This is a genomic window from Salinibacillus kushneri, from assembly GCF_900111405.1.
Classification (GTDB): domain Bacteria; phylum Bacillota; class Bacilli; order Bacillales; family Alkalibacillaceae; genus Salinibacillus; species Salinibacillus kushneri.
In genome coordinates, this window is sequence record NZ_FOHJ01000006.1 from 173015 (window position 1) to 267828 (window position 94814).

Consider the following 94814-nt stretch of genomic DNA (forward strand, 5'->3'; position numbering starts at 1 on the left):
TATCGGTTAATTGGAAACGGCCAAGTGTTTTATTATCTTGAGCCATTTCTCTTTCACCTTGTAATACGTGAATATCAACAGCTGTCTGGTTGTCAGCAGCAGTAGAGAAAACTTGAGACTCACTAGTTGGAATCGTTGTATTGCGTTCGATTAGTTTTGTAGTCACACCACCCATAGTCTCAATACCTAAGGAAAGTGGAGTTACGTCTAATAGAACTACGTCATTCACATCTCCTTGAAGCACTCCACCTTGAATAGCTGCACCAAGTGCTACTACTTCATCAGGGTTTACTCCTTTAGAAGGATCTTTACCGATTTCCTTACGAAGGACCTCTTGTACAGCTGGGATACGAGTAGAACCACCAACAAGAATAACTTGATCGATATCATTTGCACTCATATCTGCATCCTGTAAAGCACGGCGTGTAGGTCCCATAGTACGTTCTACTAAATCATTGGAAAGCTCCTCAAATTTGGCGCGTGTCATGTTCATTTCCAAGTGTAGTGGACCAGCGTCACCAGCCGTAATAAATGGCAAGGAAATTTGTGTCTGACTTACACCGGATAATTCTTTCTTCGCTTTTTCAGCAGCATCTTTTAAGCGTTGTTGAGCCATTTTATCTTGGGATAGGTCAATACCATTTTCTTTCTTGAATTCTGCAACCATATGATCGATGATAACCTGGTCAAAGTCGTCACCACCAAGGCGATTGTCACCTGCAGTTGAAACCACTTCAAAAGTACCGTCGCCGATATCCAGGATGGAAACGTCAAAAGTACCTCCACCAAGGTCATATACTAACACGGTTTGATCTTTGTCTTGATCAATTCCGTAAGCTAATGCAGCTGCTGTTGGTTCGTTTATAATTCGCTCAACTTCAAGACCTGCGATTTTACCTGCATCTTTTGTTGCTTGACGTTCTGCATCGTTGAAATAAGCAGGTACGGTAATAACAGCTTTTTCTACTGTATCCCCTAGGTAATCTTCAGCATAAGATTTTAGATGCTGCAGAATAATAGCTGAAATTTCCTGAGGTGTATATTCTTTGCCTTCAATTTCAACTTTATAATCTGTACCCATATGGCGTTTAATCGAAATAATCGTGTTTTCATTGGTGATTGCCTGACGCTTAGCAACTTCCCCTACTTGTCTTTCACCATTTTTAAACGCAACAACAGATGGAGTTGTACGATTACCTTCAGGGTTTGGAATTACTTTTGCTTCATCGCCTTCCATAACGGCAACACAAGAGTTTGTTGTACCTAAATCGATACCAATAATCTTACTCATAATCATTCTTCCTCCTTTTAATCTATTTATGTAGTTTAGTTATTGGTTTACCTTTACCATTGCTGGACGAATTACACGATCTTTTAATAAATACCCTTTTTGTAAAACTTCCGTAACGGTGTTGGATTCTTTTTCTTCATCTGAATCTTGCATAACAGCTTGATGTAGATTAGGGTCAAAAGGCTGTCCTTCTGCCTTTATCTCTTCAACCCCAGCTTTTTCTACAGCAGAAAGGAGCTGGCGATAAATCATATTCATACCCTCGACAAAATTCTCCATCGCCTCTTCATTAGTGTCTGTCTGTAAAGCACGCTCAAAGTTATCTAAAATAGGCAAAAGATCTGTGACCACATCTTGTGATTTATACTTAAGATCATTTTCCCGTTCTTTTTTTGCGCGACGCTTATAATTGTCGAAGTCAGCTTGTACTCTTATTAGCTTTTGATATATATCTTCTTTCTCTTTCTTTAAAGCTTCTAATTCTTCTTTTTCTTGAGGTTGGTTATCTTCTGTTTCTTCAGCTTGAGAATCTTTCTCTTCCGCTTCTTTTTCCTGGTTGTTTTCTTCAGGCTGTGCTTCTTCTTGTTCTTCCATTTCTTCAAAGACTTCTTCTTTATTTTCTTCGCTCATCTCTGTCACCTCTCTTTCCCTTAAACAAAATAACCGTTTAAGAATATATCATGAAATAATCAAGATTTAAAGAACAAAGCATAGGTTCTCAAAATTTTGCTCTTAGCTATTTATTCAAAAAAGATGGATGGGGGAAATACACAAAATTCCCCATCTATTATCTATTACCTAATCTAATAATTTTGATACCAGGCCCTAAAGGTTTTACTCATCTGTCCGGAAAGAACGTTTAGTAATGAAACAACCTTTGAATAATCCATTCGTGTTGGACCTAATAAAGCAATTGTCCCCATGTGCTCCTCACCTAAAGTATAGGAGGCTGTAATTAAACTGCAGTCCTTCATTGCTTCAATTTCATTTTCATGTCCTATGACAACATTAACCCCGTGATCTTGAGATCTGAGTAAAGGAGCAATTTCCCGCTCTTTTTCAATTGCTGAAAACAAATCCCTTACTTTATCAATATTCTTAAACTCTGGTTGATTCATAATGTTTGTCCGGCCGCTCACATACAACTTCGTTGGCTGTTCACTAAATAATGCAGCCTGAATATAATCATAGGTTTTCCTGAAGTTGTTAGTGTGCTTCTTCAATAATGTCACCACTTCACTCTCAATCTTCTGATTCAATTTATATATGGGGACACCCTGAAGTTTTTCATTTAAAATATTAACCGTTTTTTCAATTTCTGAAGGATCTAATTCGACAGGAATTGTAAATGAGCGATGTTCTACGTGTCCTGTATTGGTTACCAGAATAGCTACTGCTGAGTGCGTATTTAATGGTAAAATCTGCAGCTGCTTTAATTCTGTTTCAAATACTTCTGGCCCTAAAATAATAGATGTATAATTTGTTAAATCTGAAAGAATTTGTGCAGATTTATTCACTACCCGTTCAAATTCCATCAACTGTTCACCAAACATCGCTTGAATTCGCTTAATGTCCTGTCTGGATAGCGAAAATGGTGACATTAAGTGATCAACATAGAAACGGTATCCTTGTTCAGATGGTACTCGACCGGAAGAAGAATGGGTTTTCTCTAAAAATCCTAATTCCTCTAAATCAGCCATTTCATTACGTATAGTTGCAGAACTATACTTTACATCATTCCTTTTAGATATGGCCCTTGAACCAATCGGCTGAGCACTATGGATAAAATCATCAATAATCACTTGTAAGATAAGTAATTGACGTTCTGTAAGCAAGATGATCACCTCTGTTAGCACTCCGTGTTATCGAGTGCTAATTCTAATAATAACTTATCAAACGGATATAGGATTGTCAATAATCAAGGATCAGCTTAGGTCAAGAAAAACCATAAACAGTATTAACTGATAATAACATCCTTATCAAGTAGAAAGGATGCAAACACTTCATTTCCAAACAACCTCCCCTGAGGTGTGAGCTTCACGGCATCTTGCGCTTCTACTAACCAGCCTTTCTGTTTTAGCTGGTCGATTTCTTCATGATAAAGATTCTTCATTGTGATTCCATATTTTCTGTAAAATGCTGACTTTGATACCCCTTGAGATTTTCGCAGCCCCAGAAACATTTCTTCCTCAATTTGTTCTTTCTTTGTGATCATTTCCTCATGTAAAACCGGTTTTTCATCCTTCATTAGACTATCAATATAATGATTTACAGGGCGCAAGTTGACAAGACGTTTACCATTGATATACCCATGAGCCCCTGCTCCAAATCCAAAGTAATAAGCATTATCCCAATAAACCAGATTATGCTGGCTTTCATAGCCAGGCTTTCCAAAATTACTAATCTCATAATGATACAAGCCATGATTTTCCATTTTATTCACAAGACTTTCATACATATCTGCCTCTACATCCTCAGGCGGCTTGCTTAATTTACCTTTCTTATACCGGATATAAAAAACCGTTTTTGGTTCAATTTGCAGAGCATATGCTGAATAGTGCGGTAATTGATAGTCCAGTGCAGCCTGTAATGTTTTCTCAAAATGCTCTAATGTCTGATTAGGTAACGCATAAATAAAGTCCATACTTATATTTGTTAATCCATTTGATTGTAAAGCTTGTACGGTCTGGTCAACATCACGTACTTGATGATTCCGATTTAATGTCTTTAAAAACTCATCATCCAGTACTTGAACGCCTAAAGATATACGATTAACTCCATAATCCTTTAGCATTTTCGCTTTTTCCTGAGAAAATTCACCGGGATTTGCTTCTACTGTGAACTCGTTACAACTGCTCACATCAAAATATTGATTCACAATCCTTAATAGTTTTTCAAATTGGGGATCAGACAAACTCGTAGGTGTTCCACCCCCTATATAAATGGTTTTTACATGACGCTTTTGTTCTCCAATATATAATTTAATCTCTTTTTGCAATGCGTCTAAATATTGATTGGCCAGAGATTCATTATAGTAAATCTTAGTGAAATCACAGTAATGACAAATCTCATGACAAAAAGGGATATGGATATATACAGATTGGACCACAGGCCTCACCCTTCTTTATAAGTTTTTATTGTCAGGCTTTAATAACCGGAACCTTATTGGATCCCGACCAGTCGCCTTCGCTTTTCTTTGTCCAGCTATGGCTCCTAGGTCCCGAGCAGACATAAGCATAATCCACTACGTGGCGAAATGCATGCCACTCCGTGAATTTTGCTTATGCAGTCGGACCTGTTCAGTCGCCTCCGCTTTTCTAATGTCCAGCTGCGGCTCCTAGGTCTGGGTGGATATAAGTCAAAGCCATTCCGTGGCATAACTCGTGCCACTCCATGTCTTCGGCTTATACCAACAGACCTAATCAGTCGCCTCCGCTTTTCTAATAAAAAGGAAAACCGCAAGAATTCATCCTGCGGCACCTTAATCAATTCATCAATCATCATCATCCATTTTTAACACAGACATAAAGGCTTCTTGAGGTATTTCTACTTTGCCGACCATTTTCATACGCTTTTTACCTTCTTTTTGTTTCTCAAGGAGCTTTCTCTTTCTGGAGATATCTCCTCCGTAACATTTAGAGAGTACATTTTTTCTCATCGCTTTAATGGTAGAACGTGCCACAATGTTATTTCCAATGGCCGCTTGAACTGGCACTTCGAACTGCTGTCTAGGTATAATCTTTTTCAGCTTTTCGACAATGCTTTTTCCTCGTTCATAAGCAAAATCACGGTGTACGATAAATGATAACGCATCGATTTTTTCTCCATTAAGAAGGATATCCATTTTAACCAGATTCGATGGTTTATAGCCCTTCAATTCATAGTCAAAGGATGCATACCCTTTCGTTTGGGACTTTAATTGATCGAAAAAGTCATAAACAATTTCCGATAAAGGAATATCATATACAATATTAACACGATTTTCGTCTAAATATTGCATATCGATAAATTCGCCACGCTTACCCTGGCAAATTTCCATAACAGGACCAACGAAATCATTTGGTACCATAATAGTAGCATTAACAAATGGCTCTCTAATCTCCGAAATTAATTGTGGATCAGGCATTAAGGAAGGGTTATCAATGATTTTTACTTCTTCATTCTCTACTTCCACTTCGTAAATTACACTTGGAGCCGTTGTAATTAAATCAATATTAAATTCCCGCTCAATTCTTTCCTGAATAATCTCCATATGAAGAAGCCCCAAAAAGCCGCAACGAAAACCAAAGCCTAATGCTTGGGAGGTCTCGGGCTCATACTGTAGCGAGGAATCATTTAATTCTAACCGTTCTAAGGCTTCACGCAAATCATTATAAGCATTTGAATCCACAGGAAATAGTCCACAATATACCATTGGATTTAACCGTTTATAACCAGGTAAAGGTTCACTAGCCGGATTTTCAGCCAGTGTAATGGTATCTCCTACCCGAGAGTCGCCTACGTTTTTAATTGATGCCGTTAAAAACCCTACATCTCCAACTGACAATCTATCTTTAGGAACAGGATTCGGGTTAAATACACCAAGTTCGTTCACCTCAAATTCTTTACCGTTGGCCATCATTTGAATCTTATCGCCAACCTTGATGCTCCCCTCTTTTACAGTTATATAACATATTACACCTCGATACGAGTCATATAACGAATCGAAAATAAGTCCTTTTAGAGGCTCTTCCGGATCTCCTTCCGGGGCAGGGATATCTTCAACAATCCGCTCTAATATTTCATCAATTCCGATTCCTGACTTAGCTGAAGCTAATATGGCATCATCCGCATCAATTCCGATCACATCTTCAATTTCCTGTTTAACCTTCTCTGTATCTGCACTTGGTAAATCAATTTTATTAATGACTGGAATAATTTCCAAATCATTGTCCATGGCTAAATACACATTAGCGAGGGTTTGAGCCTCGATACCTTGTGCAGCATCCACAACTAAAATAGCACCTTCACAGGCCGCTAAGCTTCGGGAAACTTCATATGTAAAATCTACGTGTCCAGGTGTGTCAATTAAATGAAACACATATTCCTCACCTGATTTTGACGTATATTGCAATTGAACAGCATTCAATTTGATGGTAATCCCTCGCTCACGTTCTAAATCCATACCATCCAGAAACTGCTCCTTCATTTCTCTTTGCGATAATGCTTTCGTTTTTTCTAAAATTCGATCTGCCAAGGTAGACTTACCATGGTCGATATGGGCAATAATCGAAAAGTTTCGTATGTTCTTTTGGTTTACGTTAGTCAAAATCCCATCACTCCTGTTTTTTGCAACCACAATGCTACGTTTGATTATAGCAATAGGACAGGAATCATTCAATCAAACATCATCTAAAAGGTCATTTTTCATTTAAATAGCCTATTATAACCGGTAAATAAAATCTGAAATTTGATAGGCCCCCGCTACTAATAAATTATAAAACCATTTCACGCTGCTTTCTAAGACAGATGCTATTTTCCCGGTTAATGAACTGCCTTGAATTTCCTGATAGGATTCCTTTTTTTCCTCTATCGACTTTTGCTCGAAGGATTGTCCCATCACCTCTACCTCATAGGAATCTTCCTGCTTATTTGATTCCAGTGCGTCATAGTTTTCTGTTTCATTTCCACTTAATTGATTCATTCCTGTACCAGCCTGATCAAACCCGACGATAACACCTACTAAAAATAAAATAACCATTAAAAAAAACATAAACGTAAACCGGACCATATTATCAGCTCCCCATTTGCTTTAATCTGCCAAATGCCATTCTAGTAACTCTATTAAAAATATATGTATATGTAATGAAAACTAGAACAGGGAAAATAGAACCAGGAAAAGTCGGAAAGGAAGAGTTTGGGACATAACAAAGTCGATCAACCCTAAAAAACGACCTAAGCAGAGGAAATATACGCAAGACTCCTCATAAAATACAGGCCCATTTTTCTTGAGTGATGGTGTCCATCGAATCGAAGCTTCCCTCATCCTTCTAGAGGAAGGCGCGGGTGAAATCCCAACTGAGTGTAGCTCAAGGAGGCTCACCAGCCGCCCGCGAAAACAGCCTTTATAAAAAACTTTATCCCAACATCTTCTTTTATCTGGTGAAATTCTCCTTATTTTCTTTTCGAACTGCCTCATGTAATGCCCCATTAATTCCTGAAGCTAATAAATGAGCTGTATCCGCTATAAATCCGTCAATTTCTTTTGGTGTCACCATTAAATTATGTCCTAACGGGGAAAGGACTTCTTTAATTAATTGGCGTTTCTCCTCTTCTGATAAATTTCCGACAACTCCTAAAAACGTTTGTCTTTTTTCCTCATCAGGTAAGTCTTCATCCGTAAACTTTTTCTTTTCTCCGAAAGTCAATCCAGCTGGCGTTAAAGCTTTAGAAGGATTGCCCTCTTCATTCATTTCCCGGCCAAAATGCTTTAATATGAAATCAATCGTATCACTAGTAATGGTTACAGCATCAACGACAGTGGGAATACCAATTGAAATAACCGGAATTCCTAATGTCTCTTCACTTAAATCCTTCCGTTTATTTCCCACACCTGAGCCTGGATGGATTCCAGTATCCGAAATCTGAATCGTAGCATTCACACGCTCAATGGATCTTGAAGCTAACGCATCGATTGCGATAACGAAATCCGGTTTAACTTTATTAATAACTCCAAAAATAATATCACTTGTCTCAATTCCCGTTACCCCCATCACTCCTGGTGAAAGGGCAGATACTGGGCGATAGCCCTCTGAAACATACTCTGGCTGAAGCTTAAATAAATGTTGTGTGATAAGTAAATCATCTATGGTATAAGGTCCTAAAGCATCTGGAGTCACATCTCGATTTCCTAAACCAACAATTAAACAGGATGCGTTGTTATCAATATTTCGTTTCGCTAAATACCTTTCCAGTTCACGCGCCACAATATTGGCCGTGTCAGTCTGCATTTGTGTATCCTGTGTACGAATACTTTGAGTTTCTAATGTTAAATAAGATCCTGCCTTTTTCCCTATCGCTTTTGATCCTTCTTCATCTATCTCTACATAAGTGATTTTCATATCATCTTCTTCACGTTCTTTAACTTTTACACCTTTTATATCTTCTGTTTCCTGTTCTGTATCTTTTTGTTCCACAACCATTTCTCTTGCCTCGATAGCAAGATCTGTCCGTACTTTATATAATTCCTCATTATTTTTCATCCATCGTCCCTCCATTCATTAACTCATGGTTTCCAAATCAAATCTGTCTTATACGATAGAAGTCCTGAATAAACCGCCGTTCTTTTCTTACCATACGACAAGGTGAATTTCTTTACATGAGCTATTGAAAACTTGTCTACGCTCTGGTAAAATGGCTTTTGTTAAACTATCAGAGTTTCTTTGATAAAGGACGATAGGTTTACTTAACAAAGTAACTGAAATAACGTATACTTCTTCAGGAGGTGAAACAAATGGCAAATATTAAATCAGCTATTAAACGTGTAAGAATTAATGAAGAAGCACGCAACCATAATCAAAGTTTTAAAACTGAAATGCGCTCTTCCATTAAACGTGTTGAAGAACTCGTTAACCAGAAGAATGAAGAAGACGCCAAAGCTGCTTTAAAAGAAGCAACTCAAAATATTGATAAAGCAGTACAAAAAGGTATTATCCATAAAAATAATGGAAACCGTAAAAAAGCAGCTCTAGCAAAGAAAATTAACGAGCTAGGTGCTTAAGAAAAGCGAAGGCGACTGATTAGGTCTGGTGGTATAAGCCGAAGACATGGAGTGGCACAGGTTATGCCACGGAATGGCTTTGGCTTATGTCCACCCAGACCTAGGAGCCGTAGCTGGACAAAGAAAAGCGAAGGCGACTGATCAGGCCCGACTGCATAAGCACAATTCACGGAGTGGCACGCTTTTGGCCACATAGTGGATTGTGCTTATGTCTGTTTGGACCTAGGAGCCGTAGCTAGACAAAAAAGCGGAGGCGACTGATAATACAGCGTCAATCCTAAATAAAAAGAGCCTTCCGACAATTAGCGGAAAGGCTCTTTTTATTTAGCCATTCATTTAAGCTTACCCATTTACTCTTTTCTCCATAAAACGATATAACAATAATTCGAATGCCAATTCTTTCTCCATCTCACCTGTTTTCATTTGTTCATCTGTGTTAGTCAGTAGATTCATCATTTCATAAAGTTGCTCCACACTAAAATAACGTTCTCGATCAAGGGCCATTTTTATAGCATATGGGTGAGCCTTAATTTGTTTATCCATTTGCTGCTTCGTATAACCTTTGTTTTTCATTAGCTTACAATGGAGAATCAACCGTATCTGAGAAGCCAGAAGAGCGACTAGAGCAATTGGTTCTTCATTTCGCATTGTGAGATCTTTAAAAACGGAAATAGCTTCTGTAATATCTTTTTTCATTAAAGCATCAATCATTTTAAATGCGGATGATTCTGTATGCCTTGAAACTAACTTTTCTACAATTTCTCTCGTAATTGGCTCCCCTTCATGAACATATAAGGAAAATTTTTCTAACTCTTTTTGGACTGCCATTAACTCTGTACCAACTTCTTCAATGAGCTTTTGACTTGCCTCAGGTTCAATATGTACGTTTAAATCTTTAGCCAGCATGTCAATCCAGCTTTTTAACTCATATTCCTTAGGAGAATCACATTTTACGACTCTTCCGGTATTTTTTAATTTCTTTATGATTTTTTTTCGTTCATCAATTTTCTCATAAGGAGCAATGAGAATGATATTTGTATAATCAACAGGATTTTCCAGGTAATTTTCCAGCACACTCAAATCATGCTCTACTTTCGTTTTATCAGGCTTCGCTTTAAAAAAAGAGGCATTTTTTAACACCAGAACCTTTCGATCACCGAAAAACGGAAAGGTTTCGGCATCCAAAATGGCTTCCTGTACAGGCGTTTCTTCCAGGTCAAAAGTATTAAAATTTAATCCCTGTTCAGGCTGTTCCTCTAACACAGAATGGATAATTTTATGTTGTAAATCCTGTATTAAATAGGATTCACTTCCAAATAATAAATAAAGAGGAATGTATTTAGCCTCTTTCAAAGATTTGACGGCTTCTACATAAGACATTTGCTTTTCACCTCAAAGTTATGCTTATCCTTTAAGTATAAAGAAATTTTATTTCCGTGGCTATAATAAAAGCTGAGAAAAATTTTCATGAAAAGAGTCTTTATGGTATGATAAAGAGGGAAATGGTGGTGGCCATTCCCCCCAAAATCTATATGAACGTCTAAATCACAGTCCCGGGAAACTGAAATTCAGACGATATTTGCTTACATAATTAGATTGTGTTTTCATGTATGGAATTATAGGTGTTAAGTGTTGACAAAACAGGAATTGGAAATGAATTGTGAACTTTTTTAAATCATATAGATTTTTCAGAGCTTTTTGCTTATACTAGGAAATGATATAGGAGGGGTAATCGTGAACGAGTTTGAAAAAAATGTTCAATCAAAAAACCATGATGTGATTGACTCCATCAAGGGATTCACCTTTTCATTTTTATTCTTTTTTATTATTTTCTTTATTGGTGTTATTTTTGAAGTTATTGGCGGATAAGAAGAGAGACTGTTTTATACAGTCTCTCTTTTTTCTATATTCGTATTTTATGGAAACATTGTCAAAAACGTTCCACTATTTTTAGCAAATCGATATTGAATAGCTCCGTTAAGATCAGTGCGAAGAATTTGAACTTGCTGTTGCTGGAGACGTTTAATCGTCTCAGGAGAAGGATGACCATATAAGTTATGTTCTCCTACTGAGATAATTGCATATTCAGGCTGCAGACTCTGCAAAAAGGAATCAGATGTTGAATATTTACTTCCATGGTGACCCACTTTTAAAATATCAGCTTGTAATGACGGATATTTTTCCAGCATTTTTCTCTCGCCTTCTGACCCAATATCTCCCGTAAACAAAAAAGTTCTGCCCCCGAATTCCGTATATAAAACAATGGATTGCTGGTTTTGATTTAACTCTGAATTACCCTGTTTATGTGGATATAAAACATGAAAAGAATACTTACCAATATTCAAATTCATATCACTTGTTAATACGGTATGTTTTGAATAAGCTTTTGGCGACAAAAATTCCTTATAAGCCGGGTTCGTATATAAATGCTGAATTTGAAAATTTTCCACTAAATACGGATAACTTCCGAAATGGTCCTGATCAAAGTGAGTAATAACAAGATGATCAATCGTTGTAATTCCCCTGGACCATAAAAAGGGTTTTATCGCATACTCTGCTGTTGGATTCATCTTTTCATCTTTATTATTAAGTGACATTTCTTTAGCTGCATCAATCATCATAATGCCCTTACGATTCGGTAATTCTATAATAAATGTATCCCCTTGACCTACATCAAGCACTGTAACAGTACCCTTATTGTCAAGATAAGGTGCCAATTGTTCAGCTATAAGGAGCATAACTAAAAATGATGATGTAATTAACGCCCGTTTTCGCCGATTATTCTCAAGAAGCTTCATAAACATAAATAGACCCACATAATAACTCATAACAGTAATAAGAGAAATCTTCCCAATTATCCATAGTAATTGAGCATCTTTTACATAGTGAAATATAGAAAAAAGGAGAGGTTCGTGTAATCTGGTGAAATAAAAGTCAATCGGAGCAGTGAAAATAGGTGGAAGCCATGAAAATAGAACAGCAAGTAAGGAGAGCGGAATCACAATAGCTGAAAAATAGGGAACAAAAAATAAATTAGCAAAAAGGGATAAGGGACTGATATAATAAAAATTCCATAATTGAAGTGGTATTATCGCTAGTTGACTAATAAAACTTATGTAAATACTACTCCAAAAAAAAGAGGGAAGACGGGAAAGAATTCCTTTAGATAAAATAAGAGCAAAGGTAACAATAAATGAAAATTGAAATCCTAATTGGTAAAGTAATAATGGATTATGAAGAAGTAAAAGAAGTGCTGTCATACTTACAACATCTGTAAGAGGCCATCTACGTCCCATTATCGAAAAAATAAACAATACCTCTGCCATCAAAACGGCTCTCAAAACAGGCGGATTGCCATTGGCAAAAAGAGCATAAACTGGAAGGAAAATCATTAAGATATATTTGCTTTTTTCAATTGAGATCTTACAAAAACGATTTAGAAAACTGTAGAAAAAGAAAATAATTAACCCTACATGAAGCCCGGAAATAGCCAATAAGTGCGACAAGTTCCAATTCTGAAACTCCTGTATCATTTCCTCTGAAAGAAGGTCTTTATCACCAAATATTAAAGCCTGAATCCAATGATACGTTACAGGACGATATCTCTCTTCTAAATGTTGTAAAAGGTTATCTTTTACTTGAAATGAATAGGCAAGCCAGTCCCTTCCCTCACATTGAATTTCTGACTGATCAACGTTCATTTGGACGTATATGCCCATGGCCTTCAAATAGGACCGATAGTCAAAAGCTCCAGGATTTCTTGCCTGTCGTGGTAACTGAAGTCTTCCTGTTACTTTACAATTTCCTCCATGCTGAAATGAAAGTACATGGTTAGAATTAGTTTGCCCACTATTAACGTTAACCATAATCTTTTCATTGGTGTGGTTTTCATTAAGGGTAAAAGAAATGTAGTCTTCCTTTATTTCTGGGTTCGAAGTAATCATTCCCTGAATAGTAGAGTGGTCCTGAGGCGAATCATCTTCCCAAATGGCGGATTCAAATGAAGGCAGGAGGGAGAAATAAATAAGGACTATAGAGGAAATGAAAAAAAACAGCCAGGATCCAGGTTTTTCCTTATATCTCATGTAATAGAAAATCAGAAAAGCCCCTAATCCCAGCCATCCCCATAAAAATTGATTCCATATTGAAAATACGGCGATTAATAATATATAATGCCATTTCCCTTTCAACATGTTTCACCTATTTCCTTAGTTGAGAGTGGTAAATAACTGATAAGCCTCATCACGCAGATCATTTATTTCCTCTTCAGCTACACCAGAAGCCTCCAGCTTTTCTAAAAGCTTAGATAGGTAACGAACTTTTTCCTGTGCTTTTGTGTCGATGTTCAAATATTCAAGTTCCACTTTTACTACTTCAACACCAGTCTCTTTAAATAATTCAAGCGCATACGGATGATTATGGTAATCTTTAGCATAAAAAACACGTTTAATACCACCCTGAATAATGGCTTTAGAGCATTGTAAACAGGGAAAATGGGTAACATAAAGCTCAGAACCCTCAGTAGGCACACCAAATTTAGCACATTGTAATAAGGCATTTACTTCTGCATGTACAGTTCGAACACAATGACCATCAATTACATAGCAGCCTTCATCTATACAATGGACACTCCCGGAAACACTACCGTTGTAACCGCCAGCAATAATTCGTTTATCTCTAACAATCGTAGCGCCTACAGCTAATCGTTCACATGTACTTCGTAATGCAAGTAAGTGGCTTTGAGCCATAAAATATTGATCCCAGGCAATTCTATTCAATCGTATCCCACCTTACTAAATAGTTAATCTATTCTCTATAAGTACTGTTTTTATAAGTTTACCTATTCTTAAGGCTACGTGCAATTACGGAACCAGAATTTGATCCTTAAGGTTTTCTATAGTTTTTTCACCAATACCTGAAACATTAACCAAATCCTCCTCATTCTGAAATAACCCGTGGTCCTCTCGATACTGGATTATAGCTTCAGCTTTTGCCTCACCAATTCCTTTTAATTGCATCAACTCCTCTGCCGAAGCCTGGTTGATACGTATTTTATCATTTTTGGCCTGCTTGAGTTGTTTACTGTCCCTGTCCTCATTTGCTTCAAGAACGACTATGGCCATTTCATCATAAACCCGTTCAGCTAAATTAACTGAGAGCGGATCTGCTTTTTCTGAAAGACCGCCCGCTAAGGAAATTACATCATTTACTCTGGAATCGGCACTTAATTCATACACACCCGGTTTTTGAACAGCTCCTTTTATATCGACCATAATCAAATCTTTAGTCTCTTCTTCAGCAGCTGTTATGGAATCCTTTTCCTGTTCGGATTCCAAATCCATATCAGAATTAACATTTTCCTTTTGCACAACACTCATATCGCTTTGATTATTGCTAGTAAAAATTACAATCAAAATAAATATGACAAGTATACTCCCTAACCATAATTTCCATAATAGTTGTTTATTTACTTTCATATTTATTCAGGACCTCTTTTCATAAAAAATGTTTTAAAATCATACAAATAGAATAGACAATAGGGTGTAAAGGAGGGTTCGGATATGAAATGGGGAGTTATCGGAACAGGAAACATGGGAAGTGTACTCATTGATGCATGGTTAACAAGCGGGGTTATAGAACAAGAGGATTTATGGATTCATAATCGTACATTATCTAAAGCTTTTGATATTGCCGATCACTATCCTTCCATTCATGTTTCTACAACAGCTGAAAATGTCATTAAACAAACCGATGTTATCTATATTTGTGTTAAACCATTACAAGTCATCCCTTTACTAAAACAAATCCATAAATATTTACGCCCTGAACAGTGTATAGTGTCCATTACAAGTCCAATTTCTGTTGAAGAGTTGAATGAGTTGGTTCCATGTCAGACAGCAAGAATAATACCCAGTATTACCAACAGAGCCTTGCAAGGGGCAACATTATTGACTTTCCCTGAAGATATTCAGGAAACGATGAAAGCCTATCTTATTCAAAGCTGCAAGCTGTTTTCAGTTCCTGTTGAAATAGATGAACCGATAACAAGAGTTTCGTCCGACATCGTGTCATGTGGTCCGGCGTTTTTCAGTTATCTAATCCAATCGTTTATTCAAGGGGCAAATGACTACGCAAACTTAGATAAAGAAAAAGGAATGATTTTTGCTGAACAAATGATTGTGGGATTCGGAAAGTTAATTGAAGAAGGGCATTATTCATTAAGAAGTCTGCAGGAAAAAGTAACAGTAAAGGGTGGAGTAACTGGTGAGGGACTTAAAGTGTTAGAGAAAGAGGTCGGGGATTTATTTCATCAAGTCTTCCAGGCAACTCACGATAAGTATTATCTTGATCGAGATAAGGTTGAAAAACAAATTCCTAATGGATAAATTCGACATCCACAAAGCAAATCCTTTATTCTTTTTAAAAAAGTTATTCTTAAAGTTTAATGGCACTTGGATTATAATATTCCAAGTGCCTATTTATTGTTTATATTTTTCTTCCCAGAATGATTACATCCCTCTTCTTTCCATCTAGTTCCGCAATGTTAGGTAACTGACCCCACTTTTCAAAATGGAAATGGGTAAACAGTCGTAAACTCTCATGATTATGTGCAAAAATAAAGGCTAAAAGCGTATCTATTTCAAGCTGTGGACAGGCATTTATCAACTTTCTTAGTATATCTTTGCCTATCCCTTTTCCTCTAAAGCCTTGATCAATATATATACTCACCTCAGCAGTAGCATCATATGCTGGTCTGCCGGAAAAAGATTGAAAGCTGGCCCAGCCACAAATTTGCCCTTGATATTCTACGACCCATAACGGCCTTGTAAACCGATTATGTTCTTTAAACCAATCAATTCTTTCGTTTACCGATACAGGTTCAGTGTCTGCGGTGACCTTTCTGCTTGGGATTGTAGAATTATAAATATCTACAATGGCAGGCAAATCTTCCATCCCGGCATTTCTATATGTAATATTTTCTACCATTAGAACTCTCTCCCTATTTACTGCAAACAAAAAAGATTCGATCTCCCTGATTATCTAAACGATCAGTAAAAAAGTCACTATAAATTCCTAATACCTTAAAACCGGCCTTCTCTGCTGTTCTTTTATAAAATTCAATTGGGAATGTGCGCTGAACATGGTATTCATCATATCGTGCGTAGTCGTTATGCTCATTTTTAATAAAAAAAGTTAAATCATGCTCTACAGAGGAGGGAAAATCTCCTTGGTCGCAAAACCAGATATAGGAAACGTCATCCCGCACTTCGGCAAAGGTTTGATCGGCAAGTACTTCATGAACGTAGTTTTCGGAATGAACATCGAACATGAACAGACCATCATCATTTAGCTGCCAATATACCTTATTAAAGCTTGCTATTATATCTTCTTCCTCGACAATATAATTTATTACATCACAAAAGCTTATCGCTACGTCATATGGAACGGGGGTCTCTAACGACCGTATATCCTGTTTAACCCATGTTACATTTGTATTTTTATTTTGAGCCATAGCAAGCATATCTTCAGACAAATCCACCCCTGTAACATCAAACCCTATTGTATTCAGACGAAGAGAAATCTCGCCTGTTCCACATCCAATATCTAAAATGGACTTCGCATCTGGCCGGTGCTGCTTAATCATTTCAAGGGTAAAATGCACCCATAAATCATAAGGTGCCTCACTCATTAATTGATCATAGACTTGTGCAAATTTTTGATAGGACATTGTTACTCTTCACTTTTCACAAATAAATTTTCATCAGGGACTTTCGCGGCATCTCCCCACAAACGCTCTAAATTATAGTAAGACCGTTCCTCTTTATGAAAAATATGACAGACAACATCGTCTAAATCAACTAAAATCCAGCGTGATTGATCAAAGCCTTCCATCTTCTTAACATCCACCCCATTCTCTTCTACTTTATCTTTAATTTCCCTCGCTATGGATTGGACTTGTCGCTCATTATTACCGTGACAGATTAGAAAATAGTCAGCAATAAGCGAGACATTTTTCATATCAAGCGCGACAATATCTTTACCCTGTTTATCATCACATGCTGTTGCTGCGATCTGTAAAAGATCTGTACTTTCCATTCCTTCCATTCCTCCAATTACTGACTTAATTTTTGTGTGAAATCATTATAAGCTTGAAATGTATCCGGATAAATGGTGGCACCTTTACTCATCAAAAACTGTATCGTGTTCTGCAGAGACATTAGACAAGCTTTATCTAAATCGTTCCAAGCCATATCCCTTACTTCATTTATTCCAGGAAAGTCCCGGCCAGGTTCAATATAATCAGCTAAAAAGACAATCTTTTCTAATCTACCCATATTAGCTCTTCCTGTAGTATGGTACCGAATAGAATCTAAAATATCCTGTTCTTCAATCCCGTATTTATGTTTTACTAAATACGCTCCGACCGGTCCATGCCACAATTCATGATGATAATGAAGTAAATCTTTAGGCAAATACTCTTCCTGAAGAATAATCCGCTTCATTTCATCTCTTGGCCAATATTTTGCAAGGTCATGAAAAGCAGCTGCTATTTCGGTTTTATATAGATCCACATCATTATACTCCGAAAGCTTAACCGCTGTATCAACGACTCTTTTTGTATGTTCAAAGCGTACTTGTTTTAAATAAGGACGAACCTTTTCCAATGCTTCATTTAAATCCATATAAACCCTTCTCCCTTATATAATCAAATACTTCCTCTTTTATCCAATAATATACCGGTTTTTGGGCTTCCAAACGTTCCCTGATTTCTGATGAAGAAATTTCAACTATTGGAACCTTTACCGTCTCAATTGGATAGGGACTGGTTAAGGGGTAACCTTCACGCTCAACTCCAACGAACTGAACCAATGAAACTAACTCCTCAATTTTATGCCATTTGGGTAAATAGTCTACCATATCCCCACCTATGATAAAATAAAACGTATCATTGGGATAGTCTGTTTTAAGTGCCTTCATTGTATCCAGAGTATAGGAAATGCCTTCTCTTTCTAATTCAATCGTCTCTAAACGAAAATGAGGATTTCCTTTTATGGAAAGTTCCACCATTTCCTTTCGATGAAATGAATCTGTTGTTTTTGTTTCCTTATGAGGTGGAACATAGGTTGGAATAAACCATACTTCATCTAATTCAAGTTGTGCATAAATTTCTTCAGCAATAATTAAATGCCCAATGTGTGGGGGATCAAATGTACCACCCAGTAAACCAATTTTTCTCATCAAAATCTACCTTTTCTATGGTAATTCAATTTGTTTGTTTTCGGTTGATTCTTTATATAGTACAATCGTATGTCCAATTAACTGTACGAGTTCACCGTCAGATTTTTGTGCTAATTCCTCTGCAACCTCATGTTTATCTTCAAAATTATTTTGCAAAATACTCACTTTAATTAATTCACGTTTTTCTAAGGCTTCATTAACCTGAATAATTAAGTTGTCATTTATCCCTGCTTTTCCAATTTGGAATATTGGTTTTAAATGGTGTGCTTCTGAACGCAAATATCTTTTTTGTTTTCCGGTTAACATGTTGAACCACCTTTCAATTTTTGTTCTAATTCATGAAGTATATGATTTGGATCAATGGTTTTACCTGTCCAAAGTTCAAAAGCTAAGGCTGCTTGATGTAAAAGCATCCCATGTCCATAATGAATACGTGCCCCTTTCTTTCTGGCTGTTTGTAAAAGAGACGTTTCGATTGGATTATAAATAATATCACTAACAATCGTATTCTCTTTTATGTTTTGTAAATCGATGGGCATCATTCGATTATTTGGCGTCATTCCCATACTGGTTGTTTGGATAATAAGGTCATATTGTTGTAAATTTTGTTGTGCTTCCTTTAAAGAATAAATACTGGTTTCAACGTGATTCTCTTTACTATCGAGCAATCCTTCTGCCCTTTCTCTCGTTCGATTAGCTATATCAACCACCGGAAAACTCTCCTGGTTCAAAGCATCATAAATGCCTCTGGCAGCACCTCCAGCACCAATAAGCAACACGTTTTTTACAAATGTATCTAGATCGGCATAGCTCTGTTTTAATGATCTTATGTATCCTCTGCCATCTGTATTATACCCTATCCATTTTCCACCTTGATTCACAACCGTGTTTACTGCACCAATTGAACGTGCACGCTCATCTAAATCATCAACATAATGAAGCATGGTTTCCTTATAAGGAATGGTAACATTAAATCCGTCAATATTCATTTTTTTGAATAGGTTAAAGCTCTCTTTTAGCTCATCTTCCTTTATTTCATAAGGCCGGTAAATTCCATTGATACTTGTTTCATTCATAAACTGTTGATGAATCCATGGAGACAGGGTATGTTTTATTGGATTTCCAATGACACCTAGTAAATATCCCAACGCTAAACTCTCCCTTTTAAATTAATGCTTTCCGAATTGATATCCGGACACCTTCTGGAATATAAGCCGTAACGGTTGTATTTCCTTCTGTAACGGTGACCCAGCCTAATCCAGAAAATACAATATCGGATTTTTCTTTTATATGAAAGGTCCGAGGCTTTAAATCAGGTAATTGATTTAATGTCTCTTCATTAGGTGGAGCTAACATTTTCCCTGCATGATCTGTATACAATTGATTGGCTTTCTCCGTTTTCGTGCGATGAATCATAAGATCATTGGAAAAATAGCACACATATGAGCCGTTGTTCCCCTTTTCGATATCCAAACGCGCCAATCCTCCAAAAAACAAGGTCTGCTGCTCATTTAATTGATAAACTCGAGCCTTGATTTCCTTTTGGGGTGTAATGACCTTTAAATCCTCTTCAGAAATGTAATGAGCCATTTGATGTCGATTGATAACACCTGGCGTATCATACATTGAAGTTCGATTATCAAGAGGGATGTCAATAAACCCTAATGTAGTTCCTGGAAAATAGGAGGTAGTAATGGCCTCTTGTTCTCCTGTTGTGTCCTGTATCAAGTAATTAATAAATGTTGATTTTCCCACGTTGGTTGTGCCAACTACATATACATCACGGCCTTTTCTAAGCTGTTCTATTCCTTCTGCTGCTTCATTCATCCCCATTCCCTTTTTAGCCGAGATTAAAAAAACATCCTGTACTTTCAAGCCTAAATCCTTTGCTTCCTTTCGCATCCATTGTTTAACTTTATTAGGATTCGTTGATTTTGGTAACAAGTCGACTTTATTCCCCACTAATACAATTGGATTATTACCGGTAAAGCGTGGAAGGCCAGGAATAAAGCTTCCATTAAAATCAAAAATATCAATAATTTTTACTATTAGAGCGTTGGAACCACCTATTTCATTAAGCATTTTTAAAAAATCATCATCGGTTAACGAAACATCCTTTACCTCATTATAATGCTTTAAGCGAAAACAACGTTTACATGTAATATTTTCCCGTTTCAATGCGGAAGGAGGAGCATAGCCGACCTCATTTGGATCCTCGGTTTGAATCTTAGCTCCGCATCCATGACAAATTATCTCTTCCATCTCTTATTCCTCCCACGTAATTAGACCTTTTTTTCGAAACCAATTTAAAAGTATCCGTTCAATTTTGCGATTGACCTTCGTCATTGCTCCATCAGTTTGTACAACTGGAACAACAAGAATGGTATAAAAATGTGAGGAATTACCACCTAAAACATCAGTTAATATTTGATCACCAACAACAACGATTTGATCTCTGTTTAAATTCATTTCCTTTTGGGCTTTTTTAAACGCCTTCGATAAAGGTTTTCGTGCTTTATACACAAAAGGAACATTTAAGGGTATTGAGAAATGGCGAACTCTTTCTTCATTATTATTAGACATTACTGTCACCTGAATACCGTGATCTTTCATTAACTTAAACCACTCAATAATCTCATCTGTGGCATCTTTCTGGTCCCAGGCTACTAAAGTATTATCTAAATCAGTAATAATTCCTTGTATGCCTTTTTCCTTTAATTTTTCCGGTGTTATTTCAAAAACCGTTTTCACATGTTCATTTGGCAGAAACTTCTTTAGCAAAATTTTCACCTCTAAATTTAATCATCCAAATTCTTCTCTATTAACACTAACATCATATACAATTTATATGTTTTATTCAAAGAAAATTTCGAGTCTAACCTACCCATTTATATGTACAGTATTTTTATAGTTGCCAAAAACCCTTCGACATTTTCTTTAAATTTTCGACTGTGGATAACTTTATTCACACAATCAACAGCTATAAACCAGTCATCATTAACATTTACACACAACTTATGCACAATTAAGTGTGGATAGGTGTGTTATTGTGGAATCTTTTCTTTCATGATAAAGTAAAATTATAATAATTGACAAAGCATAACAAATGGCTCTATGAAGGGATTTGACCCTGATTAATGTTTGTGATTTATCCATGATGTTGTTAGGAGTTTATGTTAGGAGGTGACCTGCCTTTTATTGGCTACCCTTATGGAACATTTATCTGATGAGCTATTAATTGAATCCTATTATAAGGCATGTGAACTAGATTTAAGTGAAGAGTTTATCGCTTTAATTGAAAAAGAAATAAAGAGAAGATCCTTAACACACAAAATTAGACAGACAAGCTAAAGAAGGATACTTCGTTTACATATTCAACCCTTGGCAAAAAGTTATCTTTGTCAGGGGTTTTTATTTGCCTTAAAGCTGTATTTATTTATAAAATAAATGGTATATGAATTATACATTCATGATAAAATGAGAAAGCTATTTGTGTTAAACATTGGTAGGGAGGATTTTGTTTAATGATTTATGCGGTTTTCGCTCCATTAGTCGTAACATTACTGATTCCTTTAATCAGCAAATGGAAGGAAAAAATACATACTGGATGGTTTTTACTTCCTATTCCTTTTCTAATATTTCTTTATTTCATTCAATTTGCTGGTGAAAACTTCACCCCTAAATCTGAAGTTTATCCTTGGATTCCTTCTCTTGACATTTCCATCGATTTTTACCTTGATGGGTTAAGTTTATTATTCGTACTATTAATAAGTGGTATAGGAACTCTTGTTGTTTTATATTCCATCTACTATTTACATAAATCGGAACAATTAAAACAATTTTATATCTATTTATTCTTATTTATGTTCTCCATGTTAGGCGTCGTCCTTTCAGATAATGTTTTCGTGCTTTATACCTTTTGGGAGTTCACATCCCTTTCTTCTTTCCTGCTTATCGGTTTCTGGCATCACCGGGAGGGTTCGAGATATGGAGCTCTAAAATCGATGCTCATTACCGTATTTGGTGGCCTAAGCTTATTGGCAGGCTTCATAATGTTAACTGTTATTTCAGGAACAACAAGTATTCAAAGCATGATCGAACAGACAGATGTCATTGTAGATCACCCATACTTTCCGTTATTGTTTGTGTTTCTTGTTCTTGGAGCCTTTACAAAATCCGCTCAATTTCCTTTCCATATTTGGCTACCGGATGCCATGGAAGCCCCAACGCCCGTTAGTGCATATTTGCACTCCGCTACTATGGTAAAGGCAGGCATATTCTTGATTGCTCGGTTTTCACCTCTTCTAGGTCAAGAGCCGATTTTCTTTGCAGTAATTAGCGTTGTGGGATTAATCACTTTATTTTGGGCCTCATTCATGGCTGTACGTCAGACCGATCTTAAAGGAATTTTAGCCTTTTCCACCGTCAGTCAGCTCGGAATGATTATGGCTATGCTCGGTTTTGGAACGGAAGCTGCTATTTTCGCAGCTGTCTTTCACATCCTAAACCATGCAACTTTTAAAGGCAGTTTATTTATGATTGCTGGAATTGTGGATCATGAAACCGGGACAAGGGATATTCGTAAATTAGGTGGGCTTATGACCTTTATGCCTATGTCAGCCACTCTTGCAGTGTTTGGTGTCTTTTCAATGGCAGGTGCACCATTACCATTCCTGAATGGTTTTTATAGTAAGGAAGAGTTTTTAGGAGCAACAGTGGAATTAAACCAATATACCGGTGGGTTTCTTGGTTTCTTGCAAGAAGCCATTCCATATATAGCAGTGATTGGCAGTATTTTTACCTTTGTATATTCGATGTACTTCTTTTTTGGTACATTTAGAGGTCCGTTTAAAGAAAAGGAATTGGACAAGAAGCCACATGAAGCACCTGTTGGTATGCTAATTTCACCTACTATTCTTGTATTAGGCGTTATTTTAATTGGCTTGTTCCCTAATGCTGTAAATGAACCCTTCTTAGCTCATTCAGCTGAAGCTGTTTTTGGTGGAGATATTCATGCCCATTTGAAATTTTGGCATGGATTTGAAACGCCATTTATTATGTCCTTGATTATTGTAGGGATTGGAACTATATTAGCTGTCACACGTAAAAAATGGGCAGGAGTCTATAACATCTTTCCACGCAAAGGATTTAATGAAGTCTATAATTTTGTCGTAGATTCCATAGAAAATGGATCTAAGAAGATTACAGAAACGTATATGACAGGTTCTTTACGTCACTATGTAGCCTTTATCTTAACTGCGATTTTCCTTATTTGTTTCAGTATCATGATAATTTCGAATGGATTTGCCTTTGATTTTAGTCAAACAGCTGACATTACGATACCGGAGATTCTTGTTGGATTAGTTATGGCTATTGCTGCGATAGCTACAATCTTTACTACAAGTCGCTTAGGAGCCATTATTACCGTTGGGGTTGTTGGCTATGGATTATCCATTTTATTTGTCCTGTATAGAGCACCGGACTTAGCTCTTACTCAATTAATCGTTGAAACTGTATCTGTCGCATTGTTCCTGCTCTGCTTTAAACATTTACCAGAGTTAAGAAAGCTTCCAAGCCATCCGGGAGTAAAATCAACAAATAGTTTGATTGCGATTTGTTTTGGCGGATTAATGACCTTAATTGGAATAAGTGCACACAGTACGAAACTATTTAGTCCTATTTCTGACTATTTTCTTGAGCAGTCTGTACCTCTAGGTGGAGGGCACAATGTTGTTAATGTTATCTTAGTAGACATGCGTGGACTTGATACTTTATTTGAAATCACGGTATTAGGTATTGCTGCCCTTGCCATTTATGGACTCATTAAATTACGGCATAACAAGGGGGCGAAATAAACATGGAAATTTTAATGTCTATCTTAGCTGGTATTCTTTTCGCTACCGCCATATACAATCTGTTACAAAAACAATTACTGCGAATTATTATTGGAACAGTTCTTTTGTCTCACGGTGCCCATTTATTTATCCTCACGATGGGACAACTGAAAACAGGTAAACCACCTATTATTGTGGAAGGGGTTGAACAATATACAGATCCCTTACCACAAGCGCTTATTTTAACATCAATCGTTATAAGCTTTGGTGTGACCAGTCTATTATTAGTTTTAAGTTATCGAGCATCAAAGCTTAATGAATCTGACAATATGGAAGAATTAAGGGGAAGTGAACATGAGTAATCTAGCCGTTTTACCAATAATCATTCCATTACTTGCTGGAATAGTGGCTGTATTTTTTGCTAAAAAGACAATGGCAGTTCGAATCTTTGCCCAGGTGCTGACCCTTTTGAATTTAGCTGTATCAATCGGGATTGCCTTTTACGTCATTCAATATGGAACGGTGACATTGGAGACGGGAGGATGGGCTGCTCCTTACGGTATTATATTAGTAGCAGATCCACTTGCTATCTTCTTAGTCTTAACAACCAATATCATTGCAACAGCCAGTGTATTTTATGCTCCAAATTCTTTAACACATAAACAAGAACAATTTTATTTTTATACCTTTTATTTCTTACTCATAAGTGGAGTATCTGGAGCTTTTTTAACCGGTGATTTATTTAACCTGTTTGTCTTTTTTGAAGTGCTGTTAATGGCTTCCTATGGATTAATTGTATTAGGAGGAGAAAAAATACAGCTAAGAGAATCATTAAAATATGTGTTATTAAATCTATTTTCCTCTATGTTATTTGTAACAGCTATTGCCTTTCTTTATTCTGTAACTGGTACGGTAAATATGGCTCAGTTAGCAGAACGCATACAGGAAGTCGAACAAACCGGTATTTTAACAACAATAGGAATCTTGTTATTTTTTGTGTTTGCAACAAAAGGAGCTATATTCCCCCTTTACTTTTGGATGCCTAAATCCTATATCGTTCCAAATTCAGTCGTTTCCGCTTTATTTGGTGCTTTATTAACCAAAGTGGGGATTTACTCCATCGTTCGAACCTTTACGCTAATCTTTATACATAATCCAGAAGTAACCCACGAGTTATTCCTCTGGTTAGCTGCACTTACTATGATTTTTGGAGTTATAGGTGCGCTTTCTACTAATAATGTTAAACTGATTATTGTTTATAACATAATTCCTGCTGTCGGTTTTATGTTAATGGGAATCGGATTATTTAATCATGACGGACTTGCAGGATCTGTCTATTACTTGTTACAGGATATTATTATTAAAGCTTGTCTATTTCTAATGGTTGGAGCTCTTATATATGTAACGGGAACTTCGAATTTAAAGAAAATGAAAGGACTCATCCATCACTTTCCATTATTGGGCTGGATGTTTTTTATCGGAGGACTTGTTTTAGCAGGTATTCCACCTTTTAGTGGTTTTATCGGTAAATTACTATTATTACAAGGAGCTATTCAGGAAGGAAGATATGTGATTGTTATCATCGGATTGTTAACAAGTCTTCTCATCCTCCTATCAATAATGAGAATCTTTACAAGAGGCTTTTGGGGAGAACGAACAGAACTGGATACCGGGAACATACAGCCCAAAAGAGTAAGAGGGCTTATCATTCCTGCATTTGGTCTGTTGTCTGTATGTGTAGTTTTAGGAATTGGGGCCGAATGGTTTATTCCTCATATAGAAACCATCACCAACCAATTACTAGATCCAGAAATCTATATAGATTCTGTTTTAAAGGAGTAACCGACTATGGCATTACAAATTATTTTTAATTTAATTATTGCCTTCATGTGGATGTTTTTGGAGGAACAGTATCAGTTTACAACCTTTTTATTAGGTTATTTAGTCGGGATTTTACTATTATTCCTCTTACGCCGTTTTATTCCCGATACTTTTTACCTAAGACATGTGTTTAAAATGATTCGATTATTTTTCCTATTCGTCAAGGAACTAATCTTATCAAACTTAACAATATTAAAGCATGTTTATAAACCAAAACTTAATGTAAAACCTGGAATATTTGCCTTACCTACTGAATTAAACAGTCAATGGGAAATTACACTGCTTGCTAATCTTATATCATTAACTCCAGGTACATTATCAATAGCCGTCTCCAATGATTACCAGTACATCTATGTACATGCAATGGATATCCCAGATGTAGAACAGGAAATCAGGTCTATCAAAGATACCTTTGAGAAGGCGATATTGGAGGTGACAAAATAAATGGGTGAGGAAGAAATTGCAGTTTTATCACCTTTTTTGGAGACTGTTACGATTGTATGTATTGTGGGTATATCGATTTCAATCTTTATTTTAATTTACCGAGTACTAAAAGGCCCGACTAATCCTGACAGAGCTGTTGCCTTGGATGCTATTGGTGTAAATTTAATGGCACTTGCAGGACTTTTAGCCATATTATTGGTTACAACTAAGTTCAACGATGTTATTTTGCTAATCGGAATTTTATTATTTATTGGAACGATAGCCATTGCAAAATTCTTAGAAAAGGGTGTTATCATTGACAGAGATCGTGATTAGTATTTTCTTAATAATAGGCACCTTTGTCACTATATCAGGTTCACTTGGTATATTACGATTCCCTGATGTATATACGAGATTACATGCTGCAACGAAGGCGTCAACTCTAGGTGTGGCAGGTATACTTATCGGAGCCTTTTTGTTTATGTACTTTGATGTAGAAATCGTAAGTGGTAAGTTAATCCTGGGAATCATTTTTATTTTACTCACCGCACCTGTATCAGGTCATATGATTGCCAGAGCTGCTCATAATACAGGAGTTAAACTGTGGGATGGAAGTATAAAAGATGATTATAGTGAATCAAAACGATCCTCCAAAAATTAGGAAATATAGACACAGTCTTCCAGGACTGTGTCTTTTTTGTGTGCAGTACGAAAAAGGACAGCTGGACAGACACAAAACAAATCACCTCTTCATAGGCTTTAAAATATAGGCTTTTGCCTAAATGTCTTACGGAGGTGTCTTATTTGTTAAGTATCTTAAAAACACTCGCTATTTTTATGAAAGAAATGTTCTTCTTTGCCTCCTATATTAAGAATAATGCATTTCCTCAACCACTGTCTTCAGAGGAAGAAGCGAAATACTTAAAGCTAATGGAACAAGGTGATGAGCATGCAAGAAATATGCTTATCGAACATAATTTAAGGCTTGTAGCACACATTGTAAAAAAATACGAAAATACCCGTGAAGATCAGGAAGACCTCATTTCCATCGGGACAGTCGGATTAATTAAAGGGATTGAAAGTTATTCGCCTGATAAAGGCACAAAGCTTGCCACATATGCGGCTCGCTGTATTGAAAATGAAATTCTTATGTTTTTGAGATCCTTAAAAAAAACACGCAAGGATGTTTCTTTACACGATCCTATTGGCCAGGATAAAGAAGGAAACGAAATTTCATTGATGGATATTTTAAAAATGGATAATCCTGATATGGTCGATCGGATTCAAACGAACATGGAAATTCAAAAAGTCCATGAGTTTTTAAATTTATTAGATGAACGGGAAAAAGAAGTCATTATGAAACGATACGGTTTAGGTAATTATAAGGAACTTACGCAACGGGAAATTGCGAAAAATTTAGGGATATCAAGAAGCTATGTTTCAAGGATTGAAAAACGTGCATTAATGAAGATTTATCATGCCTTTCACAGAGAAAATCGCAGTATATAATAAAAAATTTGTACGTAATGGGACATTCTCCTATACACCTCAGTAGACGAATGAATATCTTATATAATAACCCCTGAGACTAGAGGTGATAGGCATATGTTCTATGATGGTTTTCCGCCATACGGATACCCATATGGATTTGGTGGTTATTACGCAGGCTATCATGGTGGCGGTTATTGGTTAGCCTTAGCCGTTGTATTACTGATCCTGTTAATCATTTTCGGCGGATATTACTATTATAACTATTACTAAAAGGGTGCCATCGTCTTTAAATGGCACCCTTTTCCTCATTACAATTTTTTTACCATACTCATAATTAATGTTGATGCATTCTTCGCTGCCTTATTTAAAAATTGGTCAAATGAAATGGACGATTCTTTCCCTGCAATATCAGATAAAGCTCGAATGATAACAAAAGGAGTTGCGTACCGATAGCACACTTGAGCTATAGCTGCTGCCTCCATCTCTGAAGCTTCAATATCCGGAAATTTTCGTCGAACAAACGCAACTCGTTCTGGATCAGCCATAAAAGAATCTCCTGTTGCAATAAGACCTCTAACAGACTTGACATCTGCCATTGAAGAAGTTGCATCTACCGCCAGGGAAATAAGCTTTTCATCTGCTTTAAAACAGGCCGGCATTTGAGGTACTTGTCCATATTCATAATCAAATGCGGTTACATCTACATCATGATGCACAATACGATCGGAGATAATTACATCTCCTACCTCCAAAGCCGCTGCAAACCCTCCTGCAGAGCCTGTATTAATAACGTAGTCAGGATGATAGCGTTCCATTAGTACCGTCGTGGACATAGCCGCATTTACCTTACCGATTCCTGATTTCAATAAGACTACATCATGTCCTTCTAAAGTCCCTTTATAAAATAAAGAACCAGCTACCTTTTCTTCCTGTTCTATTGACATATTTGTTTTTAAAAGTTCAATTTCCTCATCCATTGCACCAATAATGCCGATTACCATAATTATTCACCACTTTCCTACTGTCCCTCACTGTTGGCTTCAGCTTCATTACTTTCTTCATCACTAAAATGTTTTTCTTTCATATCATTTTCTTTTAATATTTTTACTTTAGTAGGTTGCCATCCTTCGTTTTTCACCCACTGAAGATAGACACGATACGTTTCGGTTTCCGCTTTATTCGAAATGGTCGTTTCTACTTTCTGTGGACTGCCTCCGTTGGTCACCCACCATGTAATGTAATCATCTGATTCCAGACCAGCGGCGTATGCAGCAGCACTCCACATTTCTTCCCAGTCAACGGTTCCTCTTTCATATGTTGTTTTATGAGGTTCATCCTGTTCTGTTCCAATCGGCTCCCAATTCTTCTCTATAACCTGAAGAACATTTGGATCATCACTTTCACTAACTGTTGCTTCTTCGGCATCCTTTTCTTCGGTATTCTGATTTTCATTATTCTGCTTGGAGTCTTCTGTACCTGAGACCGTTTCTCCAGACTCCTCTTCATTACTGGAGTTATCGTTACCTGATTCTTCTCCATCCATGACTTCACTTTCGGTTTGATTTTCATTTGTCGATTTGTCTGAATCTGCCTTTTCATCGTCATCATTAAAGATAAACGTGAAGGCTAAAAATACACTAAGCAATACAGCTAGTACAATTAACAGGTTCATTAATTTCGTATTTTTCCTTCGTTTACTAAAGCGATCGACTCTTGAATCGTCATCAAAGAATGAATTTGGCACCGTATCTCTCTCCCTTCTCCCCTATTATACAATGGTTTTGATGTGATACCAATAGCTTTTCTCAGGGTTATTACAGTTAATACTCCTCCTCTTATGGACAAATGTCCGTCGATTTTGATTTTATTCTGTCTAAATTCTTCTAGTTTTGACATAAGAGAAGGACTTGCCACATATACATCTAATATTCTATGAGAAAAGGGGGCTTTATTATGAAAAAAACGAGATTTGACCAGAACTTGTGGGGACTTAAACAGTTTAATGAAATTGGCTATGATAAAGTACAGCGTAAATTGTTTATCTTCTACTTTTCTGGTAAAGTGCTTGAGTTTCAACAAGTAAAAGAGGAGGATATATTTGCTTTTATTACCTCCCCTGATAAAGAGGACTTGGTTGAACATTCTTTTAAAAAATGTTTCCCTTTTATACAGCATCAAAGTCTTACTACCCTTTCAAGTTAATGAATTGTATAGAACGGGAAGCCGTTCTTTTAGTAAAAATCCCTTTTCATGAGTAAAAATCCATGAAAAGGGAATTATTGCTCTTTATTCATTTTCATCCTGCTCTTCAGTTTGTAATACTGCTTCCGTCATTTTTTTATAAATGTCCAGAGTCTTTGTTTTTGATCCTTTATGATGTTGTAAATCGACAGCTACCATAGCATACTTTGGATTTTTGTCAGGAAAATAACCCGCAAACCAGGAATTCTCTAATTCATTATCTTCATCACCATCTGAATTCATTTCAGCCGTACCTGTTTTTCCTGATATAGGTAACTCCTTTAACTCATTAGCAGTTCCTGAATCTTGCGTAACAAGCTTCAGCAAGGATTGAAGACGCTTGGCTGTTAGAGGATTGATTTGCTCATTCTCTTCTTCCTTTTGGTTTGTAAAAGTGCCCATTGTTGCATCATTCTGGTATAGAATTTGATCAACTACACGTACCTTTTGCTTCTTTCCATTATTTACGATATTGGCCATCATATTAGCAACAGCTAGGGGGGTCACCTTGACATTTTTTTGGCCAATTGCTGTTTGTAGAATAGCATCTTCCACTTGACGGTCAGATGGGTCACCCCAAATGTTTCCTGTTTCTTCTCCTGGTATTTGTGTGAAATCATCATATCGAAATATATCACCGTTCCAACCAACTGGACCAAGAATACCAAGTTTGTTTGCATATTGACTTATTACATCTTCATCGTTTTCCATTAATTCTAAAGCAAGCTGTCCAAAAGTCCGATTACAGCTTTGGGCAAAGCTCTGTTCAAAATTTAATTCTCCTAAATCCCGCTTATCCTCCTTTTCTCCATATACTCCTTGTGAGCAATTAAAGGTTCTTTGTTCATCAACGAGGCCTTTTTCTATTGCCGCAGCAGCTACCACCGTCTTAAACACCGAGCCGGGAAAATGTGCTGTAATCATTTGGTTCCGTATACGATCTTCATGATAAGGATTTTTTTTATCTACTTTTGGTCGACTTACCATAGCAAGAACGTCCCTTGATTTAACATCCAGAAGAACAAGACCGCCTTTACTGATTTCATATTCATCAAAAAGTTTTTCAGCCTTTTGTTGTAAGGATAAATCCAGTGTTGTTTTGATTTTTGCAGGATAAAAGTGATTGTTATCCCCTGCATACTTTAAGTCAAAACCAAACATTGGGCGTCCATGACCATCAACATGAAACAGAAGCTTTTCTTGTTCATTTGCAATCAAGAATGGATCAAAGGCTTTCTGAAGACCTGAAATTCCTACGGGAGTTGAATCCACCATCGGAAATTCCTCGCCATATCTATCGTTATAAAGAGCAGGATTTTCCCTTACAAACCCCAATAAATGCTGAGCTAAAGCAGGATCTTCATTTTTAAAACGTTCAATTAATTGAACTCCTTTTAACTCCAAATCCTCTAATTGATTAAACTGTTCAGATTGAATGGTTGCATTCATGATATCCGTAATAAAGGCAGGCTGCTCTAAGGTCTTAATTTTACGTTGGAGTTCTTTGCTGGATAAATCTAAAACATTTGCTAATTTTTTGTAGGTATCTTCCGCCTCTAATTTTGGAAATATAATGACGTCCAATACTTTTTTATTGGTTAATCGTTCGCCATTTCGAGATAAAATTTGTCCTCTTCCTGTAGATAAAACCATTTGATGGGAGCGCTGTGCTACACTTCTTTCCAGCAGGTTTACATTTTCAGGTCCAAAACTTCTGGTCGAAAATAGTTGAATGTCTGCCAGGCGAAATACCAGTATACTAAATAGAATAAAGACAATCGTAAGTAAAACATACAATCTTTTTTTCATTGTTGTCACCCAATAAAAGTGTAGCCATACCAAACAGATTTAAAACAAAAAAAGAGCAAAATGCAAAGGCATTATGCTCTTTTACTCTAACTATTCAACTTTAACAATTTTTACATTAATTTCTCCGCCTGGCGTTACTACGGGTACCTCTTCACCCACTTCACGTCCAAGCAGACTTTTAGCCATTGGAGAATCGTTTGAAATCTTTCCTTCAAATGGATCAGATTCTGCACTACCTACAATCGTGTAAGTTTCTTCATCCCCATCAGGAAGCTCCTGAAATGTAACAGATTTACCTAGCTGAACAACATTTTGATTTTCGTTATCGTTCTCTATAATAACAGCATTTCGAATCATTTTTTCGAGCTGAGCAATTCTGGATTCGACAAAAGCTTGTTCATCTTTAGCTGCATCATACTCGGAGTTCTCTGATAAATCACCAAATCCTCGTGCAATCTTAATACGTTCTACAACTTCCTGACGTTTTTCAGTTTTTAATTGATGCAGTTCCTTTTCAATTTTTTCTTTTCCTTCTTCAGTCATATAATAGCTTTTTTCAGTAGCCATACCCCAAACACTCCTTCATCATTAACCATTCAATTTATTAAATTTATCGCGGTGTAATTATCCGTAAAATCCTACCTCAATACATGAAAGTAGAGATGTATGTATAGGGGAAATATAACGGAACACCCCGATTGGTCCTGAATCAGTGGTGAGATGACACCACCCACTGATTGAAGTTTCACTTTATGAATGTATCATATGGGATAATACATTATTCATCCAGTACTGCAATTTCAAGATTACCAAATTATAGTTACTCTTCTATACTATGGCAGATTTTTTCGATTTTTTCAATACCTTTGTCATATAATAGAACGTTTTTCAAGTATACTACGAACTTTGGTTGTCATCAAATCTATAGCAACCAGATTCTGTCCACCTTCAGGAATGATAATATCTGCATAGCGCTTTGTTGGTTCAACAAACTGCAAATGCATCGGTCTTACTACATTCTCATACTGCTCAATAACCGATTCAATCGATCTTCCTCTTTCTTTTATGTCACGCATTAATCTGCGAATAATACGGATATCTGCATCCGTATCTACAAATACTTTAATATCCATTAAATCTCTTAATGCTTTATCCTCAAGGACTAAAATACCTTCAATGATAATAACATCTTTTGGATCAACCGGAATGACCTGGTCCGACCTCGTATGAAGCTTATAATCATATATCGGTTTTTCAATCGGTTCTCCATTGATAAGTTTCGTAAGGTGTTTAATCAATAGGTCATTATCAAATGCAAGAGGATGGTCATAGTTTGTATTTAATCGTTCTTCCAATGGTATATGACTTTGATCTTTATAATAATAATCCTGTTCAATAATTAAAATGGACTTATCGACAAAATGTTGATGAATAGATCTAGTGACGGTTGTTTTGCCGGATCCGGTCCCCCCGGCAACTCCAATCACAACTGGCTTTTCTGACATGCCGCATAAGCTCCTTTCTAGGTCTAACCACAATTTTTGTTACTTATCTTTTTTTACACTAAGTGCTACTCCATCTCCAATAGGAAATATCGATGTGTCAAAATTCGGCTGTTGAATTAACCAATTATTAAAACCTCGAATTTTATTTCCAATCTTCTTCATTCGACTGTTATCATCCGGATTGGAAGCCACATACCCTTTAAAAAGGACATTATCTGTAATAACAAGGCCTCCATTAAGGACAAATTTTTCATATAACGTAAAAAATTTCTGATATTGACCTTTTGCGGCATCAATAAATAATACATCATAGGGTCCCTTGGCTTCAACTTCATCTGATATTTCTAGAGCATCTCCAAATATAACATCTATACGTTCCTTCTTGTTTGCCCTATGTATATTTGTAATGGCCTCCTGATAACGATCTGAATCCCTCTCAACTGTTACGATATGAGATTCAGGTGAAGCTTCTAGCATACGTAACGCCGAATATCCAATTGCTGTTCCGATTTCTAAAATTCGTTTAGGCTGCTTGATGCGAAGAATTTGCTTCACAAATTCTATACTTATTGGCTCCATAATGGGAACCTGATGTTTTTTAGCAAAAGCTTCCATCTCTATGATTAAATCATTTTTATCTGGTAAAGTACTTTGTAAATAATTTGTAACATAATCATCCTTCACACTTATGACCTCCTATAGAGCGGTGCTTACAACTATATTAGTTTATCATAACAAAAGTAGGGTATGCGAATGAAATTCACATTACCCTACTTAGAATTTTCCTTATTAAAAGTCAACTTAATTGATATGTTCAGCCTTTTTTCGATTATGCTCTTCAAGCGTTTTAGAATAGTAAATGTTTCCGTCTACAGATGAAGCAAGGAAATATAAATTATCTGATTCATAAGGATTGACGGCTGCTTTTAATGAATTCTCAGCAAAATTAGAAATGGGACCAACCGGTAAATCCGTATACTTATAGGTGTTATATGGTGAGTCAACTTCTAGATGGTCATAATTCACTTTTTCTTTATGCTCTCCAAGAGCATAGATAACGGTTGGATCAGTTTGTAATGGCATTCCTTTATCTAAACGATTGTAAAAGACACCGGCAATTTTTTGACGGTCATCATAAGTTGTGGCCTCATTCTCTACAAGCGATGCCATAGTTAGCGCTTCATGTGTAGATAGATTATACTGCTCGAATTGATCTTTATATTGGACAGCAACCTCTTCTGTTTTATCCAGCATTTTTTCAACAATTTGCTCAACAGTAGGATCCTTTTTATAGAAATTATATGTGGCTGCAAATAAATAACCTTCAAGTGGAACTTTAATTCCTTCTTGTAAAATGTTATCACTTAATACTGTATACCGATTAATTAACTTCTTAACGTAATCTTGATTATTCACTTTTTCCAGAAATTCCTCTTCTGATATTGATGTTCGCTTTGAATAGATATTGGCGATTTCCTCAACCGTTTTTCCTTCTGGTATGGTGACAGTAATTACAGGCTCTTCCTGTACTGTTCCTGTTTTTAAATGATTTATAATTTCATCCATAGTCATAGATGGAGAGAGTTCATATTCCCCTGCTTTAAAATCCTGTTCATTTTTAAATTTTACATAATAGCGGAATACTGTATCATTTTTAATAATATCTGCCTGTTCCAAAGTACTGGCAATAGTTGAAACGGTTGATCCTAAAGGTATTTCCACCTTCTTTGTTTTATCATTCGATGAATCTACTGGTTCTAATGCAGATTTAACATAGAAATAACCTGAAAATCCGACTGCAGCGATGATAACAATTGCTATTGTTAATACTAATAAAACAATTTTCCGGACCGTTCTGGCCTCTTCATATTGCGCTTTTTTCTTCTTTTTATAATCCTTATTCGAAGTAGACACTTGTCTCCTCCTTTCATCTGGTACATTATACTACAAAATATAGGATGATTTCTATTTTTTTTACTAGAAAAACTCACATTTACTCGTTCCTTAGCGAATATACTCGTATTTTCTATATTACTGATATATTCTCCTTGTATGGGAATAAAAGGTGAAATCTAACCAAAAGTTTACTATATTAACGCCTGAATGATGCCATTTAGCTATGTATTAGCAAACCTTTGCCTCAGGAAATAAAGGAAGCACGTCAGTCGATATTGACTTACGGAGGAGGAGATCATCATTAATCGCTGCCACTGGACCTGGACGTAAATATCCTTGAAATTTTAATTTGTAGAAGCCCCCTTTTATCTTGCCAAGACAACAAAAAAACTGTACAGCCTCTTTTAGAAGACCGTACAGTTTTCATTTGATGTTAGGGTTTTAAGATTCGTCCTCTTCTTCCTCAGTAAAAGTGTTCAACATTTCTTCAATCATATCCCACTCTTCATCCGTTTCAATTTGATATAAGGTTAAATCATCATCTTTCTCATCTTCCTCAAATCGAAAAGCAAACACTTCCTGTTCCTCTGCTTGTGCCTGTTCAACAGGAACAACGACCATGTATGATTTTTCTGTTTGATCTACCTCAAATGTGAAGAGTACTTCAAAAAGATGTTCTTCACCTGATTCATCGGGAATGATTATACGCTCCTTCTCATCCAAAGCCATTCCACTCATCCTCCTTAGCTTTTCGCATCTAAATAACTCTGTAAAATCATAACGGCTGCCATCTTATCAATAACTTTTTTTCGTTTTGACCGACTCATATCCGCTGATAGTAAAATACGCTCGGCTGCCATTGTGGTTAACCGTTCATCCCATAGCTCTACTGGTAATTGAAATTCTTCTTCCATCTTCCCGGCAAATTGCTCACAAGCCTTTCCTCGTTCGCCAATCGTACCATTCATGTTTTTAGGATGACCTACAACTACTTTTTTTATTTGATGCTGATTAATAATTTGTCGCAACTCGTCCACTACCTGATGGAATTTTTCAGTCCAACGAATGGTTTTAATTCCTTGAGCCGTCCAGCCAAGTTCATCACTGACAGCTACACCAATCGTTTTTTCACCTACATCCAAACCTAATATTTTCATGTATCCGCCTCTTTATGCTCATTTAAGTAAAATTTAACTAGTTCTTCAATTAACTCATCACGTTCAATTCTACGGATTAACTTTCTGGCATCCTTATGTCGGGGAATATAAGCTGGATCTCCTGATAATAAATATCCTACAATCTGGTTAATGGGATTGTATCCTTTATCCTGTAAAGCAGAATGTACGGTAAGTAAGATTTCATTAACATCCTGCTCAAAAGGTTCCTCCGAAAAATTAAACTTCATTGTTTTATCATTTGAGTTCATGGCGACCTGACACTCCTTATGGAAAGAATTTCATTTATATTCATTATAAGCTTTTCAGGGCAATCAGGAAACCGTTTGGACATATTCTTTTGCAAAGTTAATGGCCTCGTCTAATTTTTCAGGCTGTTTTCCGCCTGCCTGAGCCATATCCGGACGACCGCCACCACCGCCGCCACAGCGGGATGCGGCTTCTTTAATCAGATTTCCCGCGTGATATCCTTTTTCTACTAAATCTTTTGAAACACCTGCTGCTAGTTGAACTTTTCCATTACTAGCGGCCCCTAGTAAGATAATACCTGATTGTAGTGTTTGCTTCATTTCATCAACCATACTCCGAAGAGCATTCATATCGGAAACGTCTACTTTAGCAGCTAACACAGATACACCATTTATTTCCTCAACAGAATCAGTAATACTTTTAGCTTCTAAATTTGAAAGTTTAGCCTTTAAGGAATCATTTTCCCGCTCTACTTCCTTCATTTCCGTAAACAATGTATCAATTCGTGTCGGGATTTGCTCAATGGTTGTTTTTAATTTTGTACTCGTTTCCTCAAGAAGCTGTTCACGATTTTGGACCCATTCATAAGCCCCTTTACCGGTTAAGGCTTCAATTCGGCGAGTACCTGCTCCAATTCCAGATTCGGCGGTAATTTTGAACATTCCTATTTCCGCTGTATTGCTTACATGACAGCCTCCGCAAAGTTCAATACTATATTCTCCAACAGAAACTACACGAACAGTATCTCCATACTTTTCGCCAAACAGTGCCATTGCACCCATTTCTTTCGCTTCTTTAAAGGATTTTATATCCGTCTCAACTGCAATAGATTCCCAAATTTTTTCATTTACTTTTCGTTCTATCTCTTTTAGTTCTTCCACTTTTACTGCATTAAAATGCGAAAAGTCAAAACGTAAACGATCAGGTGCTACTAAAGACCCTGCCTGATTTACATGATCACCGATTACATCTTTAAGTGCCTGGTGGAGCAAATGAGTCGCTGTATGATTTTTTATTATATGTTTACGCAAGCTTTGATGAACTTCTGCATTTACATAATCACCTTTTTGCAGGCGTCCCTCTTCTATCCATACACGGTGCATATTTTGACCATTTGGAGCTTTTTGGACATCCTCAACCTTCGCTAAAGCATTATTTGTTCTAATCGTCCCTTTATCAGCTACTTGCCCTCCACTTTCAGCATAGAAAGGAGTCTGTTCTAAGAAGAGATAAATTTCATCTCCTGCTTCAGCCGTGTCCACAATTTGATCATTTTTCACCATTTCTACAATACTGGATTGTGATGTAAGTTGACCATAGCCGACAAACTCACTATTAAAAGTAAGCTCACGAAGAATTCCGCTTTGCACCTTCATAGATTCCACTTTTTGTCTGGCTTGACGGGCTCTGGAGCGTTGTTTTTCCATTTCCTCATTAAATTCGTCTTCATCTATAGTAAAGCCTTCATCCTGTACATATTCTTCCGTTAGTTCTTTAGGAAAGCCATACGTATCATATAGTCTAAAGACCTCCACACCAGGGAAGACAGTACTTCCCTTAGTTTTTTCTTTATTAATGACTTCCTTTAAAATGGCTAAACCATCATTTAAGGTCTCATGAAAGCGCTCTTCCTCTGTCTTAATGACGTTTGCAATAAATGACTGCTTTTCTGTAACTTTTGGATAGAAATCAACCATAATTTCTGCTACATCTTCAACGAGCTTGTACATAAACGGCTCTTCAATACCTAAGTATTTGGCATAACGGACAGCACGGCGAAGAAGTCGTCTTAAAACATATCCACGTCCCTCATTTGAAGGTAATGCCCCATCACCCACTGCAAAGGATACCGTTCGGATATGATCGGCAATCACTTTAAATGCAGTGTCGTATTCTTCTTTGGCACCGTATTTAATGCCGGCAATGTCAGAGGTATGTTCAATAATCGGCATGAACAAATCTGTTTCAAAATTTGTTCTTGTGTCTTGAATAACACTTACCATACGCTCTAAGCCCATACCCGTATCAATGTTTTTCTTGGGCAATGGCGTATACGTATGGTCTGGATTATGATTAAATTGGGAGAACACAAGATTCCAGATTTCTAAATAACGTTCATTTTCTCCACCAGGATAGAGCTCAGGATCCTGAGGATTATTACCATACGCTTCTCCACGATCATAAAAAATTTCCGTATTTGGTCCACTTGGTCCTTCTCCAATATCCCAGAAATTCTCTTCTAATCGAATGATACGTTCTTCCGGAATTTTAATGTCCTGTAACCATATTTCGTAAGCTTCATTATCTTCAGGATGTACAGTAACGGATAAACGTTCCGGATCAAAGCCAATCCATTTTGGACTGGTTAAGAATTCCCAGGCAAATTCGATAGCTTCCTTTTTAAAATAATCACCAATTGAAAAATTCCCAAGCATTTCAAAGAATGTATGGTGACGAGCGGTCTTTCCTACATTTTCAATATCATTGGTTCGAATAGATTTTTGTGCATTACAAATCCGTGGATTCTCTGGTACAACCGAGCCATCAAAATATTTCTTAAGCGTAGCCACTCCACTATTTATCCAAAGAAGCGTTGGGTCTTCAACAGGAACTAATGATGCACTAGGTTCTACACTGTGGCCTTTTTCCTTGAAAAAGTCGAGAAACATTTGTCTTACTTCAGCAGATTTTAAATGCTTCATCTTCTGTTTCCTCCTTCATTTCTACTATAGAAATCAGTATGTACAAAAAACTCTCGTCCCTGCAAACATCTGCAGGGACGAGAGTTTATGGTCGCGGTACCACCCTGATTATGGATATTAAAATCCATCACCTTTTACGTATTAACGGCACGCTGCCGGCGGGAATTAACCGCACTCCGGACTAGCATTCCAGGACCTTATATCTGGAATTCCTTCCAGCCTAGAGAATTCCTCTCTGTATTATGGTGCTCTCCATAATCATTAGATAGTATCCTGTACTCAGATCCTTCTACATTTTCCTATAGTCGTTTGATTATGGCGATATTATAGCCAACTTTCAAAAACATGTCAACCAGAAAAGCGAAGGCGACTGAACAGGTCCGACTGCATAAGCAGAATTCACGGAGTGGCATGTTTTTCGCCACGGAGTGGATTCTGCTTATGTCTGCTTGGACCTAGGAGCCGTAGCTAGACATACAAAAGCGAAGGCGACTGAACAGGTCCGACAGCATAAGTAGAATTCACGGAGTGGCATGTTTTTCGCCACGGAGTGGATTATGCTTATGTCTGTTTGGACCTAGGAGCCGCAGCTAGACATACAAAAGCGAAGGCACTGGTCTGGTGGTGTACCTGACACGTCAATGATGCCTATAAATTAGCTATTCACCATAATAGCTAATTTATAGACATCTGTCCGTCCACATTTAAACCACCATCCAAATGCCCACGGTCTACTTTTTCCCCCATGCTTCCTTCATTTTTTTCACAGCTGGTGTCGGTTCAACAAAAACTTTAATAATCGTCAATACAGGAACGGCCAGAATCATTCCGGCTATCCCAAAAGACTCTCCGCCTACCAATAAGGCAAAAATAATGAAAACAGGATGTACATGTAAGGATTTTCCTACAATATATGGTGATAAAAGATTTCCTTCTATCAACTGTACACCTACTACTGCTAAAATCACATAAATGACTTGATTGGTTGATATGGTAAAAGCAATCAAAACAGCTGGGATTGCACCTAAAATAGGTCCAAAATAAGGAATAATATTGGTCATTCCCATAAATGTACCCAATAATAAAGGGTATTTCATATCAATCAGCCAAAGCAAAAGGGAAGAGATTAACCCAACAAATAAACAAACTAAAAATTGACCACGTAAATAACCACCCAGGTTATGATCGATGCTTTGTAATACCGATTGATAATAGCCCTTTTTATTTCCTGGACCAATGGCTAAAAGGGATGCTTTAAATTTTGAAAAGTCCTTTAAAAAGTAAAAAACAAGGATGGGGATTACCGCAATAATAACAATGACATCAGTAATTCCTGTAAGGGAATAGGCGATGTTAGTTAACCCATCCACAAGTCCCTCTTCGATTTTTACAAAGGCCTCATCCATTTTATCATGAACATCCTCAGGAAAATTGGACGTACTTACATAAAGATTATATATCCATTCCTGGTATGTATCGAACAGTTGAGGTAAGAAATTAATTAATCCCTTTAATTGCTTTACAAACATGGGAACTGCTTTATAGATGCCAAACCCTATTCCACCAAATATCAGGACATAAATCGTTAAAATAGACGTCCATCTTGGCATAAATTCATTCAGCCAATTGACTAAAGGGTATAATAAATAAGCAATTAAAGCTGCAATTAAAATTGGGGTTAAAATGGTCATTAAAAAAGAAAACACAAATTGATAGAATGGATAGGTTTTTAATAGTAAATAGAAAAGAACAGAGACAATTACGGCTATCCCTAACCCATATAGAAGCCTCTTCTCTTTATTTGTCATCCACAACCCCCCTGAGGAAAATCCTCACAAAAGAAAGGAGGGCAGCATCAATAGCTGCCCTTACTCATCGATTTTTAGTTTTTATATGATGAAGTCATTTTATGTATACGATTTTGGTGTAAGATCTTCATCATTAAACAAGTCGTCTAAAGAGGATAACGTTCCATCCTCTTCTACTTCATGAACTTTAATTCGGCCATTATCCAGGGATAACTCTATAAAACAATTCCAGCAATAATACTGTTGATGACCAATTTTCCCTAGATTCTGACCCTGACAATTTGGACAATTCACCGTTTGGGCAACTCCTTTGAAGTTTATCTAGTATAAGAGTTCCCCATATATTTTAAAAATATACATTGTTTACATAAAATCATAAGGTGAAAGCTCCTCGTCATCCACTTCCGCCATTTCTTCCTTTCTTTCTTCACCCTGCATCGTTTCACCGGCAAACATGAACTCCATCCGTTTTGCTAAAGTGGTATTCCTTACGTTTTGGTCTTCAGTTCGTACTCCTTCCAGAAAAGCCCTTTGATCTCCGCAAATAATGAGAGATTGCTTACTTCTTGTAATAGCTGTATATAATAGATTTTTCCTTAACATGCGCCGATAATCTGGAACAACAGGCATGACGACAATAGGAAATTCACTTCCCTGTGATTTATGAATGGAAATGCAATAGGCATGCATAAGCTGATGAAGCTCAGATCGTACATAATGAACTTCCTTTCCATCAAAATCAACGACAAGCTGTTCCTGATTTTCTTCTGTTTCATCCGCTTTTAAAATGGTTACTATATGGCCAATATCTCCGTTAAACACACCCTTTTCAGGCTGATTCACAAGCTGTATCATTTTATCTCCGGAACGAAACACCTGATCATTGAATTGAATAGACCTTTTTTGGTTATTGCGGGGATTAAGAAGTTCCTGAAGGGCTTCATTTAATATATTTATCCCGATATTTGACCGATACATAGGTGCCAACACCTGGATATCCCGTATAGAGTAACCTTTATCTACTGCTTTTTTTACAATATCCTGCAGCAATGTCAGTGTATGTTTTCCATATGATTGAAAAAACGAAAAATCCTCTCCCCTTTTTAAAGACTGACCATCACATTGATTATTCTTTATTTCATGTGCCAGTTCAACGATTCTTGAGCCTTCCTTTTGACGATAAATTTCTGTTAGCTTACACGTTGGTATGACTTCTGATGCTAAAAAATCAGTTAAAACCTGACCTGGTCCAACTGATGGCAATTGATCCTCATCCCCAACTAATACTATTTGCGTTTTACTGGGAATGGCCCGAAACAATTGATTCGCAAGCCAGATATCGACCATCGAAAACTCATCAATAATAATAAGCTCTGCATCCAATTGACGACTTTGATTAAACTCGAATTCTTCGTTTCCGGACCACCCTAATAAACGATGGATAGTCTGTGCTTTATGACCAGTTGCTTCAGTCATTCGCTTTGCTGCTCGCCCTGTAGGTGCTGCAAGGATTATGCCTGATTCATCCTGTTTATCCTTATCTGTCTTCTTTTTAGGATTTAATCGTTCATAAACGCCTATAATACCTTTTATAACGGTTGTTTTTCCTGTTCCAGGTCCACCAGTAAGAATCATAGCTTTTGAATTTAATGCCTGCTCAATCGCTTCATACTGTTCTCTACCATAGCTAATGGTTTCCTTTTCTTCAATTTCACCTAAGGCTTTTAGAATATCCGCTTGTGTGTATTCATCTTCAAGCTTAATATCCATGATTCGTTTTAACTGAGAACTTACACCTTCTTCAGAAAAATAAAGAGAAGGAAGGTAGACACGATTTTCTTCAATGATTAAATATCCTTCCTCTGATAGCTCTTTAACCTTTTGTTCAATGGTTTCATTGGTAACAGATGGGTCGGTTTCGTTTAGCAATTTCCGTACATCATCACAGAGCTGTTCGAGATATTCAAAGACATGACCAAATTGAGATTGTCTCTTTAGCGTATGAATACAGCCCGCTTGTATTCTGGTCGGGTGATCACCTGAGATACCGAGTATTTTAGCAATTTCATCAGCCCTTCTAAACCCAAATCCCTCTACTTCAAAAACAAATTGATAAGGATTTTCTTCAAGCAGTTTCAACGTTTCTTCTTTATATATGTCATATATTTTTTGGGTGAGCTGAAGCCCAATACCATAGTCAGCTAAAGCCATTACAACTCGTTCAAAACCTTGATTTTCCCTTAAGGTTTGACTAAAGGATGATATGATATTTTGGGGAAATCCGGGAATACCTGCTAATATATTTTCATCCTTTAAGATTTTATCTATCGCTGTTTCTCCTAATGCGTCTACTATTTTCTCGGCACTCTTTTTTCCTACACCATAAAAAATATCACTTGATAAATAACGGACTAGGCTATCTTTGGTTTTGGGAATTTCCCTTGTATATGTAAACACTTGATATTGCTGTCCAAATTTAGCATGCTGAGACAGATTTCCATAAAAAATATATTCCTGTTCCTGTTCAAGTGGAGGAAAATGACCTTTCACGACAATTTCTTTATCTTTAAATGGCTCATTCGTATCTATTATCCGTATAAGGGCAATGGAAAACCGCTCCTCCGCATTATGAAAAATCGTACGGAGTAAACTTCCCTTTATATATCCTTTTTCCTCATGTACTGAATCCATTGCCATGCGATAATACTCCCTTTTTTAATCATTATCATTAGTATTCTGATTCAACATTTCCTGTACTTTTTCCTTTCCATTGCCAGCAAGTACATGGTCAGGTTGAATTCGCAACGCTTCGTTAAAATGATGTAAAGCTTTTTCTACATCTGCGTAATATAAATATCCTACACCTAAATTATAATGGGCATCACTATGTTCATTCTCTAATTTTAGCACTTCTTTCATTTGTTCCATAGCTAAATCTATTTGTTGTGATTGAGCTAAAGCCAGTCCATACTGAAATTGTGCATCTACATCCTGCAAATTAAGCTCGGCTGCACGTTGTAAGTAGGGTAAAGCAAATCGGGATTTTTCCTGTTGTACCAATGTCATCCCAAGCATAAAATAAATGTCTCCATTCTCTAACCCTTCATGAACGGCCTTTTCGAAATATTCCTGAGCTTCTTTGAATTTATCCTGTTCATAATACATATTTCCAAGTCCATAATAGGCAGTTGAAGCGTGCTCATCGAGTTCAATAGCCTTTTCATAAAAGGTTTTAGCCCGCTCAAAATCGTTTAAATGAAGAAGCAGATTCCCAAAATTAATATACCCTACAGGATTGGATGGATCTTCATCAATTGCTTCTGTAAAAGCTCTGGCTGCTTCCTCAAACTTATGCTCTTTTAAATATTCAATCCCTGTTTCCATTTTACCCATAATCTACATCCTCCTAAAAGTTGTGTTTCAATAAGGAAGGCCAGAAATCAATAACAAAGCATTTCTTCCCTTCAGAAGAAAACCCTGCATTCCATTCTGACCTCTACTATTACTATACACTGTTCTGTTTTTAAGCTAAATGCTGAATATATTTTTCGTTTTTAATAACACGATCTATCGTTGCTCCGCCCAGACAAACGTCGCCCTCATAGAAAACAACTGCCTGACCTGGTGTTATAGCTCGTTGTGGTTCAGCAAATTCTACTCTAATGTCCCCATTTTCCATAGGATAGACAGTTACTTTGCTATCTTGCTGACGATAGCGGAATTTTGCCGTACAAGTAAATGGTTCATTTAATTCTCCTGGAAGAATCCAATTTATATCTGTTGCTTCTAAGGCATCAGAATATAAATGATCATTATGATAGCCCTGACCGACATATAGCACATTATCTTCCAGGTTTTTACCGATAACAAACCACGGCTCTCCAGATCCACCGATACCAAGTCCGTGTCTTTGACCGATAGTGTAATACATTAAACCATCATGGTCACCTTTCACCTCACCAGTCAACGTTTTCATTTTCCCTGGCTGTGCAGGTAAATACTCACTTAGAAATTCTTTGAAATTACGTTCTCCAATAAAACAAATCCCTGTACTATCCTTCTTGGTCGCTGTAGCAAGATTGTTCTCTTTCGCAATTTCACGTACTTCTTTCTTATCCATTTCTCCTAGTGGAAACATGACTTTCGATAATACATCCTGAGATAGTTGATTTAAAAAGTACGTTTGATCTTTATTATTATCAACACCACGAAGCATTTCGAATTGGCCATTTCGTTCACGTACTCTTGCATAGTGACCTGTAGCCAGATAATCTGCTCCTAAAGATAAAGCGTGGTCTAAAAAGGCTTTAAATTTAATTTCCTTATTACACATAACATCCGGATTTGGTGTTCTGCCAGCTTTGTATTCATCAAGAAAATAGGTAAATACTTTATCCCAGTATTGCTTTTCAAAGTTCACGGAATAATACGGAATATCTAATTGATTACAAACGCGCACAACATCTTCAAAATCCTCCGTAGCAGTACAAACACCAAACTCATCTGTATCATCCCAGTTTTTCATAAAAATACCGACGACATCATATCCTTGTTGTTTCAACAAAAGAGCTGCAACAGATGAATCGACTCCACCTGACATCCCAACAACTACTCTTGTATCTTTCGGTTCTTTTTTCATGCTTTCACTCCCCTCTTATGTTAAACGGTGGACTATTTTAGCAACCTTCTTCGCACTCCTACCCATTTGCTCTTCATCATTTGCATTTCCAAAACTGAACCGAATCGAATTGGTTGTACGTTCATCTCTGGAGCTATACATCTCTGATAGCACATGAGATGGCTCCACAGAACCAGCCGTACAGGCAGAACCACTTGAAGCGGCAATTCCAGATAAATCAAAGTTTGTCAATAAGCTTTCCACATTCGTCCCCGGAAAACTGATGTTCACAATAGATGAAACAGAATTCTGCTCATCCCCATTTATGGAAAAATTCACTTCTTGTTCTTCTAGTGTTTGCAAGAAATGTTTTTTAAAAGCACTGTATTTATGATTTCTTGCTTTTCTTTCCTGTCCAATCAACTCAACTGCCTTTTGAAATCCTTTGACTGCGGCAGTATTTTCTGTTCCAGCCCGGCGTTTACGCTCCTGTTCTCCTCCATGTTGAAGAGCTTGAAGCATTATACCCTCTCTAACGTATAAAAAACCAATTCCTTTAGGGCCATAGATTTTGTGCGCTGATACACTAAGTAAATCCACTCCCAATTCATTTACATCTATCGGCAATGTCCCAAATGCCTGAACAGCATCGGTATGAAAATAAGCGGAATGTTCCTTTAGTAATTCACCAATTTCCTGAACAGGCTGGATTGTACCTACTTCGTTATTTACATACATGATAGACACAAGAATCGTATCCTCACGTAAATGGTTTTTTACATCCTCAACAGATATCCGTCCAGTCTCATCAACTGGCAAATAGGTGACCTCAAAGCCTTCTTTCTCCAAATATTCGGCTGTACGTAGTGTAGCATGGTGTTCTATGGAGGTCGTAATAATATGTTTGCCTTCGTTTTGTCTTTTTCGTGCCACACCAATTAAAGCCATATTATCAGCTTCTGTTCCTCCACTTGTATAAACGATTTCTTTTTCATTTGCTCCAATACTTTCTGCAATCACTTGACGGGATTCGTCTAATATTTTTCGTGCTTGTCTCCCGAAATGATGAACACTCGATGGATTTCCAAAAGTATGTTCTAAAACCGGAATCATTTCCTTAACTACTTCGGGGTGAACAGGTGTTGTTGCGGCGTGATCTAAATATATCGGTTCCAACGTCTCACCTTCTTTTTTCTATAAATTACCCTATTAAATATAAAACATATACCCATGCAGATTTTCATTATCTTCAAAGTTTGCCATATCAGCAAGGGTAGTTGTATCAAGTACATCTTTGACAGCATTTCGAATACGGACCCATAATTCTTTTTTAGCAGGTTCTTCTTCTTCAATGCCCTCTACAATAAAAATGGGACCCTCCAATATACGAATAACATCACCGGCTGTAATATCTTCAGGAGATTTAGTCAATAAATAGCCTCCGTATGCTCCACGAACACTTCTTACAAAACCAGCATTTCGTAATGGCGGAATTAATTGTTCTAAATAGTGTTCAGAGAGTTCATGATCTCGTGCAATCGATTTTAGAGATAGCGGCTTTTTATCCCCATAATTTTTGGCCAAATCAATCATAATGGTTAAGCCGTATCGTCCCTTCGTTGAAATTTTCACTCGTTTTCCTCCTCCATATCATGTACTTCAATAATCGTTCAGACTGAGGTAAAGAATAGCCTACGATTGATCCTAATAACACTGAAGCAATTACAGTACCTATGCCTATGGGTCCGCCCAGAAAATAACCAACAATGAAAACAAGGATTTCAAGTCCAATACGAACCCATTGTACCTTCCAGCCGGTTTTTTCAGTTAATAAAAGCATTAATGTATCTCTTGGTCCGGCTCCTAATTTTGCTGCGACATATAATCCAATTCCATACCCAGCAATAAGAAGTCCAATCATCAGTGTAAGAAAATCCATCCACAATGGACCTGGGTCCGGAAGTATAAATAAAAAGATATCAATAAAAATTCCCATAAAGACCATATTAAAAATCGTGCCAATTTGTGGCCACGTTTTTCTTACCATACATGATAAGCTTACAATAACAATACCAACGATTATACTCCAGGAACCAACCGTTAAACCAAATTGGCTAAACAGGCCATAGTGAAGAACATCCCACGGACTAATACCTAAATCCTTTGCCTTTATCGTTAATGATATCCCAAAGGCTAAGATGATAATCCCAACAAAATATACGAACCATCTCATCAGTAGATGTTCACGGCCTTGATACGTAAGCTCACTCATACTCCACTCCCTCTCACTAACTCAGAGCTCTCCTATTAAACCATTGATATTATAGCACGAAACCCTCTCCCCTTGCATTTTAAACACACGAAGATTAGGCTAGAAATAAAAGCGATGGCGACTGATTAGGTCTTGTGCTATAAACAGAAGACCTGGATGGCACGATTTTACCACAGAATTTCTTTTCTTATATCCGTCCAGGCTTAGGAGCGGCAGTTGAACAAATAAAAGCGAAAGCGACTGACCAGGTTCTGCAGCATATGCAGAATTATAAAGTGTTTTCCCTTTATGAAACATCAATCAAAGGAGAATAGAAATAATGAGTTTACAACCCTTAGCATATCGAATGCGACCGAAAAGTATAGACGATATTATCGGACAGAAACATTTAGTTGGTCAAGGAAAAATGATTAGAAGAATGGTTGAGGCAAATAAATTATCATCTATGATTCTTTTTGGCCCCCCTGGAACCGGAAAAACCAGTATGGCTATGGCTATTGCAAAAAGTCTGGATTTTCCTTTTAAACAACTAAATGCTGTAGTAGATAAGAAAAAAGATATGGAAATTGTAGTAGAAGAAGCCAAGTTTTCTGGAAAAATGATCTTAATTTTAGATGAAGTCCATCGATTGGATAAAGGTAAGCAGGATTTCCTTCTTCCCCATTTAGAAAGTAATTTAATTACTTTAATCGGCTGTACAACTAGTAACCCTTACCATTCTATTAATCCGGCTATTCGCAGCAGATGTCATTTGTTTGAACTGCATCGATTAGAGTCAGAGGATGTAAAAGAAGGTATATTACATGCTCTACAGGATGAAGAATCAGGAATGGGCACGTATGAAACTTCTTTAACAGATGATGCTGTAGAGCACTTTGCTTTTGCAGCCAATGGAGATTTACGCTCAGCTCTAAATGGACTCGAGCTTGCCATTACTTCAACTCCGGAAAATGACGATGGTTTAACCTGCATTGATTTAGAGGTTGCTGAACAATGTATGCAAAAGAAAAGCTTTTCACATGATAAGGATGGAGATGGACATTATGATGTCTTATCTGCCTTTCAAAAGTCCATAAGAGGAAGCGATGTAAATGCTGCATTACACTACCTTGGTCGACTGATTGAAGCTGGTGATTTAGATAGCATTGGCAGGCGTCTAGTTGTTTGTGCTTATGAGGATATAGGACTGGCAAACCCTCAGGCAGGGCCTAGAGCACTTTCAGCTGTTCAGGCTGCGGAAAGAATCGGCTTTCCTGAAGCTAGAATTCCTTTATCTGTATCCGTTGTAGAGCTTTGTCTATCACCAAAATCAAATTCAGCTTATCAAGCTTTAGATCAGGCACTGCAGGATATTCATTCAGGAAAAAGCGGTGAAGTTCCAAAGCATTTAAAAGATGCCCATTATAGTGGAGCGAAAGCTTTAGGACGTGGGATAGAATACAAATATCCTCATAACTATGATCAAGGATGGGTTCCACAGCAATATTTACCAGATTCTATTAAAAACAGAGAATATTATCAACCTAAAAATACTGGGAAATTTGAAGCGTCTCTCAAACAAGTATATGAAAGAATTCAGGGGAAAAATAGAAATTCATAATAAATAGAGTATAAACTCCTCTTTTATTGAACAGACTAGATATAAACGATGGACAATAACGAGTATTACAATTCGAAAAACATAACCTATCGCCAATAATAGAGGTAGTTGGTGTTTTTCTTAATACTTTTATCCGACAAAACTTTACATTTTAAAAGTATAAAAGAGGAGTGAACGATTATGGCAAAAGTAAGACAAGATGCATGGTCCCATGAAGATGATCTTCTATTAGCAGAGACAGTTTTACGACATATTAGAGAAGGCAGTACCCAGCTTAATGCTTTTGAGGAAGTAGGAGATAAATTAAATAGAACAGCTGCTGCTTGCGGGTTTCGCTGGAATGCCGAAGTAAGAAGACGCTATGATAAAGCGATCGAAATTGCTAAGCGTCAGAGAAAAGAAAAGAAACGTGCTATCGCACAACAGCAAAAATGGCAACAACAGACTCAGTCAACATCTGTTCCTGCTTACCATCCACCTGAGCCACCTGCTAGAGAGGTACAGCCGCCACAACAGGATGGGAATGTTGCTGGCAAAGTAGAAGAGCAAGAACGGGAATCTTTACAACAACCTATCGCACAATCAAGATCTGTTCCATCTATTGATGATATTATATTATATTTACAAGAGTTCAAGGCTAATTTCGAACATAACTATCAAGACCGAAGCAATTTGGATCAGCTTAAACAGGAAAATCAAACTTTAAAAGCAGAAAATGAAAAACTAGAAAAGCATCTAGCAAAAGTTGAAAAAGAATACGAGACCATGCAGGAAGATTACCAAGTATTAATGTCCATTATGGATAAGGCCAGAAAGATGGTTGTATTTGATGATGACACAGAACCATCTCAAGCCTTTCGCATGGATAAAAACGGTAATCTGGAACAAGTAGCCAGATAATAAGTAAGATGCTGTCCCTTTAAGGGACAGCATCTTTTTTAGACTTTTAGGCCTAAACAGTCATCTCTCCTTTTCCATTCGGGGTCTCGCGTCTTCGCGGGACAAGGAAAGCTTTGATGACTTTACATCGTACGAGAAAAATTTGCATACATTTTATAAGGAGTCTACGTGTATTTGACCTGGTTGTAAGCATTCTATCAACGAAATCACTTTAATCCTCTTCTTTAGCTCACCTCACTTTTTTCATAAAGCAGCAATCTTTATGAAAAAAGCCTTTATCTATAAGCACATTACACCCTGAAAAGCGATTTTTAAAAAAAGTCATTTCACTATTGAATTTTTATACTTAATAATGCATAATAATTCATAAACATTTAAATTTTTTCACTATTTCGACTCAAAGGGAGAGGTTATACATGGAGAAACAAAGAATCGTTTTAGCCTATTCAGGAGGCTTAGATACCTCCGTTGCAATTAAATGGTTACAAGATCAATACAATTATGATGTGATAGCAGTCGCTCTTGATGTTGGGGAAGGGAAAGATTTGGAATTTGTAAAAAACAAGGCACTTGATGTTGGCGCAATAAAGTCTTATGTAGTTGATGCCAAAGCGGCGTTTGCAAAGGAATATGTGGCAAAGGCTTTAAAAGCAAACCTTTTATATGAAGGAAAATATCCTCTTGTTTCAGCCTTATCCCGTCCATTAATAGCGAACATACTGGTTGATATTGCCAAGCAGGAAAACGCTGTTGCCGTTGCACATGGTTGTACAGGTAAGGGCAATGATCAAGTGAGATTTGATGTATCCTTTACAGCTTTAGCTCCTGAACTGGACGTTGTAGCCCCTGTACGTGAATGGGCAATGTCCAGAGACGAAGAGATTGCTTATGCAAAAGAAAATGGCATTCCTATCCCTGTTCATTTAGATAGCCCTTATAGTGTGGATCAAAACCTTTGGGGACGCAGTAATGAGTGCGGTGTTCTAGAAGATCCAGCTGTTGAACCGCCTAAAGATGCGTACGATTTAACCGTTGATCCTGTTGAGGCACCAAACGAACCTGAATACGTAGAAATCGAATTTGTTAAGGGAGAACCTGTTGCCATTAATGGTGAAAAGCTAGCTTTGGAAGATCTTATCCTTAAACTTAATAAAATCGCCGGTCAGCATGGTGTCGGACGAATTGATCACATAGAAAGCCGCTTAGTCGGCATTAAATCGCGTGAGGTTTATGAATGCCCTGCAGCCCTCACTTTAATTGCAGCTCACCAGGAATTAGAAGCACTAACATTACCAAGAGAGGTTGCTCAGTTTAAACCGACAATTGAACAAAAACTTACACAAACAATTTATGATGGATTATGGTATTCACCATTAACCAACGCTTTACATGCCTTTATTGAACAAACTCAAAGCTATGTTTCTGGTAAAGTAAACGTAAAACTCTATAAAGGGCATGCACAAGTAGTAGGACGTACATCTGATTATTCTCTCTATGATTTCGAATTGGCTACTTATAAACCAGACGATGAGTTCAATCATGAAGCGGCTTTAGGTTTTATTCAATTATGGGGACTTCCTACAAAAGTCTATTCATCTGTTACGAATGATTATAAAAATGAGGACTTTGAAATGAGTGACCTAAAAATGGAGAAGAAAGAAGCGGTTAAACAATGAAACTATGGGGCGGACGATTTACGAAACCAACAAATGAACTCGTAGATGAATATACCTCCTCTATCGGATTTGATCAGAAATTAGCACAACAGGATGTTAAAGGAAGTCTTGCACATGTCGATATGCTTGCAAAATGTAAGATTATTACCGACGAGGATGCTACAGTCATTTCTAAAGGACTGAATATTGTTTCAGAGAAAATCCAAAATAAAGAAGCCGAATTAAGCGTGGATCATGAAGATATCCATATGAATATTGAAAAGCTCCTTATTGAAGAAGTCGGTGCAGTGGGAGGAAAACTGCATACAGGAAGAAGTCGTAATGATCAGGTTGCACTGGATATGAGGCTTTTTTTAAGAGAATCCATTGTGATGCTTACAGAATTACTTGTTGGTGTAAAAGAAGCCTTAGTGGAGCAGGCTGAAAAACATATAGACACCCTACTACCAGGATATACTCATTTACAACGTGCCCAGCCTGTTCGTTTTGCCCATCATTTACTGGCTTATGTATTCATGTTTCAGCGTGATGTAGATCGACTAATGGATAGCTACAAAAGAGTCAATCAATTACCACTAGGTGCTGGCGCTTTAGCTGGTACCACCTTTCCTATTGATCGGGACTATGTAGCCAACCGTCTACATTTTGATGGTGTATGTGAAAATAGCCTGGATGCGGTAAGCGATCGCGATTTTGTTGTGGAATTTTTATCCAATTCATCCCTTATTTCTATGCATCTATCAAGATTGTGTGAAGAACTTGTACAATGGTCGAGTTCGGAGTTTAATTTTATCGAATTAGATGATGCCTTCTCTACCGGAAGCAGTATGATGCCGCAAAAGAAAAATCCGGATGTAGCTGAGCTTATACGAGGGAAAACAGGCAGAATATATGGAAATCTAATGAGCATGCTTACCACATTAAAAGGCTTACCCTTAGCTTACAACAAGGATATGCAGGAAGATAAAGAAGGGATGTTTGATACCGTAGATACCTTAAAAGGAGCCTTATCCCTATTTGCACCTATGATTTCAAGTATGCAGGTAAACAAGGAAAACATGTATAAAGCGGTACAACAGGACTTCTCTAATGCTACAGATTTAGCTGATTATTTAGTTCAAAGAGATATTCCTTTTCGTGAAGCCCATTCCATTGTAGGGCAAATTGTTCTGTATTGTATCAAGCAAAATAAATTTTTATTACAGCTGACATTAGATGAATTTCAGCAGTTTTCAGATTCTATTAATGAAGATATATATGAATCTTTAAAACCGGAGTCAGTTGTTAATGCAAGGAATGTAAAAGGAGCTACGTCAGAAGATCGGGTTAGAGAACAATTAGATTATGCCTATTTTTATATCGACTCAAATAAAAGCTGGATTCAGAATCATGGATAACAAATAGACCTTTCATACCTTTTATGTATAAAAATAAATTATAATGCATTTTTATGTATTTAGATAGAGAGGAGATGGATGTCCATGGATGAGCTAACAGGGTACCTTACGTTAAGTACTGGGGATGTCTTTGAGGGAAAATGGTTATATAAAAATGAGTATATCGAGGGAGAAATGGTATTCAATACAGCGATGACCGGATATCAGGAAGTGATGACTGATCCATCCTATGCCGGCCAAATTGTAACAATGACCTATCCATTAATAGGAAATTACGGGTGTAATAATCAGGATAATGAAAGCTGGAATCCTTCCTTATCAGGATTTGTGATTGCTTCTCCTTTTTCAAATCCCAGTCATGAGAAGGATAGACATTCATTATGGGAAATGGTGCAGAAACATCATATTCCTACCCTTTATGATATGGATACACGGGCATTAACTCGTGTGATTAGAAAACACGGAGAAGTTTATGGGAAATTCACAACAAACCCTGATGATTTTCCAGTATTAAAGAAAGTAGATTCAGATATTGTACGTAAAGTAGCTGTTCAAAAGCCATTTACCATTAAATCAAAAAGCAATACCTCGACTTCTAAAAGAATAGCCGTTATCGATTTCGGTTATAAGCATTCTATTGTGGATACATTACAGGATTTAGGCTGTGAAATTCATATCGTGCGCTTTGATATTACTTGGGAACAAATGAAAAAGATTAACCCAGAAGCTGTTGTTTTATCCAATGGTCCGGGAAATCCAAAAGATTTAGCCTATTTATTTGATAACTTGAAACCAATCATAGATTACTATCCGACACTGGGGATTTGTCTGGGACAGCAGCTCATTGCCCTTGCAAGTGGAGCTCAAACAAAACGTTTACCATTTGGTCACCGCGGTAGCAATCATCCAGTTAAGGATTTAACTACAAATAAAGTTCACATTACCTCGCAAAATCATGGGTATGTAGTGGATGAGGAATCATTAAATCAAAAGGAATGGAGAGTCACCCATCAAAATGTAAATGATCATTCTTTAGAAGGAATGGTTCACCGCTATAAACCGATTATGGCAGTACAATTTCACCCTGAAGCCCATCCTGGTCCCAGTGATTCTTTCTATATTTTCGAGCAATTTATGGCGCTTACACAAACAAAAGGAGAGAAACAGCATGCCTAGGATATCATCTATTCAAAAGGTTCTCGTTATTGGTTCAGGACCAATTGTTATCGGTCAAGCCGCTGAATTTGATTATGCGGGTACACAGGCCTGTTTAGCTTTAAAAGAAGAAGGCATAGAGGTGGTACTCGTTAATAACAATCCAGCTACGATTATGACGGATCCACAATTTGCAGATTACGTGTATTTAGAGCCTCTAACTTGTGAATCTGTGACCAATATTATTAAGCAGGAAAGACCTGATGGCATCCTTCCTACTCTTGGGGGACAGACAGGGTTAAACTTAGCTCTTTCATTAACAGAAGCAGGAGTCTTAGATAAATATAATGTGGAATTATTAGGAACATCCCTTAACTCCATACAAAAAGGAGAAGATAGGGAGCGATTTAAAGCGATGATGATGGATATGGGAAAGCCTATTGCAAAAAGTATTTCCGTAACTTCAACAAATGAAGCTGTTGAATTCGCTCATAAAACAGGCTATCCAATTATGATACGCCCCGCTTACACATTAGGGGGATCAGGCGGAGGTGTGGCTAGTGAGCAGAAAGAATTAGAATCTATCGTAAAAAACGGTCTGCTATTAAGTCCCATTCATCAAGTTTTAATTGAACAGAGTGTAAAGGGCTGGAAGGAAATCGAATTTGAAGTCATGCGGGATGCAAATGACACCTGTATTATCGTTTGCAGCATGGAAAATATCGATCCAGTTGGAGTCCACACCGGTGACAGTATGGTAGTCGCTCCTGTTCAAACGTTAACCGATCGTCAATATCAAATGCTTCGAACTACATCCTGTCAAGTCATTCGTGAATTAGGTGTTGTTGGTGGGTGCAATATTCAGTTTGCTGTACATCCTGAGCAGAATGAGTACGTAATTATTGAAGTTAATCCAAGAGTGAGCAGATCCAGTGCTCTGGCTTCAAAAGCAACTGGCTATCCGATTGCAAGAATTGCTGCAAAGCTCGCGTTAGGCTATTATCTGGATGAAGTATTAAACCCCATTACAGGGAACACTTACGCAAGCTTTGAACCTGCCATCGACTATATTGCCGTAAAGCTTCCCCGCTTACCATTTGATAAATTTACAGATGCAAGTCGGAAGCTAGGTACACAAATGCAAGCAACCGGTGAAGTAATGGCCATTGCACGTAATTTACCAGCAGCTATACAAAAGGCCATACGATCACTTGAGATTGGAGTTGATCAATTGCATTTGCCATTCATTCATTCTTTATCCAATGATCAGCTTCAACAACAGTTAGCTGAAGCTTCAGATGAACGACTATTTGTTATAGGGGAGGCACTCCGCCGAGGATATTCCGTTGAGAAATTACATGAAATAACACACATTCATCCCTATTTCTTGTATGAAATATCCGCAATCATTGAGTATGAAAAGGATCTCCTGGAACAATCCTGGGATAACATGGAAGGAAAGGATTGGTTAAAAGCGAAGCAGTATGGATTTACGAACCAAACATTAGCCCAACTTTTTTCAACTAGTGAAAAGGAAATTGCAAAAGACGTTGCTCACTTACCTGCTTATAAAATCGTAGACACCTGTGCAGCGGAATTTTTGGCCGATACTCCTTATTACTATAGTTCGTGGAATGAAGTAGATGAAGTAGAAAAGTTAAGCGGGAATCAAAAGGCAGTCGTTATTGGTTCAGGACCGATTCGAATCGGCCAGGGTATAGAGTTTGATTACTGCTCCGTACAGGCTGCTCTTTCCTTGAGAGAGCAAGGTATTGACTCCATTGTGATTAATAATAATCCGGAAACCGTTAGTACCGATTTTCATACGGCGGATCATTTATACTTTGAACCGTTAACCGCTGAAGATGTCATTTACATTATTCAAAAAGAACAGGCAGATCAAGTATTGATTCAATTCGGCGGGCAGACTGCGATTAATCTGGCAGAGGATTTGGAGAATGCAGGGATTACTATTGCAGGAACCTCCCTTTCATCTATACAGCAAGCAGAGGATCGGGATCAATTTTATCAACTGTTAACCACCGATCTCAATATTCCGCATATACCTGGAGAAACCATTCAATCCTCCAAGAATGCTCATAAAGCAGCTCAAAATATCGGCTTTCCTATTCTGGTACGTCCTTCTTATGTTATAGGCGGAAAAGGAATGACAATCTTACACAATGAAGTTCAACTAGACGAATATGTAGGGCAACTTGAAAAAGAGGTATCCAGTTCTAACATTTATCCCCTGCTTATGGATCGTTTTATCACCGGTAAAGAATTCGAAGTGGATGCTGTTTGTGATGGTTCTGACGTATTAATTCCCGGCATTTTTGAGCATGTAGAAAAAGCCGGTATCCATTCAGGTGATAGTATGGCTGTCTTTCCGGCTCCGTCGTTAACAGATAAAGAAAAGGAGACGATTCTCACTTACACGAAAAATATTTCGTCCAGGCTTAATACTAAAGGGTTAATGAACATTCAGTTTGTAATCGATGATGTAACGAAAGAAATATACGTTTTGGAAGTAAATCCAAGAGCTTCAAGGACCGTTCCAATAGCCAGTAAAGTAACAGGAGTACCTCTTATTGATTTAGCAACAAAGATTCAATTAGGAAAATCTCTTCAATCACAGCCATACAAGCTTGGTTTATATGAAGATATTCCTTATTACACTGTAAAAATACCGGTTTTCTCAACTGAAAAACTAAATGGTGTTGATCCGATAACCGGTCCCGAAATGAAGTCAACAGGAGAAGCAATTGGAATCGGAAAAGATGTTTCCCAAGCTATGGTTAAGGCCTTTCAATGGTCGGAAAATAAATTATCACCGCTTGGAAATGATGACTGCATATTGATTACTGGAAACTTATCGAAGGTTAATAACCTTGATAAGCTTTGTGAGCAATTGACAAAGACAAAAGCCAACATTGCAGCAACCTTTGAAACAGGTACCTTATTAAAAGAAAAGGGATTGAAAATAACTGAATATCTCACTATCGAAGAAGCGGAGCAAAAATGTCTGGAGAATCAATTCAACGTTCTGTTTACAAATGAAGAGCAAAATTTATTTCAACGAAAGCTTCGAAAATATGCGCTGAAAACCGGAATAAAAAGCTTCACAACGATAGAAACCTTAATCGCCTATTTGATAGCATCAACTGAATCATTGCAACAACCTATTTCGATTCAGAACTACATGAAAAAGGTTCAACATAATCACAGGGGAAAGGAGAGTGTTTATAAATGAGTTCAGCCACATCCAGTGCGACGATTGAATCCTTGAAGGACAGAGATTTTGTAACGCTTAAGGATTTTACAAAGCAGGAAATAGCAAGTTTACTAGAATTAGCAGCTAAATTAAAGCAACAGAAAAAACAAGGACTACCCCATCAGCCCTTACAAGGAAAAACGCTGGGAATGGTTTTTGAAAAATCTTCAACAAGAACACGGGTATCTTTTGAGGCAGGCATTTATCAATTAGGAGGAGTAGGACTTTTTTTAAATACACAGGATATTCAGCTGGGACGGGGAGAAACGATTGCTGATACAGCAAAAATACTATCCTCCTATTTGGATGCCATCATGATACGTACCTTCAACCAATCAACGGTTGAACAGCTGGCGAAACATGCAAGTATTCCGGTTATTAATGGTCTTACTGATTTATATCATCCTTGTCAGGTGCTGGCCGATTTACTCACTATGAAAGAACATAAAGGAAATCTCGAAGGATTAACACTAACCTACCTTGGGGATGGGAATAATATGGCCCATTCCCTTATGATTGGTAGTGCAAAAATGGGAATGAACGTTCATATTGCAAGCCCGGAGGAATATAAACCTCTTCCTGAGATTACAATACAAGCGGAGCAAATAGCTAAGGAAAATGATGGTTCCATTATGATTACTCAGGATGTTGAAAAGGCTGTGCAGAATTCAGATATAATTTATACCGATGTATGGACAAGTATGGGACAGGAGGATGAACAAGCAAAACGTACTGAAATTTTTCAGACCTATCGGGTAAATGAGGAATTGCTTAAACAAGCGAAGCCAGATGCTATTTTTATGCACTGCCTGCCAGCACATCGGGGTGAAGAAGTTACAACCGGTGTGATTGACGGAAATCAATCTGTAGTGTTTGAAGAAGCAGAAAATCGTCTGCACGCACAAAAAGCACTAATGGTCGCACTGATGGGAAACAGTTTTCCACAATGAGAATTATACTTAGATAAATGAACGAAACCCTTAGGAAATCATTCCTAAGGGTTTTAGCTGTACGTTCAGTATGTATGGCAATCCCAATCGTGCCGTCACACTGTAACGTTTTGAACCCGCTCTCGGCAGGTGGGTGCCCTGTTCCATATTTTATACTTCCACACTAAGGAGGCATGTACGCCATATGGAAACTCCAGGCTCCCTTTTACGTTGTTGTTCGGTCAAAACTGATTGGCTGTGACGAACACATCAGGATTACTTGCAAATTTTTATTGTAATTGAATGATAGCATAGGATTACGGTTCATTTCAAGACTTTATATTATGGCAGGATTACAAATCTTTAACAATTCTATTTCACTTCACGATTTGAAAGCTTTAACTTTAACTCCTTCAGCTGACTCTCATCTACTTCAGATGGGGCGTCTGTTAAGAGGTCAGATGCAGATGCGGTTTTCGGAAATAGAATCGTATCTCTTAAATTATCTCTTCCTGCTAAAAGCATGATGAAACGATCAAATCCAAGAGCAATACCTCCATGTGGAGGGGCTCCATATTGCAAGGCCTCCATTAAGAATCCGAACTGTTCATTGGCTTCCTCTTTTGTAAAGCCTAAAGCCTCAAACATTTTCTCCTGCATACTTGGTTCATGGATACGCAATGAACCGCCTCCTAATTCATAACCATTAAGGACAAGGTCATAAGCTTCAGCCTTCATTTCACCCGGAGCGTCATGAAACTTCTCTAACGCACCTGGGCTTGGCATTGTAAATGGGTGATGAGCTGCAAAGTAACGGCCTAAATCCTCATCATATTCTAATAGTGGCCAATCCGTAACCCAAAGGAAATTAAATTTTGTTTCATCAATCAGATTTAGCTCCTTGCCTAGTTTTAACCGCAGTGCACCAAGACTATCATAAACAACACTGGTTTTATCAGCAACAAATAATAGCAAGTCGCCATTTTCTACATTCATTGCTTCCTTTATGCCATGTGCCTCTTCTTCAGATAGGAACTTGGAAATTGGACCGGTTAATGAGTCTTCTTCTGCCTTTAACCAGGCTAAACCTTTAGCACCATATATTTTAACAAAATCTGTTAGCTGATCAATGTTTTTTCTTGAATAGGCTGATGCTTTCCCCTTCACATTTAGACCACTAACTTTACCACCTGATTCAACAGCACCACGAAAGACTTTAAAGCCAGAATTCTGAACAATCTCAGATATATTAGTAAGCTCCATACAAAATCGGGTATCCGGTTTATCTGAGCCATAACGTTCCATAGCTTCATCGTATTTCATTCTTGGAAATGGAGTGGGTATATCCAGGCCTTTTACTTCCTTCATCACCTGCTTCATCATACGTTCTATCATTTCCATAATATCCTCTTTGGACATGAAAGACGTTTCAATATCAATTTGAGTAAATTCCGGCTGACGGTCTGCACGTAAATCTTCATCACGGAAACAACGGGCAATTTGATAATATTTTTCGAAGCCTGACATCATTATCAACTGTTTAAAAAGCTGAGGAGATTGCGGTAAAGCATAAAACTCTCCTGGATGTACACGACTTGGAACTAAATAGTCTCTTGCTCCTTCTGGTGTACTTTTCGTTAACATCGGGGTTTCCATCTCTAAGAAATCTTCACGATTTAAGAAATTCCGAATAGCTTGTGTGGTTTGGTGACGTAATATAAATGTTTCCTGCATTGGTTTTCTTCTAAGGTCAAGATAACGGTATTTAAGGCGAATCTCTTCTGTTATATCGGACTCTTCTTCTAGAGTAAATGGTGGTGTTTTCGATTTATTAAGAATGCTTAATTCCTTTGTTTCAACCTCAAGTGTTCCGGTTTCCATATTATCATTAATGGTGCTTTCTTCTCTGGCTACCACTTTACCTGTAACTTCAATAACAAACTCACTGCGTACAGAATCTGCTTTTGCCAAAGCATCAGGACTAATGGATGGATTGAAGACAATTTGGACTAATCCTGATACATCACGGAGATCAATAAAGATTAATCCCCCAAGATCACGGCGTTTTTGGACCCAGCCCTTCAACAAAACCTCTTCACCAATATTTTCTTCCGTTAATTTACCACAATAAAAACGTTCAGTCATTCCCTGTTCCTCCTTGTACAGCCTCTTTTAAATAAGACACTACCTGATCTAGTGATTGATCACTCTGTTCGCCTGTTTCCATATTCTTAAGTGCAACTTTGCCCTCGTTTAACTCATTCTCTCCCATAACAATGACATAACGTGCTTTTAAGCGGTCTGCAGCTTTAAATTGGGCTTTCATCTTTTTATCCATATAATCCATATCGGTTTTTAATCCCTGTTTTCTCAGATTATAGAGGAGTTTAACAGCCTCTTTCTTAGCTTCATCTCCCATTGCTACTACATAGCAATCAATGGACTCATCAAAGGGAAGTGAAATATCTTCAGCTTCTAAAGCCAGTAATAAACGTTCAATACTCAGTGCAAAACCAATTCCAGGAGTTTCAGGACCCCCTAACTCCTCAACAAGGCCATTATAACGTCCACCACCAGATAATGTGGTAATGGCACCAAATCCTTCTGCATCGCTCATGATTTCAAATGCGGTATGATTATAATAATCCAATCCTCTTACTAAGTTTGGATCAACGTCAAAATCAATTCCCATTTGCTCTAGATACATTTTCACCTGATCAAAATAGTTACGTGAATCATCATTTAAATAATCCATAATTGATGGTGCGGTTTTCATAGCCGGGTGATTACGGTCTACCTTACAATCTAATACGCGTAAAGGATTCTTTTCTAAACGATTTTGACAATCCTTACAAAGTTCTTCTTTATGTGGTGTAAAATGTTCAATTAAAGCATTACGGTGGTTCGTACGACTCTCCATGTCACCAAGACTATTGATTACTAATTTTAATGACTTTAACCCTAACGTCTTATAGCAATCTAACGCAAAAGCCATAACTTCAGCATCAATAGCAGGGTCTGCACTTCCTAATGCTTCTATGCCAAATTGGACAAATTGACGCATACGCCCTTTTTGTGGACGTTCATAGCGAAACATAGGTCCGAAATAAAAAAGCTTAGTTGGTTGCTGGGGTGACCCGTGCATTTTATTTTCAACATAGGAACGTACCACTGACGCCGTACCCTCAGGTCTTAAAGTAAGGCTTCGTCCGCCTCGATCATTAAAAGTGTACATTTCCTTTTGTACAATATCGGTTGTGTCTCCCACACCTCTTTGAAATAATTCGGTGCGTTCAAAAATAGGTGTCCTAATTTCCTGGTAATTATAAGCTTTTCCTAATTCTTGCAGTTTTCGTTCGACATACTGCCACTTTTTCGTTTGTTCAGGTAAGATATCTTCTGTCCCTCTTGGAACGTTAATCATCATTGCTCCTCCTTCGATTATCTATCTTAATTCTTCATAAACTTCTTTTTAGCTATGTAAAGAAAATCCTGGCTGGCCAGCAACCCCTTTGGGTACTCATTATCTTACTAGTGAACCTTCCATAAATGAACTAAAGCAGGAAAAACTCGTATAATGATGTATGGAGGTGAAGGGAGTCTTACTAGCCGCTTTAGCATAGGATCTGGCCAAGGGACTCTGAATTTTTAATTTTTATCCGCAGAGCTTCCATTTTATCATTTCCTAAACCATTAAAAAATCCCGCCCCTTTCACTGAAGAAGGGACGGGATTTCACCCGCGTTGCCACCCTAAGTTGAAGCAAAGCCATTCCAATAAATTGGTTTTGCTTCCCCTTAATTGCCATTAACGCATGGTGACGTCCACATCTAATAAGGCTTGTCTGTTCAATGTGGAACCTCCAGAATGTCTTTCATTAAGGCAGTATGGAGAAATGCTTCCAGCCTATGGCATTTCCTCTCTATCCATCTTTTCCTTAACTACTCTTTCTTTCACAGGATTTCCGTACGTATTAATTTTGAATTGATTATAACTATAATGTTGTCGCGGACAAATGTCAAGAACGATTTAATCTTTCTTTTAAGTTTTTTACATCTTTTAGCGACAAACCAAATTCCTGAGCTAATTCCATCGAAGATTGTTCTTTTTCTGAATTCATAAAGTGATGGAAATCAATTTGAAAGATATCCTGCTCAGATAAAGAAAGTGCATTTCGGTTTCCACTTGTTCTCATTTTTTAATACCCCTCACTCATTCGTTTTATTCTTAGCTTGTTCAAAAGGAGAGTTTTATTTACAATAAATTTAAATGATTATCTCTTTTTGTTAGGCTGATTTCGTATCATTTGTTGTTTTACCAACTTCAGTCTGAACGATTAAGCTCATCCTGAGCATTATGAAGTGAAAAATAACAATCTTTTATAAAAGCCATTAATGGGAGCAAAAGTGCGCAAGACTCCTGAGGGAAAAGCGGTATATGAAGGACACCGCAGACCTATGGCAAGGCGATTTTCGGTCTATCACGGAAAGCGAGTGCACTAGAGCGAAAATCAACACCTATGTTTAACAGAGCCTTTATAAAAACAGTCTTTAGTTCATTAGCCAATTGGTTCCATAATAAAAAGCGAGGGGAAAAAATTGAGGAAAAACACTATAATAAGCTTGATAATCATCATGCTTCTTAGCATTTCAGGATTTTTAATCACTCAATCTCAACAGTCTTCTGTGTCAGCAGAAGAAGCTGTTATTACTGTAGATGATTTGAACATAAGAAAAGGACCCGGAATGGAATATGAAATTTTGGGACAAGCTAATCAAAATGCCTCTGTACAAATTCTTGATCAGTCCGGAAATTGGGCTAAAATACAATTCCAGAATACAGAAGGCTGGGTATCTCGTGATTACATTCGTAAACGTTCGGACCAGAATCAATCGAAAAAAGTCGTTCAAATTTCAGTGACCGATGCGAATGTTGGTGTTCACAGCAACCCCTCTTTAAGTAGCGAAATTATACAAAAGGTAAGTACAGAACAGTCTTTTCCGATTGTAGATGAAGAAAAAGGCTGGTACCAAATACAGCTTTCAAATGGAGATCAGGGATGGATAGGTAAATGGCTCGTCGATTCAAATCTTGATACTGATAAACCGGTAATAGGGAAAGCCAATACATTGGAAGGAAAGGTTATTGTCATTGATGCGGGACATGGCGGAGCAGATACAGGCACAATTAGTGCTTCAGGAAATTACGAGAAGTATATCACGACGATTACAGCGCAGTCATTAGAAAAAAAATTAAAAACACTTGGAGCCAGACCTGTTATGACAAGAACTGATGATACGTTTTTGACTTTAGAAAACCGTGTGGCTCATGCTCAAGCCTACCAGGCTGATGCCTTTATAAGTATTCACTATAATAGTGCACCCCAGTTTCCCAATGTAAACGGAATCGGTACATATTATTATCATGATCGACAAAAGTCGCTTGCCTCAAGTATTCATCAGAAGGTTCTTGAAGCTACTGGAGCAAAAGATCGAAAGGTTACCTTTGGTAATTTTTTGGTGATTCGGGAAAATCAACAGCCAGCGACTTTAATTGAATTAGGCTTCTTATCAAATGCCCAGGAAGAAGCTAAAATCAACACGATGACTTTCCAGGAAAAAGCGACAAATGGTATAATCCGTGGACTCATCGATTATTTTCAGTAAAACAAGAGGCTTGCTTGATGGAAATTTGTCATTAAAGCAAACAGTGAAAAAAGCACTTTAAGCTAAGTAATGTAGTTCCGAGGCATAAAACCAAACCTGTCAGGATTATTTAAAAGGCGAATTCGCATAGGAATTCGCCTTTTTGGTCATTTGATATTATAGGATTATTTGATGAACCAATTATATCCTTTAGAATTCGAACTGGATTCGCTGAATTGCTTATTGGCTAAATGAAACCGACTCACAACATGAAGTAGGATATTTGTGTTTTGCTGTTGAATTCTATGTTTAATAAAATGACGATAACCGTCTTTAAAACCAACTATTTTTATGTTACCTGCAACAATATTATCCCTTACTTTGATAGGCTTCTTTTAATTTTTCTATATCAAGTTTTTTCATTTGAAGAAATGCTTTTGTTAATCGTTTCATTTCATCGTTTGTACTGTTTGCCATCATTTCTCCCATAATTACTGGCCAGATTTGCCAAGATAGACCGTATTTATCTTTCAACCAACCACATTGTTCTGCTTTTGGATCTGAAGAAAGCTTTTCCCAGTAGTAATCAATCTCTCCTTGATTTTCGCACTGAACTAGGAGTGAAACGCCTTCATTAAATTTATAGTTATGGGATTGAGCACTGTCCATAGCAGCAAACCATTGTTTCTCCAGCATAAAATCTGTAAACATCAAAGTCCCTTCCTTATCCGGTTCCATTCCTGCTGGATAGCGAGCCATTTCCCCTCGTCTTGACTCATTGAAAATAGAAAGATAAAAGTCACTGGCTTCCTCTGCCTTACCGCACACATCTTGAACATACATCAATGAAGGTACGATAAATGGCCGTTCTTCACCATCCGGGTTTGTGAGAATCAGCTGCCATGTCAGGCCGTATTTGTCCTGTATCCATCCGTAGCGCTTACTAAATGAGTATTCCTGAAGCGGCATAAGGGGGGTACCACCTTGGGACAGCTTTTCCCAGAGCTGATCTAAATTTTCCCTCGCATACTCATCTCTAGAAGAATCAAAATTAACAAAAAAGGAAATCGAAGGATTGAATTGAAAATGAGGCCCTCCATTTATGGCCATGAATGAATATCCTGCAAGATTAAAAGAAACAAGTTTACTTTCTCCAGAGGGCGTGTCTTGAATTGTTGAGACATTGATGACCTTTGAATCCGGAAAAATGGATGTATAAAATTGAGCACCTTCTATTGCTTGCTGATTAAACCATAGATGTGGAACAATTTTTTGTTCTATCATTGATGTTCCCACCCTTTCATTTTAAATGATTTATCATTTGACCTCGTTCAGATGCTCTTCCAGACGGTTCCAGGTTTCGGTGATGCCTTGTATCATACCCATATCCATAACCGTCTTGAGGGCTTCTGCAGACATATATTCAACACGATTAATCAGTTTCGTCTTTTCACCCAGGTCGATAAATTCCAACGTAATCTCGGATGATGGCATATTTTCGTCGATATTACCATCAGCATCAGAGAAATAATCAGTGTAATTAATCGTCTCAGGTTCGATTATATCCCTGTAAACTACTTTTCCCCAGGACTCCATTCCATAATCTTCTTCTTGATTCGGGTCCATACATTTCATACAAAAATGCCATGTACCACCCGGTCGGAAGTCAATGTGGCAAACTGGAAGTTCCCAGCCAATAGGTCCCCACCAATGTTTGAGATGTTCAGGTTCTTTAAACATTTTAAACACAAGGTCACGAGGTGCTTCGATTATACGTTCTAATACCAGGACCTGATCATTCTCTATTCTTGATTTCAATTCATTGATTGACAATTTAACTCCTCCATTCAATAATATACTCTTTCTCCATCTTTCATTTTTCTCCCAGTACACAAAAGTGTTTATCCCATCACGTTTAAGAAGCTAAATCCTTTTTAGGGAAGGTCTATTATGTTTCTAAACGAAATGTTTTATTTTTTTCGCTTTATCATCATTTCAGTGGTTTTTTCCCTGTAATACATCGAGATAATCGTCCAACCGATCCATACGTGCTTCCCACTCTCGACGGTAGGACTCAAGCCACTTGTCTAACTCCTGAAATGGTTGTGGTCTTAGCTTATATATTCGACGATTAGCTACTGGATGAGCCTCGACAAGACCAGCTTCACTTAACACGTGAAGATGCTTTGAGGTTTGGGGTTGATTTAGATTTAACTTTTCTACAATTTTTCCTACTGGAAGCGGTTCGTGAAGAAGAAGATCGACGATAGCAAGACGGTTGGGATCTGCCAGTGCACTGAATATTTGTACGTTCATGGTGAATTCTCCCCTAACATTTGTTTTTTTCTTAGCAATAAGGTCATATTGTTACATTAGGAACACCACCCTCCCGCGCTTTCCACTTTATCTAGTCACACCTTGTTGTTGAAAACATTATTCCATGTAAGGAATATTCCTGTCAAGTAATATTGGACCTATTTTTCAGGACAGTACAAATTACCTGTAAAGGGTTTCAATCAGCAAATTAGCGTGTCAGAAAAAGATAAGTGGAAAAGAAAATAAAAACGCAGAGGTGCCTAATACCTCCGCGTAATTCTACACAAATATTCCTCTAAAAATATACGATTGTAATTTTTTTCTGTGCATTTAGTTTGATGTTTAAAAGGTTTGTTCTTTGTTCCAAGAAAAATCCCCTCCAGATAGACTATTAGGAACATACTATCATGCCCTCTTTTTTTCATGTCTACCTGCAGGGGTAATACCACGCAGCACTTTCTTATTTATTTACGACCATCACTATCTATGATTAATGTAACTGGGCCCTGATTGGTTAAACTAACATCCATCATCGCCCCAAACTCACCAGTTTCTACCGGAATTCCTTTGGATTCTACCAAAGAATTAAACATCTCATATAATTTTTCAGCTGGCTCTGGTTTTGCTGCTTTCATAAAATTAGGTCTTCTTCCTTTTCGGGTATCCCCATATAATGTGAACTGCGAAATGGAAAGTATTGAACCTTGAACATCCTTTAGTGAGAGGTTCATTTTGCCCATATCATCCTCAAAAATCCGTAAATTCACACATTTATCAGCTACATACTCGCAATCTGATTCATCATCATCATGGGTTACACCTAATAATACAACGAGACCATGTTCCATTTGACCTTTAATCTCTCCATCTACTCTGACATTAGCTTGATTGACTTTTTGAATAACGGCTTTCATAGGTCTATCTCCTTACTGAATCTTTCTTCGTACAGTGTATACATCAGGTATTTGTTTAACGCGATCAACAATTTTTCGTAAATGACTAATATTATGAATCATGATCGTTATATTTATAGTTGCCATTTGTTTTTGGTCTGATTTGCCGGTTACTGCAGTAATACTTGTTTTCGTTTCGTTTATTACTTGTAAGACTTCATTTAGTAATCCATGGCGATCATAGCCTGAAATTTCGATATCCACACTAAATTGTTTACTGTCGCTGCCAGCACCTTCCCATTCAACCTCAAGAAGTCTTCCTTGAATTTCATCTGTTTTCACATTAGGACAGTCTGCACGATGGACGGATACACCACGTCCTTTCGTAATATATCCAACAATTTCATCGCCTGGAACCGGATTACAGCACTTTGATAATCGAATTAATAGGTTATCGACCCCTTTTACTTTTACGCCTGAATCAGCTTTCGGTTTTTTCCTGCTTCCTACCTCTTGTTTGACTTCTTCTAGTGCTTTTTCAAAATCCTGTGTTTTCTTTTGTTTTTTCACCTTATCTGCTAAACGGGTGGCAATTTGAGCAGCAGTAATTCCCTGGTATCCAACCGCCGCATACATGTCTTCCTCATTATTAAAATTAAATTTTTCACCGACTTTACGCAAATTTTCTGGTGTCAGAACCTCTTTCAAATCGACATTCAGCTGGTTTAATTCTTTTTCTATCTGCTCTTTCCCTTTGGCGATATTTTCCTCTCTCTGCTGTTTCTTAAAGAATTGCTTAATTTTATTTTTGGCTTGTGAGGTTTTAGTGATTTTCAGCCAATCTCGAGATGGACCATAGGAATGCTTTGAGGTCATGATTTCAACGATATCCCCGGTCTTCAATTGATAATCTAAGGGTTCCATTTTGCCATTTACCTTGGACCCAATAGTCTGATTTCCAATTTCAGTATGGATTCGGTAAGCAAAATCAATGGGAACCGATCCTGATGGCAATTCAAGCACATCACCCTTTGGTGTGAATACGTAAACCATGTCTGAAAATAAATCCATCTTTAATGTTTCCATAAATTCTTCAGCATCATGGGTATCATTTTGCCATTCAAGAATCTCTCTAAACCAGGTTAATTTGTCTTCAAAAGAACGTTTCTTATCCAGTTGTTTATCTTCTTTATATGCCCAGTGAGCTGCAATTCCAAACTCGGCAATCTCATGCATGTCTTTAGTACGTATCTGCACTTCTAAAGGATCACCTTTAGGACCTATGACCGTTGTGTGCAGGGATTGATAAAGGTTAGGCTTTGGCATGGCAATATAATCTTTAAATCGACCTGGCATTGGCTTCCAGCAGGTGTGAATAATTCCTAAAACAGCATAGCAATCCTTAATACTGTTTACGATGACACGTACTGCAAGTAAGTCATAAATCTCATTAAACTGTTTGTTTTGCATAACCATTTTTCGATAAATACTATATAAGTGCTTCGGACGACCTGAAATTTCCGCCTGAATATTCACATCATTCAACTGCTGATGAATTTCATCAACCACATCATGAATATAATATTCACGCTCATTTCGCTTTTGTTTCATTAAATTCACAATGCGATAATACTGCTGAGGATTGAGATAACGTAAGGCTGTATCCTCTAACTCCCATTTGATCGTTGAAATACCTAAACGATGGGCAATAGGTGCAAAAATTTCAAGCGTTTCATTAGCTATTCTCCGCTGCTTCGGCGGTGGTAAATGTTTGAGTGTGCGCATATTATGAAGACGGTCTGCCAGCTTGATTAAAATCACACGAATATCCTTTGCCATGGCAACAAACATTTTCCGGTGATTTTCTGCTTGTTGAGCTTCTTTGGACTTATATTTTATTTTTCCTAATTTAGTTACCCCATCAACAAGCATAGCCACTTCAGCGTTAAACTCATCCTCTAAATCTTCAATCGTTACATTCGTATCCTCAACAACATCATGAAGGAAGCCACACGAAACCGTTGCTGGATCCATTTCGAGTTCAACTAAAATGCTTGCTACCTGAATAGGATGATTGATATAGGGTTCGCCGGATTTGCGAAATTGCTCTCGATGAGCATTTTCGGCATAATGGTAGGCACGCTGTACGAAATCAACATCCTTTTCGGGTAAATATTTAGATGCGCCTTGAATCACATCTTCGGCTGTTAAGATATTATCAGTAGACATGGAATCACCTTATATTTTCAAAAAACTAAAATTTTTGATTGTTTATACATTATTATAAAATTCTTATACATTTGTAAAGCAAAAACTATAATCTTTTCATAAACCTAAACAAGACGATAAGAATATAATGAGAAGAAAGAGTCCTCTCTAAATAGAGCACTCTCTTTCTTCCCTGTTAATATTCCATTAATGTTAATACATCATAGCCTTGAAGCTTTTCACGACCATGTAAATAAGAAAGTTCAATTAAAAATGCACACCCCGCTACAATTCCGCCTAACTGCTCAACCAGATTAATGGTTGCTTCTATTGTACCACCGGTTGCAAGCAAGTCATCTGTAATCAAAACGCGTTGTCCTGGTTTAATTGCGTCTTTATGAATAGTTAAAATATCTTTCCCATATTCCAATCCGTAATCAACTTTGATGACTTCACGGGGAAGCTTTCCTTCCTTTCGTACAGGTGCGAAGCCTACTTCAAGAGCATAGGAAACCGGGCAGCCAATGATAAAGCCACGAGCTTCAGGACCGACAACTAAATCAATATTTAATTGATCGGCGTAGGTGACAATTTCGTCTACTGCAGATTTAAATGCCTTTCCATTGTCCATTAAAGTCGTTATATCTTTAAATTCAATTCCTTCCTTGGGCCAATCATTTACAAGTGTAATATACTTTTTATAATCCATGTGCAACTTCCTCCTTCAAGTGGTCACCCGTCATCTGCTCGTTGAACCACTTTTTCAATTCTTTATAAGTCGAATAATATAATGTTTTCTCAACTTCTATTTGATTCATTTTCAATTGATAGGTAGCAGATTCCGTTAAATCCTTTTTAGCTGGTTGTTTAACGTATACTAGTTCTCTATCCTCTATTCTAACAAATTGCAACTCTAAAAACACTTTTATCATAAAGTCCAGGAAATTCAAAGACCACCCACGTGACCTGGCAAGTGCTGATCTTTCTTTATCTAAATCCAGACTTCCCCGTTTCATCATGATGCCATAAAACCATTTAAAGTGCTCCCGATTCGGGATTTGATTAAAGTAATTTTCTTCGTTCATTTTAAAATAAGCAAAGATATTTTTGGGATTTAATTCCTTTAATACTTCGGTCACCTGATCTAAAGATAATGGAAGATCAATAAACCATAAATGGGACCCATCATAAGATGTTGTTTCTTTCCACTGGTCAATATGAAACACTTGAAGATGCTTGTACATCCAATCTTCTATTTCGGTTGATGAATCAAAATAGATAGCGACATGATTCTGTGTATCTAAATCCTGAATCTGCTTTTGCAAGTGTTTAGTTCCACGAAAATCAAATAATTGCCATTCCAAAATTTCCAGGTCTTTCATCATAATCTGCAGCTTTTTATGGCCATTCCATTCATTAATACTTAGCTCTCCAACAATAGATATTTTCGCATGAGGAGAAATTCTAGTATATAAATGGCCCATGCCAAAGCCCACAGCGTCAATTATTTTAGTATCTTCCTGGAAGTTCATTTTTAAATGATTCTGATTGGCGCCAATCAAACGAATTTCTTTGGGATCCTTCTCAGCTAATTGAAAAAGTGGTTTTGGATTGCCCATACCAAATGGAGCCAATTGTTCGATTTCATGAATTAACTCAACACTAATCTCTCTCATGTTCATCTGCTTATCAATCGTTAAAATAGGCTGAAAATCTGTTTTAGAAAGCTTCTTATTAGCTAATTCACTAAGATTGTTACGTAAAGGACTGATTTCATCTACTGCAACTGTCATTCCTGCTGCCTGGGCATGTCCACCAAAGCTGATAAACCGATCCTTAATTTCCATACAATTTTCAAATAGGTTAAATGCTTCAATACTTCGAGCGGAGCCTTTAGCCTCCTGTTTATCTGTATCTATCCCTAAAACAATCGTGGGCTTGGAGTAAGACTGAACAAGACGGGAGGCAACAATCCCTAATACGCCGGGATTCCAGTCTTCTTTAGCTACGACTAAAACGCCATCTTCATGAAAACCGTTCTCCTCAATCATTCCCTGGGCCTCTTTTGTAATCTCAGATACTAACTTTTGACGTTCCTGGTTTAAACGTTGTACCTCTTCAGCTAGTTCCCGGGCCACCTCTATGTCCTGCTCCAGTAATAAATCTACAGCAAGTGAAGCATCCTGTAATCGGCCAACTGCATTTAACCGTGGACCGATTCCAAATCCGATATTTTCTTCTGTCACATCTCCCTCAATGCCGCAAACCTCTTTCAGCATCTTAATACCTGGACGATTGGAAGATGTCAAAGACCTCAACCCATAGTATACAAGGACACGATTTTCAGCTTGTAAGGGGACTAAGTCCGCAATCGTTCCAATCGATACAAGTTCAAGTAAATGCTGGGGAAACGTCCCCAAAAGTGCATGAGCAAGTTTAAAAGCAACCCCCACACCTGCTAATTCATCAAAAGGATAAGTAGAGGAGACTTTGGGATGGATAATCGCTACGGCTTCTGGCATTTCCTCCTGAGCTTCGTGGTGATCGGTAATAATCAAATCCACACCTAACTCCTTTGCTATGTTCGCTTCATGAACGGCCGCAATTCCGGTATCAACAGTAATAATCAAAGAAATATTCGCTTCCTTCGCCTGTCGGAAAGCAGCCTCATTAGGTCCATAACCTTCTGTGAAACGGTTGGGTATGTAAAAATCCACAATCGCTCCCTTTTCTCTTAAAGCTTCTATTAGAACCGTTGTGGAGGTTACACCATCTGCATCATAGTCTCCAAAAACCAAGATTTTTTCCTGATCTAGTATCGCTTTTTCAATTCGGTCAATGGCTTTTTTCATATCTGAAAATAAAAAGGGATCATGGAGATCCTCTAAGGTAGGTGATAAAAATCTTTTTGCTGTATTTGTATCCTTAATGCCTCTATTCATTAAAAGCTCTTTCGTTATCTTTGATATGGGTAAGTCAATGACAGATTCATCATCTTGCTCTTCTTTCACATGCCATTGTGCTTTACTTTCAATCATAAATTCACCCCTAACGAACCTATTATACTAGAGGTTGTCAGGGGTAGCAAATCGAATTTCCTTCCACATATGGTTTGGCAATATTCACAAATATTGTTAATCATTCTGCCTTAGTTAAACGCAATTTAAACAAATCACCCTTTACATTATGAAAATTATTAAAAAATCTATCGTTTTGACGTATCTGATTCGTTTGTTTCATCCTTTGTGATGTCCTCATTTTCCAATGCTATTTCACGATTCTCATGGTTTGGATCATTTTGATGGTGTTCTTGTTTTAACTGCTTAAGCGTCCTCTGCAGCCGGTAGATTTTCACAAATCCAAACGCTGCGGTCATGACACTTCCCATTAAAACAGAAATTAATATAACCAAGATTAAGGGAGCTTCTCTAGTAAAAAACAAAAAATTTACTGGTACAGCATCCACATTAATGACAGCAAATATCGCAACAAGTAATGCGAAAATAATAGCAAATATAATGGATGTTTGTGCCTTCATCACCTGTCACCTCTTCACTATAAAGTGTAATTGATTGATTCCGTGCTTATGCATAAGAGGCTGGGACAACAGTTTTTTGTCAAAGAAAACGAAAAGAAATGGATAGGATGGAGGCTGCAGAATCCCGCTCCGGAAATACCTTTCATTGATCTTCTTTAGATGGATTGTCTTGGATACGTCCCAGCCTCTTAAACACTTTTTTATACCTGTGGACCACCAGTTTGCTTTTTCTTTTCAAATTGAATAGGCTTCTTATCAAGCATTTTTCCTCTCCATACAAGCCATATTTGAGCAGCAAGGAATAAAGAAGAATACATGCCGACAATCAAACCAACCACTAATGCAAAGGAGAAATTCGTAATAGCTGTTGCTCCGAAGATTAAGAGCATAAGAGCAGCAGCAATCGTTGTGATCGTTGTATTCACACTTCTGGTTATGGTTTGCATTAAACTCTTATTCACTATTCCTGCCAGCTCTTTAAATGATTTCACCCTTCTCCTCATGCGTAAATTTTCTCTAATACGGTCAAAAGTTACAATCGTATCATTAATAGAATAACCAACAATCGTCAAAATAGCTGCAATAATGGTAATATCAAATTCCAATTGGAAAATACTGAATAAGGCTAATACAAAGAATGCATCATGCAGCAATGCAATAATTGCTGTAAGGGCAAAATAGAACTCGAACCTTATGGTTACATAAATAATGATGCCAATGGATGCAATTAAAACAGCTAAAACTGCATTTTTAGCGAGCTCCTGGCTCACCTCAGGTGACACCGTGCCCACATTCGGTTCATTACCATATGTATCAGTAAAATAAGCTTTCACATCTGCTATTTCATCTTCTGATAATACACGGTCAAAGCGTACCATCACGATTTCGTTTTGATCACCGGCTCGTGTATACTCTTCAGGTTCTAATCCTAATTCTTCAAATCCATTTTCTACTTCTTCAACTTTTATCGTATCGTCTGCGAGGACCTGAACACGGGAACCGTTCGTAAAATCGATTCCTAAATTTAATCGGAAAGCAGAGAGGAATATAACCCCTACCACAATTAATACCGTAGAAGCCATAAGAAATTTCTTACGATGCTTTACAATATCAAAGAATTTCCCGAAAAATGTTGGCTCTACTTCCTCACCTTTTGTAATATCTTTAATTTCGTTTTTCTTCACACCAAACCAGCCTGGTCTTTTATTTAAGAACTTGCTGTTTACCCAAAGCCCCATTAATAAACGGGTACCATAAACAGCAGTAACAAAACTTACTAAAATACTTACAATTAACATAGTCGCAAACCCTTTTACAGAGCTTGTTCCATACATAAATAATACCGCTGCAGCTATTAATGTTGTAATATTGGCGTCAAAAATAGCTGAAAGAGATTGCTTATTCCCTGAACGATAAGCCGAGAGTGTGCTTTTACCTGCTTTTAACTCTTCCCTAATCCGTTCAAAGGTAATAACATTCGCATCAACTGCCATACCAACCCCGAGCACTAATGCGGCCAGACCTGGTAAAGTTAACACACCGTTCATAAGATTAAAAATGAGTAAGATTAAAAAGATATAGGCACTGATGGTAATAACAGACACAACTCCAGGAAAGCGGTAGTAACCAATCATAAATAAGAAGATTAAACCAACGCCAATAGCACTGGCAATGATTGTTTTATTTAACGACTGTTCACCAAATTGGGCACCGACGGATTCAGAATACATTTCTGTCATATTTACAGGTAGAGATCCTGCGTTTAAGATATCCGCTAAACGCTGTGCAGAATCCACCGTAAAGTTGCCACTAATCATAACCTGACTTGTATTTAATGTTTCACCGACAGTGGGATCGGAAACATATTTAGGATCTTCCTTATTGGATTCCGCCTGGTATGTATCTCCCTCTTCATAATCCATCCAAATAACAAGACGGTTATCGTCAGGGCCAGGAATAGCAGGGTCATTCATGTCAGCAATCTTACTTGTGACATCAGCAAATTTACTGGCACTCTTCAAATCTACGGTAACAATCGGTTCATTTGTGTTTGGATCGAAGTCTTGCTGTGCACTCCCTTCCACAATATCCGAACCATTTAAATACTCTTTATCATTCACGTCACGAAAGGATAAACGTGCCTGTGTCGACAGCAACTCACGAGCCTCTGACTGATCCTGAATACCTGCCAGTTGCACACGTATACGGTTATTCCCTTCTATATCAATTTGGGTTTCACTAATCCCTAGAACATCAACCCGTTCACGTAACGCTTCTACTGTTGCATTCATAACCGTACTATTGATTTCCTGATCTTCATCAATAGGCTCTACTTCATATAAAATTTCAAATCCACCCTGCAAATCAAGGCCTAATGGAATGCCTTTAGAAATATTCGTTGTCGTTGTTCCGATTACTCCTGCCAAAATGAATGTGATTAGGAAAAAAGCCATTATTCTACCTTTTTTAACCATGTTGTCGTGCTCCTCCTTATATTACACCTTGAACAAAACAAACCCTTATGTACAAAACCTTCATGCTATTCTCTATAAATCATTTCCAGTAAGTGCCTCAATCTGTGCCATTAAATCATCATTTCGTTCCTGATAAATTTCCCGAGCTAAATAGCTCATAAATACCCCTGAGTCTAAATGCAGAATATCCTGAACCACTTCATATAATCGTTTATCAATGTCCTTTTTCCACACTTTCTTTATCAGACAATTCCACACCTGCTCTTCGGTAGCTTTGTCGTAGCCGAGTACATGAAGCTCATCGACTTTACTTTGTAAAGCAGGTGAAACAAATGTGTGCCATTCTGTAACTGTCCTTACATCTTTCATGAACCTGCCCCCTATAGTACTTACCTTCTCAAATAAACTCAAAAAAACAGAAATCCTCCATTCATTTTAAATACATATAACAAAGAATAATGTCACGTCTAAACGTGATAGAAAACAAAAAAGCTATACAGGGCTTGTCATGCTTGACCACCCTTCATGCATATACATTCATTGTATACGATTTTTACACTTTTGAGAAGGCAGGGCAAATACATGGCAAAACAAACATTCATACAAGGTACTCTTGTATTAATTATTGCTGGTTTAATAACACGATTTTTAGGCTTTATCAATCGCATTGTTGTTGCACGAATTATGGGCGAAGAAGGGGTAGGTCTGTATATGATGGCCTTACCTACTCTATTTCTTGTTATTACGATTACCCACTTCGGTTTACCTGTAGCCATTTCAAAAAGAGTTGCAGAGGCAGATGCTAAAGGGGACCGGCAAAAAATAAAGAAGATTTTACTCGTAGCTTTTTCTTTAACATTTATTTTAAGTACCATTTTCACCCTTGCATTTATTCTGATATCGCCATTTGTTGCACAATATTTATTAACGGATCATCGAACATTATATCCTTTACTTGCCATTAGCCCTATTATACCGATTGTAGCTATGTCCGCGGTACTGCGTGGTTATTTTCAGGGACTGCAAAATATGAAGCCACAGGCCATTTCTCAGGTAATAGAGCAGCTTGTGCGAATTACCCTTGTTGCTTTTTTAACCAAGCTATTATTACCCTATGGCGTTGAATTTGCGGCTAGTGGTGCAATGATTTCCGTAATAATAGGAGAATTTTGCTCCTTAATGTTTATCATTTATCAATTTAAGCATAAAAAACGCATAAAGTTAAGACGAAACATTGGACAATCGTTACAAAAGGCTAAAGGAACATTAAAAGAATTAATGTCGATTGCACTCCCTACAACAGGAAGCGGAATAGTGGGAAGACTCTCTCACTTTCTAGAGCCTATTCTAGTCTCACAAAGTTTAGCAATTGCGGGTTATACGGTGACGCAAAGCACTAAATTATATGGAGAATTAACCGGATATGTCTTACCCTTACTGTTTTTGCCTACATTTATTACGACATCTTTATCGACAGCACTCGTTCCATCCATAAGTGAAGCTGATGCCAAAAATCAAGTAAAGCTTATTCACTTCCGAATCCATCAATCGATTCGGTTATCCTTTGCATCCGGAGCTTTTGCAACCATTATTCTTTTTATTTTTGCTAAGCCGATTCTTACCTTTATGTACAATGATCCAGATGCAAGCCGATTTGTTACACTAATGGCACCATTCTTTATTTTATTGTACTTTCAGGCACCATTGCAGGCAGCCCTGCAAGCCTTAGATTTGGCCAAGCAGGCAATGTATAATAGTATTATTGGATCTGTCGTTAAACTATCCACACTTATCATTCTTGCTTCACAGCCTCAATTCGGAATTACAGGGGTCGTATTAGCTATTATTGTCGGCGTAGTCCTTGTGACCCTTCTACACTTTGCGGTTTTAGTCAAGCATATACAGTTCAAGCTTCCATTCGGGGATATTTTGAAGATGATGAGTCTGCTTCTTATCACATACTATTTAGGGCATAACCTTTATAATCTTTTTCCTAGAGCGGAAGTAGAAATTCTTTCATTATTAATTGTGTTCGTAATATTAGCTGCGTTCTATATCCTGTTGTTATTTATTTTTCGATTTATTACAAAGGACGAATTAGTTCAGCTTCCTCTCTTTAACAAACTAAAATAATTCAGGGAAAAGAGGCTGTCCCATTAAACAGCCTCTTTTTCATTCCTTATTTAAATTTGACTCATCAACATAAAGCGTTCCATCTTTATTCATAGAACAATAGGAAATGGAGTCAATCTGATTATAACCTAATTTCTTCAATTCTTCCTTAAGCCAATTTTCATCCTTCTCTATCTGCTTTAGGACATGGTGCTGTATGGTTCCGTCTGAAATCAAAGGTGAATAAATCTGGACCGGATTATTCTTCTTTTCAAATACAGATAATTTCCCGTTTGGTTCCAAAATAGCTAACTCTACATCCTGAACCAGTTGAATTCCTTTTTCATGAAGATTAATAAGCAAATCGTCCATATTATAACGCTGATGTTTCATTTCCTGTTCATCAATTTTGCCATTTTGAATGATAATCGAGGGCTTACCATCCAGCATCTCTCTTACCTTTTGACTTTTTAATGAAATTTTAGCTGAGAGCCTTTGTATAATCAATAAAATGACCATCGGCACAATACTATAAAAGAAGCCTTTTTCCAGATTCTCAATCGAAATAACCGCCATTTCAGCCAGCATAATGAAAATCACTAAATCAAAAATGCTAATTTCGCCAAGCTCTCTTTTCCCCATCAAACGTAAAATCAGAAAGATGATAAAGTACATTCCTAACGTTCGAAGCACAACGATTAAAATGGCTTCCATGCTTCCACATCCCTTACCATAACGCTTCCTTTAGGTTTTGATAAAAACATGCATTTATACAATGGAACCTTGTAAATAAGGAAGCAGGTAACGCAAAAATAAATAAATCGTTGCAATAATCAATGAAAACAAGACAACAGGCATACCATATTTCATAAAGCGCAGAAATGAAATTCCCTTTCCATAGCTGGCCGCTATACCAGCTACAACTACATTAGCTGATGCACCTACTAATGAACCATTTCCTCCTAAGCAGGCTCCTAAGGCTAGCGCCCACCATAAAGGATCTAAATAGAGCATTCCAAATTCCTTAAATTCTTCAATGACAGGGATGGTTGCTGCAACAAAGGGTATATTGTCCACAATGCCTGAAGACAAACCTGCTATCCATAAAATCATCAGTGCAGTAGTAGGCAAGTCCCCATCTGTAATATCAATTATCCCTTTAGATATTTCATCAATTACCCCTGTTGCCTGTAATCCACCAACTAATATAAATAGACCCATAAAGAAAAATAAGGTTAACCACTCAACTTCCTTAAAAACCACTTCAGCATTCAAATCCTGATCTGTAAGAAGAAGTAGTAATAATGCGCCACATACAGCGATAGTGGTTAAATCTACATGTAATATTGGATGGAGTAAAAAGCCAATAACCGTTAATGATAATACAAATAAAGATTTATACAAAAGGGGCGATTGGATTAAATACTCCTCAGGATTAAGTTCCTGAACTTTCGTAATATTTTTTGGGTCAGACTTCAAAGACTTTCGAAATAATGAAACCATTAAAAATAAAGTACTAAAAAAAATGATAAGAACAATGGGTGCAAGATTTGTTAAAAAAGACATAAAGGTTAAATGTTCTACAGCTTGGCCAATCATAATGTTTGGTGGATCCCCAATTAATGTAGCTGTCCCCCCTATATTTGAGCTGAAGATAATCATAACCAGATAAGGAAATGCAGGCAGCGACAAAATCGATGTAAGATTTATAATAACCGGAACAAATAACAAAACCGTTGTAACATTATCCAACAATGCTGATCCCAAAGCAGTAAGACAGGAAACTACGATTAAAAGCTTGACAGGTTCTCCCTTTACCTTTTGAGCAAGTAATAATGCTATATATTCAAAAAAACCTGTTTTTTGCGTGATGGAAACCAGCACCATCATTGAAAACAATAACGAGATAGTATGCCAGTCGATATAAGAATAAAAGGCGTCATCCCACGTAAAAAGACCCGCGCAAAGCATTAATATTCCACCCGTTAACGCGACCAATGCACGATTAACCTTTTCCAAAATGATAAATAAATAACTGATTAAGAAAATCGCAATTGAAAATGCAGCTTCCATACCATTTCTCCTTTTCCCATTTCTGACTAATTCAATCTTTTCTTCCTGCAAAATCCTTGCTTAACTATATATATTCATGTCCTTACACAAAATATTTTCATTCTATTTTAAATATTCCTGAATACAATCATTTAATAAGTGGACAAGGAGAAACAAGGGGGAGTGAAAAAATGGTAATAAAAAGATTTGTAGCCTTATTGTATGGTTGGATTACCATTTTCCTATTGATGTTGGTGAGCAGTTTTATTTTAGCGTTAATCATTCGCTTTACGGATATGGGCGAAACAATCTTACATTGGGCAACATTCGGATTAGGTATTGCTTATGTTTTTGCAGGTGGAACTTTTGCCGGTATAAAGGGAAAAGAACAGGGATGGATGTTAGGAGCTTTAACAGGATTAGGCTATAGTTTATTTATTTTCCTCTATCAGTTTTTAGCTTATAATCAGCTTTTCAATAGTGAGCAATGGCTTTATCATGGGCTTTTTCTCGCAGCTGCTGTTTTAGGCGGGATTACAGGAGTTAATTTTCAGGCAAATCAGGAGTAATCATAAAAAAGAGGATGTCAACCGTAGTTGCATCCTCTTTGTCTCATTATTCTTCATCATTTTCACTGCTTACCACTTCTCGAACGGCATTACGATCATATGTAAGCTTAGTACCATCATCTACTCTTACAACAATAGTACCTTCATCTAACGCATGAATCGTTCCATGCATTCCACCTATGGTAATAATCTTATCTTCTTTTTGCAGATTACTTTGCATTTCCCGTACTTTCTTTTGTCGTTTTTGCTGTGGACGAATGAGTAGGAAATAAAAGATAACGAAGAACAATACAAGCATAATTATTGGTTCCATGTATGTTTCACCCCTTTCAGCTTAAAAGTTTTTTGCATTTGGCTTGTTAAAACCATATTGTTCAAAGAATTCTTCTCGAAAGTCACCTAGACAATCATCTTTAATTGCTTGGCGTACTTGTCCCATCAATTTTACCAAAAAATAAAGATTGTGATAAGTAGTAAGTCTAAATCCAAAAGTTTCATTCGTTTTGACTAAGTGACGAATATATGCTCTTGAATAATTTCTGCATGTATAACAGTTGCAATGTTCATCAATCGGCGAAAAATCCCGGGCATACTTTGCATTACGCACTACAAGTCTCCCGGTTGATGTCATACAAGTTCCATTTCTGGCTATCCGGGTAGGTAAAACACAATCAAACATATCTACTCCACGTATAGCGCCGTCAATAAGAGAATCAGGCGACCCTACGCCCATTAGATATCTAGGTTTATGCTTTGGTAACAAGGGGGCAGTATAGGATAACACTTCATTCATTACATGCTTCGGCTCGCCTACTGACAAACCACCTATTGCATAACCAGGAAGATCTAATGAGACTAAATCTTTTGCACTTTGCCGGCGCAGATCTTCATATTCTCCACCTTGTACAATTCCGAATAGACCTTGTTCATCCGGCCGCTTATGAGCTTTGAGGCACCTTTCTGCCCATCTGCTCGTCCGTTCAACAGAGGCCTTCATATATTCATATTCAGCTGGATACGGTGGGCACTCATCAAAGGCCATTATAATATCAGAACCTAATGCATTTTGAATTTCTATCGCTTTTTCCGGTGACAGGAATAGCTTTTCCCCATTTAAATGGTTGCGAAAATGTACGCCTTTTTCAGTAATATCCCGCATATCACTAAGACTAAATACTTGGAAGCCACCCGAATCGGTTAGTATGGAGCCATCCCAATTCATAAAAGAATGAAGCCCTCCAGCTTCCTTAATGATATCTTCTCCAGGTCGTAACCACAAATGATACGTATTTGAAAGGATAATATGAGCTCCCATTTCCTCTAATTCTTCAGGACTCATGGTTTTTACTGTAGCTAAAGTCCCAACAGGCATAAAGACAGGCGTTTCAAATGATCCATGTGGAGTGGTCACCTTTCCTAAGCGTGCCCCAGTTTGTTTATCTTCTTTGATTAGTTCATATTGTATTGCCATTTTGATACACTCCTAAAATTATTCGATGAACATAGCATCACCAAAGCTAAAAAAGCGATATTTCTTTTGCACAGCCTCTCTATAAGCGTTTAACACAAATTCCCGGCCAGCAAATGCACTAATCATCATAATTAAAGTAGACTTTGGCAGATGAAAATTGGTTATTAAAGCATCAACAGCCCGGAACTGATAAGGCGGATAAATAAAGATGTCTGTCCATCCTGATTGGGCTTTGAAGTCTCCATCCTGATCTCTGGCTATGGTTTCTAATGTCCGGGTAGATGTTGTCCCCACTGTTATAATACGATTTCCTTTTGCCTTTACATCATTCAGGAGTTCTGCTGTTTCTTCATCCATATGATAAAACTCAGCATGCATTTCATGATTTTCAATATCATCCACATTAACCGGACGAAAAGTTCCAAGACCAACATGCAGAGTGACATAAGCCATATGTACTCCTAGGTTTTGAATTTCGTCTAATAATTCTTTTGTAAAATGTAAACCAGCTGTTGGTGCAGCAGCAGAACCTTTTTCTTTTGCATATACCGTTTGATAACGGTCCCGATCGTCAAGCTGTTCCTTAATATAAGGGGGAAGAGGCATTTCCCCAAGCTTATCCAGCTGTTCATAAAATATTCCATCATAGTGAAATTCTACAATCGCTCCACCATGCTCTTTTTTTTCCTGACATATACAAGTCATGAGACCATTGCCAAATTCAATTCTGGTTCCTTCTTTGACCTTTTTAGCAGGTTTCAAAAGAACCTCCCATTTGTCCCCTCCAACCTGATGCAATAGCAGGATTTCTATTTTTGCCCCTGTATCTTGCTTTACACCAAATAGACGGGCGGGTAGTACCTTTGTATTATTTAATACTAAACAATCACCTGGATTTAAGTACTCAACAATATTATAGAAATAACGGTGTGACATTCTTTGTTTTTCCCGATTTAAAACCATTAATCGGGACTCAGACCGATTTTCCAATGGTGTCTGGGCTATAAGAGATTCTGGTAAATCAAAATCAAAATCTTCTACTTTCATGATGTATTCAAACCTCTCTAACGAAATTTACTTAAAATATAAAAGATAAGGGATAAGACAATACTTACGACGATTGATGTCATAATGGGAAAGAAAAAGGTCACATTGCCTTTTTTAAAGGTGATATCCCCCGGAAGCTTTCCAATCAAACTCCATATCAAACCAATCAAAACAAAGACAATTCCTATAACGATCATTATTTTCCCAAAATCATTCAATTTTAGGAACCTCCCGATTGAAATGATAGTAAGCGTTAGAGGTGACTACTCTTCCTCTTGGGGTACGCTGTATAAAACCAATTTGCAGTAAAAATGGTTCATACACATCTTCTATTGTTTGGGATTCCTCACCAATCGTTGCCGAAATCGTATCTAATCCTACCGGTCCGCCCTTAAACTGATCCATAATCCCTAATAAAAGCTTATGATCAATATGGTCCAGACCTTGTTCATCCACTTGCAGCATTTTTAAAGCCTTCTTGGTTGTTTCCATCGTTATGGTTGTTTCTCCATTAACTTGTGCAATATCACGAACCCTTTTCAGCAGTCGATTAGCGATTCTTGGTGTTCCCCTTGATCTTCTGGCAACTTCAGTCGCTGCATCATACTCAATACCAATATGAAAAATATCTGCTGTACGTTCCACAATGTTTCGTAAATCCTTGGTTTCATAAAAGTCCAGACGACTTAACACACCAAAACGATCTCTTAAAGGTGCTGTTAAAAGTCCAGCTCTTGTTGTAGCACCAACCAGAGTAAAAGGAGGCAAATCAAGCCTGACTGATCTTGCACTAGATCCCTGTCCTAATACAATATCTAAACAGAAATCCTCCATAGCTGGGTAAAGTACTTCTTCAACAGAGCGTGGCAAACGATGAATTTCGTCAATAAATAATACATCTCCCGGCTCAAGAGATGTTAAGATTGCGGCTAAGTCTCCTGCTTTCTCTATGGCCGGACCTGATGTTGTACGAAATTGCACACCCATTTCATTGGCAATGATAGTGGCAAGCGTCGTTTTTCCTAAACCAGGTGGTCCATATAATAACACATGATCTAAAGCTTCATCACGTAATTTGGCAGCTTGAATAAAAATACTTAAGTTCTCTTTTATTTTTTCCTGGCCAATATATTGACTTAATGTCTCAGGTCTTAAGCTATATTCAATTGAAGAATCTTCTTCCTGAAGCTCCCCAGAAATCATCCGTTCCTCCATAACATTGACCTCTCCTTACTACTTCTAACAAATTCTACGATTACCCCTGAACCATCAAGGATAATCCCGCTTTTACATAATCATCGATAGTTGAACAGTCTGCTTGTCGTAACTGCGGTGAAATTCGTTTAATTTCCCGATCGGAATAACCTAATGCTTTTAGTGCTTCTAAGGCTTCTTCAAACTCTTCCTGATTTGATTGTGTAGACTGAGTTTCGTCTAAATTATTCTCATTTAGACTCTTATCAGTTGATTGATTCATCCATTCCGCAACGTTTCCTTTTAAGTCTAGTATCATTTGTCTTGCTGTTTTTTTGCCTACTCCTGGAAATTGTGTTAAGAACTTTTCATCTTCCTGCTCAATGGCAAGTGCAATATCATACACACTTGTTGTGGCTAAAATACTGAGTGCACCTTTGGGTCCAATACCTGAAACATTCAACAGTTTAGCAAATAATTGTTTTTCTTCATATTGCCTAAATCCATATAATAATTGTTGATCTTCTCTTACATAATGATATGTATAAATACGAACTGATTCATTTATTTGTTGCTGAAATTGATAAGGATTTGCACAAACAACTTCATATCCTATTCCATTAACTAATACGAATACTGAGCTTTCTTCAATCGCATCGATCTTTCCTTCTATAAATGCAATCATGGTTACTTCCCTTTCTATTTATGAATAGCGTAATCCTCCTTTTATTTTATCATACTTAATACAGGCATAAAGGATGAAAACTCATAAAGCGTACTTTTGCCAGTATCTTCTTTCCGTACAAAAAGGTTGACCCAGGAGATACGACATCTCAAGAGTCAACCAAATCGTCAACAGGTTCTGTACTTGCATATTCCTTGAAGGTCTGCATGACATTTTTAAAAGTGGACTTTTTATCCACTTTAATGCCCGATTTTAATTGATCCATTCGAAAACTTTCCAGCTTCTCTACATCAATTTGGTAAAAGGCCTTAATGACTTCACTATCCTTAGGCTTTCCATTAAAAATGGATAACACATTATTTTCATTTAAACCGATATAGCCATTTTCCTTTACAGCAGGTGACAAGTCATCTACTTCTTTCTGAAAGACAACCCGCCCTTCTTTTTGCTGCAGGAGATTCCAGTCTTTATAATTAGCCCAAAAGTCTCGTAATGACCAGACCGTTTCTCTATTGACCTCTGTTTCTATATTTCCATCAAGATACTTTCGTTTTAGCACAACTTCAAGTTTTAATGGTTCCTGCTCCCAAACCTTTTTTTCTTTCTTTGTTTCCTCATTTGAAACAGATTGGTTATCTGTGATTGGTGCAGCAAATCCCTCAAATGTACAGAACAAGAGTATACATACAACAATAGGGAATATGGAACTTTTCCATTTCATGTCCATCACCCCTTCCTCATAAAATTACGACTGTCACTCACGGCAAATACATACATAAAAAATGAAAAAAGCCCTATTTCCATTTTTTCCAGAAATAGAGCTTTTAATCATTTTTCCTAATAAATCTTAAACAATCTTTATACTTCCATATTATGATAGATATCTTGTACATCTTCACTATCTTCAAGCATATCAATTAATTTATTCATTTTATGCTCTTTATCCTCAGATACCGTTGTTGAATTTTGCGGAAGCATAGTTACTTCTGCCGTATCAAACTCATATCCTTTTTCCAAAAGAGTATCTCGAACCTCTGTAAATGAGTCAGGATCCGTATAAATTTCAAACACATCCTCACTCGTTTCCATTTCGTCTCCTCCAGCTTCTAATACGTCCATCATAAGATCATCTTCATCAATGTCATGATCACTGCGATCAATAACAAGATATCCTTTTCGGTCAAACATAAAGGAAACACAGCCATTCTCACCTAAGTTTCCACCGTTTTTTGAAAAGGCATGACGCACTTCTGATGCAGTGCGGTTCTTATTATCAGTAAGGACTTCAACCATTACAGCAATTCCGCCTGGACCATACCCTTCATACACTGTTTCTTCATACTGAACACCGTCCAGTCCACCTGTTGCTTTTTTTATCGCACGATCTATATTATCATTCGGCATATTATTGGCTTTTGCTTTTTCAATAACGGTTCGAAGGTTTGGGTTTGTTTCGGGGTCTCCTCCACCTTCTTTAGCAGCTACATATAAATCCTTCGCATATTTCATAAAAATTTTACCTTTTTTGGCATCCTGAGCATTCTTACGTCTTTGGATGTTTTTCCATTTAGAATGACCAGCCATCGTTCATCTCACCTCTCCACATCATGCATTTCTTTTATTCATTAATACTATACCATATACCTAAACAAACAGAAAAGCGGAGTCAACTGGTTAGATCCTGCCATATAAGCAAAGACATGGAGTGGCATACTATTTGCCACGTAAAGCTTATATCAGCCTGGACCTAGGAGCCGCAGCTGAACATAGAGAAGCGGAGGTGACCGCTTAGACCCGACTGCATAAACATAAATCACGGAATGGCATGGGTTTTGTCAGAGGCTCTCGAACTGCCCGCAGAAAGCGAGAGTGCTGAAGCGAAAATCAATATCGATGTTTATCAGAGCCAATATAAAAAAGATGCAGGACAAAACGACCTGCATCTTTTTTATATTTTATGGTCTTGTCAACATATTTCTTACTCGGTTAAAATAGGCTTCATCTGTATAAATCGAAACGTTTTTATCATCCATTTCAAACTTTTCAATGACATCCCGCACTCGGTTTGGTATAACAGGATTTGCTCTTTGACGATTAACAATATCCAAGGCCACTACCAATCGATCATCGTTCACCACGACTTCCGCCTGGTTTACACCTTCAACTTTCAAAATTTCCTCTTTTAAACGCCTGGATAATTCATTATCTGCTTCCTCCAGATTTTGATTAGGCGCTTCTATATTTGTATATTCACGTACGTTTTCCTCTCTGTTTGTATCATTTTGCTGAGTAGTATTATTCTCTCGATATTTCACCGGCTGTGTATTCATGTTATTGTTATGATTTTGTGCTTCATCTTCATTCCCGCCACATGCGACTAGAAACATTACACTTGTCAATATAATAAGAAACAGGACTCTTTTCACAAAAAGCACCTCCTTTTCACTCTTATTGTGCAAAAAGGAGATGCTTTTTACTCGTTATCTATCCGAAAATCCTAGAATTTTGGTGGTGACTTAGGAAGCTCTCGTTTATGAGCTGTTCGTTCATGCATATTTTCAATAATATTCTTATCTTCTTCAGGTACTGATTCTCCACGGATATATTTATCAATATTGTCATAAGTTGTACCCATTTCGTGTTCATCTGTCTGGCCTTCCCATAATCCTGCGCTTGGTGCTTTATTAATGATTTCATCAGGTACACCTAGTTCCTTAGCAAGCTCCCGAACTTCCCCCTTCGTAAAATGAAGAAGCGGAACAAGATCTACTCCTCCGTCTCCAAATTTCGTAAAATAACCGGTATACCACTCAGCTGCGTTATCTGTTCCTGTTACTAAATAACCGTAATTTGTTGCCATGGTGTATAGTGTACTCATTCGAAGTCGTGCCCTTAAGTTTGCATCAGCAAGACGTGCTTTAGATTCATTCAACTCGTTTTGTTCTTTTAACTGATTTTGAATCGTTGAATAAAGGACTTCATGACTTTCGGTTAGGTCTACTTTAATACTCTTAATTCCAGAACTTTCAACAACCATTTCCGCAAATTTCTTATCATCTGGGTTACTCTTACAAGGCATAATGACCCCAAGTGAATCATTTGGGAAGGCACGCTTAATTAAGTGGGCGACAACAGCTGAATCAATGCCACCGCTAATCCCGACTAATAAGCCATTAACACCCGACTCTTTTACTTGATCCTGCAGCCATTTGGTTAATTGGTCAATTTGATTCTTCATATCGTGATTCCCCTCTTCTTTACTATAATGATATATCTTACCATATTTTGTTGCTCTATCAAAAAATTTCTGACGTTGTGTCCAAAGATGCTGAAATTTTTGTAAATAACTTGCTATCTCTTTTTGAGAGGGATTATTTCGCAGAAAATGAAGCCATTCTCGAAACAAATCACTGGGAAACAAGGTACCATAAAGAAAATAAGACTGGTTCTCTAAGGATTGAAATATCGGGTACTGAAACAAATCGTCAAACCGATTTAAGCCTTCAATTAAAAATCGTTGCGCCAATTGAATCCATTCATATTCATAAGGGGCATACTGAATCAAATCAAAATCAATTAAATATATCCCTTCACTGTTTCGTATAAAGTTGTGACCGGCATTATCGCCATGTATTAAGAAGCGGTTTCTTTTTGCCTTTTCCTCTATTTTTCGCCATTTTAATTTTTCCATACTTTTTAATAATTTGTTAGTCTGAGTAACGATTTTATTATAAAAAAGGGTAGCCTGATTTTGAACAAAAATATCTTTTGTACGCAAAAACCTTTTATACCTTTCCTCGGTTTTCTGTATAAAGGGTTTGGGTTTCGTTTGTTTGATAGATAAGCCTTTCGTTATAGTATGAAATTGTTGTAACAGTTCTATGGCTGCCTCTCGATCTTCATGATTATTGTAGTTCAACTTCTTTCCTTCCACGAAGGGACTTAAACACCAATATTGACCTGCAGAATCTTTCAGCCATCTTTCTCCATTCGGAAAGGGAACAAATGTAACAAAATGATTCCTATTTTCTATTTGTAAAGAAAGCGACCACACCTTTAATGCATTTGAACCATAACACTTTACAATCCACCATTGATTTTCCGCATAAACTTTAAATACATTTTTCTTGACAGGAATAATTTCCAGACAATCAAAATCGCCCTTTCCCTTTAAAAAAGAATGGAGACGATCCATAAAGGAATCGTCTCTCCATGAGTTTAATTTCATTCTTTATCCTCATCTTCCCTTCCCCAATTAAAGGATTGAGGGAATTGTCCTTGATAATATGGGCTTTGGCTCATATTTTGCTGAAATGGAGCCTGTTGGTTATATGGGGCAGGATAACCATATTGACCACCTGCTGGGAAAGGACTTTGATTTTGCATAGAATATGGAGAACCCCATGTTTGAGTTTGATGATTCATTCCTGGTCCCCATGAATGCTGACTATAGCCAGGTTGACCACTCCATTGTTGAGAGTAAGGGTTCTGATTATTCCCGTCTTTCCATTGATTAGGATTCATTTCATCAGGCATTTCAGGCATTTCCAGTGAAGAGGATTCATCTTCTATTTCCATTTTCTGATAGTTTGCTGTATGGTGAACATTCTGACTAGGTGCTGGCATTTGTGATGGCATTTGCGTTGGCATTTGATTTGACATTTGATTCGGCATTTGATTCGGCATTTGATTCGGCATTTGATTCGGCATTTGATTCGGCATTTGCACAGGATTCATGCCGCCCATTTGCTGCGGATAGTACACTGGATAAACAGGCATGTAATACGAATTCATACCTCCGCATCCACATGGTTTTTTAGGGACATGGTGATAGCCCATATATTGCTGCTTAGGTACTTGTGGATAATGGACCTGTTGATGCATGTAAGTTTGGGGACTATAGTTGTACATGTCTACACTAATGCTTTCTTCTTCATCTTTATGAATCATTGGCATCTTTGGCATTGATGGTATTTCCGTCTTCTTTTCCTCAACTTTTTTCGGTTTTTCCTTGTAAGGCATCATCTTCTTCTCTATCGGCTTTTCATCCTCTTTAATAACTGGTGACATTTCGGGAGATTTGTCAATATAAGGATGCTTCGTCGGCTGCTTTTTTTCAGGTTGTGTTTCAGCTTTCTTTTGCTGTTGCGGCTGGGGCTGTGCAGGTTGCTGCTGTGGCTGTTGTTGTGGCTGTTGTTGTGCAGGTTGCTTTTCTGCTCTCTTACTGTCTTCCTCTTCTGTTCTTTCCATTTTAACCGGCTTGGTTTCTGAAGGTACTTTAATTTTCATCCCCGGCAAAATTTGTTCTGGGTTGGATAATTGTGTATTATAATCTTTTAATTTTTCAAGATCTACATCATATTTTTGAGCAATCTCCCTTAACGTATCGCCTTTCTGTACAATGTGAATTTTCAATTGAATTGCTCCTTTCCTTCATTTACAATCTGTTACACGAATCCATATCAATATCAGCATATGCACAGAAATAAAAATGTTGAGGCTATGGTCTATATTTATCCTGAAAATTGTTATATAAGTTATTGACTGTTCCTCCTATACCATAAAAAAACCGCCCCCAACATCGGGACGGCATATTGATAAAGTTTCGCTTATTTATTTCATGATTTAATTTCCCTCGTCGTAATCATGTATTTTGGATAAGTACCTAATACAGAGACCTCACATCCAAGTGCTTGTAACTCCGCCTTAGCCCCAGAAAATAAGACATCGTCATATTCCTGATCTACATCAATGATAAAAAAATAATTCCCAAGGCCTGTTTTCATCGGTCGGGATTCTATTTTGGACAAATTCATTTTTCTCCATGAAAAGGCAGATAATACTTGGTGAAGAGCGCCGGCATAATCACGGGGTAATGTCACCATAATAGTGGTTTTAACCCCTTGTTTCTTTAGTTCATGTATAGGAACGGGGTCTTCTTTTTTTCTCAGTACGACAAAACGGGTATGGTTATTGGGATAATCATGTATATCTGAATTTAGGATCGTAAGGCCGTACTCATTGGCTGCCCTTTCGTTTCCTATTGCAGCAAGATTTCCCCCTTTACTATGGACCACTTGGGCTGCTTCACCTGTAGAAGTTGTGTATTCTAAATCAGCATAAGGAATGTTCTGATGTATAAATTGATGACATTGGGCAATGGCCTGCGTGTGAGAATAGATTTTTTCGATTTCTTTCATTTCCCCTCTAAAAGAAGGGTGAACTAATAAATGCTGGGTAATGGGTACCGTTGCTTCTGCAACAATAGGTAACGGAACCTGGTGTATTAAATAATCCAAAGTTAAATGAACAGAACCTTCTATAGCATTTTCTATAGGGACTACCCCTAAATCTGTATCACCAGATTCGACTGCATCAATACAAGCCGGAATCGTTTTGTAACTAACCGATTGAATGTTATCTTGAAACAAACCATTTACAGCCATTTCTGTAAATGTTCCTTTTGGACCTAAATAACCTACTCTATACACAATCTTTCCCCCTGATTTCTATGCTCCAGAACTTAAAATTTCCACACGTATGACAAAATCAAGCTTTTTTAATTGCTGTAATAACTGATCAATCTCGATATTCATGAATGATGTATTGATGGACAACGTTACATTTGCTTTTCCTTGAAGCGGAATAGTCTGATGAATGGTTAAAACATTGCAGCCGGCCTTTGCAACAATATGAAGCAAATCTGATAACGTACCTGTTCGATCTTCTAAATAAAAGAATAATGTAATCATTCTTTCTTTTACCATAGCCTGAAAAGGAAATACGGTGTCACGATATTTATAAAAGGCACTTCTGCTTAAATCCACCTGTTTAACGGCTTCATGAATCGAAGACACCTTTCCTCGTTCCAGTAATTCTTTAACTTCTAACGTTTTTCTCATGGACTCTGGTAAAACATCACTTCGTACTAAATAAAACTTCTCATCAATTTGTGCCACAATTTCTTCTCTTCCCCTCTTTTATGGCTTTTTTCATCAAATTCATTCCTCCGTATGCATGATCATGTATGACTACTCAATAAATTCAAATTCAAAGTCCAATAAGCGAACGGTATCACCGTCACTTGCCCCTCGTTTTCTGAGAGCATTATCTACCCCTAATTTGCGGAGCTGTCTGGAAAATCTTTGAACAGACTCATCATGCGAAAAATCCGTCATTTTAAATAGCCGTTCAATTTTATTGCCTGAAATGACATAAGCGCCATCAGAATCACGGGTAATTTTAAAGTCATCTTCCTCCTGCTTATGACGATAAACAACCCGTTCTTCTTCTTTTTCTTCCTGCATCTCAAATTTAGGTGTTTTATCTAATAAATCCGCAATTGCAAATAGTAAATCATGAAGTCCCTCTTTTGTAAAGGCTGATATTGGATAAACTTGAATATCCGCATCTATTTTTTCTTTAAATCCCTGTAAATGGTTTTCTGCTTCTGGCATATCCATTTTATTCGCAACGATGATTTGAGGCTTTTCTTCCAAACGCTGATCATATTGTTTTAGTTCACGATTAATGGTGACATAATCTTCATATGGGTCTCTTCCCTCAAAAGAAGACATATCAATTACATGCACAATAACACGAGTACGTTCAACATGTTTTAAAAACTGATATCCAAGTCCTACTCCTTCATGGGCACCTTCTATCAATCCTGGTAAGTCAGCCATCACAAAACTTCGATGATCGCTTGTTTCAACAACACCTAAATTAGGCGCTAAGGTCGTAAAATGATAATCGGCAATTTTAGGTCTAGCTGCACTGACTGTGGATAAGAGAGTTGATTTTCCTACACTGGGAAAACCAACTAAACCTACATCCGCTAACACCTTTAATTCTAATTGTACTTCTAACTCCTCACCAGGTTCTCCATTTTCCGCTATTTCCGGAGCACGATTTCTAGCACTTGTAAATCGTATATTCCCCCGACCACCACGGCCACCTTTTGCAATGATAGCCGTTTGTTTATGAGTAACTAAATCAGCGATAACCTCACCTGTTTCGGCAATTTTCACGGTTGTTCCAGGTGGCACAGAGACTTTAAGAGGATCAGCATTCTTTCCGTGCATGCTTTTTCCCATCCCATTTTCGCCTCGTTTTGCTTTAAAGTGGCGTTGATAACGAAAATCCATTAACGTATTCAGGCCCTCATCAACCTCAAATACAACATCCCCGCCGTTGCCACCATCTCCACCTGCAGGGCCACCTTTTGGTTCATATATTTCACGGCGGAAGGCTACACTTCCATTCCCGCCATCTCCTGCTTTCACATAAACTTTAACCTGATCAACAAACATACTCTCACCTCATTACGAAAGCCATAATCTTATGCTTAAGCCATAATTATCAATCTCGATATTTTGTACAAATGGCTCTCTCAATAAATTGTTCTTTAATTCATGATGTTTAACAAATGATCCTTCAAAAGTAATCTTCATTTTGATGTAGCTATTATATTTATAAAGCACCAAATTTCCATTATAGATTTGCTCGTTTGAAACATGTTTATGTAGCTGTTCCATCATTTCTTCACATGTATGAACAAGAGTTCTGTCAATGGAGGACAAATTAGCATAATCCAATTCTATTTTATAGGATAACCGAAATAAATCGTATGTAGAATTAAAATTCAAAACCCACAAAGTGAATGCTGGTCCATTTAGATTAGAAAGCTTACGTTCTTGAGACATAAGATTCAAAAGGTTATTCGTATTTTCCTTAACCTTTTCTATTTTATCCATTTGAGCGTATCCTTGAATTAATTGCAGATGATTTAATAAGTCATGCCGGTAGTGTCGAAGTAAGTCTACCACTTCCTCGTCTTTCATCAAACTCCCCCTTCGTACACTCTCATAAAGAAAACAGTCAAAGAAAATTATAGCAAATTTTGGCCCTTAAGGATACCATAGTCATATGGAGTAGCAGGATTTTCGTTACGGAAGGGATTGCTGTAACAGCGAGAGGCTAAACACTAATCTGTTTGCAAGAAAAGCGGAGGTAAACAATCAGGTTTAACTGATTAAACGGTTTATGGCAATATTACATTTATTGACATGGCCACCCGGCTATTTGAAAGGGTATCTCCTTTAGAACTGTTAGTTAACGAAAAAAAAGACTTTAGCCTCTGTGCTGAACCCTAAAAGTTAGACCAAAATATTTAAGCAGCTAGTTGACTGGTATGCAGACGGTATTCCACCGGGCTCATGCCAGTCAATTTTGCTTTTATCCGTTCATTGTTATAGTAAAAAATATAATCAGTTACTGCTTGCTTAAGCTCTTCAAATGATTTATAAACTTTACCGTAATACATTTCCTGTTTCATTAGCCCAAAGAAATTCTCCATTGGTGAATTATCTAGACAGTTTCCTTTTCGGGACATACTTTGAAAGATACCATTATCTTTTAGTTTCTTTACATACCTCTTCATTTGATAACCCCAGCCTTGATCAGAGTGTATAGTAGTTCGATAGG

93 protein-coding genes, 1 other RNA gene, 1 pseudogene and 1 other annotated feature (1 of these 96 cut by a window edge) are annotated in these 94814 nt (G+C 37.4%); of the genes and pseudogenes, 23 read left to right on the forward strand and 72 right to left on the reverse strand.

Annotated features, from left to right (window positions below):
* The 7 genes from dnaK to gpr all read right to left on the reverse strand — a co-directional run.
* A protein-coding gene (gene dnaK / locus BMX63_RS10580; protein WP_093135193.1) for a molecular chaperone DnaK crosses the window boundary here: on the reverse strand, positions 1 to 1291 show its 5' portion. 554 nt of this gene lie to the left of the window's left edge; the window shows 1291 of its 1845 coding nt (coding positions 1-1291); it begins with the start codon at positions 1289 to 1291; its stop codon lies beyond the left edge, outside the window.
* Between the two features lie 39 nt (positions 1292 to 1330).
* The gene (grpE, locus tag BMX63_RS10585; RefSeq protein WP_093135196.1) at positions 1331 to 1921 is read right to left on the reverse strand and encodes a nucleotide exchange factor GrpE; all 591 of its coding nucleotides are present in this window, start codon (positions 1919 to 1921) and stop codon (positions 1331 to 1333) included.
* Positions 1922 to 2094: 173 nt separating this feature from the next.
* Positions 2095 to 3126: a heat-inducible transcriptional repressor HrcA gene (hrcA, locus tag BMX63_RS10590; protein WP_093135198.1), complete on the reverse strand. Its 1032-nt coding sequence runs from the start codon at positions 3124 to 3126 to the stop codon at positions 2095 to 2097.
* A 122-nt stretch (positions 3127 to 3248) separates the two neighbouring features.
* Positions 3249 to 4400 carry a radical SAM family heme chaperone HemW gene (gene hemW, locus BMX63_RS10595; RefSeq protein WP_093135201.1) on the reverse strand — a complete coding sequence of 384 codons (1152 nt, stop codon included), beginning with the start codon at positions 4398 to 4400 and terminating at the stop codon, positions 3249 to 3251.
* A 384-nt stretch (positions 4401 to 4784) separates the two neighbouring features.
* Positions 4785 to 6599, reverse strand: a complete 1815-nt coding sequence (lepA, locus tag BMX63_RS10600; protein WP_093135203.1) for a translation elongation factor 4 — start codon at positions 6597 to 6599, stop codon at positions 4785 to 4787.
* A 114-nt stretch (positions 6600 to 6713) separates the two neighbouring features.
* Positions 6714 to 7061, reverse strand: a complete 348-nt coding sequence (locus tag BMX63_RS10605) for a DUF3679 domain-containing protein (RefSeq protein ID WP_093135206.1) — start codon at positions 7059 to 7061, stop codon at positions 6714 to 6716.
* Between the two features lie 364 nt (positions 7062 to 7425).
* Positions 7426 to 8532 (reverse strand): GPR endopeptidase, encoded by a 1107-nt coding sequence (gene gpr, locus BMX63_RS10610; protein ID WP_093135209.1) that lies wholly within the window; start codon positions 8530 to 8532, stop codon positions 7426 to 7428.
* 251 nt (positions 8533 to 8783) lie between these two features.
* Here gpr and rpsT point away from each other — a divergent pair, with 251 nt between their 5' ends.
* On the forward strand, positions 8784 to 9050 hold the full coding sequence (gene rpsT, locus BMX63_RS10615) for a 30S ribosomal protein S20 (RefSeq protein ID WP_093135212.1): 267 nt from the start codon (positions 8784 to 8786) through the stop codon (positions 9048 to 9050).
* A gap of 342 nt (positions 9051 to 9392) precedes the next feature.
* Here the strand turns inward: rpsT and holA are convergent, their stop codons facing one another.
* A complete protein-coding gene (holA, locus tag BMX63_RS10620; protein WP_093135214.1) occupies positions 9393 to 10430 on the reverse strand; it encodes a DNA polymerase III subunit delta in 1038 nt (345 codons plus the stop codon).
* A gap of 354 nt (positions 10431 to 10784) precedes the next feature.
* On the opposite strand from holA, the gene BMX63_RS10625 reads away from it, so the two are divergent.
* Complete coding sequence (locus BMX63_RS10625) at positions 10785 to 10919, forward strand: YqzM family protein (RefSeq protein WP_093135217.1); 135 nt, start codon at positions 10785 to 10787, stop codon at positions 10917 to 10919.
* 47 nt (positions 10920 to 10966) lie between these two features.
* On the opposite strand, the gene BMX63_RS10630 is transcribed toward BMX63_RS10625, so the two are convergent.
* The 3 genes from BMX63_RS10630 to BMX63_RS10640 all read right to left on the reverse strand — a co-directional run bounded on the left by BMX63_RS10630 (position 10967) and on the right by BMX63_RS10640 (position 14527).
* On the reverse strand, positions 10967 to 13240 hold the full coding sequence (locus BMX63_RS10630; RefSeq protein ID WP_177167265.1) for a DNA internalization-related competence protein ComEC/Rec2: 2274 nt from the start codon (positions 13238 to 13240) through the stop codon (positions 10967 to 10969).
* Positions 13241 to 13258: 18 nt separating this feature from the next.
* Positions 13259 to 13828, reverse strand: coding sequence for a ComE operon protein 2 (locus BMX63_RS10635; RefSeq protein ID WP_093135222.1), 570 nt, complete (start codon positions 13826 to 13828; stop codon positions 13259 to 13261).
* 84 nt (positions 13829 to 13912) lie between these two features.
* The gene (locus BMX63_RS10640) at positions 13913 to 14527 is read right to left on the reverse strand and encodes a helix-hairpin-helix domain-containing protein (protein WP_093135225.1); all 615 of its coding nucleotides are present in this window, start codon (positions 14525 to 14527) and stop codon (positions 13913 to 13915) included.
* A gap of 84 nt (positions 14528 to 14611) precedes the next feature.
* On the opposite strand from BMX63_RS10640, the gene comER reads away from it, so the two are divergent.
* A complete protein-coding gene (gene comER / locus BMX63_RS10645) occupies positions 14612 to 15436 on the forward strand; it encodes a late competence protein ComER (RefSeq protein ID WP_093135228.1) in 825 nt (274 codons plus the stop codon).
* A 100-nt stretch (positions 15437 to 15536) separates the two neighbouring features.
* On the opposite strand, the gene BMX63_RS10650 is transcribed toward comER, so the two are convergent.
* The 9 genes from BMX63_RS10650 to BMX63_RS10690 are packed head-to-tail and all read right to left on the reverse strand — an operon-like array spanning position 15537 to position 21071.
* Complete coding sequence (locus BMX63_RS10650; protein WP_093135230.1) at positions 15537 to 16037, reverse strand: GNAT family N-acetyltransferase; 501 nt, start codon at positions 16035 to 16037, stop codon at positions 15537 to 15539.
* A 13-nt stretch (positions 16038 to 16050) separates the two neighbouring features.
* Positions 16051 to 16779, reverse strand: coding sequence for a class I SAM-dependent DNA methyltransferase (locus tag BMX63_RS10655; protein WP_093135234.1), 729 nt, complete (start codon positions 16777 to 16779; stop codon positions 16051 to 16053).
* Positions 16780 to 16781: 2 nt separating this feature from the next.
* The gene (gene rsfS, locus BMX63_RS10660) at positions 16782 to 17147 is read right to left on the reverse strand and encodes a ribosome silencing factor (protein ID WP_093135467.1); all 366 of its coding nucleotides are present in this window, start codon (positions 17145 to 17147) and stop codon (positions 16782 to 16784) included.
* 17 nt (positions 17148 to 17164) lie between these two features.
* Positions 17165 to 17734 (reverse strand): bis(5'-nucleosyl)-tetraphosphatase (symmetrical) YqeK, encoded by a 570-nt coding sequence (gene yqeK / locus BMX63_RS10665; protein WP_093135237.1) that lies wholly within the window; start codon positions 17732 to 17734, stop codon positions 17165 to 17167.
* Positions 17721 to 18290 (reverse strand): nicotinate-nucleotide adenylyltransferase, encoded by a 570-nt coding sequence (locus BMX63_RS10670; RefSeq protein WP_093135239.1) that lies wholly within the window; start codon positions 18288 to 18290, stop codon positions 17721 to 17723. Before BMX63_RS10670 ends, yqeK begins: the two co-directional genes overlap by 14 nt.
* Positions 18291 to 18305: 15 nt before the next feature.
* A complete protein-coding gene (yhbY, locus tag BMX63_RS10675) occupies positions 18306 to 18596 on the reverse strand; it encodes a ribosome assembly RNA-binding protein YhbY (RefSeq protein ID WP_093135242.1) in 291 nt (96 codons plus the stop codon).
* Positions 18590 to 19438 (reverse strand): shikimate dehydrogenase, encoded by an 849-nt coding sequence (gene aroE, locus BMX63_RS10680; protein ID WP_093135246.1) that lies wholly within the window; start codon positions 19436 to 19438, stop codon positions 18590 to 18592. The genes yhbY and aroE overlap by 7 nt, the downstream gene beginning before the upstream one ends.
* Positions 19439 to 19454: 16 nt before the next feature.
* Positions 19455 to 20552 (reverse strand): ribosome biogenesis GTPase YqeH, encoded by a 1098-nt coding sequence (gene yqeH, locus BMX63_RS10685; RefSeq protein WP_093135250.1) that lies wholly within the window; start codon positions 20550 to 20552, stop codon positions 19455 to 19457.
* Positions 20553 to 20555: 3 nt separating this feature from the next.
* Positions 20556 to 21071: a YqeG family HAD IIIA-type phosphatase gene (locus BMX63_RS10690; RefSeq protein WP_093135253.1), complete on the reverse strand. Its 516-nt coding sequence runs from the start codon at positions 21069 to 21071 to the stop codon at positions 20556 to 20558.
* A 429-nt stretch (positions 21072 to 21500) separates the two neighbouring features.
* Between BMX63_RS10690 and sda the strand changes: the two genes are divergently transcribed.
* From sda to BMX63_RS18035, 9 genes are all read left to right on the forward strand, one after another.
* Complete coding sequence (gene sda, locus BMX63_RS10695; RefSeq protein WP_093135469.1) at positions 21501 to 21641, forward strand: sporulation histidine kinase inhibitor Sda; 141 nt, start codon at positions 21501 to 21503, stop codon at positions 21639 to 21641.
* A gap of 173 nt (positions 21642 to 21814) precedes the next feature.
* Complete coding sequence (locus BMX63_RS10700; protein ID WP_093135256.1) at positions 21815 to 24145, forward strand: Na+/H+ antiporter subunit A; 2331 nt, start codon at positions 21815 to 21817, stop codon at positions 24143 to 24145.
* Between the two features lie 2 nt (positions 24146 to 24147).
* Complete coding sequence (locus tag BMX63_RS10705) at positions 24148 to 24486, forward strand: Na(+)/H(+) antiporter subunit C (protein WP_093135259.1); 339 nt, start codon at positions 24148 to 24150, stop codon at positions 24484 to 24486.
* Positions 24479 to 25966 (forward strand): Na+/H+ antiporter subunit D, encoded by a 1488-nt coding sequence (locus BMX63_RS10710; protein ID WP_093135262.1) that lies wholly within the window; start codon positions 24479 to 24481, stop codon positions 25964 to 25966. Before BMX63_RS10705 ends, BMX63_RS10710 begins: the two co-directional genes overlap by 8 nt.
* 6 nt (positions 25967 to 25972) lie before the next feature.
* On the forward strand, positions 25973 to 26449 hold the full coding sequence (locus BMX63_RS10715) for a Na+/H+ antiporter subunit E (RefSeq protein ID WP_093135264.1): 477 nt from the start codon (positions 25973 to 25975) through the stop codon (positions 26447 to 26449).
* Complete coding sequence (locus BMX63_RS10720) at positions 26450 to 26764, forward strand: Na(+)/H(+) antiporter subunit F1 (RefSeq protein ID WP_093135267.1); 315 nt, start codon at positions 26450 to 26452, stop codon at positions 26762 to 26764.
* A complete protein-coding gene (gene mnhG, locus BMX63_RS10725) occupies positions 26745 to 27089 on the forward strand; it encodes a monovalent cation/H(+) antiporter subunit G (RefSeq protein WP_093135269.1) in 345 nt (114 codons plus the stop codon). The genes BMX63_RS10720 and mnhG overlap by 20 nt, the downstream gene beginning before the upstream one ends.
* A 176-nt stretch (positions 27090 to 27265) precedes the next feature.
* On the forward strand, positions 27266 to 27937 hold the full coding sequence (gene sigK / locus BMX63_RS10730; protein WP_093135472.1) for an RNA polymerase sporulation sigma factor SigK: 672 nt from the start codon (positions 27266 to 27268) through the stop codon (positions 27935 to 27937).
* Between the two features lie 96 nt (positions 27938 to 28033).
* On the forward strand, positions 28034 to 28189 hold the full coding sequence (locus BMX63_RS18035; RefSeq protein ID WP_177167266.1) for a hypothetical protein: 156 nt from the start codon (positions 28034 to 28036) through the stop codon (positions 28187 to 28189).
* Positions 28190 to 28227: 38 nt separating this feature from the next.
* Here the strand turns inward: BMX63_RS18035 and mtnN are convergent, their stop codons facing one another.
* Positions 28228 to 28920: a 5'-methylthioadenosine/S-adenosylhomocysteine nucleosidase gene (gene mtnN, locus BMX63_RS10735; RefSeq protein ID WP_093135272.1), complete on the reverse strand. Its 693-nt coding sequence runs from the start codon at positions 28918 to 28920 to the stop codon at positions 28228 to 28230.
* A gap of 17 nt (positions 28921 to 28937) precedes the next feature.
* Complete coding sequence (locus BMX63_RS10740; protein ID WP_093135275.1) at positions 28938 to 29663, reverse strand: YrrS family protein; 726 nt, start codon at positions 29661 to 29663, stop codon at positions 28938 to 28940.
* Positions 29664 to 29872: 209 nt separating this feature from the next.
* Here BMX63_RS10740 and BMX63_RS10745 point away from each other — a divergent pair, with 209 nt between their 5' ends.
* Positions 29873 to 30121 carry a KTSC domain-containing protein gene (locus BMX63_RS10745; protein ID WP_177167267.1) on the forward strand — a complete coding sequence of 83 codons (249 nt, stop codon included), beginning with the start codon at positions 29873 to 29875 and terminating at the stop codon, positions 30119 to 30121.
* Between the two features lie 84 nt (positions 30122 to 30205).
* Here BMX63_RS10745 and BMX63_RS10750 read toward each other — a convergent pair whose 3' ends face one another.
* The 17 genes from BMX63_RS10750 to BMX63_RS10830 form a co-directional block, all read right to left on the reverse strand.
* On the reverse strand, positions 30206 to 31969 hold the full coding sequence (locus BMX63_RS10750; protein WP_093135281.1) for a peptidoglycan D,D-transpeptidase FtsI family protein: 1764 nt from the start codon (positions 31967 to 31969) through the stop codon (positions 30206 to 30208).
* Positions 31970 to 32059: 90 nt separating this feature from the next.
* Positions 32060 to 32536 carry a transcription elongation factor GreA gene (gene greA / locus BMX63_RS10755; RefSeq protein WP_093135283.1) on the reverse strand — a complete coding sequence of 159 codons (477 nt, stop codon included), beginning with the start codon at positions 32534 to 32536 and terminating at the stop codon, positions 32060 to 32062.
* Positions 32537 to 32838: 302 nt separating this feature from the next.
* Entirely contained in the window at positions 32839 to 33474 is a 636-nt protein-coding gene (udk, locus tag BMX63_RS10760) for a uridine kinase (RefSeq protein ID WP_093135285.1), read from the reverse strand.
* A 39-nt stretch (positions 33475 to 33513) separates the two neighbouring features.
* Positions 33514 to 34158 (reverse strand): O-methyltransferase, encoded by a 645-nt coding sequence (locus BMX63_RS10765; protein WP_093135288.1) that lies wholly within the window; start codon positions 34156 to 34158, stop codon positions 33514 to 33516.
* A 117-nt stretch (positions 34159 to 34275) separates the two neighbouring features.
* On the reverse strand, positions 34276 to 35388 hold the full coding sequence (mltG, locus tag BMX63_RS10770) for an endolytic transglycosylase MltG (RefSeq protein WP_093135291.1): 1113 nt from the start codon (positions 35386 to 35388) through the stop codon (positions 34276 to 34278).
* Between the two features lie 423 nt (positions 35389 to 35811).
* Entirely contained in the window at positions 35812 to 36099 is a 288-nt protein-coding gene (locus BMX63_RS10775; protein ID WP_093135294.1) for a DUF1292 domain-containing protein, read from the reverse strand.
* A 14-nt stretch (positions 36100 to 36113) separates the two neighbouring features.
* Positions 36114 to 36527: a Holliday junction resolvase RuvX gene (gene ruvX / locus BMX63_RS10780; RefSeq protein ID WP_093135296.1), complete on the reverse strand. Its 414-nt coding sequence runs from the start codon at positions 36525 to 36527 to the stop codon at positions 36114 to 36116.
* Positions 36524 to 36796, reverse strand: a complete 273-nt coding sequence (locus tag BMX63_RS10785; RefSeq protein ID WP_093135299.1) for an IreB family regulatory phosphoprotein — start codon at positions 36794 to 36796, stop codon at positions 36524 to 36526. Before BMX63_RS10785 ends, ruvX begins: the two co-directional genes overlap by 4 nt.
* Before the next feature lie 63 nt (positions 36797 to 36859).
* Complete coding sequence (alaS, locus tag BMX63_RS10790; RefSeq protein ID WP_093135302.1) at positions 36860 to 39496, reverse strand: alanine--tRNA ligase; 2637 nt, start codon at positions 39494 to 39496, stop codon at positions 36860 to 36862.
* A 731-nt stretch (positions 39497 to 40227) separates the two neighbouring features.
* The gene (locus BMX63_RS10795) at positions 40228 to 41304 is read right to left on the reverse strand and encodes an AI-2E family transporter (RefSeq protein WP_093135305.1); all 1077 of its coding nucleotides are present in this window, start codon (positions 41302 to 41304) and stop codon (positions 40228 to 40230) included.
* Between the two features lie 99 nt (positions 41305 to 41403).
* Positions 41404 to 41598, reverse strand: a complete 195-nt coding sequence (locus BMX63_RS10800) for a hypothetical protein (RefSeq protein WP_093135307.1) — start codon at positions 41596 to 41598, stop codon at positions 41404 to 41406.
* Positions 41599 to 41667: 69 nt separating this feature from the next.
* Entirely contained in the window at positions 41668 to 44001 is a 2334-nt protein-coding gene (gene recD2 / locus BMX63_RS10805) for an SF1B family DNA helicase RecD2 (protein WP_245732809.1), read from the reverse strand.
* An 18-nt stretch (positions 44002 to 44019) separates the two neighbouring features.
* Complete coding sequence (locus BMX63_RS10810; RefSeq protein WP_093135310.1) at positions 44020 to 44697, reverse strand: tetratricopeptide repeat protein; 678 nt, start codon at positions 44695 to 44697, stop codon at positions 44020 to 44022.
* Between the two features lie 130 nt (positions 44698 to 44827).
* Positions 44828 to 45943 carry a tRNA 2-thiouridine(34) synthase MnmA gene (gene mnmA, locus BMX63_RS10815; protein WP_093135312.1) on the reverse strand — a complete coding sequence of 372 codons (1116 nt, stop codon included), beginning with the start codon at positions 45941 to 45943 and terminating at the stop codon, positions 44828 to 44830.
* 15 nt (positions 45944 to 45958) lie between these two features.
* A complete protein-coding gene (locus BMX63_RS10820; RefSeq protein WP_093135315.1) occupies positions 45959 to 47098 on the reverse strand; it encodes a cysteine desulfurase family protein in 1140 nt (379 codons plus the stop codon).
* A gap of 33 nt (positions 47099 to 47131) precedes the next feature.
* On the reverse strand, positions 47132 to 47554 hold the full coding sequence (gene cymR / locus BMX63_RS10825; RefSeq protein WP_093135317.1) for a cysteine metabolism transcriptional regulator CymR: 423 nt from the start codon (positions 47552 to 47554) through the stop codon (positions 47132 to 47134).
* On the reverse strand, positions 47508 to 48194 hold the full coding sequence (locus BMX63_RS10830) for a YczE/YyaS/YitT family protein (protein WP_245732810.1): 687 nt from the start codon (positions 48192 to 48194) through the stop codon (positions 47508 to 47510). The genes cymR and BMX63_RS10830 overlap by 47 nt, the downstream gene beginning before the upstream one ends.
* Positions 48195 to 48513: 319 nt before the next feature.
* Between BMX63_RS10830 and BMX63_RS10835 the strand changes: the two genes are divergently transcribed.
* From BMX63_RS10835 to argF, 7 genes are all read left to right on the forward strand, one after another.
* The gene (locus BMX63_RS10835) at positions 48514 to 49794 is read left to right on the forward strand and encodes a replication-associated recombination protein A (protein WP_093135320.1); all 1281 of its coding nucleotides are present in this window, start codon (positions 48514 to 48516) and stop codon (positions 49792 to 49794) included.
* A 180-nt stretch (positions 49795 to 49974) separates the two neighbouring features.
* The gene (locus tag BMX63_RS10840; protein ID WP_093135322.1) at positions 49975 to 50694 is read left to right on the forward strand and encodes an RsfA family transcriptional regulator; all 720 of its coding nucleotides are present in this window, start codon (positions 49975 to 49977) and stop codon (positions 50692 to 50694) included.
* A 416-nt stretch (positions 50695 to 51110) separates the two neighbouring features.
* On the forward strand, positions 51111 to 52370 hold the full coding sequence (locus BMX63_RS10845) for an argininosuccinate synthase (protein ID WP_093135325.1): 1260 nt from the start codon (positions 51111 to 51113) through the stop codon (positions 52368 to 52370).
* Entirely contained in the window at positions 52367 to 53767 is a 1401-nt protein-coding gene (argH, locus tag BMX63_RS10850) for an argininosuccinate lyase (protein ID WP_093135327.1), read from the forward strand. Before BMX63_RS10845 ends, argH begins: the two co-directional genes overlap by 4 nt.
* An 84-nt stretch (positions 53768 to 53851) precedes the next feature.
* Positions 53852 to 54943, forward strand: a complete 1092-nt coding sequence (locus BMX63_RS10855; protein ID WP_093135330.1) for a carbamoyl phosphate synthase small subunit — start codon at positions 53852 to 53854, stop codon at positions 54941 to 54943.
* Complete coding sequence (carB, locus tag BMX63_RS10860; protein ID WP_093135333.1) at positions 54936 to 58175, forward strand: carbamoyl-phosphate synthase (glutamine-hydrolyzing) large subunit; 3240 nt, start codon at positions 54936 to 54938, stop codon at positions 58173 to 58175. Before BMX63_RS10855 ends, carB begins: the two co-directional genes overlap by 8 nt.
* Positions 58172 to 59146, forward strand: a complete 975-nt coding sequence (gene argF, locus BMX63_RS10865) for an ornithine carbamoyltransferase (RefSeq protein WP_093135336.1) — start codon at positions 58172 to 58174, stop codon at positions 59144 to 59146. The genes carB and argF overlap by 4 nt, the downstream gene beginning before the upstream one ends.
* A gap of 76 nt (positions 59147 to 59222) precedes the next feature.
* On the opposite strand, the gene ssrS is transcribed toward argF, so the two are convergent.
* The 4 genes from ssrS to BMX63_RS10885 form a co-directional block, all read right to left on the reverse strand.
* Positions 59223 to 59405, reverse strand: a non-coding RNA gene (gene ssrS, locus BMX63_RS10870) — 6S RNA.
* Positions 59406 to 59497: 92 nt separating this feature from the next.
* Complete coding sequence (gene aspS / locus BMX63_RS10875) at positions 59498 to 61270, reverse strand: aspartate--tRNA ligase (protein ID WP_093135339.1); 1773 nt, start codon at positions 61268 to 61270, stop codon at positions 59498 to 59500.
* Positions 61263 to 62552 (reverse strand): histidine--tRNA ligase, encoded by a 1290-nt coding sequence (gene hisS, locus BMX63_RS10880; RefSeq protein ID WP_093135343.1) that lies wholly within the window; start codon positions 62550 to 62552, stop codon positions 61263 to 61265. Before hisS ends, aspS begins: the two co-directional genes overlap by 8 nt.
* A gap of 292 nt (positions 62553 to 62844) precedes the next feature.
* Positions 62845 to 63090 (reverse strand) — a binding site (T-box leader).
* A 52-nt stretch (positions 63091 to 63142) separates the two neighbouring features.
* Positions 63143 to 63319: an RNA polymerase subunit sigma-70 gene (locus tag BMX63_RS10885; RefSeq protein WP_093135345.1), complete on the reverse strand. Its 177-nt coding sequence runs from the start codon at positions 63317 to 63319 to the stop codon at positions 63143 to 63145.
* A 427-nt stretch (positions 63320 to 63746) separates the two neighbouring features.
* Here BMX63_RS10885 and BMX63_RS10890 point away from each other — a divergent pair, with 427 nt between their 5' ends.
* Positions 63747 to 64790 (forward strand): N-acetylmuramoyl-L-alanine amidase family protein, encoded by a 1044-nt coding sequence (locus BMX63_RS10890; protein WP_093135348.1) that lies wholly within the window; start codon positions 63747 to 63749, stop codon positions 64788 to 64790.
* Between the two features lie 348 nt (positions 64791 to 65138).
* Here BMX63_RS10890 and BMX63_RS10895 read toward each other — a convergent pair whose 3' ends face one another.
* The 10 genes from BMX63_RS10895 to BMX63_RS10940 all read right to left on the reverse strand — a co-directional run bounded on the left by BMX63_RS10895 (position 65139) and on the right by BMX63_RS10940 (position 76567).
* Positions 65139 to 66053 (reverse strand): VOC family protein, encoded by a 915-nt coding sequence (locus BMX63_RS10895; RefSeq protein ID WP_093135350.1) that lies wholly within the window; start codon positions 66051 to 66053, stop codon positions 65139 to 65141.
* 33 nt (positions 66054 to 66086) lie between these two features.
* The gene (locus BMX63_RS10900) at positions 66087 to 66602 is read right to left on the reverse strand and encodes an SRPBCC family protein (protein ID WP_093135353.1); all 516 of its coding nucleotides are present in this window, start codon (positions 66600 to 66602) and stop codon (positions 66087 to 66089) included.
* A gap of 162 nt (positions 66603 to 66764) precedes the next feature.
* Complete coding sequence (locus BMX63_RS10905; protein ID WP_093135355.1) at positions 66765 to 67085, reverse strand: ArsR/SmtB family transcription factor; 321 nt, start codon at positions 67083 to 67085, stop codon at positions 66765 to 66767.
* Between the two features lie 464 nt (positions 67086 to 67549).
* The gene (gene dtd, locus BMX63_RS10910; protein ID WP_093135358.1) at positions 67550 to 67999 is read right to left on the reverse strand and encodes a D-aminoacyl-tRNA deacylase; all 450 of its coding nucleotides are present in this window, start codon (positions 67997 to 67999) and stop codon (positions 67550 to 67552) included.
* A gap of 12 nt (positions 68000 to 68011) precedes the next feature.
* Positions 68012 to 70207, reverse strand: a complete 2196-nt coding sequence (locus tag BMX63_RS10915) for a RelA/SpoT family protein (RefSeq protein ID WP_093135360.1) — start codon at positions 70205 to 70207, stop codon at positions 68012 to 68014.
* A gap of 175 nt (positions 70208 to 70382) precedes the next feature.
* A complete protein-coding gene (locus BMX63_RS10920; RefSeq protein ID WP_093135363.1) occupies positions 70383 to 70895 on the reverse strand; it encodes an adenine phosphoribosyltransferase in 513 nt (170 codons plus the stop codon).
* Positions 70885 to 73224, reverse strand: a complete 2340-nt coding sequence (gene recJ, locus BMX63_RS10925) for a single-stranded-DNA-specific exonuclease RecJ (RefSeq protein ID WP_093135367.1) — start codon at positions 73222 to 73224, stop codon at positions 70885 to 70887. The genes BMX63_RS10920 and recJ overlap by 11 nt, the downstream gene beginning before the upstream one ends.
* Positions 73225 to 73391: 167 nt before the next feature.
* Complete coding sequence (locus tag BMX63_RS10930; RefSeq protein WP_093135370.1) at positions 73392 to 73724, reverse strand: LapA family protein; 333 nt, start codon at positions 73722 to 73724, stop codon at positions 73392 to 73394.
* 200 nt (positions 73725 to 73924) lie between these two features.
* Entirely contained in the window at positions 73925 to 76198 is a 2274-nt protein-coding gene (secDF, locus tag BMX63_RS10935; protein ID WP_093135373.1) for a protein translocase subunit SecDF, read from the reverse strand.
* Between the two features lie 72 nt (positions 76199 to 76270).
* On the reverse strand, positions 76271 to 76567 hold the full coding sequence (locus BMX63_RS10940) for a post-transcriptional regulator (protein WP_093135375.1): 297 nt from the start codon (positions 76565 to 76567) through the stop codon (positions 76271 to 76273).
* A 213-nt stretch (positions 76568 to 76780) separates the two neighbouring features.
* On the opposite strand from BMX63_RS10940, the gene spoVB reads away from it, so the two are divergent.
* Positions 76781 to 78331, forward strand: a complete 1551-nt coding sequence (spoVB, locus tag BMX63_RS10945; RefSeq protein ID WP_093135378.1) for a stage V sporulation protein B — start codon at positions 76781 to 76783, stop codon at positions 78329 to 78331.
* A 39-nt stretch (positions 78332 to 78370) separates the two neighbouring features.
* On the opposite strand, the gene BMX63_RS10950 is transcribed toward spoVB, so the two are convergent.
* Positions 78371 to 79024: a DUF421 domain-containing protein gene (locus BMX63_RS10950; protein WP_093135380.1), complete on the reverse strand. Its 654-nt coding sequence runs from the start codon at positions 79022 to 79024 to the stop codon at positions 78371 to 78373.
* A gap of 54 nt (positions 79025 to 79078) precedes the next feature.
* Positions 79079 to 80383, reverse strand: a complete 1305-nt coding sequence (locus BMX63_RS10955) for an ArsB/NhaD family transporter (protein ID WP_093135383.1) — start codon at positions 80381 to 80383, stop codon at positions 79079 to 79081.
* 170 nt (positions 80384 to 80553) lie between these two features.
* Between BMX63_RS10955 and BMX63_RS10960 the strand changes: the two genes are divergently transcribed.
* Positions 80554 to 80931 carry a TIGR04086 family membrane protein gene (locus BMX63_RS10960; RefSeq protein ID WP_093135385.1) on the forward strand — a complete coding sequence of 126 codons (378 nt, stop codon included), beginning with the start codon at positions 80554 to 80556 and terminating at the stop codon, positions 80929 to 80931.
* 46 nt (positions 80932 to 80977) lie between these two features.
* Here the strand turns inward: BMX63_RS10960 and yajC are convergent, their stop codons facing one another.
* From yajC to BMX63_RS11040, 17 genes and pseudogenes are all read right to left on the reverse strand, one after another.
* Complete coding sequence (gene yajC / locus BMX63_RS10965; protein ID WP_093135388.1) at positions 80978 to 81244, reverse strand: preprotein translocase subunit YajC; 267 nt, start codon at positions 81242 to 81244, stop codon at positions 80978 to 80980.
* Positions 81245 to 81265: 21 nt separating this feature from the next.
* The gene (tgt, locus tag BMX63_RS10970) at positions 81266 to 82402 is read right to left on the reverse strand and encodes a tRNA guanosine(34) transglycosylase Tgt (RefSeq protein ID WP_093135391.1); all 1137 of its coding nucleotides are present in this window, start codon (positions 82400 to 82402) and stop codon (positions 81266 to 81268) included.
* A gap of 18 nt (positions 82403 to 82420) precedes the next feature.
* A complete protein-coding gene (gene queA, locus BMX63_RS10975; RefSeq protein WP_093135393.1) occupies positions 82421 to 83449 on the reverse strand; it encodes a tRNA preQ1(34) S-adenosylmethionine ribosyltransferase-isomerase QueA in 1029 nt (342 codons plus the stop codon).
* A 17-nt stretch (positions 83450 to 83466) separates the two neighbouring features.
* Positions 83467 to 83667: a DUF2905 domain-containing protein gene (locus BMX63_RS10980; protein WP_093135396.1), complete on the reverse strand. Its 201-nt coding sequence runs from the start codon at positions 83665 to 83667 to the stop codon at positions 83467 to 83469.
* On the reverse strand, positions 83660 to 84664 hold the full coding sequence (gene ruvB / locus BMX63_RS10985) for a Holliday junction branch migration DNA helicase RuvB (protein ID WP_093135400.1): 1005 nt from the start codon (positions 84662 to 84664) through the stop codon (positions 83660 to 83662). The genes BMX63_RS10980 and ruvB overlap by 8 nt, the downstream gene beginning before the upstream one ends.
* A gap of 40 nt (positions 84665 to 84704) precedes the next feature.
* Entirely contained in the window at positions 84705 to 85328 is a 624-nt protein-coding gene (gene ruvA, locus BMX63_RS10990) for a Holliday junction branch migration protein RuvA (protein ID WP_093135402.1), read from the reverse strand.
* Positions 85329 to 85476: 148 nt separating this feature from the next.
* Positions 85477 to 86049: a BofC C-terminal domain-containing protein gene (locus tag BMX63_RS10995; protein WP_177167268.1), complete on the reverse strand. Its 573-nt coding sequence runs from the start codon at positions 86047 to 86049 to the stop codon at positions 85477 to 85479.
* 137 nt (positions 86050 to 86186) lie between these two features.
* Complete coding sequence (locus BMX63_RS11000) at positions 86187 to 86912, reverse strand: YebC/PmpR family DNA-binding transcriptional regulator (RefSeq protein ID WP_093135408.1); 726 nt, start codon at positions 86910 to 86912, stop codon at positions 86187 to 86189.
* Positions 86913 to 87283: 371 nt separating this feature from the next.
* Positions 87284 to 87754, reverse strand: coding sequence for a YhcN/YlaJ family sporulation lipoprotein (locus BMX63_RS11005; protein WP_093135410.1), 471 nt, complete (start codon positions 87752 to 87754; stop codon positions 87284 to 87286).
* Positions 87755 to 87825: 71 nt separating this feature from the next.
* Positions 87826 to 88566, reverse strand: a complete 741-nt coding sequence (gene nadE, locus BMX63_RS18505) for an NAD(+) synthase (protein ID WP_093135479.1) — start codon at positions 88564 to 88566, stop codon at positions 87826 to 87828.
* 285 nt (positions 88567 to 88851) lie between these two features.
* Positions 88852 to 89556 (reverse strand): annotated as a pseudogene (locus BMX63_RS18855) (phosphotransferase); the annotation flags it as partial.
* On the reverse strand, positions 89553 to 90743 hold the full coding sequence (gene safA / locus BMX63_RS18040) for a SafA/ExsA family spore coat assembly protein (RefSeq protein WP_177167269.1): 1191 nt from the start codon (positions 90741 to 90743) through the stop codon (positions 89553 to 89555). The gene safA and the pseudogene BMX63_RS18855, both read right to left, overlap by 4 nt.
* A 203-nt stretch (positions 90744 to 90946) precedes the next feature.
* Positions 90947 to 91822, reverse strand: a complete 876-nt coding sequence (pheA, locus tag BMX63_RS11020; RefSeq protein ID WP_425441477.1) for a prephenate dehydratase — start codon at positions 91820 to 91822, stop codon at positions 90947 to 90949.
* 15 nt (positions 91823 to 91837) lie between these two features.
* The gene (locus BMX63_RS11025; protein WP_093135419.1) at positions 91838 to 92287 is read right to left on the reverse strand and encodes an ACT domain-containing protein; all 450 of its coding nucleotides are present in this window, start codon (positions 92285 to 92287) and stop codon (positions 91838 to 91840) included.
* 72 nt (positions 92288 to 92359) lie between these two features.
* Entirely contained in the window at positions 92360 to 93640 is a 1281-nt protein-coding gene (gene obgE, locus BMX63_RS11030) for a GTPase ObgE (protein ID WP_093135422.1), read from the reverse strand.
* Positions 93641 to 93652: 12 nt separating this feature from the next.
* Positions 93653 to 94171: a Spo0B domain-containing protein gene (locus BMX63_RS11035; protein ID WP_093135425.1), complete on the reverse strand. Its 519-nt coding sequence runs from the start codon at positions 94169 to 94171 to the stop codon at positions 93653 to 93655.
* A 329-nt stretch (positions 94172 to 94500) separates the two neighbouring features.
* The coding region (locus tag BMX63_RS11040) for an IS3 family transposase (protein ID WP_143060150.1) at positions 94501 to 94814 on the reverse strand (314 nt) is incomplete at its 5' end.

What these genes read in the sequence shown, in the direction of transcription:
- grpE (WP_093135196.1), bottom strand. Translation starts at nt 1,921, where the DNA reads ATGAGCGAAGAAAATAAAGAAGAAGTCTTTGAAGAAATGGAAGAACAA.
- BMX63_RS10605 (WP_093135206.1), bottom strand. Translation starts at nt 7,061, where the DNA reads ATGGTCCGGTTTACGTTTATGTTTTTTTTAATGGTTATTTTATTTTTA.
- gpr (WP_093135209.1), bottom strand. Translation starts at nt 8,532, where the DNA reads ATGAAAAATAATGAGGAATTATATAAAGTACGGACAGATCTTGCTATC.
- rpsT (WP_093135212.1), top strand. Translation starts at nt 8,784, where the DNA reads ATGGCAAATATTAAATCAGCTATTAAACGTGTAAGAATTAATGAAGAA.
- holA (WP_093135214.1), bottom strand. Translation starts at nt 10,430, where the DNA reads ATGTCTTATGTAGAAGCCGTCAAATCTTTGAAAGAGGCTAAATACATT.
- BMX63_RS10640 (WP_093135225.1), bottom strand. Translation starts at nt 14,527, where the DNA reads ATGAAAGTAAATAAACAACTATTATGGAAATTATGGTTAGGGAGTATA.
- comER (WP_093135228.1), top strand. Translation starts at nt 14,612, where the DNA reads ATGAAATGGGGAGTTATCGGAACAGGAAACATGGGAAGTGTACTCATT.
- BMX63_RS10650 (WP_093135230.1), bottom strand. Translation starts at nt 16,037, where the DNA reads ATGGTAGAAAATATTACATATAGAAATGCCGGGATGGAAGATTTGCCT.
- BMX63_RS10655 (WP_093135234.1), bottom strand. Translation starts at nt 16,779, where the DNA reads ATGTCCTATCAAAAATTTGCACAAGTCTATGATCAATTAATGAGTGAG.
- rsfS (WP_093135467.1), bottom strand. Translation starts at nt 17,147, where the DNA reads ATGGAAAGTACAGATCTTTTACAGATCGCAGCAACAGCATGTGATGAT.
- yqeK (WP_093135237.1), bottom strand. Translation starts at nt 17,734, where the DNA reads ATGGATTTAAATGAAGCATTGGAAAAGGTTCGTCCTTATTTAAAACAA.
- BMX63_RS10670 (WP_093135239.1), bottom strand. Translation starts at nt 18,290, where the DNA reads ATGAGAAAAATTGGTTTACTGGGTGGTACATTTGATCCCCCACACATT.
- yhbY (WP_093135242.1), bottom strand. Translation starts at nt 18,596, where the DNA reads ATGTTAACCGGAAAACAAAAAAGATATTTGCGTTCAGAAGCACACCAT.
- yqeH (WP_093135250.1), bottom strand. Translation starts at nt 20,552, where the DNA reads ATGGAAGAGATAATTTGTCATGGATGCGGAGCTAAGATTCAAACCGAG.
- sda (WP_093135469.1), top strand. Translation starts at nt 21,501, where the DNA reads ATGGAACATTTATCTGATGAGCTATTAATTGAATCCTATTATAAGGCA.
- BMX63_RS10700 (WP_093135256.1), top strand. Translation starts at nt 21,815, where the DNA reads ATGATTTATGCGGTTTTCGCTCCATTAGTCGTAACATTACTGATTCCT.
- BMX63_RS10705 (WP_093135259.1), top strand. Translation starts at nt 24,148, where the DNA reads ATGGAAATTTTAATGTCTATCTTAGCTGGTATTCTTTTCGCTACCGCC.
- BMX63_RS10710 (WP_093135262.1), top strand. Translation starts at nt 24,479, where the DNA reads ATGAGTAATCTAGCCGTTTTACCAATAATCATTCCATTACTTGCTGGA.
- BMX63_RS10715 (WP_093135264.1), top strand. Translation starts at nt 25,973, where the DNA reads ATGGCATTACAAATTATTTTTAATTTAATTATTGCCTTCATGTGGATG.
- BMX63_RS10720 (WP_093135267.1), top strand. Translation starts at nt 26,450, where the DNA reads ATGGGTGAGGAAGAAATTGCAGTTTTATCACCTTTTTTGGAGACTGTT.
- sigK (WP_093135472.1), top strand. Translation starts at nt 27,266, where the DNA reads ATGAAAGAAATGTTCTTCTTTGCCTCCTATATTAAGAATAATGCATTT.
- BMX63_RS18035 (WP_177167266.1), top strand. Translation starts at nt 28,034, where the DNA reads ATGTTCTATGATGGTTTTCCGCCATACGGATACCCATATGGATTTGGT.
- mtnN (WP_093135272.1), bottom strand. Translation starts at nt 28,920, where the DNA reads ATGGTAATCGGCATTATTGGTGCAATGGATGAGGAAATTGAACTTTTA.
- BMX63_RS10745 (WP_177167267.1), top strand. Translation starts at nt 29,873, where the DNA reads ATGAAAAAAACGAGATTTGACCAGAACTTGTGGGGACTTAAACAGTTT.
- BMX63_RS10750 (WP_093135281.1), bottom strand. Translation starts at nt 31,969, where the DNA reads ATGAAAAAAAGATTGTATGTTTTACTTACGATTGTCTTTATTCTATTT.
- greA (WP_093135283.1), bottom strand. Translation starts at nt 32,536, where the DNA reads ATGGCTACTGAAAAAAGCTATTATATGACTGAAGAAGGAAAAGAAAAA.
- udk (WP_093135285.1), bottom strand. Translation starts at nt 33,474, where the DNA reads ATGTCAGAAAAGCCAGTTGTGATTGGAGTTGCCGGGGGGACCGGATCC.
- BMX63_RS10775 (WP_093135294.1), bottom strand. Translation starts at nt 36,099, where the DNA reads ATGGCTTTGGATGAGAAGGAGCGTATAATCATTCCCGATGAATCAGGT.
- ruvX (WP_093135296.1), bottom strand. Translation starts at nt 36,527, where the DNA reads ATGAAAATATTAGGTTTGGATGTAGGTGAAAAAACGATTGGTGTAGCT.
- BMX63_RS10785 (WP_093135299.1), bottom strand. Translation starts at nt 36,796, where the DNA reads ATGAACTCAAATGATAAAACAATGAAGTTTAATTTTTCGGAGGAACCT.
- alaS (WP_093135302.1), bottom strand. Translation starts at nt 39,496, where the DNA reads ATGAAGCATTTAAAATCTGCTGAAGTAAGACAAATGTTTCTCGACTTT.
- BMX63_RS10795 (WP_093135305.1), bottom strand. Translation starts at nt 41,304, where the DNA reads ATGACAAATAAAGAGAAGAGGCTTCTATATGGGTTAGGGATAGCCGTA.
- recD2 (WP_245732809.1), bottom strand. Translation starts at nt 44,001, where the DNA reads ATGGCAATGGATTCAGTACATGAGGAAAAAGGATATATAAAGGGAAGT.
- BMX63_RS10810 (WP_093135310.1), bottom strand. Translation starts at nt 44,697, where the DNA reads ATGGGTAAAATGGAAACAGGGATTGAATATTTAAAAGAGCATAAGTTT.
- mnmA (WP_093135312.1), bottom strand. Translation starts at nt 45,943, where the DNA reads ATGAAAAAAGAACCGAAAGATACAAGAGTAGTTGTTGGGATGTCAGGT.
- BMX63_RS10830 (WP_245732810.1), bottom strand. Translation starts at nt 48,194, where the DNA reads ATGAGTGAGCTTACGTATCAAGGCCGTGAACATCTACTGATGAGATGG.
- BMX63_RS10835 (WP_093135320.1), top strand. Translation starts at nt 48,514, where the DNA reads ATGAGTTTACAACCCTTAGCATATCGAATGCGACCGAAAAGTATAGAC.
- BMX63_RS10840 (WP_093135322.1), top strand. Translation starts at nt 49,975, where the DNA reads ATGGCAAAAGTAAGACAAGATGCATGGTCCCATGAAGATGATCTTCTA.
- BMX63_RS10845 (WP_093135325.1), top strand. Translation starts at nt 51,111, where the DNA reads ATGGAGAAACAAAGAATCGTTTTAGCCTATTCAGGAGGCTTAGATACC.
- argH (WP_093135327.1), top strand. Translation starts at nt 52,367, where the DNA reads ATGAAACTATGGGGCGGACGATTTACGAAACCAACAAATGAACTCGTA.
- BMX63_RS10855 (WP_093135330.1), top strand. Translation starts at nt 53,852, where the DNA reads ATGGATGAGCTAACAGGGTACCTTACGTTAAGTACTGGGGATGTCTTT.
- carB (WP_093135333.1), top strand. Translation starts at nt 54,936, where the DNA reads ATGCCTAGGATATCATCTATTCAAAAGGTTCTCGTTATTGGTTCAGGA.
- argF (WP_093135336.1), top strand. Translation starts at nt 58,172, where the DNA reads ATGAGTTCAGCCACATCCAGTGCGACGATTGAATCCTTGAAGGACAGA.
- aspS (WP_093135339.1), bottom strand. Translation starts at nt 61,270, where the DNA reads ATGACTGAACGTTTTTATTGTGGTAAATTAACGGAAGAAAATATTGGT.
- hisS (WP_093135343.1), bottom strand. Translation starts at nt 62,552, where the DNA reads ATGATGATTAACGTTCCAAGAGGGACAGAAGATATCTTACCTGAACAA.
- BMX63_RS10885 (WP_093135345.1), bottom strand. Translation starts at nt 63,319, where the DNA reads ATGAGAACAAGTGGAAACCGAAATGCACTTTCTTTATCTGAGCAGGAT.
- BMX63_RS10895 (WP_093135350.1), bottom strand. Translation starts at nt 66,053, where the DNA reads ATGATAGAACAAAAAATTGTTCCACATCTATGGTTTAATCAGCAAGCA.
- BMX63_RS10905 (WP_093135355.1), bottom strand. Translation starts at nt 67,085, where the DNA reads ATGAACGTACAAATATTCAGTGCACTGGCAGATCCCAACCGTCTTGCT.
- dtd (WP_093135358.1), bottom strand. Translation starts at nt 67,999, where the DNA reads ATGAAAGCCGTTATTCAAAAAGTCAATCAAGCTAATGTCAGAGTAGAT.
- BMX63_RS10915 (WP_093135360.1), bottom strand. Translation starts at nt 70,207, where the DNA reads ATGTCTACTGATAATATCTTAACAGCCGAAGATGTGATTCAAGGCGCA.
- BMX63_RS10920 (WP_093135363.1), bottom strand. Translation starts at nt 70,895, where the DNA reads ATGGATTATAAAAAGTATATTACACTTGTAAATGATTGGCCCAAGGAA.
- recJ (WP_093135367.1), bottom strand. Translation starts at nt 73,224, where the DNA reads ATGATTGAAAGTAAAGCACAATGGCATGTGAAAGAAGAGCAAGATGAT.
- BMX63_RS10930 (WP_093135370.1), bottom strand. Translation starts at nt 73,724, where the DNA reads ATGAAGGCACAAACATCCATTATATTTGCTATTATTTTCGCATTACTT.
- secDF (WP_093135373.1), bottom strand. Translation starts at nt 76,198, where the DNA reads ATGGTTAAAAAAGGTAGAATAATGGCTTTTTTCCTAATCACATTCATT.
- BMX63_RS10940 (WP_093135375.1), bottom strand. Translation starts at nt 76,567, where the DNA reads ATGAAAGATGTAAGGACAGTTACAGAATGGCACACATTTGTTTCACCT.
- spoVB (WP_093135378.1), top strand. Translation starts at nt 76,781, where the DNA reads ATGGCAAAACAAACATTCATACAAGGTACTCTTGTATTAATTATTGCT.
- BMX63_RS10950 (WP_093135380.1), bottom strand. Translation starts at nt 79,024, where the DNA reads ATGGAAGCCATTTTAATCGTTGTGCTTCGAACGTTAGGAATGTACTTT.
- BMX63_RS10955 (WP_093135383.1), bottom strand. Translation starts at nt 80,383, where the DNA reads ATGGAAGCTGCATTTTCAATTGCGATTTTCTTAATCAGTTATTTATTT.
- BMX63_RS10960 (WP_093135385.1), top strand. Translation starts at nt 80,554, where the DNA reads ATGGTAATAAAAAGATTTGTAGCCTTATTGTATGGTTGGATTACCATT.
- yajC (WP_093135388.1), bottom strand. Translation starts at nt 81,244, where the DNA reads ATGGAACCAATAATTATGCTTGTATTGTTCTTCGTTATCTTTTATTTC.
- tgt (WP_093135391.1), bottom strand. Translation starts at nt 82,402, where the DNA reads ATGGCAATACAATATGAACTAATCAAAGAAGATAAACAAACTGGGGCA.
- queA (WP_093135393.1), bottom strand. Translation starts at nt 83,449, where the DNA reads ATGAAAGTAGAAGATTTTGATTTTGATTTACCAGAATCTCTTATAGCC.
- ruvB (WP_093135400.1), bottom strand. Translation starts at nt 84,664, where the DNA reads ATGGAGGAACGGATGATTTCTGGGGAGCTTCAGGAAGAAGATTCTTCA.
- ruvA (WP_093135402.1), bottom strand. Translation starts at nt 85,328, where the DNA reads ATGATTGCATTTATAGAAGGAAAGATCGATGCGATTGAAGAAAGCTCA.
- BMX63_RS10995 (WP_177167268.1), bottom strand. Translation starts at nt 86,049, where the DNA reads ATGAAATGGAAAAGTTCCATATTCCCTATTGTTGTATGTATACTCTTG.
- BMX63_RS11000 (WP_093135408.1), bottom strand. Translation starts at nt 86,912, where the DNA reads ATGGCTGGTCATTCTAAATGGAAAAACATCCAAAGACGTAAGAATGCT.
- nadE (WP_093135479.1), bottom strand. Translation starts at nt 88,566, where the DNA reads ATGAAGAATCAAATTGACCAATTAACCAAATGGCTGCAGGATCAAGTA.
- obgE (WP_093135422.1), bottom strand. Translation starts at nt 93,640, where the DNA reads ATGTTTGTTGATCAGGTTAAAGTTTATGTGAAAGCAGGAGATGGCGGG.
- BMX63_RS11035 (WP_093135425.1), bottom strand. Translation starts at nt 94,171, where the DNA reads ATGAAAGACGAGGAAGTGGTAGACTTACTTCGACACTACCGGCATGAC.